This window comes from Streptomyces sp. SAS_272, from assembly GCF_052543235.1.
This window is the reverse complement of the sequence record NZ_JBMNDR010000032.1, coordinates 1-88,577: the sequence shown is the minus strand read 5'-3', so window position 1 is coordinate 88,577 and position 88,577 is coordinate 1. Positions and strand designations below refer to the sequence as shown.

Below are 88,577 nucleotides of genomic sequence, written 5' to 3'. Positions count from 1 at the left end.
GGCCCGGATCCCTCAGGGATCCGGGCCCCGCGGCGTACGGCCCTACGCCTTGCGCAGGCGGAACGTCAGCGTCAGCGCCTCGTCGGTGAACGGGGCGCCGTAGGTGTCGTCCGCCTCACCCCGGGCGAAGTCCGTGGCGAGGACCTCGTCGGCGATCAGGCCGGCGTGCCCGTCCAGGGCGTCGACGGCTCCCGGGTCGGTCGCCGTCCAGCGGAGCGCGATGCGGTCGGCGACGTCGAGGCCGCTGTTCTTGCGGGCCTCCTGGATCAGGCGGATGGCGTCCCGGGCCAGGCCCGCGCGGCGCAGCTCCTCGGTGATCTCCAGGTCGAGGGCGACGGTGGCGCCGGAGTCGGAGGCCACCGACCAGCCCTCGCGCGGGGTCTCCGTGATGATCACTTCGTCGGGGGCCAGAGTGATCGTCTCGCCGTCGATCTCGACCGATGCCGTGCCCTCGCGCAGGGCGAGGGACAGCGCGGCCGCGTCGGCGTTCGCGACGGCCTTGGCCACGTCCTGGACGCGCTTGCCGAACCGCTTGCCCAGGGCGCGGAAGTTCGCCTTGGCGGTGGTGTCCACCAGCGAGCCGCCGACCTCGGAGAGGGACGCCAGGGACTCGACGTTCAGCTCCTCGGTGATCTGCGCGTGCAGTGCCGGGGAGAGCGCGTCGAATCCCGTGGCCGCGATGAGCGCGCGGCGCAGCGGCTGGCGGGTCTTGACGCCGGACTCCGCGCGCGTGGCGCGGCCCAGCTCCACCAGGCGGCGGACCAGGACCATCTGCTTCGACAGCTCCGGGTCGATCGCCGAGAGGTCCGCCTCCGGCCAGTCCGACAGGTGCACGGACTCCGGGGCGCCCGGGGTGACGGGGGCGACCAGGTCCTGCCAGACCCGCTCGGTGATGAACGGGGTCAGCGGGGCCATCAGCTTGGTGACCGTCTCCACGACCTCGTGCAGGGTGCGCAGCGCCGCCTTGTCGCCCTGCCAGAAGCGTCGGCGGGAACGGCGGACGTACCAGTTGGACAGGTCGTCCACGAACGCCGAGAGCAGCTTGCCGGCGCGCTGGGTGTCGTACGCCTCCAGCGACTGCGTCACCTGGTCGGTGAGGGCGTGGAGTTCGGACAGCAGCCAGCGGTCCAGGACCGGGCGGTCGGCCGGGGCCGGATCGGCCTCGCCCGGCGCCCAGCCGGACGTCCGGGCGTACAGCGCCTGGAAGGCGACCGTGTTCCAGTACGTCAGGAGCGTCTTGCGGACGACCTCCTGGATGGTGCCGTGGCCCACCCGGCGGGCCGCCCAGGGCGAGCCGCCTGCCGCCATGAACCAGCGGACCGCGTCGGCGCCGTGCTGGTCCATCAGCGGGATCGGCTGCAGGATGTTGCCCAGGTGCTTGGACATCTTGCGGCCGTCCTCGGCGAGGATGTGCCCGAGGCAGACGACGTTCTCGTAGGACGACTTGTCGAAGACCAGGGTGCCGATGGCCATCAGCGTGTAGAACCAGCCCCGGGTCTGGTCGATGGCCTCGGAGATGAACTGCGCCGGGTAGCGCGCCTCGAACAGGTCCTTGTTCTTGTACGGGTATCCCCACTGCGCGAACGGCATGGAGCCCGAGTCGTACCAGGCGTCGATCACCTCGGGCACGCGCGTGGCCGTCTTCGCGCACTCGGGGCACGCGAAGGTGACGTCGTCGATGAACGGGCGGTGCGGGTCCAGCTCGGACTGGTCGGTGCCGGTCAGCTGGGTGAGCTCCGCGCGGGAGCCGACGACGGTGAGGTGGTCGTCCTCGCAGCGCCAGATCGGCAGCGGGGTGCCCCAGTAGCGGTTGCGGGACAGCGCCCAGTCGATGTTGTTGTTCAGCCAGTCCCCGTACCGGCCGTGCTTGACCGTGTCCGGGAACCAGTTGGTGTCCTCGTTCTCCTGGAGGAGGCGGTCCTTGACGGCGGTGGTGCGGATGTACCAGGACGGCTGCGCGTAGTACAGGAGCGCGGTGTGGCAGCGCCAGCAGTGCGGGTAGCTGTGCTCGTACGGGATGTGCCGGAAGAGGAGGCCGCGCTGCTGGAGGTCCTCGGTGAGCTTTTCGTCCGCCTTCTTGAAGAAGACGCCGCCGACCATCGGGACGGACTCCTCGAACGTGCCGTCCGGGCGGACGGGGTTCACCACGGGAAGGCCGTAGGCGCGGCAGACCTTGAGGTCGTCCTCACCGAAGGCGGGCGACTGGTGGACCAGACCCGTGCCGTCCTCGGTGGTGACGTACTCGGCGTTCACCACGTAGTGGGCGGGCTCCGGGAACTCCACCAGCTCGAACGGACGTTGATAGGTCCAGCGCTCCATTTCGGCGCCGGTGAAGGTCTGGCCGGTGGTCTCCCAGCCCTCGCCGAGCGCCTTGGCGACCAGCGGCTCGGCCACCACGAGCTTCTCCTGGCCGTCGGTCGCCACGACGTAGGCGACCTCGGGGTGCGCGGCCACGGCCGTGTTGGAGACCAGCGTCCAGGGGGTCGTCGTCCACACCAGGAGGGCGGCTTCGCCGGCGAGCGGACCGGAGGTGAGCGGGAAACGGACGTACACGGACGGGTCGACGACCGTCTCGTATCCCTGGGCCAGCTCGTGGTCGGAGAGGCCGGTGCCGCAGCGGGGGCACCAGGGGGCGACGCGGTGGTCCTGGACCAGCAGGCCCTTGTCGAAGATCTCCTTCAGCGACCACCAGACCGACTCGATGTACTCGGGGTCCATCGTGACGTAGGCGTCGTCGAGGTCGACCCAGTAGCCCATGCGGGTCGTCAGGTCGGAGAAGGCGTCGGTGTGGCGGAGCACGGACTCCCGGCATTTGGCGTTGAACTCGGCGATGCCGTACGCCTCGATGTCCTGCTTGCCGCTGAAGCCGAGCTCCTTCTCGACCGCGAGCTCGACCGGCAGGCCGTGGCAGTCCCAGCCGGCCTTGCGGGCCACGTGGTAGCCGCGCATGGTGCGGAAGCGGGGGAAGACGTCCTTGAAGACGCGCGCCTCGATGTGGTGGGCGCCCGGCATGCCGTTGGCGGTGGGCGGACCCTCGTAGAACACCCACTCGGGGCGTCCCTCGGACTGCTCCAGGCTCTTGGCAAAGATCTTCTGCTCGCGCCAGAACTCGAGCACCGCGTGCTCGAGGGCGGGCAGGTCGACCTGGGCGGGCACCTGACGGTACTGCGTCATCGATCTTCCTCCGGCGGACGTACTGCCTTCCGTCGGAGGGACGAGAGCCTTCTTGCCTGTGGACGCCGTGTGCGGCGCGCTCCCGCGGTACCACCCTCCTTGGCCCTCCGGTGCGCGCTGCGCGCCGGGGAGCCCCCTCATTGGGGTCGCGATGCCGGTTCTACCAGCCCCCTGGGGGCCTTCCTCCGGCGGCTCCGGGGTGATCTTCACGTCGCGCTCGCCCCCGGGCTCTCACCGTCCCCGGGTCGCTCTGGGCTGCGTACGCCGCTACTCGTCCCCATCCACGCTTTTCGCTCCGCCCAGTGTACGGCCCCCCGGCGACGGCGGCCGACCGCTTTTCGGGGGCCCCGAGCGCGGCCCGCGGCCTGGTCCCGGATGCCCCGAACGGCCGCCGGGCGCGATGCCGCGCGTGGCCGCGGGCCGGCGTGCCCGGTGCGGCGGATTACCCGGCGGGGAGCTGGGCACAACGGATGCAGGCCCCCCGCGTGGCGTGCGCGAGGAGGGCGAATCTGGCGGTGTGCCCCGTTGCCGCGGGCTCCAAGTCGATTTATCGTCCCAGCACGATTTGCGTGCAAGATCACAAAATGTGAAGGGGCCGCGGCCATGGTGGCGAAAAAGACCGCCGTACAGCAGCCGGCGTCCGGCACGACCACGGACGACCCCGGCGGCGCGGCCGAGGACGTGAAGGCCGTGACAGCGGTGAATTCCGGGCGGCCGTCGGCGGCCGCCGGGACGAAGAAGCCGGACACGAAGGCGGTCATGAAGCCGGTCACGAAGGCGGCGGCCGGGAAGGCGTCGGCGAAGTCTGGCGCCGCCCCGAAGGACGCCCCCGCCGGTGGGACCGCCGGGAAGCAGGTGGCCGTGGAGGAGACGGCCGGGAAGGCGGCCGCGAAACGGACGACCGCCCGGAAGACCGCCTCGAAGAGAGCCGCCGCGCCGAAGTCGGCGGCGGTGAAGGCCACCGCCAAGAAGGCGGCGGCCAGGAAGGCGGCCGGCGCGAAGAGCGTGGCCGCGACGAGCGCGGGCAGGAAGAACACGGCCAAGAAGGTGGGCGCGGCCTCGGCCGCGGAGCAGACGGGAGCCACGACTGTGGTTGCGAAGAAGACTCCGGGTACGGCCACGGCGGCGAAGACCGCCGTCCCCAAGGCACGCCTCGCCGCGGCGGAGCCGGGCGAACTGGCGGTACGCCCCGGCGAGGAGCCGTGGACGCCGGAGGAGGCCGAGGAGGCCCGCACGGAGCTCGACTCCGAGCAGGCGCGGCTGCGAGCGGAGCTGGCCGCGTCCGAGGCCGCCCTGACGGGGCTGATGCGGGACTCGGGGGACGGCGCGGGCGACGACCAGGCCGACACCGGCACCAAGAACATCACGCGCGAGCACGAACTGGCGCTGGCCGCCAACGCGCGCGAGATGCTGATCCAGACCGAACACGCCCTGGAACGGCTGGACGCCGGCACCTACGGGCTGTGCGAGAACTGCGGCAACGCCATCGGGAAGGCCCGGATGCAGGCCTTCCCGAGGGCCACGCTGTGCGTCGAGTGCAAGCAGAAGCAGGAGCGGCGGTACTGATCGCCTGGCAGGCGGGGGGTGTGCCGTACCCTCGTCCTCAGTCAGGTACCTAGGTTGAGGGACTCACGTGGCAGAGGCGGAGCGCGTCATCGGTACGCCGGACACCCCAGAGGCGGGGTCCGAGCCGGAGCAGTCGTCCGGCCCGGGCGAGCAGGAGAGCGCCGGGACGCGGCCCAGGGGCAAGCGCCGCATCGCCGTGCTCTTCGCCGTCGCCGCCTTCGCGTACGCACTCGACCTGGTCAGCAAGATGATCGTGGTCGCCAAGCTGGAGCACCACGCGCCGATCGACATCGTCGGGGACTGGCTGCGGTTCGAGGCCATCCGCAACGCAGGCGCGGCCTTCGGCTTCGGCGAGGCCTTCACGGTCATCTTCACGGTGATCGCCACAGCGGTGATCGTGGTGATCGCCCGGCTCGCGCGCAAGCTGTACAGCCTGCCCTGGGCGGTCGCGCTCGGTCTGCTGCTGGGCGGCGCGCTGGGCAACCTCACCGACCGGATCTTCCGGGCGCCCGGCGTCTTCGAGGGCGCGGTCGTGGACTTCATCGCGCCGAAGCACTTCGCGGTCTTCAACCTCGCCGACTCGGCGATCGTGTGCGGGGGCATCCTGATCGTCCTGCTCTCCTTCAAGGGACTCGACCCGGACGGGACCGTCCACAAGGACTGACCCGGGCCGGGCGGCCTCCGGTCGTCCACAGGCCCGTACGGCGGTGTCGCGGTCGTCCTGCATACTCGACGGGTGAGCACGATTCCCGAGATCCGTACCCTGCCCGTGCCGGACGGCCTGGAGGGCGAGCGCGTCGACGCCGCCATCTCCCGCATGTTCGGCTTCTCCCGTACGAAGGCCGCCGAGCTGGCCGCGGCGGGGAAGGTCACGGTCGACGGCTCGGTGGTCGGCAAGTCCGAGCGGGTCAGCGGCGGGGCCTGGCTGGAGGTCGAGATGCCGCAGGCCCCAGCGCCCGTGCAGATCGTCGCCGAGCCGGTCGAGGGCATGGAGATCGTGCACGACGACGACGACGTGGTCGTGATCGTCAAGCCCGTCGGCGTGGCCGCGCATCCTTCGCCCGGCTGGAGCGGCCCCACCGTCATCGGCGGGCTGGCCGCGGCCGGCTTCCGCATCTCCACCTCGGGCGCAGCCGAGCGCAAGGGCATCGTGCACCGGCTCGACGTCGGCACCTCCGGGCTGATGGTGGTCGCCAAGTCCGAGCGCGCCTACACCTCGCTCAAGCGCCAGTTCAAGGAGCGCACGGTCGACAAGCGCTACCACACGCTCGTCCAGGGCCACCCCGACCCCACCAGCGGCACGATCGACGCGCCCATCGGCCGTCATCCCCAGCACGACTACAAGTGGGCGGTCACCGCCGAGGGCAAGCCCTCCGTCACGCACTACGACCTGATCGAGGCCTTCCGCGCGGCCTCCCTGCTGGACGTGAAGCTGGAGACGGGCCGCACGCACCAGATCCGCGTGCACATGGCCGCCCACCGCCACCCCTGCGTGGGCGACCTGACGTACGGGGCGGACCCGACGCTCTCCAAGCGGCTGCACCTGACCCGGCAGTGGCTGCACGCCGTGCGGCTGGGCTTCGAGCATCCCGGCGACGGACAGTGGGCGGAGTTCGCCAGCGACTACCCCGAGGACCTGCAGAAGGCCCTGGACCAGGTCCGCGAGGAGACCTACGGATGACCGGCACGCCCGCCTGCACGGTGCGCGTCGCCGAGGACCTCGCCGACCGGGAGGCGTGCTTCGCGGTGCGCAAGGAGGTCTTCGTCGGCGAACAGGGCGTCCCCGAGGACCTGGAGTACGACGAGCACGACGCCGGCGCCGTGCACCTGCTCGCGGTCCGGGAGGACGGGGTAGCGCTCGGGACCGGCCGACTGCTGTACGGCGACGCGGCCTCGGCGAGGACCGGAGGCGACCCGTCGGTGGGTTCGCTCGGGCGGCTCGCCGTGACGCGCGAGGCGCGCGGGCTGGGCGTCGGGGTCGCGCTGGTGCGGGCCGTCGAGGAGGCGGCACGCGCGCGGGGGCTCTCGGCCGTGGACCTGCACGCACAGACTCGGGCGCTGGGTTTCTACGAGCGGTTGGGGTACACGCCCTACGGGCCCGAGGACCTGGAGGCGGGCATTCCGCATCGGTCCATGCGCCGTTCGCTGTAGCGGACGGCGGGCGTGCGACGCTGAAGGCCTGGATGCATTGATCGTCTAGACCCGGAGCGCTGACCGTGGACCAGTTGGCCCTGCTGTTCGTCCTGTTGCTCGGGGCCGTGGTGAGCGTCCCGGTCGGGGACCGGTTCGGACTGCCCGCTCCGGTGCTGATGACCCTGCTCGGGATAGTCCTCGCGGTGCTCGACTTCGTGCCCAACGTGGAGATCCCGCCGGATCTGATTCTGCCGCTCCTGCTGCCGCCGCTGCTGTACGCGGCGGTACGGCGGACCTCGTGGCGGCAGTTCGCGGCGAATGTGCGGCCCATCTTCCTGCTGGCCGTGGCGCTGGTGTTCGTCACCACGGTCTGCGTGGCCGCCGTGGCCCACTCGATCGTGCCGGGGCTGCCGGTGGCCGCCGCGGTGGCGCTCGGGGCGCTGGTCGCGCCGCCCGACCCGGTGGCGGCGACCGCGGTGGCCGGACAGCTCGGGCTGCCCCGTCGGCTGGTCTCCATCCTGGAGGGCGAGGGGCTGTTCAACGACGTGACGGCCATCGTGCTGTACCACGTCGCGATCGCCGCCGCCGTGAGCGGAACGTTCTCCCCGTGGCGGGCCGGACTCGACCTGGTGCTGTCCGCGGTGGTCGCGGTCGCGGTGGGCGTCGCGCTCGGCTGGGGCGCGAACCGACTGCTGGACGTCCTCGGGGACACGACGCTCCAGATCGGCCTGACGCTCCTGGTGCCGTACGCCTCCTACGTCCTGGCGGAGGAGTTCCACGGGTCCGGGGTGCTGGCGGTGCTGACCACCGCGCTGTTCCTCGCCGAGTACGCCACCGACCCCGACGACGTGCTGACCCGCCTGGCCGGCCACACCTTCTGGGACATCATCGACACGCTGGTCACGGGCGTCGCGTTCGGGCTGATCGGCCTGGAGCTGCACAACGCGATCCGCACGGCGTCCGGGCGGTGGGGGGAGATGCTCGGGTGGGCGGCGGTGATCGTGGCGGTCGTCGTCGTCGTACGCCTGCTGTGGCTGCTGCCGGCGACATGGCTGACGCAACGGCTGCACGCCAGGAAGGATCACCTGGAGGACATCCCGACCAACTGGCGGGAGACCCTCGTCATGTGGTGGTCGGGGATGCGGGGGGTGGCCTCGGTGGCGCTGGCGCTGGCCGTTCCGCTGAAGACCGACGACGGCGGCCCCTTTCCCGACCGGGACGAGATCGTCTTCATCGCGTTCGGCGTGATCATGGCGACGCTGGTCCTCCAGGGGCTGACCCTGCCCTGGCTGGTGAAGCGGCTCGACGTCCGGTCGGACACCGACCGGGAGAAGGAGTTCGAGAAGGAACTGGCGGTGCGCGCGGCCAAGGCGGCGAAGCAGCGGCTGCGGGAGATCGAGGCAGAGGAGGACCTGTCGGAGGAACTGTCCGAGCAGATGCTGCGCAGGGCCTTCGACATCGGACTGCGGATCAGCCCGGACGTGGGCGAGGACGAGCGGCGGGAGGGGCACGATCAGCGCGTGCGCCGGCTGAAGCGGGTGCGCCGCATCCAGGGGGAGATGCTGAGCGCGGCACGGCACGAGGTGGTCGCGGCGCGCAGCGAGCCGGGCGCCGACCCGGAGATCGTGGACCGCGTGCTGCGGCACCTGGACGTGCGCAGCCTCAGGTGAGCGAGCGGGCCCCGCCCGGCCTCGGACGGGAGGCGGGCGGGGCCGGTTTCTTCACGGTGAGGGAACGCGACAGCCGTGGGGCAGCGGTTCGTCAGCGAGGCTCGTGGACGCGGCGGGCCGCGCCGTCGGGCGAGGCGGACTGGCCCGGGAGCCGCCCCGGAGGCAGCGCCGCGTCAGCCGTGTTGACCCGGGGAAGCGCGTACGGGTGCTCCTTGGACAGCCAGCGGATCATCTGCTCGCGGACCGCGACGCGCACCGTCCAGATGTCGTCGGCGTCCTTGGCCGTGACCAGGGCCCTCACCTGCATGGTGTTGGGCGTGGTGTCGGTGACGTCGAGACCGCAGGCGCGGCCGTCCCAGGCCGGGCACTCGCGCAGGATGTCGCGCAGCTTCTCGCGCATCGCCTCCACGGGCGCCGCGTGGTCGACGTGCCAGTAGACGATGCCCGTCATCTGGGGGGTGCCGCGCGACCAGTTCTCGAAGGGCTTCGAGGTGAAGTACGACACGGGCATCGTGATCCGGCGCTCGTCCCAGGTCCGCACGGTCAGGAAGGTCAGGGTGATCTCCTCGACCGTGCCCCATTCGCCGTCCACCACGACCGTGTCGCCGATGCGGACCATGTCGCCGAAGGCGATCTGCAGGCCGGCGAACAAGTTGCTCAGCGTCGACTGGGCGGCCACACCGGCGACGATGCCGAGAATCCCGGCCGAGGCCAGCAGCGAGGCGCCCGCCGCGCGCATGGCGGGGAACGTCAGCAGCATCGAGGCCGCGGCGACCACGCCGACGACGGCCGAGACCACCCGCATGATCAGCGACACCTGGGTCCGCACCCGCCGGACCCGGGCCGCGTCGCGGTGCATGCGCGCGTAGCGCGAGTACGACGTCTCGACGACCGCCCCCGCGATGCGGATCACCAGCCAGGCCGCCGCGCCGATCAGCACCAGGGTGAGGGTGCGGCCGATGGCCACCTTGTGGTCGTCCAGCAGTTGCGCCTCGTCGTAGGACCCTCTGAGCATCGCCGCGCACAGCACCAGCTGGTACGGGATGCGGCCGCGGCGCAGCAGACCCCACAGCGGGGTCTCCGGGTGCCGTCGGTCGGCTTTGGACAGCAGGCGGTCGGTGGCCCAGCTGATGAGGACGGTCAGCACCACCGAGCCGCCCACCACGATCACGGGGCGGAGCAGGTTCTCCATGCCTTCGAACGTAACCGAGCCGGCGGGGTCCTGAACCTGTGACTTGTGTGAAGAGGCGCACGCCGGGGGCTGTCGGTGCGGGCTGGCACCATGGGCGCATGAACATCATGCTCTTTCACTCGACCTATGGTCCGCGGCCGGCGGTGCGCGCCGCGGCGGACCGGCTGCGTGCCGCCGGGCACGAGGTCCGGACGCCGGACCTCTTCGGGGGGCGCACGTTCGACACGGTCGAGGAGGGCATGGCGTACAACGAGGAGATCGGCAAGGACGAGCTGCTGAAGAGAGCCGTGCTGGCCGCCGCGCCCTACTCCGAGCGCGGGCTGGTGTACGCCGGGTTCTCGCTCGGCGCGTCGATCGCCCAGACCCTCGCCCTCGGCGACGACAAGGCGCGCGGCCTGCTCCTTCTGCACGGCACCTCGGACCTCGCGCCGAACGTCTCGGTGGACGACCTCCCGGTGCAGCTGCACGTCGCGGAGCCGGACCCGTTCGAGACCGACGACTGGCTGAGCGCCTGGTACCTCCAGATGGGCCGGGCCGGCGCCGACGTGGAGGTCTACCGGTACGCGGGCGCGGGGCACCTGTACACCGACCCCGGGCTGCCCGACTACGACGAGGAGGCGGCCGAGGCCACCTGGCGGGTGGCGCTCGGCTTCCTCGAGAGCCTGTAGCGGCTACGCGCCCTAGACGGGGTCGTACGTCCGTTCCACCTTCTGGGTACCGCTGCGGGTGCGGTAGGAGCGCTGCCAGGAGGAGGTCGCGGTGGCGCTGGTGCGGTCGGACAGCACGTAGTAGTCCATCTGCGCGCGGTCGGCGGTGATGTCCAGGACGCCGTAGCCGTGGCGGTCCGTGTCGACGAAGTGGACGTGCCGGTTCGCGGCCCGGATGACCGGCGAGGCGATCGCGGTGAGCGTGCCCTCGGGCACCTTCACGATGTCGTCGAGGTTGTCGGAGGTCACCGACGTGACCACGAACTCGGTGGCGGCCGAGGCCGACAGCGGGTACGTCCCGGCGTCCACCGGCACGTCGTTGGCCCACGCCATGTGGATGTCACCGGTGAGGAACACGGTGTTGCGGATGGCGTTCGCGCGCAGGTGGGCGAGGAGCTCGCGACGGTCGTCGGTGTAGCCGTCCCACTGGTCGGTGTTGAGGCCGAGGCCGTCCTGCGGCAGGCCGAGCAGCTTGGCGAGCGGCTTGAACAGGTCCGCGGAGAGCGAGCCGATGACGAACGGCGAGATCATCACCGAGTTGCCGACCAGCCGCCAGGTGGTGTCCGACGCCTTCAGCCCGGTCTTCAGCCAGTCCAGCTGGGCGCGCCCGGTGATCGTGCGGTCCGGGTCGTCGACCGTGCCGTTGCCGACCTTGACCTGCTGGGAGCGGAAGGAACGCAGATCCAGCAGGGAGAGATCGGCGAGCTTGCCGAAGCGCAGCCGGCGGTAGGTGGTGCCGGCGATCGCGGGCCGGACCGGCATCCATTCGAAGTAGGCCTGCTTCGCGGCCGCCTGACGGGCGGACCAGGCGCCCTCCGCGCCCTCGGTGTGGTTCTCGGCGCCGCCCGACCAGGTGTCGTTGGCGAACTCGTGGTCGTCCCATATCGCGATGACCGGGGCCTTCACGTGCAGGGCCTGTAGGTCGGGGTCCGTCTTGTACTTGCCGTGCCGGGTGCGGTAGTCGGCGAGCGTGAGGATCTCGTGGGTGGGCGAGGTCTGCCGTACGACGGCGCCGCGGGCTCCGTACTCGCCCGTGCCGTACTCGTAGATGTAGTCGCCGAGATGCAGCCAGGCGTCCAGGTCGCCGCGGGCCGCGAGGTGGCGGTACGAGGAGAAGTAGCCGGCCTCCCAGTTGGCGCAGGAGACCACGCCGAAGCGCAGACCCGTGACGGCGGCGTCCGCCGCCGGCGCGGTGCGGGTACGCGCCACCGGGGTCTGGGCGCCGCCCGCCGAGAAGCGGAAGTAGTAGTCGGTGGCCGGCTGGAGGCCGCGGATGTCGGCCTTGACGGTGTGGTCGGAGGCCGCGGTGGCGGTGGTCGAGCCCTTGTTGACGACGTTCGTCAGCGCCCTGTCCGTGGCGACGACCCAACTCACCTCGGTGTCCGGGCCGAGCCCGGAGCCCGGTGTCGCCTCGGCGGCGGGCGTCACCCGGGTCCACAGCAGGATGCCGTCGGGAAGCGGGTCGCCGGAGGCGAGGCCGTGCAGGAACGCCGGGGTCTCCGCGGCGGCGCGGGCCGGGAGCGCGGCGGCGAGCGGTCCGGCCAGGACGACGGTCGCCGCCGCGGCCTTGACGACCGTACGGCGGCGCGGGGAGAGGGAGTCGGGGCGCTCTGACGGAACGTCGGCGCTCGTGGAGGATCTGTATCGACTGGTCACGGGCAATCAGATTACTGACGAGTACGACCGAGAGCGGGCGAACCGGAAAGAAGTTCGCCCGCTCTTCGGCTGCCCGTCGGACACCGGTCCCCGAGTCCGGAGGGACGGACGTCGCGGCCGGCCTCCCGCCGCTGTGCCGGCGGCCGGCCCTTGCTGCCCCGCGGGTAGCCGCCGGCAGCCCCCTCCGGTCGCCTCTCGCACACCTCCCGGAAATGTTCCGGGCAAAACGAAACGGCCCGCCAAGGAACTGACGGGCCGTCACGAATATCGGGTTCAGCTGCAGATGTTTACCGACCCGGACGACAGGGACAGGTTCTCGGAGAAGATCCAGCCCTTGACCTGGCCGCTGCCCACCCGTCCGTACACCCAGAAGTTCCCGGACGTGTTGTAGACCCCGCACCAGGCGTGGAACGCCGTGCCGGGCACCACGGACTGGGTCTGCGTGCACGACGCGAACGGGCCGTTCCGTAAATGCCCCACAACGACTTTGAGTTCACCATTGGAATTGTTGTTTCCGGAGCTCCCGCATCCAAAGGTGGCCGCACTGGCGGAGGTCGCCCCGCCCACGGTGATGCCTCCCAGTGCCGCCGTAGTGGCCGCAACCGCGACGAGGGCTTTCTTGAATTTCATCTTTCCTCCACAACTCGTCTTTCCTCGGTGCGGCGTGAACGTTACCCGGATCGAGCACTGGATGTAAACGGCACGTTTCGGATTCGCATTTGGCTTGATCGTTGCGGCGGCCACGATGATTGTGGAGGCTTCCGCCCTATGCGGTGATGTGGTCCGTTTTCCGTTCTCCGTGGCGACATGCCCGCGCTGTTATTCGTTTCCGACTTTGTCGGCAGAATCCCGGTTGCTGTCGGGGCAAGCATTCCGGCCGACCCGTTCGAGGGGGACGGCGGGCCTGCTTCCGGGCCGGGAAAAGCGGAATGCCCCGGACCGTTTCCACGGTCCGGGGCATTCCGGTGCTCAGCCCTTGAGTGCCGCGCCGATCGCGGTCTCGTAGTCGGCGACCGTCATGGGGACGTTGTCGTTGGCGGCCTTGATGAGCTTGCCGTCCATCACGAGGGACGGGGTTCCCTGGATGTTGTACTTCTTGCTGTCCGAGTCGAACTTCGCGCTCATGACGAGCGCCCACTTGTCATAGGTGCCGTTCTTCACGGCGCTCTGGAACTTGGCGTTGTTCTTCAGAGCGGAGACCGTGTCCGCCACCTTGATCAGGTACGAGTCGTCCTTGAACTTGTCTTCGGTCTCCTCGGGGTGGTACTTCGTCGAGTACAGCGCGGTCTTGTACTCGAGGAAAGCCTCGGAGCTGACGTTCAGCGCCGCGCCGAGAGCGCTCAGCGCGTTCTTCGAGCCCTCGCCGGTCAGCTTGTCGTCGAGGAACGTGGCGCCCACGTACTGGATCTTGTACTTGCCGGCCTCGACGTCCTTGTCGACGGTCTGGCCGACGGTCTGCTCGAACTGGGCGCAGATAGGGCAGCGCGGGTCCTCGTACATCGCGAGGGTCTTCTTCGCGTCCGCCTTGCCGATGACGACGGTCGTGCCGTCCTCGCCGGTGGTGTTGGCGGGCTTGACGAGCTTCTGGCTCTTGACGTGGTCCCAGTACTCGGGCTTGTTGGCCTGGACGACGGCGTAGCCTATGCCGCCGGCGGCGGCCAGCACGCCGACGACCGAGAGGCCCACGATGATCTGACGCTTGGTCTTGGCGCGCTTGGCCTCGCGCTCGCGCTCGATGCGCAGCCGCTCCCGGGCCGCCGTCTTCGCCGCAGCGCTGTTCCGCTTGCTCATGGTGATCTCCAAAAGGGACGCGCACGCGTCGTACGCGGAAGTTCGTGTGGGGACTGAGGAACTGAGGTGGTGCCCGGAGTGCCCGGTCCGTGGGGACGTGTCCGTGGCGGAGGAGTCCGTGCAGACGAGTCCGTGCAGACGTGTCCGTGCAGACGTGTCCGTGGTGACGAGTCCGTGCGGACGCGTGGTCTGTTCAGACCGCGGCGGGCGAGCGCGGCGGTCCACGCCTTCCCAGGGAGTGCACGAGGAGCCGGTCACGGGCGGTGGCCGCGCGGCGAGCGGGCCGCGGCAGACGGCGGGTCGCCGGGGCGCGTCGTACGGTCACGGCGGCCACCGCGATCAGCAGGGGCCGGAAGGTGGTCGCCGTGGCCGCCCGCAGCAGCTGGACGAGCGCCCGCTCGCCCCGGCGCAGCCAGGCGGCGGCGATCAGGCCGACGCAGATGTGCGCGGCGAGCAGCAGCCAGGCGGCGGCCGGGTAGACGTGCGCGAGATGTCCGCCCAGCCCTGTGGGACCGGGGCCCCCGGCGACCTGCGCCAGTGGGGTGCCCACGCGGGTGCCGTCGCCGCACAGCACGTCCCAGCCGAACGAGGCCAGCGGGCCGGCGACCGGGCCGCCGGCCCTGCCGTAACAGACGTGCTGGCCGGTGGTGAAGACGGTGTCGGCCGCCAGTTCCAGCGGGATCAGCCAGGCGGCGATCCGCCCGAAGCCGCACTCGCGGCCGGCGAGGGCGTAAGCGAGGGCGAACACGGCGGCCGCGACGGCGGCCACCGTGTTGAGCGGCAGCGGGGCCCGCGACAGCAGCACGTGCGACGCGGTGCTGAGCGTCACGACGAAGGCCGTGAACAGCGCCGCGCGTACGGCTCTGAGGCGGGTCCCGGATATGTCCATAGCGGAGGAGAGTGTGTCACGTACCGCGGTAGGGGACCCCTAAAGAGTCCCTGTGAGAAGGCCTACTGTCACAGACCCGGAATCCGGCCGTTGCGGAACAGGTCGACGAAGATCTGGTGGTCGGCACGCGCGCGTGCGCCGTAGCCGTGAGCGAAGTCGACCAGGAGGGGTGCGAAGCCCTCCTCGTCGGCCGCGATCGCCGCGTCGATGGCCCGCTCGGTGGAGAAGGGGACCAGGGACTCGCCGGAGGTGTCGTCCGCCGCCGCGTGCATGGTGGCGGTGGCCCGGCCCAGGTCGGCGACGACGCCCGCGATCTCCTCCGGGTCGTCGATGTCACCCCAGTCCAGGTCGACCGCGTACGGCGAGACCTCGGCGACCAGCTGGCCGGCGCCGCCGAGCTCGGTCCAGCCCAGCCACGGGTCCGCGTGCTGCTGGAGGGCGCGCTGGGAGATCACCGTGCGGTGTCCCTCGTGCTGGAAGTAGCCGCGGATCGCCGGGTCGGTGATGTGCCGGGACACGGCCGGGGTCTGCGCCTGCTTGATGTAGATCACGACATCGTTCTCCAGGGCGTCGCTGTGGCCCTCGAGGAGGATGTTGTACGACGGCAGACCGGCCGAGCCGATGCCGATGCCGCGGCGGCCGACGACGTCCTTCACCCGGTAGGAGTCCGGGCGGGCCAGCGACGTCTCCGGCAGCGTCTCCAGGTAGCCGTCGAAGGCGGCGAGCACCTTGTAGCGGGTGGCGGCGTCCAGCTCGATGGAGCCGCCGCCGGGCGCGAAGCGACGCTCGAAGTCCCGGATCTCCGTCATCGAGTCCAGCAGCCCGAAGCGGGTCAGCGCACGGGCGTCGCGCAGCGCGTCCAGCAGGGGGCCCTGGGCGGTGTCCAGGGTGAAGGGCGGCACCTCGTCGCTCTTCGCGCCGGTGGCCAGCGCGTGGATGCGCTCGCGGTACGCGCCCGCGTAGACCTCCACCAGCTCCGTGATCTGGTCGTCGCCGAGCGCCTTCGCGTACCCGATGAGGGCGAGGGAGGCGGAGAGGCGCTTGAGGTCCCAGGTGAAGGGTCCCACGTAGGCCTCGTCGAAGTCGTTGACGTTGAAGATCAGCCGGCCGTTGGCGTCCATGTACGTGCCGAAGTTCTCCGCGTGCAGGTCGCCGTGGATCCACACGCGCGAGGTGCGCTCGTCCAGGAACGGGCCGCCCCGCTTCTCCGCGTCCAGGTCGTGGTAGAAGAGGCCGGCCGTGCCCCGGTAGAACGCGAACGCCGAGGCCGCCATCTTCCGGAACTTCACGCGGAACGCGGCCGGGTCGGCGGCCAGGAGCTCGCCGAACGCGGTGTCGAAGACGGCGAGGATCTGCTCGCCGCGGTGCTCGTCGTCGAGCTGCGGAACCGACATCGCTGGGTGCCTCCTGGTGCATGACGTGTACGACGGCGTCTGTGCCGTCTTCAACGGACGAAGGGACGCGGGAGTGCCCGTTTCCCTCCCGTGAAGGTACGCGGCGCAGCGGTCCGCGTGTCAGTGGTCAGGCATAGACTTCGACGCTGTCCCCCCGACCGCCCGCAACCGGTGGGGCGCCAGTCGACCCATGTTTCCCCTGGAGGCCGCAGCCGTGTCAAAGCCGCCGTTCACGCACCTGCACGTCCACACCCAGTACTCGCTGCTGGACGGTGCCGCGCGGCTGAAGGACATGTTCGACGCGTGCAACGAGATGGGCATGACGCACATCGCCATGTCCGACCACGGCAACCTCCACGGGGCCTACGACTTCTTCCACACGGCGAAGAAGGCCGGCGTGACCCCGATCATCGGGATCGAGGCGTACGTCGCCCCCGAGTCGCGGCGCAACAAGCGCAAGATCCAGTGGGGCCAGCCGCACCAGAAGCGCGACGACGTGTCCGGTTCCGGCGGCTACACCCACAAGACGATCTGGGCGGCGAACGCGACGGGCCTGCACAACCTCTTCCGGCTCTCCTCGGACGCCTACGCCGAGGGCTGGCTGCAGAAGTGGCCCCGGATGGACAAGGAGACCATCTCCCAGTGGTCCGAGGGGCTCATCGCCTCCACCGGCTGCCCCTCGGGCGAGCTCCAGACCCGGCTGCGGCTCGGCCAGAAGGAAGAGGCGCTGCAGGCGGCCGCCGACTACCAGGACATCTTCGGCAAGGACCGCTATTTCCTGGAGCTGATGGACCACGGCATCGAGATCGAGAGCCGGGTCCGTGACGGCCTGCTGGAGATCGGCAGGAAGCTGGGCATCCCGCCGCTGGTCACCAATGACTCGCACTACACGTACGCGCACGAGGCGACCGCGCACGACGCGCTGCTGTGCATCCAGACCGGCAAGAACCTCTCGGACCCGGACCGCTTCCGCTTCGACGGCACCGGCTACTACCTGAAGTCCACGGACGAGATGTACGCCATCGACTCCTCGGACGCCTGGCAGGAGGGCTGCGCCAACACCCTCCTGGTGGCCGAGCAGATCGACACCACCGGCATGTTCGAGGCGAAGAACCTCATGCCGAAGTTCGACATCCCCGACGGCTTCACCGAGGTCACCTGGTTCAAGGAGGAGGTCCGCCGGGGGATGGACCGCCGCTTCCCGGGCGGCGTCCCCGAGGACCGGCAGAAGCAGGTCGAGTACGAGATGGACGTCATCATCCAGATGGGGTTCCCGGGCTACTTCCTCGTCGTCGCCGACTTCATCATGTGGGCGAAGAACCAGGGCATCGCGGTCGGTCCGGGGCGTGGCTCCGCGGCCGGCTCGATCGTCGCCTACGCGATGGGCATCACCGACCTCGACCCGATCCCGCACGGCCTGATCTTCGAGCGGTTCCTCAACCCCGAGCGCGTCTCCATGCCCGACGTCGACATCGACTTCGACGAGCGCAGGCGCGTCGAGGTGATCCGGTACGTGACGGAGAAGTACGGCGCCGACAAGGTCGCCATGATCGGCACGTACGGCAAGATCAAGGCGAAGAACGCCATCAAGGACTCCGCGCGCGTGCTGGGCTACCCGTACGCGATGGGCGACCGTCTCACCAAGGCCATGCCCGCCGACGTCCTCGGCAAGGGCATCGACCTCAACGGCATCACCGACCCCTCGCACCCGCGCTACAGCGAGGCCGGCGAGATCCGCGCGATGTACGAGAACGAGCCGGACGTCAAGAAGGTCATCGACACCGCCAAGGGCGTCGAGGGCCTGGTCCGCCAGATGGGTGTGCACGCGGCCGGCGTGATCATGTCCAGCGAGCCCATCGTCGACCACGCCCCGATCTGGGTACGGCACACGGACGGCGTGACCATCACCCAGTGGGACTACCCGCAGTGCGAGTCGCTCGGCCTGCTGAAGATGGACTTCCTCGGCCTGCGCAACCTCACGATCATGGACGACGCCGTCAAGATGGTGAAGTCCAACAAGGGCGTCGACCTCGACCTGCTGGCCCTGCCGCTCGACGACCCGAAGACCTTCGAACTCCTCCAGCGCGGTGAGACCCTCGGCGTCTTCCAGTTCGACGGCGGCCCCATGCGCTCGCTGTTGCGTCTGATGAAGCCCGACAACTTCGAGGACATCTCCGCCGTCTCCGCGCTCTACCGTCCGGGCCCGATGGGCATGGACTCGCACACGAACTACGCGCTGCGCAAGAACAAGCTCCAGGAGATCACGCCGATCCACCCGGAGCTGGAGGAGCCTCTCGAAGAGGTCCTGGCCGTCACCTACGGTCTGATCGTCTACCAGGAGCAGGTGCAGAAGGCCGCCCAGATCATCGCCGGGTACTCGCTCGGCGAGGCCGACATCCTCCGCCGCGTGATGGGCAAGAAGAAGCCCGACGAGCTGGCGAAGAACTTCACCATCTTCCAGGCCGGCGCCAAGAAGAACGGCTACAGCGACGAGGCGATCAAGGCCCTGTGGGACGTGCTGGTCCCGTTCGCCGGCTACGCCTTCAACAAGGCGCACTCCGCCGCGTACGGCCTGGTCTCGTACTGGACCGCCTACCTGAAGGCGAACCACCCCGCCGAGTACATGGCCGGGCTGCTCACCTCGGTCAAGGACGACAAGGACAAGTCGGCCGTCTACCTCAACGAGTGCCGCCGCATGGGCATCAAGGTGCTCCCGCCGAACGTCAACGAGTCGGTGCACAACTTCGCCGCCCAGGGCGACGACGTGATCCTCTTCGGCCTCGAGGCCGTCCGCAACGTCGGCACCAACGTGGTGGAGTCGATCATCAGGAGCCGCAAGGCCAAGGGCAAGTACGCCTCCTTCCCCGACTACCTCGACAAGGTCGAGGCCGTCGCCTGCAACAAGCGCACCACGGAGTCGCTGATCAAGGCGGGCGCGTTCGACACCCTGGGGCACACCCGCAAGGGCCTCACCGCGCACTTCGAGCCGATGATCGACAACGTGGTCGCGGTCAAGCGCAAGGAGGCCGAGGGACAGTTCGACCTCTTCGGCGGCATGGGCGAGGAGGAGACCAGCGAACCGGGCTTCGGCCTGGACGTCGTCTTCACCGAGGACGAGTGGGACAAGACCTATCTGCTCGCCCAGGAGCGGGAGATGCTCGGTCTGTACGTCTCCGACCACCCGCTGTTCGGCCTGGAGCACGTCCTGTCCGACAAGGCGGACGCGGGGATCGCCCAGCTCACCGGGGGCGAGCACGCGGACGGCGCGGTGGTGACCATCGGCGGCATCATCTCCGGCCTGCAGCGCAAGATGACCAAGCAGGGCAACGCCTGGGCCATCGCCACCGTGGAGGACCTCGCGGGCTCCATCGAGTGCATGTTCTTCCCGGCGACCTACCAGCTCGTCTCCACTCAACTCGTCGAGGACGCCGTCGTCTTCGTCAAGGGCCGCCTCGACAAGCGCGAGGACGTGCCGCGGCTGGTCGCGATGGAGCTCCAGGTCCCGGACCTGTCGAACGCGGGCACCAACGCGCCCGTGGTCCTCACCATCCCGGCGACCCGGGTCACCCCGCCGATGATCAACCGCCTCGGCGAGATCCTCACCCACCACAAGGGCGACAGCGAGGTCCGGATCAGGCTCCAGGGCCCGACGAAGACGACCGTCCTGCGTCTGGACCGGCACCGGGTCAAGCCCGACCCCGCTCTCTTCGGCGATCTGAAGGTCCTGCTCGGCCCGTCCTGCCTCGCGGGCTGATGGCGCGCAGGACACGACGCGACGAGGGGCGCATCCGGCACCGGATGCGCCCCTCGTGCATGCCCGGGCCGCAACGGCCCGCTGTGCAGACGTCAGTTGTGGCCGAAGCGCTTCTGTCGGCCCTTGCGGGCGATGTCGGCAGGCGTCGCCTGGGCGATGCGCTGCTCGGTCTGCGACTCCATCGAGGACGGCTGTGCCGCCTGCGGACCACGCTCGGACTGCGGCTGCTTACGAACCTGCTTCTTGTTCTTGGCCATGGTGATCTGCCTCCTGTGGGTGATCTAGGGGCCAGGGCCGGGACCAGATTCACATAGGCTGACTTACAGCGCATTTCGGATAATTACCGTCTGTGACAGGGGTCGTCGGAGTGTGGCGCCTCCAAACGCCACGCCGAAGATCGAGTTCCGGCCGTTAACCTCCGCGCGGTCGGGCAGACTCGAAGGAAGCCCGAAGCAAACCTCCCGGAAAGAGGGTGAGTCGTGTGGACCGCTGCATCGTCCTGGTGGACGCCGGGTATCTGCTGGGGGCGGCCGCGAGTCTCCTCGCCGGAGAACCCTCGCGATCCCGTATCACCGTCGACCACTCCGCGCTCGTCCAGGGTCTTCGCGAACAGGCCGAGTCAGAGACCGAGCGCCCGCTGCTGCGCATCTACTGGTTCGACGGCGCCCCGGACCGCGTCCCCCAGCCGGAGCACCGCAGACTGCGCGTGATGCCCCGGGTCACGGTCCGGCTGGGCGCCCTGACCCGCAGCGACGGACGGTGGGCCCAGAAGGGCGTCGACGCCGCCATGCACGCCGAGCTGACCGAGCTGGCCCGCAACCGCGCCTGCTCCGACGTCGTCCTCGTCACCGGAGACGGGGACCTGCTGCCGGGGATGATGGCCGCCAAGGAGCACGGCGTCGCCGTCCACCTCTGGGCCGTCCAGGCCGCCGACGGCGACTACAACCAGTCCGAGGACCTCGTCGCCGAGGCCGACGAGCGGCGCGTCCTGGACCGCATCTGGATCACCAAGGCGGTCCGTGCGAAGGAGCTCGGCGGGGTCTGCGCGCCGCCCCCCGCGCCCCGCCCCGAGATCGCCGCGATCCTCTCCGCTCCGCTGCCCGACTCCGGGCTCGCCCCCACCGTCGAGCGGCCCCCCGAGGAGGCCGAGCACCCCTCGGTGACCGCCGGCTCCGACACCGGCGCACAGGACCGCGTCCCGGCCCCCAAGGGCGTCCCCACGCCCAAGGACCTAGCCGCGCTGCGGGCGCCCGGGGCGCCCGCCGTCCAGCATCCGGCCACCGCGACCCTGCGCTGGTCGTCCGACAAGGGCTGGGTCGACCGCCCCGGGGCCGCCCCCGAGCCCGCCGACGTCGCCGCCATGCCGACGCTCGCCCAGGTCACCACGGCGGAACAGCGCTGGGCCGACCGCGAGGAGGACATCACCACCGTCGGCGGCGACCCCTACGAGGTGGGACAGGTGTTCGCCCGCCGGTGGATGGCCCGCCTCGGCGACCAGAGCCATCTGCAGAAGCTGTCCGGCATGTACCCGCGCATCCCGCACCGCATCGACGGCGAGCTGCTGAGGTACGCGGCCCGCTTCGGACTGCTCGCCCACAAGGACGACCAGATCGACGAGCACGACCGGTACGCCATCCGGGCGGGTTTCTGGCGCGAGATCGACGTGCGGACGGCCGCCGGGCACGCTCCGGCGGCGGACTGAGCGGGCCGCCCGCGACGCCCCGACCGTGAGCTGCGGCCCGCGACCCCGTACTCTCGTCCCTTGTGAGTACGCGCGCGGCACCGCCCCTTCGGCACGGGAACGAGGTCGTGTGTGCCGTGCGCGGTCTGACCAAGACCTATCCGGCGGTCCGCGGCCGGCGCGGCACTCCCGCGACACCCGAGGTACGGGCCACCGACGACGTACGGCTGGACATCCGGCGCGGTGAGATCTTCGGACTGCTCGGCCCCAACGGCGCCGGCAAGACCACCCTCGTCCGGCAGATGACCGGGCTGATGCGTCCCGACGCGGGAAGCGTGGAGATCCTCGGCCACGACATCGTGCGTCACCCCGAGCGGGCCGCCCGTATCCTCGCCTACCTGGGCCAGGAGTCCACCGCCCTCGACGACCTCACCGTCTCGCTCGCCGCCGAGACCACCGCGCGGCTGCGCGGCCTCGACGTGCACACGGCACGCCGGGAGCGGGACGCCGTCCTCGACGAACTGGGCCTGACGCCGCTCGCCGGCCGCCCCCTGCGCAAGCTGTCCGGCGGTCAGCGCAGACTGGCCTGCTTCGCCGCCGTCCTGGTGGGGGAGCGGCCGCTGCTGGTGCTGGACGAGCCGACCACCGGCATGGACCCGGTGGCACGGCGGGCGGTGTGGGCCGCCGTGGACCGTCGGCGTGCCGAACGCGGCACGACCGTGCTGCTCGTCACCCACAACGTCATCGAGGCGGAGACCGTGCTCGACCGGGTGGCCGTCATCGACCAGGGCAGGGTCATCGCCTGCGACACCCCCGCCGGCCTCAAGGAACAGGTCGCCGACGAGGTGCGGGTCGAGCTGGTGTGGCGGGAGCGGGCGCCGCTGGACGTGCCCGAGGTCGCCGCGCTGCGCGAGCGGGCCCTGGAGTCGGGGCGCCGCTGGACGCTGCGGCTGGCCCCCGACGAGGCCCGCGCGGTCGTCGCCACGGTCACCGGCGGGGCCGCCTTCGCCGCACTGGACGACTTCACCCTTGCCACGCCGAGCCTGGAGGACGTCTACCTGGCGCTCGGCGGGGCGGCGCGGCAGGGACTGGTGCGGGCGTGAGCGCGGCGTGGACGGCGAGCGCCACGGGCGGCGGGCTGAGCGGACGAGCCGCCGGGCCCGTATGGGACGGTATGAGAGCCGTAGGGAAGAGGAGCAGCGCCACGTGAGTGTCGTACCCGCCGAGGTTCTGCCGGGCGGCGCCCGGGCCGTCGCCGAGACGCCCCGAGCCGCGGCCGCCGAACTCGCGCCGCGTGCCCGGCTGTGGCCGTCCCTCGTGGCCGTGTACCGGGCGCAGCTGTCCCGGGCGCGGGTGGCGCGCATCCCGCTGCTGTTCGTGGCGACCTTCCAGTCGGTCGGCATTCTGATCATGATGCGCGGCGTGGTGGACGGCGGGAACGAGGCGGAGGCCGTGGTGGCGGGCTCGGCGGTGCTCGTCGTGGCCTTCGTCGCGCTGAACCTGCTCGCGCAGTACTTCGGGCAGCTGCGGGCGAGCGGGGGGCTGGACCACTACGCGACCCTGCCCGTGCCGCCGGCCGCCGTCGTGCTGGGCGCGGCCGGGGCCTACGCCTCGTTCACCGTGCCGGGGACGCTGGTGACCGCGGTCTTCGGCTGCGTGCTGTTCGGGCTGCCGCTGACCCATCTGTGGGTGCTGGCGGCCGTCATCCCCCTGGCGGGCGCCGCGCTGTCCGGACTCGGCGCGGCCTTCGGGCTGCTCGCGCCACGGCCGGAGCTGGCCACCGTGCTGGGACAACTCGGCATGTCGGCCGCGCTGCTGCTGGGCGTCCTGCCGCCGGACCGGATGCCGGAGGCGGTGCGTTTCGCCCGGGACCTGCTCCCGTCCACCTACGGGGTCGAGGCCTTCGCGCGGACCTTCGGGCCGCACCCCGACTGGGCGTTCGTGCTCGGCGACCTCGCCGTGTGCGCGGGCGTGGGCGTCGTCTCGCTCGCCGTCGCGACCTGGGCGTACCGCCGGGCCGCCGTCCGGTGACGCGCCGCACGGGCACGCCTGGCACGATGTCAGTGTGACCGCACCGCTGACTCCGCCTCCGCCGCCGCACGAACCGTCTCCGCACGAGGCCTGGCCGCCGTCGTCCGGAGGGTACGCGGCCGCCGCGCCCCACGACGGCGCGCACGGACAGGACGGGCCCGGGATGAAGACCGAACTGCGGGAAGCCGCCGTGATCACGGTGGGGGTCGCCCTCGTCGGGGTGCTGCTGGGGCTGCTGTGGGTGTGGCTGGCGCCGCAGGTGCCGCTCGTCGGCGAGCTGTCGGACGGCAGCTGGGTCGTCTACTTCAAGGACACCGAGGGGGAGCAGGCGATCGGGGTGGACGGCACGTTCACCCTGCTGGCCCTGGCCTGCGGCGCCGTGAGTGCGGCGGCGGTCTTCGTGTGGCGGCGGCGCGGGGGAGTGCCCCTGGTGGCGGCCCTCGGCCTGGGCGGTCTTCTCGGCTCGCTGCTGGCCTGGCGGCTGGGGGTGTGGCTCGGGCCCGACTCCGATGTGATCGCGCACGCGCAGGCCGCCGGCAAGGGCGTCACGTTCTCGGCGCCGCTGAAGCTCGGGGCGAAGGGGGCGCTGCTGGCGTGGTCGCTGGCCGCGATGCTGGTGCATCTGGGGCTCACGGCGTTGTTCGGGCCCCGGGATCCCGAGCCGTTCCCGCCGTACGGGGCGCCTACGGCGTAGGGGCGGCGCCGCTGCGGGGGCGGTTTTCGCCCCCGCCGCCCCTTCCCGCCCCGTCCTCAGGGGTGCTGCCCCTGTGCTCGCCCCGCCGAGGGGCTCTGCCCCCTGGACCCCCGATCGGCCTGGACGGCCTCGTCCTCGAACGCCGGACGGGCTGGATGGCCGGCGGGGCACGAGGCGGGCGGGCTGGACGGGCCGGGGTGACCGGTCAGGGGCGGGCGATGGGGGCCAGCAGGGCGTCGGTCTGGATGGTCAGGTCCGCCGGGGAGAGTTCGACCTCCAGGCCTCTGCGGCCCGCCGAGACGCAGATGGTGGCGTGCGTGGTCGCCGAGTCGTCCAGGACCGTGCGGAGTCTCTTGCGCTGGCCGAGCGGGGAGATGCCGCCGCGGACGTAGCCCGTGGTGCGTTCGGCCAGCGCCGGGTCGGCCATCGCGGCCCGCTTGCCGCCGACCGCCGAGGCCAGGGCCTTCAGGTCGAGGGAGCCCGCGACGGGAACCACCGCCACGGTCAGGGCTCCGTCCACGTCCGCGACCAGGGTCTTGAAGACGCGGTCGGGGGAGACGCCCATCGCCTCGGCCGCCTCCTCGCCGTAGGACGGGTGGCCCGGGTCGTGGTCGTAGGCGTGGACCGTGTAGTGCACGCCCGCCGCCGTCAGGGCCACCGTCGCGGGCGTGCCGCCGGACTGCTGCTGCTTCTTCGGCTTCTTCGCCATGGGGCCTTCAGTTGAGACTGGTCGGGGCGCGGGTCAGGTCCGCCGCGGGCAGCGAGGGCAGGCTGCGGATGATCGCCGTCTCGGCGCGCAGCACGGTCAGCTCCTCCCGCAGCCGTGAGGCCGTGTCGGGGGCCTGCAGAAGACGCTGCTTGCTCGGGACGTCCAGCATCATCGCCGCCGCCACCAGGTACGACACCACCGAGGGGTCGTCCGGCAGGTCCGCGCCGGTGGCCAGCGAGCGCTCGCGGGCGCCCGCCAGCCGCTTCTGGTACTGGCGGAAGGCGCGCAGCACGCCCTCGGCGAGGGCGCCGGCCTCGTCGCCCGGTTCCTCCGGCAGCTCCTGCAGCTCCGCCGTGAGGAAGGGACCCGACGCGTCCACCGACAGCAGCTTGACGCGGGTCGTGCCCGTCGCCAGCACCTCGAAGGTGCCGTCGGCGCGCTCGCGGATCGTCGCCGCGTCGGCCACGCAGCCCACGCCGTGGAACGTCCGGGCGGGGTCGTCGCCGAAGCCGGCGGCCGGGCCGCGCTCGGTCGCCGCCGTGCGGTCGGGGAGCCCCCGGGCGCTGGGCGCCACCTCGTGGCCGTCACGGATGGCCACGACGGCGAACCGGCGCGATTCGTCCTCGGGGGTCTTCAGAAGGTCGCGCATCATGGCGCGATAGCGCTCCTCGAAGACGTTGAGCGGAAGCACGAGTCCCGGGAACAACACCGAGTTCAGCGGGAAGAGCGGCAGACGGACGGTGGTCACGACGCAGAAGCCTAATGGTCCAGTGGCCGGGCTCGTCCGCCGTGCCCGCCACCCGGCTGCCACGGGGGGCGGTCGGACGGCCCCGAGCGGACCTCGTCGCGCACGGCCAGGAAGTGGCCGAGGGGGTCGTCCGACAGCCGCCCCCAGGGGAAGGAGGTGGCATACGGGCCGATCAGCCGCAGCTGGGCGAGGGCGTCGTCGCGGCGGTCGAGGCGGACCAGGACGTAGGTCAGCACGTTGCGGATCTCGGCCGGCCACGGGTCGACGGACGGGAATCGGGCGGAGAGCGCGATGGCGCGGTCGGCCGCCGCGTCCAGTCGCTCGCGCGGCACCTCGGGTCCGCAGCCGTCGGTGAGATAGGCGAAGGCCGCCCGGGCCGGCAGTGCTTGGACGAGGGAGCCGGCCGGCGCGTCCTGCGCGGCCCGGTCGGCGAAGTCGAAGCACTCGCGGTGGGAGCCGTGCCAGGACTCGGCCAGATAGCGCTTGGCGGCGACATGGCAGCCGTAGTGGTGCGGGGCGCGGCGCACCGCGGCCGTCCACAGCTCGCCGAAGTACTTGTGCCCCGCCTGGGAGCCGCGGGCGTGGTCCAGGGCTATCCGCCACGGCACCGGGTCGCGGACGTCGCTCTGCGCGGCGGCGGTGATCAGCGGGCTCACCTCGCGCAGCAGCTCGGCCCGGGCGGGCGAGCCCCAGGCGCGCGCCACGGCGAGCTGGGCGGCCACGAGCAGGACGTCGGGGTCGCGCGGGGCGGCGGCGCGCCAGTCCTCGAACCACTCCGGGCGGGAGCGGGCGAAGGCGGCGAGCCGGGTCGCGTACCGGTCGCGGTACTCCCACTCGGCCCGTTCCCGGGTACGGGCCAGCAGCTCGGCGGCGGGCGCGTAGGCGCCGAGGGCGGCGGCGACCAGCGCGGGCCCGAGCCGGTCGTCGGGCACGTCGAGGAGCACCTCGTCGTCGGCGGGGAGCCCGGCGGCGCTGTGGGGGGCGGCGATCCGTGCCTGCCGGGAGCTCCGGGAGGCACGGATGAACGTGGGGAGCAGTGCCATGGTGCCGACCATTGAAAAGCCGCGGCTTCAGATTGCGCCAGAGGCTTCACGCAACCTGCGGAAAGTTGTACGCCCCGAGGTCAAGGGATGGTAAAGGTGAGCGTTCAACAACTTCTCCCGGCGCGCACCGCCGCAGAAGCGCTGCCCCTCAGCTCCGGCGCAGCAGTCTCGTCGCCCCCGCTGCCACGGCCGTCGCCAGGATCCAGCCGAGCAGGACCAGCACCGTCGACAGCCACTGCCAGCCGCCGCTCAGCTGCCACTGGCCGACCTGCCCGAGGTCGATGACCGGCAGCAGCAGGTCGAGGGCGAACAGGGCCGGATTCCAGGGCGGATGTCCCTGCCGGTCGACGGGCGGGTGCGCGGCGTGGGCGAAGGCCAGCGAGCTCGCCGCCCACAGCACCGCCATCCACACCGCCGCGCGGCCCGGCCGGTATCCGTAGGCGACCGTCCAGTCCTGCGCGTAGCCCCAGAGCTTCGCGGCCGGCGGCAGGGTCTCGCGACGACGGCGCTGCTTGGCCAGCAGCACCTCGCGCGCGTCCTCGTCCTCCCCGCCGGTCCGCAGCACGGCCGCCAGCCGCTCGTACGGCTCCGGCGCGTACTCGGCCGTCGCCGCCGCCACCCAGCGCAACCGCTCGGCCAGCGGGAAGGGCCCCTGCGGCACCAGGTTCTCGTAAGCGAAGCCGCCCATGTGCAGCGCGCCCGGGGCCGGCCAGGCGCCCGCCCGGTCCACCAGGTTGATCACCCGGGCGCCGGACAGGACCACCTTGCCGCGCAGCGGCTGCTCGCCCAGGAAGCGCAGCTCGGGCGTCTGCACCCGGCGCAGCGACAGCTCCTGCTCGTCCGTGAGGACGAACCGGGCCCGCTCCAGGTCCACCGCGTCCCCGAACCGGCCGTCGTCCAGGCGTATCCCGCCCCGGCACTCGAAACGCTGGATGCGCGTCCCGCGGGCCGGGGTGACACCGCTCAGCGCGTGGCCGCCGACGCCGGCCGGGGTGAGGTAGAGCGAACGCTCCACGGTCAGCTGGGGCGCGTTCAGCGCGAGCCGCGTGTACGGGTTGGCCAGCCGCGCCCCGCGCAGACTCAGCGACACTCCGATCTTGGCGCTGCGCAGGCTCAGCTCGCCGTGCGACTCGAGCAGTTCGGCCTGGAGGTCCTGGCCGACCGTCATGCCGTCCGCGGCGATCGAGCGGCCGGTGCGGTCCCGGTAGACGATCGCCTGGTTCAGCAGCAGGTCGGTGCCGATGTGCGCGTCGGTGAGCCGCACGCCGTTGTGGAAGCGGCAGCGCGGGAGGTGCAGATCGCCCTCGGTGTGCACCCGCGCCGCCTCCAGGCGCGGCACCGAGCAGTCCACCAGCCGCATGGTCGTGAACCGCGCCTCGGGCAGCAGCACGTCCCGCTCGAACCGGCAGCGCTTCATCTCCACGTACGGCACCACCGTGCCGCCCGCGAGATCCAGCGAGCCGCTGATCTGCACGCCGGCCAGCTTCATCGAGGCCACCCGGCCGGCCAGCGCCGGCGGCCCGTCCAGCAGCAGCCAGGCGACGATCCGGGCCCGCACCGTCCGCGCCACGCCCCACGGATGGCCGCCGTGCGGATCGTCGACGACCGTGTCCCCGCTGCTCAGGTCGTACACGCTGCCGTTGCGGAAGGCCTGCCACATGCCTGCCTCGGCCGCGGTCAGGTCGTCCGGCAGATCGCCTGCGCCGTCGGTCACCGCTGTCACCCGTCACCCCCTCCGTCACTCCTGGGTTTCGCACGGCTGTTCTGCCCGCTGAGTGACCCCCCGAACACCCAACGTGAAGGCGATCTTCCGAGTTCCGGCCACGGTCTGTATCAGCCATTGATACGCGCGGACGACGCCCGATCCCGGTCTGAGAGAATTGGCCACGTGATCTCCCGAATCGATCTGCGCGGCGACGCCCTTCCCGAGGGACCCGCCCTGCGCGACCTGCTTCCCCGAGCCGACTTCGACGTCTCGGCCGCCCTCGAGAAGGTGCGTCCGATCTGCGAGGCCGTGCATCATCGGGGCGACGCGGCGCTGATCGACTTCGCCGAGAGATTCGACGGGGTCCGGCTGGAATCCGTACGGGTCCCGGCCCGGGCGATCGCCGACGCGCTGGACGGCCTCGACCCGGCCGTGCGCGCGGCCCTGGAGGAGTCCATCCGCCGTGCCCGTCTCGTCCACCGCGAGCAGCGCCGTACGACCCACACGACCCAGGTCGTGCCCGGCGGCGCCGTGACCGAGAAGTGGGTGCCCGTCGACCGGGTCGGTCTGTACGCGCCCGGCGGCCGCTCGGTCTACCCGTCCTCCGTGGTGATGAACGTGGTGCCCGCCCAGGAGGCGGGCGTCGGGTCCATCGCCCTGGCCTCGCCCGCGCAGGCCGAGTTCGCAGGCCTGCCCCACCCGACGATCCTCGCCGCCTGCGCCCTGCTCGGCGTCGACGAGGTGTACGCGGCCGGTGGCGCGACCGCCGTCGCGATGTTCGCGTACGGCACCGAGTCCTGCGCGCCCGCGAACATGGTCACCGGCCCGGGCAACATCTGGGTCGCCGCCGCCAAACGCTACTTCGCCGGCAGGATCGGCATCGACGCCGAGGCGGGACCGACCGAGATCGCCGTCCTCGCCGACGCCACGGCCGACCCCGTGCACGTCGCCGCCGACCTGATCAGCCAGGCCGAACACGACCCGCTGGCCGCCGCCGTCCTGGTCACCGACTCCGTCGAGCTGGCGGACGCGGTCGCCAGGGAACTGGAGCCGCAGGTCGCGGCCACCAAGCACGTCGAGGACCGGATCGTCCCGGCGCTCGCCGGCCGGCAGTCGGCGATCGTGCTGGTCGACGGCGTCGAGGAGGGCCTGCGGGTGGTCGACGCCTACGGCGCGGAGCACCTGGAGATCCAGACGGCGGACGCCGCCGCCGTGGCCGACCGGGTGAGGAACGCGGGCGCGATCTTCGTCGGGCCCTGGGCGCCGGTCTCGCTCGGCGACTACGCGGCAGGCTCCAACCACGTGCTCCCGACGGGGGGCTGCGCCTGCCACTCCTCCGGGCTGTCCGTGCAGTCCTTCCTCCGCGGCATCCACATCGTCGACTACACGCGCGACGCGCTCGCCGAGGTCGCGCACCACGTGGTGACGCTGGCGGAGGCGGAGGACCTGCCCGCCCACGGGGCGGCGATCAAGGCGCGGTTCGCATGGAAGGTACCGACGAGCAAGTGAGCTTCGGAATCGACGATCTCCCCGTACGGGACGAGCTGCGCGGCAAGTCCCCCTACGGCGCGCCCCAGCTGGACGTCCCCGTACGGCTGAACACGAACGAGAACCCCTACCCGCTGCCCGAGCCGCTGGTCGAGCGGATCGCCGAGCGGGTGCGTGACGCGGCCCGCGAGCTCAACCGGTACCCGGACCGCGACGCCGTCGAACTGCGGACGCAGCTGGCGAAGTACCTCAGCGACACGACGGGGCACGAGGTCGCCCGCGCGAACGTGTGGGCCGCCAACGGCTCCAACGAGGTCCTCCAGCAGCTGCTGCAGACCTTCGGCGGACCCGGCCGCACGGCGATCGGCTTCGAGCCGTCGTACTCGATGCATGGGCTCATCGCCCGCGGCACCGGGACCGGGTGGGTCTCCGGGCCGCGCAACGCCGACTTCACCGTCGACCTCGCGGCCGCCGAGAAGGCCATCGCCGAGCACCGCCCCGACGTCGTCTTCGTCACCACCCCCAACAACCCCACCGGCACCGCGGTCCCGGCCGAGACGGTCCTCGCGCTGTACGAGGCCGCCCAGGCCGCGAAGCCGTCGATCGTCGTGGTCGACGAGGCGTACATCGAGTTCAGCCACGGCGGCTCGCTGCTGCCGCTGATCGAGGGCCGGCCGCACCTCGTCGTGTCACGCACAATGTCGAAGGCCTTCGGCGCGGCGGGCCTGCGCCTCGGGTACCTCGCCGCGCACCCCGCGGTGGTGGACGCCGTCCAGCTGGTCCGGCTGCCCTACCACCTGTCGGCCGTCACCCAGGCGACCGCGCTGGCCGCCCTGGAGCACACCGACATCCTGCTGAAGTACGTCGAGCAGCTGAAGTCGGAGCGGGACCGCCTGGTGGGCGAACTGCTCGCGGCCGGCTACGAGGTCACGCCGTCCGACGCCAACTTCGTGCAGTTCGGGCGGTTCGACGACGCCCACGCGGTGTGGCGGCAGATCCTCGACCGGGGCGTCCTGGTCCGGGACAACGGGGTGCCCGGCTGGCTGCGGGTCACCGCCGGAACCCCCGAAGAGAACGACGCGTTCCTCGACGCGGTCCGTGAACTGAAGAAGGAGACGAACGCATGACTCGCGAAGGCCGCGTCGGAAGAATCGAGCGGACCACGAAGGAGACCTCGGTCCTCGTCGAGATCGACCTCGACGGTTCCGGCAAGGTCGACGTGTCGACCGGCGTCGGCTTCTACGACCACATGCTCGACCAGCTCGGACGGCACGGCCTGTTCGACCTGACCGTGAAGACCGACGGCGACCTGCACATCGACTCGCACCACACCATCGAGGACACCGCCCTCGCGCTGGGCGCCGCCTTCAAGCAGGCCCTCGGCGACAAGGTGGGGATCTACCGCTTCGGCAACTGCACGGTCCCGCTGGACGAGTCCCTCGCTCAGGTCACCGTCGACCTCTCCGGCCGCCCCTACCTCGTGCACACCGAGCCCGAGAAGATGGCGCCGATGATCGGCGAGTACGACACGACGATGACCCGGCACATCCTGGAGTCCTTCGTCGCCCAGGCGCAGATCGCGCTGCACGTGCACGTGCCCTACGGGCGCAACGCGCACCACATCGTGGAGTGCCAGTTCAAGGCGCTGGCCCGGGCCCTGCGCTACGCGTCCGAGCGCGACCCGCGCGCGGTCGGCATCCTCCCCTCCACGAAGGGCGCGCTGTAAAGCCATGACCGGACTGTCGACCATCCTGATCGTCGTCGGCCTCTTCCTGGCCGGCGGCATCTACTCCTTCGTCAAGCAGCAGATGCCCCGGAGCCTGATCGTGCTGCTCTCGATAGGGGCCGCGATGTGCCTCGTCGCCGGTGTGATGCGGCTGGAGGTGTGGAATTGAGCAGCGCGAAGAAGGTCGTGGTCTTCGACTACGGCTTCGGCAACGTCCGCTCCGCCGAGCGCGCCCTCGCGCGCACCGGGGCGGACGTCGAGATCACCCGTGACTTCGACACGGCGATGAACGCCGACGGTCTGCTGGTGCCGGGCGTCGGCGCCTTCGCCGCCTGCATGCGCGGCCTGAAGGAGGCCCGCGGCGACTGGATCATCGGCCGCCGGCTGTCCGGCGGGCGGCCGGTCATGGGCATCTGCGTCGGCATGCAGATCCTGTTCGAGCGCGGCATCGAGCACGGCGTGGAGACCGAGGGCCTCGACGAGTGGCCCGGCGCGGTCGAGCCGCTGCAGGCGGACGTCGTGCCGCACATGGGCTGGAACACCGTGGACGCCCCGGCCGACTCCCAGCTGTTCGCCGGCCTCGACGCGGACGCCCGCTTCTACTTCGTGCACTCCTACGCCGTCCACGACTGGTCCCTGGAAGTGCTCAACCCGGCGATGCGCGCCCCCAGGGTGACCTGGGCGACGCACGGCGAGCGGTTCGTGGCCGCCGTGGAGAACGGCGCCCTGTGGGCCACGCAGTTCCACCCCGAGAAGTCCGGCGACGCCGGAGCCCAGCTCCTCACCAACTGGATCGGAACACTGTGAGCAAGCTCGAACTCCTCCCCGCCGTCGACGTCCGCGACGGCCAGGCCGTCCGTCTCGTGCACGGCGAGTCCGGGACCGAGACCTCCTACGGCTCCCCGCTCGAGGCGGCCCTCGCCTGGCAGCGGTCGGGTGCCGAGTGGCTGCACCTGGTCGACCTGGACGCCGCGTTCGGCACCGGCGACAACCGCGCGCTGATCGCCGAGGTCGCGAAGGCGATGGACATCAAGGTGGAGCTCTCCGGCGGCATCCGCGACGACGACACCCTCGCCGCCGCCCTCGCCACCGGCTGCACGCGCGTGAACCTGGGCACGGCCGCGCTGGAGACGCCCGAGTGGGTCGCCAAGGTCATCTCCGAGCACGGCGACAAGATCGCGGTCGGCCTGGACGTCCGCGGCACGACCCTGCGCGGGCGCGGCTGGACCCGCGACGGCGGCGACCTCTACGAGACGCTGGCCCGCCTCGACCAGGAGGGCTGCGCGCGGTACGTGGTCACCGACATCGCCAAGGACGGCACCCTGCAGGGCCCGAACCTCGAGCTGCTGAAGAACGTCTGCGCGGTCACCGACCGGCCCGTCGTCGCCTCCGGCGGCGTGTCGTCGCTGGACGACCTCCGGGCCATCGCCGAGCTGGTGCCGCTCGGCGTCGAGGGCTCCATCGTCGGCAAGGCGCTGTACGCGAAGGCGTTCACCCTGGAAGAGGCCCTGGAAGCGGTGGCCCGGTGAGCGAGGTGCGCCGGATCGGGTCCGGCGGCCCCTGGGAGGAGGCCTTCGGCTACTCCCGCGCGGTGCAGCTGCCGGGCGGGCTGGTGCTCGTCTCCGGCTGCACCTCCGTGGTGGACGGCGAGATCGCCGCCGGGGGGCCGTACGAGCAGACGGTCAACGCCTTCAACGTCGCCTTCGCCGCGCTGGAGAAGCTGGGGCTCGGCCGCGACGACGTCGTCCGCACGCGCATGTACCTCACCCACGCGCGGGACATCGACGACATCGGGCGCGCCCACAAGGAGCTGTTCGACGCCGTCCGGCCGGCAGCGTCCCTGGTCATCGTGTCCGGGTTCGTGGACCCGAGCCTGGTCGTCGAGGTCGAGGTCGAGGCGTTCCGCTCCGGCGTCGACGAGGAGGTGTCCGCGCCATGACGCTGGCCGTACGAGTCATCCCCTGCCTGGACGTGGACGCCGGCCGGGTGGTCAAGGGCGTCAACTTCCAGAACCTGCGCGACGCGGGCGACCCCGTCGAGATGGCCAAGGTGTACGACGCCGAGGGCGCCGACGAGCTGACGTTCCTGGACATCACCGCCTCCTCCGGCAACCGCGAGACGACGTACGACGTGGTGCGCCGCACCGCCGAGCAGGTGTTCATCCCGCTGACCGTGGGCGGCGGGGTCCGCACCCCGGAGGACGTCGACCAGCTGCTGCGGGCCGGCGCCGACAAGGTGGGCGTCAACACCGCCGCGATCGCCCGCCCGGAGCTCATCAGGGAGATCGCCGAACGGTTCGGACGGCAGGTGCTGGTGCTGTCGGTGGACGCCCGGCGCACGGAGTCGGGCTCCTTCGAGGTGACGACGCACGGCGGCCGCCGGGGCACCGGCATCGACGCCGTCGAGTGGGCGCACCGGGCGGCGGAGCTGGGCGCGGGCGAGATCCTGCTCAACTCGATGGACGCGGACGGCACCAAGGACGGCTACGACCTGGAGATGATCGCCGCGGTGCGCAAGCACGTGACGGTCCCGGTGATCGCCTCCGGCGGCGCCGGCCGGCTCACGGACTTCCCGCCGGCCGTGGAGGCGGGCGCGGACGCGGTGCTCGCGGCGTCGGTCTTCCACTTCGGCGACCTGCGGATCGGCGAGGTCAAGGAGACCCTGCGCGAAGCGGGACACCCGGTGCGGTGACGCCGGTGGACGCGCCGCGCGACGCGCGACGCCCCTGACACGCGGTAAGCCCCGGTCGCCTGGCGGCCGGGGCTTACTCGCGCCGAAACAGGAAAGAGAAGTTGCGCAAAAAATATTGCGCAACTATTCCTTCCTGTCTACGGTGAGAGCCATGACAGACAGGGAGCGCAATCGCCGGATCACGGACCTGGGCACGCTGAAGGCGCTCGCCCACCCTCTCCGGATGCAGCTGTACCGCGGGCTGACCGTCGCCCGCGTCGCCACCGCCTCCCACCTGGCCGACCAGGTCGGCGAGGCCGTCTCGCTCGTCAGCTACCACCTGCGCAAGCTCGCCGAGCACGGGCTCATCGAGGAGGCCGAGCCGCAGAGCGCGGACGGCCGCGAGCGCTGGTGGCGGCTCGCCTCCGACGGCGTGAGCATCCGCGACGAGGACTTCCGCGACGCTCCGGAGAAGGCGGCCGCGCACACCGCGGCCAGCCGGCTCTTCGCCGAGGACCGCATGGACATGTACCGCCGCTGGCTCGACGAGCGGACCCACTGGGGCCCCGAATGGAACCGCAGCGCCGAGTCCTCCGAGTCCATCCTGCGGCTCACCGCGGACGAACTGGCCGAGCTCAACGCCGAGATGCTCGCGCTCCTGCGCAGGTACGACGAACGGGGCAGGGCCGCCGAGGCCGCTCAGCCCGGCGAGGCGGCCGAGGGCCGGGAGAACGTCTCGGTGCACACGTACGCGTTCCCGTTCCGTGCCTGATCCGACGCCCGGCAGCGGCCCCGGCTCCGACGCCGCGTCGGGCGCCGCCTCCGTCTCTGCCTCCGCCTCCGTCTCTGCCTCCGCCTCCGTCTCTGCCTCCGCCTCCGTCTCTGCCTCCGCCTCCGTCTCTGCCTCCGCCTCCGCCTCAGCTTCCGCCTCCGCCTGCGCCTCCGAGGCCGAGGCCGATTCCGTGCTCCGTTCCGTGTCCGCACCCGTGGGAGAGAGGCTGCCGGTGACCACCGCCACGCACGAGACCGTCCAGCGCACAGCCCCCGAACGCCCCGTCCCCGAACCCCCTGCCCACCGCGACCCCAACGTGCTGCGGTGGCTCACCGCCTACGCCGCCTCCATGGTCGGCGACAGCGTCTACTACATCGCCCTGTCGTGGGCCGCCGTGCAGGCCGGCACCCCCGCGCAGGCCGGGCTGGTGATGACGGCGAGCGCCGTGCCGCGGGCCCTGCTGATGCTGGGCGGGGGAGTGATCGCCGACCGGCTGGGCCCGCGCCGGGTCGTGATCGGCAGTGACGCGGTGCGCTGCGCGGCCGTCCTGGCGGTGGCCGCGCTGCTGTACGCGACGACTCCCGGCCTGTGGCCGCTCGCCCTGCTCGCCCTGGTCTTCGGCGCCGTCGACGCCGTCTTCATGCCGGCCGTGGGCGCGCTCCCCGCGCGCGTGACGAGCCGCGGGCAGCTCGCGCGCGTCCAGGGCATGCGCGGCCTCGCCATCCGGTTCGCGAGCGTCGTCGGCGGGCCCCTCGGCGGTCTCGCGGTGGCGGTCGGCGGAGCGGCGGCCGCCTTCGCCCTGGCGGGGCTGCTGATAGCGGTCTCGGTGCCGCTGCTGTGCTCCGTGCGCGTCCGCGAGCTGCCCGCCGACGACAAGGCGGCCGCCGGCGGCACCGCCTGGAGCGACCTGCTCGCCGGCCTGCGGTACGTGCGCCGCCACCGCGTGCTCGCCCCGCTGCTGCTGGCCATAGCCCTCGGCGACCTGGGCTTCGTCGGGCCCCTCAACGTGGGCCTGACCCTGCTGGCCGACGAACGCGGCTGGGGCGCCGCCGGCATGGGCTGGGTGCTCTCCGGGTTCGGCGTCGGCGCGGGCGCCGCCTCGCTGCTGCTGACCCTGCGGGGACGGCTCCCGCGCGCCGGGAAACTGGCCGGCTCGTCGCTCCTGGCGGGCTCCGTGGCCATCGGCGGCCTCGCCTTCGCGCCCACCCTCGTCGCCGCCGTCGGCACGGCCCTGCTGATCGGGCTGCTCGCCGGGCTCAGCGGCGCCGTGTGCGGAGCCCTGCTGCAGACCCAGGCCGCCCCGGCCTACCTGGGCCGCGTCACCGCCGTCTCCGGCCTCGTCAGCGTCGGCCTCACCCCGCTCAGCATGCCGGTGTCGGCCGCGGCCGTCGGAGCCTGGGGCACCGGCCCCGTCTTCGTCGTCAGCGCCGCGGTCTGCGGGCTGGGCGGGGTCGCGGCCCTGAGCGTGCGCAGCCTGCGCCGCGCCGAACTGCCGCGCTGACCTCGCCTCTCGCGGCCGGGCCGCCGACGCCGGGTCGCCGGCCCGCGCGGGCCGGATGCCGAGCTGCCGGCGCGGGTCAGATGCCGAGCTGCTTGCCGCCGTGCAGCCGGTCGATCGCTTCCTTCTCGCCGTCCAGCTCCACCACGGCGGCGCTCTGCCGGCCGTACAGGAACAGCAGCAGCTCCGACGGCTCACCCGTCGCCGTCACGACCGGCGTGCCCCGGTTGGCGACCGCCGTACGGCCGTCCGGGCGGCGCAGGACCAGGCCCGTCGGGGTGCCTCGGCCCATCAGGCGCGCGGTGCGCTCCAGACGCGACCACAGAGCGTCCTGGAAGACCGGGTCGAGCTCACGCGAGGACCAGTCGGGCCTGGCCCGGCGGACGTCCTCCGTGTGCACGTAGAACTCGATGGTGTTGGACGCCTCGTCGAGCTGCTTGAGCTGGAACGGGGAGAAACGCGGCGGACCCGTGCGGATCAGCTGGATCAGCTCCTCGTACGGCTTCGCGGCGAACTCCTCCATCACCCGGTCCAGGCGCGACGCGAGCTGCTTGATCAGGATGCCCCCGGCGGCGTCCGGACGGCGTTCGCGCACCACCACGTGCGCGGCCAGGTCACGGGTCTGCCAGCCCTCGCAGAGCGTGGGCGCCTCAGGGCCCGCGGTCTCCAAGAGGTCGGCGAGCAGGAGCCGTTCACGCTTCGCGAAAGTGGACATGCGGCCAGCCTACGACCCCGCGCACGGTCCGCCCAGTGGACACCGCGCCGTCACCGTCAGTGGCGCGCGGCACAATGGCAGGCATGACCAGCACGCCCACGCCCAGCAGCCTGGACCCCGACATCGCCGCGCGTCTCAAGCGCAGCCCCGACGGGCTCGTCCCCGCCATCGCCCAGCAGTACGACACCGGTGAGGTGCTCATGCTCGGCTGGATGGACGACGAGGCGCTGCACCGCACGCTCACCACCGGCCGCTGCACCTACTGGTCGCGCAGCCGCCGCGAGTACTGGGTCAAGGGCGACACCTCCGGCCACGTCCAGCAGGTCAGGTCCGTAGCCCTCGACTGCGACGCCGACACCGTGCTCGTCCAGGTCGACCAGACCGGCGCCGCCTGCCACACCGGCGCGCGCACCTGCTTCGAGGCCGACGTGCTCCTGAAGGACGCAGCGGTCGCCGCGGACGCCGATTCCGGCGTGCCTGCCTCGGATCAGTAAGGTCAGCCGCCATGGACCTCGAGACGTTCCGCAAGCTGGCCACCGACCGGCGGGTCATCCCGGTCACCCGCAAGCTCCTCGCCGACGGCGACACCCCGGTCGCGCTCTACCGCAAGCTCGCCGCCGAGCGCCCCGGCACCTTCCTCCTGGAGTCCGCGGAGAACGGCCGCTCCTGGTCCCGGTACTCCTTCGTCGGAGTCCGCAGCTCCGCCACGCTCACCGCACGCGACGGCCAGGCCCACTGGCTCGGCGCCCCGCCCGTCGGCGTCCCCGCCGAGGGCGACCCGCTCGCCGCGCTGCGCGCCACCGTCGAGACCCTGCACACCCCCCACCAGGAGGGCCTGCCGCCCTTCACCGGCGGCATGGTCGGCTATCTCGGTTACGACATCGTGCGCCGCCTGGAGAAGATCGGCCCCGGCGAGCGCGACGACCTGAAGCTGCCCGAGCTGACGATGCTGCTCACCAGCGACCTCGCCGTCATGGACCACTGGGAGGGCTCCGTCCTGCTGATCGCCAACGCGGTCAACCACAACGACCTCGACACCGGCGTCGACGAGGCGCACGCCGACGCGGTCGCCCGGCTGGACGCCATGGAGGCCGACCTCTCCCGCGCCGTCGCCCAGCCGCCGGCCGTCCTGCCGCCCTCCGAACTGCCCGAGTACACCGCCCTGTGGGGCGGCCCCGACTTCCGCGAGGCCGTCGAGGACGTCAAGGAGCGCATCCGCGCGGGCGAGGCCTTCCAGGTCGTCCCCTCCCAGCGCTTCGAGACGGCGTGCACCGCGAGCGCGCTGGACGTCTACCGGGTCCTGCGGGCCACCAACCCCTCCCCGTACATGTACCTGTTCCGCTTCGACGGCTTCGACGTCGTGGGCTCCTCCCCGGAGGCCCTGGTCAAGGTCGAGGACGGACGGGCCATGGTCCACCCCATCGCCGGCACCCGGCACCGGGGCGCCACCCCGCAGGAGGACCAGGCGCTCGCAGACGAGCTGCTCGCCGACCCCAAGGAGCGCGCCGAGCACCTCATGCTCGTCGACCTGGGCCGCAACGACCTGGGGCGGGTCTGCGAGCCCGGCTCGGTCGAGGTCGTCGACTTCATGTCCGTCGAGCGGTACTCGCACGTGATGCACATCGTCTCTACCGTCACCGGCCAGGTCGCCGCCGGCCGCACCGCGTTCGACGTCCTCACCGCCTGCTTCCCCGCCGGCACCCTCTCCGGCGCCCCCAAGCCGCGCGCCATGCAGATCATCGACGAACTGGAGCCGTCCCGACGCGGCCTGTACGGCGGCTGTGTGGGCTATCTGGACTTCGCGGGGGACTCCGACACGGCCATCGCCATCCGCACGGCCCTGCTGCGCGACGGCACCGCCTACGTCCAGGCCGGCGCGGGCATCGTCGCCGACTCCGACCCGGTCGCCGAGGACCAGGAGTGCCGCAACAAGGCGGCGGCCGTGCTGCGCGCCGTCCACACCGCCAACCGCCTCGGCGACCGGAGCGCCTGAGCAGGCCTGCGGCCGGGGCGCCCGCCGCCCGATAGGACGCGTCTCACTGAACCCCGGGTGACGTATCGCCCGGGGTTCAGGCGATAGTGGAGTACGTGACTGCTGCTCCTGACCCCCGTTCCGAGACCGCATCCGCCCGGTCGGGCCGCCGGAGCCTCGCCCTCGCCCTGCTGTGCGGCGCGCTGGGCGCGGCCGTGGCCCTGCTGGCCACCCGACAGCGCTGGTCGGAGGGCACGGCCACGGTGGCCGGCGGCGCCTTCCCGCTGACCGCCAGGGGCAGCGACGTGACGGGCGTGCCCGCCGCCCTCGCCATAGTCGGCCTCGCCGCGCTCGTCGCCGTCTTCGCCGTCCGCCGCACCGGCCGCCTCGCCGTCTCCGCGCTGCTCGCGCTGTCCGGCGCCGGGATCATGGCCACCGCCCTGATCGGCGCACGCGACGGCTCCGCGCTCGACGAGCAGGCCGCCAAGGCCTCCGGTGACACCTCGGCCACCGTCGCCTCGTTCACCCACACCCTCTGGCCCTACGCGGCGGCGGCGGGCGGCGCCCTGATCCTCATCGCCGGGCTGCTCGCCCTGCGCTACGGACGCCGCTGGCCCGCCATGTCGGGCCGCTACGAACGCGACGGCACGCCCCGTCCCCGGCGCGCCGCAAGGCCCGCCGACCCCGACCGGCCCGAAGAGATGTGGAAGGCCCTGGACCGGGGCGAGGACCCGACGGGCGCCGGCCCCGCCTGACAGGCCCCTGACCAGGTCGCCGTCCCGAGCCGCCGATGTGGCGCATCAGACGCGACCGGATACCACCCCCGCGTCCGTCAGGCGTGCGCGTACGGGACAATGGACCACGAGCGTCCGCTCGGACGGACACAGAGACAGCAATGAGGAGCAAGTCATGGCGGGCAGCAGCCACGGACACACCCCGGCCGCCTGGACCGGTGTCACCATCGCCATCATCGGGTTCACCGTCGCGGGCGCGTTCATGGTGATGGCCGAGCCGCTCGGCTTCTGGGCCGGCATGGCGATCGTGGCGCTCTCCGGATTCGTCGGCCTCGCGATGCGGGCGGCGGGCCTGGGCCGGCCGAAGGCCGCGGCCCAGCCGGTGCACCAGGTCACGCCCACGGCCACCCGCGAGCCGGCGGGCGCCGAGGGCTGAGCGACCCGTACCTCCTGAGGGGCGGCCGGTGGGCAACCGGCCGCCCCTCAGACGTGCGCGGCCGTCTCTCACCCCTGCGCGGCCGCCCCCGCACGCGCGCGTGCGGCCCCGGCGGGGCACAATGCGAACCGTGAACGCCGACAGCCGCAGCGTGACGAGGACCGCCCCAGGACGCCTGGCCGTGCCCGCAGGAATCCTCGCGGCCGTCGCCGGGGCCTTCGCCTACGTCGGGGCCGTCGACCCCAACGAACCCGGCCACTACCCGGCCTGCCCCCTGCTGCGCTACACGGGCCTGTACTGCCCCGGCTGCGGAGGCCTGCGCAGCGCGCACGCCTTCGTGCACGGCGATCTGCAGACCGCCCTGCACGACAACGCGCCGGCCGTCGTCGCCTTCCTCGGCTTCGCCGTCGTGTGGACCGTCTGGGTGGTCCGTGCGGCGCGCGGCCGCCCCGTGCGCGTCGACCCCACCTCCGTGCAGCTGTGGACGCTCGGCGCGTTGCTGCTGGTCTTCACGGTTGTCCGGAACCTGCCGTTCGGCGGCTGGCTACACCCTTGATCGACAGGGCGATGTCCAGGTAGTGGGACCGCCGTCAACCGGATGCGAGGCCATCGCCCCGCTCCGGATACCATCGAGTGACCATCTGTTTCTCCCTCGGTCGCGAAAAGCGCCGACCGTCTCTCAGCCGGAAGGGGGCCGCTCGCGTGAGTGTGCTCGACGAGATCATCGACGGAGTCCGTGCCGACCTCGCGGAGCGGCAGGCGCGCGTCAGCCTCGACGAGCTCAAGGAGCTGGCGGCCAAGGCCCCCGCCGCCAAGGACGGTGTCGCGGCGCTGCGCGGCGACGGCGTCAAGGTCATCTGCGAGGTCAAGCGCTCCAGCCCCTCCAAGGGCGCGCTGGCCGCGATCGCAGACCCCGCCGGCCTCGCCGCCGACTACGAGGCGGGCGGCGCGGCGGTCATCTCCGTCCTCACCGAACAGCGCCGGTTCGGCGGCTCGCTCGCCGACCTCGAGGCGGTCCGCGCCCGGGTGGACATCCCCGTCCTGCGCAAGGACTTCATCGTCACCTCGTACCAGCTGTGGGAGGCCCGCGCGTACGGCGCCGACCTCGCGCTGCTCATCGTGGCCGCCCTGGAGCAGTCGGCCCTGGAGTCGCTGATCGAGCGCGCCGTCTCCATCGGCCTCACCCCGCTCGTCGAGGTCCACGACGAGGACGAGGTGGAGCGCGCCGTCGACGCAGGCGCCAAGGTGATCGGCGTCAACGCGCGCAACCTGAAGACCCTCGAGGTCGACCGGGGCACCTTCGAGCGGGTGGCACCCGAGATCCCGGCGAGCATCGTCAAGATCGCCGAGTCCGGGGTGCGAGGCCCGCACGACCTCATCGCGTACGCCAACGCGGGCGCCGACGCGGTCCTCGTCGGCGAGTCCCTGGTGACCGGCCGCGACCCCAAGACCGCGGTGGCCGACCTGGTGGCGGCGGGCGAGCACCCCGCACTGCGCCACGGCCGGGGCTGATCTCCCGCTAGGCTTGCCCCGATGACTCCGACGACCCCCGCGACCGCCACGGACCGGTACGCCCGCCTCGCGCGCGGCTGCCGCCCCCGTGGCTGCCGCGCGCCCGCCCGCCGGGTGCACGGCCGACGCGTGCGGTACGTCATCGGGGACGAACCCGGTCAGGTGAACGGCATGCGATGGCAGCGGCGCCCCCCAGGGGCGCGGGGAACTGCGCGACAAGCCACCGACGGCCGCTAGCCGTCCGACGACCCCGCCCCCACGGCGTTTCGTGTCTGCACACCAAAACCGTCTCACCGTGAGGTTTGCGCATGCCCAGCGAGTTCTTCATTCCCGACCCCGACGGTCAGGTCCCCACCGTCGAGGGCTACTTCGGCGCGTTCGGCGGCAAGTTCATCCCGGAGGCCCTCGTCGCCGCCGTGGACGAGGTGGCCGTCGAGTACGACAAGGCCAAGCACGACCCCGAGTTCGCCCGTGAGCTCGACGACCTGCTCGTGCACTACACCGGCCGCCCCAGCTCCCTCACCGAGGTGCCGAGGTTCGCCGAGCACGCCGGCGGCGCCCGGGTGTTCCTCAAGCGCGAGGACCTCAACCACACCGGCTCCCACAAGATCAACAACGTGCTCGGCCAGGCGCTGCTCACCCGGCGCATGGGCAAGACCCGTGTGATCGCCGAGACCGGCGCGGGCCAGCACGGCGTCGCCACGGCCACCGCCTGCGCCCTCTTCGGGCTCGAGTGCACCATCTACATGGGCGAGATCGACACCCAGCGCCAGGCCCTCAACGTGGCCCGGATGCGCATGCTGGGCGCCGAGGTCGTCGCCGTGAAGTCCGGCAGCCGCACCCTGAAGGACGCGATCAACGAGGCGTTCCGCGACTGGGTCGCCAACGTCGACCGCACCCACTACCTGTTCGGCACGGTCGCCGGACCGCACCCCTTCCCGGCGATGGTCCGCGACTTCCACCGGGTCATCGGCGTCGAGGCCCGCCGCCAGATCCTGGAGCGCGCCGGCCGCCTGCCCGACGCGGCCGTCGCCTGCGTCGGCGGCGGCTCCAACGCCATCGGCCTCTTCCACGCCTTCATCCCGGACGCCGGCGTGCGTCTGATCGGCTGCGAGCCGGCCGGGCACGGCATCGAGACGGGCGAGCACGCGGCGACCCTGACCGCGGGCGAGCCCGGCATCCTGCACGGGTCGCGCTCCTACGTCCTCCAGGACGACGAGGGCCAGATCACCGAGCCGTACTCCATCTCGGCGGGCCTGGACTACCCGGGCATCGGCCCCGAGCACTCCTACCTCAAGGACACCGGCCGCGGCGAGTACCGCGCGGTCACCGACGACGCGGCCATGCAGGCGCTGCGCCTGCTGTCGCGCACCGAGGGCATCATCCCGGCCATCGAGAGCGCCCACGCGCTGGCCGGCGCCCTGGAGGTCGGCAGGGAACTCGGCCCGGACGGGCTGATCGTCGTGAACCTGTCGGGTCGCGGCGACAAGGACATGGACACGGCCGCCCGCTACTTCGGGCTGTACGACACCGACGCCGAGGTCGCCGCCGACGCGGCCGACACCGCGGAGATCGAGGGGGACGCGAAGTGAGCGGGAACATCCAGCTGCTGTCGGACACCCTCGCCGCCGCGAAGGCCGAGGCCCGTGCCGCGCTCATCGCCTACCTCCCGGCCGGGTTCCCGACCGTGGACGGCGGCATCGCGGCGATCAAGGCCGTCCTGGACGGCGGCGCCGACGTGGTCGAGGTCGGACTGCCGCACAGCGACCCGGTCCTCGACGGCCCGGTCATCCAGACCGCCGACGACATCGCCCTGCGCGGCGGGGTGCGCATCGCGGACGTCATGCGCACGGTCCGCGAGGCGTTCGAGGCCACCGGCAAGCCGATCCTCGTCATGACGTACTGGAACCCCATCGACCGCTACGGCGTCGAGCGGTTCACCGCCGAACTGGCGGAGGCCGGCGGTGCGGGCTGCATCCTGCCCGACCTGCCGGTGCAGGAGTCGGCCCTGTGGAGGGAGCACGCCGAGAAGCACGGCCTCGCGACCGTCTTCGTCGTCGCGCCGAGCAGCCGGGCCGCCCGGCTCGCGCAGATCACCGAGGCGGGCAGCGGCTTCGTGTACGCCGCCTCGCTGATGGGTGTCACCGGCACCCGGGAGTCGGTCGGCGCACAGGCCCACGACCTGGTGGAACGGACCCGGGCCACCGGTTCGGGCCTGCCGGTCTGCGTCGGCCTCGGCGTCTCGGACGCCCGGCAGGCCGCCGAGGTGGCGGGCTTCGCCGACGGTGTGATCGTCGGTTCGGCCTTCGTCAAGCGGATGCTGGACGCGCCGGACGACGCGGCCGGCGTCGAGGCGGTCCGCGCCCTCGCGCGCGATCTGGCGAAGGGCGTGCGCCGCCAGGCGTGAGGCTCCCGGACGGGAACACCGGTCACCCGAACGGGTGGACTCGGGGTCGGGGAGGCGCATTGCGCCTCCCCGGTTCGTTCTGGGGGTGTGAGCGAGAAGAATCGTGACGGAAAGCGCACTGCCCGGGAGCGGCTGGCGGCGGAGCGCGAGAAGCAGAAGACGGCCGAGCGGCGGCGGCGCACACTGATCGTCGGCGCGAGCGTGGTGTGCGTGCTGGGGCTGGCCGCGGTGATCGGCGTCGTCGCCGCGAACTCCGGCAAGGACGACAGCAGCGACAAGGCGGGCCCGGTCGTGGCGCCCTCGGGGGCAAAGGGCGAGGACGCCCTCGCGATCCCCGTCGGCAAGGACGGCGCCAAGTCCACGCTCACGGTGTGGGAGGACTTCCGCTGCCCGGCCTGCAAGGCCTTCGAGACGGCGTACCGGCCCACGATCCACGGGCTGACGCAGGGCGGCAAGCTGAAGGTCGAGTACCACCTGGCCACCCTCATCGACGGCAACATGGGCGGCAGCGGGTCCCGCAGCGCGGCCAACGCGGCGGCCTGCGCCCAGGACGCCGGAAAGTTCCCGGCCTACCACGACGTGCTGTACGAGAACCAGCCGGAAGAGACGAAGGACGAGTACGCCGACGACAGCCGGCTGATCGAACTCGCCGGCAAGGTCGACGGGCTCGACACGCCCGCGTTCCGCACCTGCGTGGAGCAGGGCACCCACAACAGTTGGGTCGTCAAGTCCAACCAGGCCTTCCAGAACGGCCGCTTCGGCGGCACCCCCACCGTGCTGTTCAACGGCAAGAACATCTACCAGGACCGGTCGATGACGCCGGAGAAGCTGAAGAAGATGGTGGAGGAGGCCGACCAGGGGTGACACCGCGGGCCTGGCCCTTTCACACCAGCCCGTTATGGAGCCGTAGCCGGGCTGCCCATCGTCGGCCGTGCGTGGCAGGGTAGCGTCGACCCTGCCATGGAACTTGCCTACATTCCCAGCCCGTCGCACGGTGTGCTGTACCTCGGCCCCGTTCCGCTGCGCGGCTACGCGTTCTGCATCATCATCGGCGTCTTCGTCGCGGTCTGGCTCGGCAACAGGCGCTGGGTCGCCCGGGGCGGGCAGGCCGGCACGGTGGCCGACATCTCCGTCTGGGCGGTGCCCTTCGGGCTCGTCGGCGGCCGGCTCTACCACGTGATCACGGACTACGAGCTGTACTTCAGCGAGGGCCGGGACTGGGTGGACGCCTTCAAGGTCTGGGAGGGCGGCCTCGGCATCTGGGGCGCGATCGCGCTCGGCGCGGTGGGCGCGTGGATCGGCTGCCGCCGCCGGGGCATCCCGCTGCCGGCCTACGCCGACGCCATCGCCCCCGGCATCGCCCTCGCGCAGGCGATCGGCCGCTGGGGCAACTGGTTCAACCAGGAGCTGTACGGCAAGGAGACCGACCTTCCCTGGGCCCTGCACATCACGTCCTCGGCGGACGGGCGGGTGCCGGGCTACTACCACCCGACGTTCCTGTACGAGTCGCTGTGGTGCATCGGCGTCGCCCTCCTCGTCATCTGGGCCGACCGCCGCTTCAAGCTGGGCCACGGGCGGGCCTTCGCCCTGTACGTCGCCGCGTACTGCGTGGGCCGCGCCTGGATCGAGTACATGCGGGTCGACGACGCCCACCACATCCTGGGCCTGCGGCTGAACGACTGGACCGCGCTGGTCGTCTTCCTGCTCGCGGTGGTGTACATCGTCGTCTCGGCGAAGAAGCGGCCGGGCCGGGAAGCGGTCGTCGAGCCCGCCGCGCAGGCCTCTGGCGACACGGCCGGGGACGCCTCCGCCGACGGCGAGGAGAAGTCCGACGGCGAGGAGAAGGCCGGGGCCGAGCCGTCCTCGTCCGGGGCGGCTGCGGAGTCCGCGGAGACGAAGGCCGGCGGCGGATCCGGGACCGAGAAGGCCGAGGCCGCCTCCGACTCGGACGACGAGGCCGAGGACAGGACCGAGGCCGCGGCCGGCACGGACGGCAAGGCCGAGGACAGGACCGGGGCACAGGCCGACGTCAAGGACGAGGCGGAGTCGGCGGGCAAGAAGAGCTGACGGCCGTCGGCACGACGACGCGCACGACGACGAGGGCGCCCGGGTTCACCGGGCGCCCTCGTCGTGCGACCGCGGGTCGCGCCCTCGCCGGCCGGTCAGTCCCGTCCGGCCAGGGCCAGCGTGCGGTGCGCGGCCGCCACCACCGCGGCGTCGACGAACCGTCCGTCCGGGAGCGCCTGGGCGCCCCGTTCGGTGATGGCCGCCTTCACGATCGTCTCGGCGTCCTCCAGCTCCTGCTGGGTCGGCAGGTAGGCCTGTTCGATGATCGGGAGCTGCCGGGGGTGGATGGCGGCGCGTCCCAGGAAACCGAGGGTGCGGCCGTGGGCGCAGCTGGTGGCCAGGCCGTCCAGGTCGCGGATGTCGGGGTGGACCGACTGTGGCGGGGGCGCCAGCCCGGCGGCCCGGGCGGCGACGACGACCCGGGAGCGTGACCAGTCGAGGCCGGCGTCGTGGCGGACGCCAAGATCGGCTCGCAGGTCCGCCTCTCCGAGGGCGATGCCGCGCAGGGAGGGGTGGGCGCGGGCGATGGCGTAGGCGTGTTCGACGCCGAGCGCGGTCTCCAGCAGGGCGTGCAGGGGCGTGGCGCCGCGATCGCTCCTGGGCACGCTCTCGGCGACCCGGGTGATCTGGTGCGGGGCCGTCACCTTCGGCAGGCGCAGACCGCAGACGCCGGGGAGGGCGGCCACGGTGCGCAGGTCCGCCGCGGCGTAGGGGGTGTCCAGCGAGTTCACCCGGACGTGGACCGGTACCGGCTGGGGCTCCGAGAGGCGCTCGGCGGTGGCCGCGCGCGCATACTCCTTGCGGTCCGGGGCGACCGCGTCCTCCAGGTCGACGATGACGACGTCGGCGCCGCAGGCGAGGGCTTTGGTGACCGTCTGCGGGCGGTCACCGGGAACGTAGAGCCAGGTCAGTGGGGGTTTCTTCACAGGGCGCCCGCCTCGCGCAGGGTGCTCAGCTCGTCCGCGGTCAGGCCCAGTTCGGTCAGGACGGCGTCCGTGTCGGCGCCGTGCGGGCGGCCGGCCCAGCGGATCGCGCCGGGGGTCGCGGAGAGCCGGAAGAGGACGTTCTGCATCCGGATCCGGCCCAGCTCCGGGTCGTCCACCGCGGTGACGGTGTCCAGGGCCTGGTACTGGGGGTCCGACAGCACGTCCCGGACGTCCTGGACCGGGGCGATCGCCGCCTCTGCCTTCTCGAAGGCCGCGAGGACGTCGGTGCGGGTGTGCCGGGCGATCCAGGAGCCGACCGCTTCGTCGAGGACGTCGGTGTGGACGGCCCGCTCGGCGCCGGTGGCGAACCACGGCTCGTCGATCAGCTCCGGGCGGCCGACGAGCCGCATCACCCGTTCCGCGACCGACTGCGCCGACGTCGAGACGGCGACCCAGTCCCCGTCGGCCGTGCGGTAGGTGTTGCGCGGGGCGTTGTTGGCGGACCGGTTGCCGGTACGGGCCTGGACGTACCCCAACTGGTCGTACCAGAGCGGCTGGGGGCCGAGGACGGTGAGGATGGGCTCGATGATCGCCATGTCGACGACCTGGCCCTCGCCGGTGCGGTCGCGGGCGGTGAGGGCCGTCATGACGGCGTACGCGGTGGCCAGGCCGGCGATCGAGTCGGCCAGGCCGAAGGGCGGGAGAGTGGGCGGGGCGTCCGGTTCGCCGGTGATCGCCGCGAAGCCGCTCATCGCCTCCGCGAGGGTGCCGAAGCCGGGGCGGTGCGCGTAGGGGCCGAACTGGCCGAAGGCGGTGACCCGGGTGAGCACCAGACGCGGGTTCGCCGCCGACAGTTCCTCCCAGCCGAGGTCCCACTTCTCCAGGGTGCCGGGACGGAAGTTCTCGATGATCACGTCGGCCGTGGCGGCGAGCCGCAGCAGGGTGTCGCGGCCGCCGGGCGTGGACAGGTTCAGGGTGATCGTGCGCTTGTTGCGGCCGAGGAGCTTCCACCACAGGCCCACGCCGTCCTTGGACGGGCCGTGCCCGCGGGAGGGGTCGGGACGGTCGGGGTGTTCGACCTTGACGACGTCCGCGCCGAAGTCGCCGAGCAGGGTGGCGGCGAGAGGTCCCGCGAACAGGGTGGCCAGGTCGAGGACCCGGGCGCCGTGCAGGGGAGCGGCCGGAGCGGCGACGCGCGATGCGGTCGTGACGGGTGCGCTCACGGGGGGCGCGGTCGTGACGTGTTCGGTGGGGCGGGGTTCGGTCATGAGGCGTACTGCGTCTCGATCTCGGAGCGGTACGGCATCGACGCGGAGGCGCCGGGACGCTGGACCGACAGCGCGGCCGCGGCCGCCGCCCAGGCCAGGGCCTCCCGTACGGGCCGTTCCTCGCCCAGCGCCACCGCGAGGGCGCCGACGAACGTGTCGCCCGCGCCGGTTGAGTCCACGGCGGTGACGCGTGGGGCGGGCACGGTGAGGGGTTCGGCGTCGCGGGCCGCGTAGAGGCTGCCGGCCGCGCCGAGGGTGATGACGACCTCGGGGACGCTGTCCAGCAGGACGGCGGCCGCCTCGTGCGGGTCGGTGCGTCCGGTGAGCGCGCTCGCCTCGTGCTCGTTGGGCACCAACAGGTCGGTGGCGTCGAGGAGTTCCGGGGGCAGCGGCCGGGCGGGGGCGGGGGTGAGGATCGTGCGCACGCCGTGCCTGCGGGCCGCCCGCGCACCGGCGACGACCGCGGCCAGGGGCACTTCGAGTTGCAGCAGGAGGGCGTCCGCGGAGGCGATGAGACCTTCGTCGCCGGGGGCGAGATGGTCGACGGTGCCATTGGCGCCGGGCACCACGACGATCGCGTTGCCGCCGTCGTCGTCCACCACGATGTGCGCGGTGCCGGAGGGGGCCTCGACGGTGCGCAGGTGGTCGGTGTTGACGCCCGCGTGCTCGAGCGTGGAGCGCAGCCGGGCGCCGAAGGAGTCGTTGCCGACCGCCCCGATCATCGAGACGGCGCCGCCGGCGTGGGCGGCGGCGGTCGCCTGGTTGGCGCCCTTGCCGCCGGGGATCGTGCGGAACTCCCGTCCCGTCACGGTCTCCCCGCGCTGCGGGGGCTTTACTACGTAGGCGACGAGGTCCATGTTCGTGCTGCCGAGCACGACGATGTCGGTCATGGGCGGGATGCCTCCCGAGGGATGAGGGACCGGGTGAGGTGGGCGAGGGCGTCGAAGCCGGCGCCGTCGAAGTCGGCGACGGAGGTGGCCAGCCGGTTCTTGAGGGGGGCCGTCCAGCGGTCGGGGAGGGCGGCCGGGCCGCCGGTGAGCAGGGCGGCGACGCCGCCCGCGGTCGCGCCGTCGGAGTCGGTGTCCCAACCGCCCGACACGGCACGGCAGATGGACCCGGCGAAGTCGCCGTCCGCGTGGGTGAGGGCGGCGGCGATCAGGGCCGTGTTGGGGACGGCGTGCACCCAGTGGGCGCTCCGGTGGGCGATGTGGAGTTCGTCGACGACGGTGTCGAAGTCGGCGTGCTCCCCGGCGAGCCGGATCGCGTGGGTGACGGCGACGGCGAGCCGGGAGCGGGGCGGCACGACCGACAGGCCGGTGTGCAGACAGGTGTGCACGTCGAGGGCGCCGGTCGCGGCCGCGGCGACGACGGCCGCCGTGAACATCGCCGCGTAGACGCCGTTGCCGGTGTGGGTGAGGACGGCGTCGCGGTGCGCCTGCTCGGCCGCGGCGGCCGGGTCGCCGGGGTTGGTCCAGCCGTGCACGTCGGCGCGGATCAGGGCGCCGATCCACTCCCGGAAGGGGTTGCGGTGGCGGGCGGTGTGCGGGGGTTCGACGCCGCAGAGGAGGTTGCGGTAGGCGACGCGTTCGGCGGTGAAGGTGCGGCCCGCGGGGAGTTCGTCGAGCCAGAGCCGGGCCACGTCGGCGGTGGTGAAGCCCCTGCCGTGGCGCTGCAGCAGCAGGAGGTTGAGGAGGGGGTAGTTGAGGTCGTCGTCCTCGGGCATGCCGTCGATGTTCTCGGCGAGGGAGGTGGGCGCCGAGCGGCGGTTCCAGGGGTGCTCCTCGAGCAGGGGGCCGGGAACCCCCCGGGCGGTGAAGTAGCCGTTCAGGGGCCAGTTGCCGGCGGCCTTGGCGAGCCGGCGGACGGCGTCCAGGGGGAGCTTCTCCACCGGTTTGCCCAGGAGGCAGCCGGCGGCCCGTCCCAGCCAGGCCGCTTCCAGGCGGGCCTGCGACGGCGCCGGCGGCCTCGTGCCGCCCGGCCGGCCCGGCCATCGGGGGCAGAGCGTTCTGATTTTCTCCAGTTCGGTCGGCTCGTCCTCGGCCAGTCTGCTGGGCAGGTCCGCCAGTTCGTCGAGCAGGTCGTCGGCGAGGAGCCGGAGGTAGCCGGAGGCCCGTTGCCCGGACGCGCCGGCGCGGGGCGGCGCGTCGTGGCCGCCGGCCGCGCGCCAGCGGGCGGCGACCGCCCACGGCTCCCGGCCGTCCTCGGCCGCCTGGCGCAGTTCGTGGCCGAGCAGGTCCTCCGGCTGGACCCAGGTCAGTCGGAGCATCCGGAGCCTCCGAGGGCGCCTGCGAGGGCGCAGAACGCCCGCTCGTGGTCACGGCGGCGCTCGACGTCGCGGTGGAAGACCTCGCGGGCGACCTCGGTGAGCGTCGCCGCCGGCTGCCGCAGGTCGAGGCGGCTGGCCTCGGCGACCTGCTTCGACCAGTCCTCGGGGACGGGTGAGCCCAGGGCGCCGGCCACCGCGCCCGCCATCGTGGCGATCGAGTCGCAGTCGCGGCCGTAGTTCACGGAGCCGAGGACCGCCCGGCGGTAGTCGCCGCCCGCCGCCAGCACCATGCCCAGGGCGACCGGGAGTTCCTCGATCGCGTGCAGCCGGGAGGGGCGGCGCGCGCCGAGCGAGGGCCGCCGGTAGTCGGGTCCCACCGTGTCGTAGGGCGCCACCGCGTTCCTGAGCGGGACGAGCGCGGACTCGACGTCGCCGTGCCGGGCCGCCTCCTCGCAGACCTTCTCGATCGCCGTGCGCGTGCCGTCCTTCGCCAGCGCCAGACAGGCCGTCACGACCGACTCCGCGGTCGCGCCCGGCGTGCACGCGGCCGCCACCGCCGCGGCGAAGACGCCCGCCGCCTCCCGGCCGTAGGACGACTGGTGGGCGCCCGCGACGTCCAGCGCCTCGGCGTACGCTCCCGCCGGGTCGGCCGCGTTGACCAGACCCACCGGGGCCATGTACATCGCCGCGCCGCAGTTGACGATGTTGCCGACCCCGGCTTCCCGCGGGTCGACGTGGCCGTAGTGAAGCCGGGTGACCAGCCACTTCTCCGCCAGGAAGATCCGGTGCAGGGGGAGCGCCTCGGCCTCCAGTTCCGGGATCCAGCGGGGCGTCGTCATCAGGTCCGGGACGAGGTGGCTCGCGACCGCGTAGGCGTCCAGGTGGTCGCGGACCGTGGCGTACACCCTGATCAGCGCATGGGTCATCAGGGTGTCGTCGGTGACGTGGCCGTCGCCCTTGTGGTACGGGGCGATCGGGCGGGCGGTGCGCCAGTCGTCGCCGTGCCAGGGTCCGACGACGCCGTGCACGCGGCCGCCGTGGCGCTCGAGGATCTGTTCCGGGGTGTAGCCCTCGACGGGGCCGCCGAGGGCGTCGCCCACGGCCGCGCCGACCAGGGCGCCGGTGATGCGCTCCTCCAGGGTTGCCCCGTTGCTTTCTTCTGCTTTGGGCGTCATGCCCCGAATCATCCTCCTGGTGGGGCCGGTTGTGCGGTTTCCAGGAGTCCGGCGAGTTCCACCAGATCGGTGCCGGTGAGCCGGGGGAGTGCGCAGCCGGAGAGGACACGGCAGCTGTCGCGCCACGCCTCGGGGATCGCGGCGGCGCCGCCGAGCGCCCCGGTGAGCGCGCCCGCCAGGGCGGGGGCCGAGTCCGCGACCCGGGAGAGGCAGGCCGCGGCCGGCACCGCCTCGCCGATGCGGCCGCCGGACGCCGTCGCGAGCGCCAGCGCCACCGGCACGGTCTCCGCCGCGGCGATGCCGTAGCTGTAGACGTGGTCGACGATCTGGTGTTCCAGCAGCGGGATGAGCGCGAACGCGCTCGGTGCGCCGCGGGCCAGGTCCAGCGCGTGCCGGGCGTTGCGGCCGATCTCCGTGTGTGCGGGGAGTTCGCCGAGCGCCGCCGTCGCACAGGCCTCGACGTCCGCTCCGGCCAGGGCCAGCGCCAGCGCCGCGGCCATCGCCCGGGCGCCGTGCACGCCGTCGCCGTCCTGGGTGTAGCGGGCGTCGAACTCGGCGAGCCCGGCGGCGGCCCCGGGATCGCCGGCGTGCGCCACGGCGAGGACGCAGGCGCGTACGCAGGCCGCGTCGTCGAAGTAGTGCGGGTTGTCGTGGCCGGTGGCGGGGGGCCGCAGTCCGGCGACGAGATTGCCCAGTCCGGCGCGGACGGAGATGCGGGCGCGCAGGGGCAGGACGGCGGACTCGACCTCCGGCGCGCGGTCGGCCGCCGCCGCCACCTCACTGGCGATCGCGTTCCAGGCGAGATCGATGGCGGCGCGCATCCGGCGATCCCGGCCGAGGTCGCCGAGGACGGTGTCGTCGCCGGCCCGCAGCACCGCCTCGGCGGCGAACGCCGCCCACTCGGCGTCGTCGGAGGGACCGAGCCGGAGGGGTTCGGGGGGCTGGTTCAGGGCGATGGGGACGGGCAGGGTGGTCGTCGCGTTGTGTTCGGCGAAGGTGTCGAGCTCCCGGGTCAGACGGCGGGTCCAGTCCGGCATCCGGGCGGCGCGATGGCGGGCGGCGGGCCACCCGGCGGCGTCGCCCGCGGCCAGGCCCAGCAGCAGGCCCTCGATACGCCGCGCGTGCCGCGGGCGGGCGAGCCCCCCGGGTTCGGCGTCGCGCGCGGGCCTGTCGGTCCGGCCCGGCGATCCGGTGCGGTGACGTCCTGCCGCTCCGCTGCGGCTCTCGCGGGCGGGTGCGGACGGGCCCCGCGGGGGGTCCTCGGCCCGGCCGTCGGGGGCCGCGGGCGCGCCGGGCGCCGCCGTGACCGCCATGCCCGCCGCGGTCTCCGTGGCCGCTGCGGCCGTCATCGTCTCGTCGTCCCAGGGTGCGGGCGGTGTCATGGGCACGCCTCCGCGCCGTCGTTCGCCGTTGCCGTTGCCGTCGCCGTCGCCGTCGCCGCGGGCGCCGTGGTGGTCGCGGCTGTCAGGGCGAAGGCCGTCGGGTCGGGGTGGGAGAGCCGTCCCGGGCTCATCAGGATCGGCACGACGTCCGCCACGACCACGCCCTCGCCCCACTTGCCGCCCTCGCCCGGCACCAGCAGCTCGGCCACGTCCAGCACGTGATGGCCCGCCATCGAGGGCAGGCAGGTGCCCCGGGCCGGGCCGATGGCCGCCGCCCAGTCCGGCGGGATCGCCGAGATCCCCCGGGTGGCGCCGGCCAGGGCGCCCGCCACCGCCGCCGTGGTGTCCGCGTCGCGGCCCATGTTCACCGCCGTGAGGACCGCCTCGCGAAAGTCGCCGTCGGCTGCCGCGTAGGCGCCGAACGCGAGGGCGACGGCCTCCGGCGCCAGATCGGTCCACGGGTAGCCGCCGACGACGACGGCCGAGCGCACGGCCCGTTCGCCCCGGTGGGCCACCGCTGCCGCGCGGCGCAGGGAACGAGCCGTCCAGGAGTCCTCGGGGACCACCGCGAGAGCCGAGGCGACCACCGCGGTCGGCGGCGCCCCGGCCATCGCCGCGGCCACTCCCGCCGCGACCGCCTGCCCGCCGTAGATGCCCTCGCCGTCGTGGCTCACCGCGCCGTCGATCGCGACCAGCCGGGCGGCCTCCGCCGGGCGGCCCGCGGCGAAGACGCCGAAGGGGGCCGCGCGCATTGCCAGGCCGTCGCTCCAGGCGTGCCGGTGCTGCGCCGAGATGGGCGCCGCGAGACCGCGGCGGAGGTTCTCCAGGGTGCCGCGCTCACTGAATCCCGCGCCGCGGAAGGGGCCTTCGTCCCGGTCGGCGATCCACTGGTGCCAGGCCGACTCGACGTGGGCCGGGGTGAGCGCGGAGCCGTGCCGGGCGAGCAGCAGGCCGGAGAAGATCGCGTACTCGGTGTCGTCCGTGCCGGCCGGCCGGTCGGCGACGTAGCCGGTGATGCGGCCCCAGCGGGCGCGGATCTGCGAGGGCTTCATGTTCTCGGCGGGGGCGCCCAGGGCGTCTCCGACGGCGAGGCCGAGCAGGGCGCCTCGGGCTCTTTCACGGATCGTTGCCATAGGCGGCCTCTCCACCGTGGCTCCGCTCGGGCGCGGAACCGTCTGCGGATGTGTCCCACCATCGGCGGTTGACCCGAGCCTCGACGCCCTTCATGTCACCCGGTCGACATCTGTGCGCATAGCCGATCGAATGAGCGCTCGAAGGTAAAAGCGCAGGTTAGCCGAGCCTTTCCTTGCTGGCGGAGCGGAATGGAGAGGCGTATCTTCGCGTTGTAAGAACTTAGAATCAGTCTAAACTTAGCTTTGGCTCAGCTTACTGGGGGATCTCCGTGGCCATCATCGAGACCGAGGCGTCGCTGCACGAGGCGCACCGCGACAACCACACCCACCGAGACGTCACCGGCGGCTGGCTGCGCCCCGCCGTCTTCGGCGCGATGGACGGCCTGGTCTCCAACCTCGCCCTGATGACCGGCGTCGCCGGCGGATCCGTGGGACAGCAGACCCTCGTCGTCACCGGCCTCGCGGGGCTGGCCGCCGGCGCCTTCTCCATGGCCGCCGGCGAGTACACCTCCGTCGCCTCGCAGCGTGAACTCGTCGAGGCCGAACTGGCCGTCGAGCGGCGGGAGCTGCGCAAGCACCCCCAGGACGAGGAGGCCGAGCTCGCCGCGCTGTACGAGTCCCGGGGCGTCGAACCCGCGCTCGCCCGGCAGGTCGCCCAGCAGCTGTCGCGCGACCCCGAGCAGGCCCTGGAGATACACGCCCGCGAGGAGCTGGGCATCGACCCGTCCGATCTGCCCTCGCCGCTGGTCGCCGCGGTCTCCAGCTTCGCATCGTTCGCGCTGGGCGCGCTGCTGCCCGTCCTGCCGTACCTGCTCGGCGCCTCCTCGCTGTGGCCGGCCGTGCTGCTGGCCCTGCTCGGCCTGTTCGGCTGCGGCGCGGTGGTGGCCCGGGTGACGGCGCGGACCTGGTGGTTCAGCGGGCTGCGGCAGCTGGCCCTCGGCGGTGCGGCGGCCGGTGTGACGTACGCCCTGGGCAGCTTCTTCGGAACGGCCGTAGGATAGATCGGCTGCTACCTATGCGATGGGCCGCATAAGTAGCCGTTACCGACTGGTTTCGAGTGCTTAACCAGCGGGCATGAGCCGTAAGCGCTGTGGGCAATGACGCCTGCGGCGCACTCGCGGGGTGGGTGACGCCGCTCCCCCCGCCCTTCCGGTCCGCCGGGCAACGATCCGACCGATCTCGTCCCGTCCGGCCCCCATACCTTTCAGCCACGTGCGAGGAACCCCCGCCGCGCGTCCGTGGCGTCCGCATGCTGGAACGGAGTATCCGGTTCCCGAGAACCGCTCCATCATGTAACCTGCACGAAATTTTGCGTTCCGCAGAGGGCCAACGTCGTCCCTTCGCCAGCAGATATGCCACCTGAGACGACGACGGGAGAGCCGATGCGTACGCCGCGCCAGCCGTCCCAGCATTCCGCGAATGGCCAGAACTGGTCTTTCATGGATGCTCGCCCTGCTGCGCAGGGTATGTACGACCCCCGCAACGAGCACGACGCCTGTGGCGTCGGCTTCGTGGCCACCCTCACCGGCGAGGCGAGCCATGCGCTGGTCGAGCAGGCGCTGACCGTTCTGCGCAACCTCGAGCACCGCGGCGCCACCGGCTCCGAGCCGGACTCCGGCGACGGCGCGGGCATCCTGACCCAGGTCCCGGACGCCTTCCTCCGCGAGGTCGCCGGATTCGAGCTCCCCGAGGCCGGCCACTACGCCGTCGGCATCGCCTTCCTCCCCGAGGACGGCGCCGGGGCCGCCGTCTCACAGATCGAGACGATCGCCGCCGCGGAGGGCCTCACCGTCCTCGGCTGGCGCGAGGTCCCGGTCGCCCCCGAACTCCTCGGCGCGACCGCCCGCTCCACGATGCCGGCCTTCCACCAGGTCTTCGTGAGCGACGGCACGAGCCAGGGCATCGACCTCGACCGCAAGGCGTTCGTGCTGCGCAAGCGCGCCGAGCGCGAGGCCGGCGTGTACTTCCCGTCGCTCTCCGCGCGCACGATCGTCTACAAGGGCATGCTGACCACCGGCCAGCTCGAGCCCTTCTTCCCGGACCTGTCCGACCGCCGATTCGCCTCGGCCGTGTCGCTCGTCCACTCGCGTTTCTCCACGAACACCTTCCCGTCGTGGCCGCTCGCGCACCCCTACCGCTTCGTCGCGCACAACGGTGAGATCAACACCGTCAAGGGCAACCGCAACTGGATGCGCGCTCGCGAGTCGCAGCTCGTCTCCGACTTGTTCGGCTCTGCCGACCATGGGCACAGCGGATCCGACGAGAAGGCCATCGAGCGGATCTTCCCCGTGTGCACGCCGGACGCCTCCGACTCGGCGTCCTTCGACGAGGTGCTCGAACTGCTCCACCTCGGCGGCCGCTCGCTGCCGCACTCCGTGCTGATGATGATCCCGGAGGCGTGGGAGAACCACGACACCATGGATCCGGCCCGGCGCGCCTTCTACGAGTTCCACTCCACGATGATGGAGCCCTGGGACGGCCCGGCCTGCGTCACCTTCACCGACGGCACCCAGGTCGGCGCGGTCCTCGACCGCAACGGTCTGCGCCCCGGCCGCTACTGGGTCACCGACGACGGCCTCGTCGTCCTCGGCTCCGAGGTCGGCGTCCTCGACATCGACCCCGCCAAGGTCGTCCGCAAGGGCCGCCTGCAGCCCGGCCGGATGTTCCTCGTCGACACCGCCGAGCACCGCATCATCGAGGACGACGAGATCAAGGCGCAGCTCGCCGCCGAGAACCCGTACGCCGAGTGGCTCGAGGCCGGCGAGATCGAACTCGGCGACCTGCCCGAGCGTGAGCACATCGTGCACACGCACGCCTCGGTCACCCGCCGCCAGCAGACCTTCGGCTACACCGAGGAGGAGCTGCGCGTCATCCTCGCGCCGATGGCCAAGACCGGCGGCGAACCGCTCGGCTCCATGGGCACCGACTCGCCGATCGCCGCGCTCTCCGCCCGGCCGCGACTGCTCTTCGACTACTTCACCCAGCTGTTCGCGCAGGTCACCAACCCGCCGCTGGACGCCATCCGCGAGGAGCTCGTCACCTCGCTGCGCTCCTCCCTCGGCCCCCAGGGCAACCTGCTCGAGCCGAGCGCCGCGTCCTGTCGCACCGTCACCCTGCCGTTCCCCGTCATCGACAACGACGAGCTGGCCAAGCTCATCCACATCAACGCCGACGGCGACATGCCCGGCTTCAAGGCCGCGACCCTCTCCGGCCTGTACCGCGTGCACGGCGGCGGTGACGCGCTCGCCGCCCGCATCGACGAGATCTGCGCCGAGGCCGACGCCGCCATCGACAACGGCGCCCGGCTCATCGTCCTGTCGGACCGCCACTCCGACGCCGAGCACGCGCCGATCCCGTCGCTGCTGCTCACCGCGGCCGTCCACCACCACCTCATCCGCACCAAGCAGCGCACCCAGGTGGGCCTGCTGGTCGAGGCCGGAGACGTCCGCGAGGTCCACCACGTCGCCCTGCTGATCGGCTTCGGCGCCGCCGCCGTCAACCCGTACCTGGCGATGGAGTCCGTCGAGGACCTGCTGCGCGCGGGCACCTTCCTCGGCGGCATGGAGCCCGAGCAGGCGATCCGCAACCTGATCTACGCGCTCGGCAAGGGCGTCCTGAAGGTCATGTCCAAGATGGGCATCTCGACCGTCGCCTCCTACCGCGGCGCGCAGGTCTTCGAAGCGGTCGGCCTCGACGACGCGTTCGTCGAGAAGTACTTCAGCGGCACCGCCACCAAGATCGGCGGCATCGGCATCGACGTCGTCGCCAAGGAGGTCGCCGCCCGCCACGCCAAGGCCTACCCCGCCTCCGGCATCGCGCCCGCGCACCGCGCCCTGGAGATAGGCGGCGAGTACCAGTGGCGCCGCGAGGGCGAGCCGCACCTGTTCGACCCGGAGACGGTCTTCCGCCTCCAGCACTCCACGCGCACGGCCCGCTACGACATCTTCAAGCAGTACACGGGCCGGGTGAACGAGCAGTCCGAGCGGCTGATGACCCTGCGCGGGCTCTTCGGCCTCAAGTCGGACCGCCCCTCGATCTCCGTCGACGAGGTCGAGCCCGTCTCCGAGATCGTCAAGCGCTTCTCCACCGGCGCCATGTCGTACGGCTCCATCTCCCAGGAGGCGCACGAGACCCTCGCCATCGCCATGAACCAACTGGGCGGCAAGTCCAACACCGGTGAGGGCGGCGAGGACCCGGAGCGCCTGTACGACCCGGCGCGCCGCTCCAGCATCAAGCAGGTCGCCTCCGGCCGCTTCGGCGTCACCTCCGAGTACCTGGTCAACGCGGACGACATCCAGATCAAGATGGCCCAGGGCGCCAAGCCCGGCGAGGGCGGCCAGCTGCCCGGCCACAAGGTCTACCCGTGGGTCGCCAAGACCCGGCACTCCACCCCGGGCGTCGGCCTGATCTCTCCGCCCCCGCACCACGACATCTACTCCATCGAAGACCTGGCCCAGCTGATCCACGACCTGAAGAACGCGAACCCGCAGGCGCGGATCCACGTGAAGCTGGTCTCCGAGGTCGGCGTCGGCACGGTCGCGGCCGGTGTGTCCAAGGCGCACGCGGACGTCGTGCTCATCTCCGGCCACGACGGCGGCACCGGCGCCTCCCCGCTGACCTCGCTCAAGCACGCGGGCGGCCCCTGGGAGCTGGGTCTCGCCGAGACCCAGCAGACCCTGCTGCTCAACGGCCTGCGCGACCGGATCGTGGTCCAGACGGACGGCCAGCTCAAGACCGGCCGCGACGTGATCATCGCCGCGCTGCTCGGCGCCGAGGAGTTCGGTTTCGCGACCGCGCCGCTCGTCGTCTCCGGCTGCGTCATGATGCGCGTCTGCCACCTGGACACCTGCCCGGTCGGCATCGCCACCCAGAACCCGGTGCTGCGCGACCGCTTCGCCGGCCAGGCCGAGTACGTCGTGAACTTCTTCAAGTTCATCGCCGAAGAGGTCCGCGAACTGCTGGCCGAGCTGGGCTTCCGCTCGATCGAGGAGGCCGTCGGCCACGCCGAGGTCCTCGACGTCGAGCGCGCCGTCGACCACTGGAAGGCGCAGGGCCTCAACCTGGCCCCGCTCTTCCACGTGCCCGCCCTGCCCGAGGGCGCGGCCCTGCACCAGGTCATCTCGCAGGACCACGGCCTGGAGAAGGCGCTCGACAACGAGCTCATCAAGCTCGCCGCCGACGCCCTCGCCGCGGACTCCGCGACCGACGCCCAGCCGGTGCGCGCCCAGGTCTCCATCCGCAACATCAACCGCACGGTCGGCACCATGCTCGGCCACGAGGTGACGAAGAGGTTCGGCGGCGCGGGCCTGCCCGACGACACCGTCGACATCACCTTCACCGGCTCCGCGGGCCAGTCCTTCGGCGCCTTCCTCCCGCGCGGTGTCACGCTGCGCCTGGAGGGCGACGCCAACGACTATGTCGGCAAGGGCCTCTCCGGCGGCCGCGTCATCGTCCGCCCGGACCGGGGCGCCGACCACCTCGCCGAGTACTCGACCATCGCGGGCAACACCATCGCCTACGGCGCGACCGGCGGCGAGCTGTTCCTGCGCGGCCGCACCGGCGAGCGGTTCTGCGTCCGCAACTCCGGCGCGACGGTCGTCTCCGAGGGCGTGGGCGACCACGGCTGCGAGTACATGACCGGCGGTCACGCGGTGGTCCTCGGCGAGACGGGCCGCAACTTCGCGGCCGGCATGTCCGGCGGCATCGCCTATGTGATCGACCTGAACCGCGACCACGTCAACGCCGGCAACCTCGACGCCGTCGAGGCGCTCGACGACACCGACAAGCAGTGGCTGCACGACGTGGTGCGCCGCCACGCCGAGGAGACCGGCTCGACGGTCGCCGAGAGGCTGATCGCGGACTGGGACGCGGCCGTGGAGCGCTTCAGCAAGATCATCCCCAGCACGTACAAGGCAGTGCTCGCCGCCAAGGACGCCGCCGAGCGAGCGGGACTCTCCGAGTCCGAGATCACCGAGAAGATGATGGAGGCGGCGACCCATGGCTGACCCGAAGGGCTTCCTGAACCACGGCCGTGAGGTCGCCAAGTCCCGCCCTGTCGACGTGCGGCTGAAGGACTGGAACGAGGTCTACGTCCCCGGTTCGCTGCTGCCGATCATCGGCAAGCAGGCCAGCCGGTGCATGGACTGCGGCATCCCGTTCTGTCACAACGGCTGTCCGCTGGGGAACCTGATCCCCGAGTGGAACGACTTCGCCTACCGCGAGGACTGGTCGGCCGCGCAGGAGCGGCTGCACGCGACGAACAACTTCCCGGAGTTCACCGGGCGGCTGTGCCCGGCTCCCTGCGAGTCGGCGTGCGTGCTCGGCATCAACCAGCCGGCCGTGACCATCAAGAACGTCGAGGTCTCGATCATCGACAAGGCGTGGGAGACCGGTGACGTCGCCCCGCAGGCGCCCGAGCGCCTGTCCGGCAAGACGGTCGCGGTCATCGGTTCGGGCCCGGCGGGCCTGGCCGCCGCCCAGCAGCTCACCCGGGCCGGCCACACCGTCGCCGTCTACGAGCGCGCGGACCGCATCGGCGGCCTTCTCCGGTACGGCATCCCCGAGTTCAAGATGGAGAAGCGGCACATCAACCGCCGCATCGAGCAGATGCGCGCGGAGGGCACCCGCTTCCGCACCGGCATCGAGATCGGCCGCGACCTCAAGGCCACCGACCTGAAGAAGCGCTACGACGCCGTCGTGATCGCCGCCGGCGCCACGACCGCCCGTGACCTGCCGGTCCCCGGACGTGAGCTCAAGGGCGTCCACCAGGCGATGGAGTACCTGCCGCTGGCCAACAAGGTCCAGGAGGGCGACTTCGTGGCGCCCCCGATCACGGCCGAGGGCAAGCACGTCGTGGTCATCGGCGGCGGCGACACCGGCGCCGACTGCGTGGGCACCGCCCACCGCCAGGGCGCGGCCTCCGTCACCCAGCTGGAGATCATGCCCCGGCCGGGCGAGGAGCGGAACCCGGGCCAGCCGTGGCCGACGTTCCCGATGCTCTACAAGGTCACCTCCGCGCACGAGGAGGGCGGCGAGCGGGTCTACTCCGTCTCCACCACCCACTTCGAGGGCGACGAGGACGGCAACGTCCAGTGGCTGCACCTCACCGAGGTCGAGTTCGTCGAGGGCAGGCTGACGCCCAAGCCGGGCACGGAGCGCAAGATCCCCGCCCAGCTGGTCACCCTCGCCATGGGCTTCACCGGCACCGACCGGGAGAACGGCCTGGTGGAGCAGTTCGGCCTGGAGCTCGACGAGCGCGGCAACGTCGCGCGCGACGCCGACTTCGCGACCAACGTGCCCGGCGTGTACGTCGCCGGAGACGCCGGCCGCGGCCAGTCGCTCATCGTGTGGGCGATCGCGGAGGGCCGCTCGGCCGCCCGCGGCGTCGACCGGTTCCTGACCGGCGCGAGCGAGCTGCCCGCCCCGATCCGCCCGACGGACCGCTCGCTGATGGTCTGACGGCCCCGCCGAAAGGCACCCGGACGTCCCGCACAAAGGCGTGCGGAACATTGACGGCGCCTGCCCACAGTCCCCGACCGGACGACTGGGCAGGCGCCGTCGCCATTTCGTACACCTGTTCCCGAGGTGAGGGCGGTGGGTGTGGGAGGCTGTGCGCCATGGTCGCGATCAGTCTCACCAAGGTCCAGGAGACCGCACCCGCGCTGGTCAGCCTCTACAAGAGCGCCGGGGCGTCCCTCGCCAGGCACGGCCTTGACGGGCAGCGGGCCGCCGTCTACCTCGTCGTCGACTACTCGGGCTCGATGAAGCCGTACTACCAGGACGGCAGCGTGCAGGCGCTCGCCGACCGGGTGCTGGGACTCTCCGCCCATCTCGACGACGACGGCCGGGTGCCGGTCGTCTTCTTCTCCACCGACGTCGACGCCGTCACCGACATCGCCCTCGCCGACCACCGCGGACGGGTGGACCGCATCGTGGCCGGGCTCGGACACATGGGCAGGACCAGCTACCACCTCGCCATGGACGCCGTCATCGACCACTACCTCGAGGGCGGGGCGCGCGAACCCGCGCTCGTCGTCTTCCAGACCGACGGCGGCCCCATCAACAAGCTCGCCGCCGAGCGCTACCTGTGCAAGGCCTCCAAGCTGCCCCTGTTCTGGCAGTTCATCGGCTTCGGCGACCGCGGCAGCAGACAGTTCGACTTCCTGCGCAGGCTCGACGAACTGCCCGTCCCTTCGAAGCGGGCGGTCGACAACGCCGGCTTCTTCCATGCCGGTCCGGATCCCCGGAAGGTGTCGGACGCGGATCTCTACGACCGGCTCCTGAGCGAGTTCCCGCAGTGGCTGACGGCCGCCCGGGCGCACGGGATCGTCCGGCCGTAGCGGCGGGGGCGGCGGCCGTCCGCAACCGTCCGCACCGTTGGCTCAGCGGGTCGTCCGTGCCACCCTGAGAAAGATCCGACGGGGAGGCGGCGACGTATGGGCGAGTACGCGGGATCGGTGAACGGTGCGACGCAGGAAGGGAGTTCACGGCCGAGGGGCGAGCCGGGCAAGGGCGAGCGGGTCGCGGACTGGGCGGACGGACGGCTCGGGCTGTACACGCTGGCGAAGGCCAACCTGCGCAAGGTGTTCCCGGACCACTGGTCCTTCATGCTGGGCGAGATCTGCCTCTACAGCTTCCTGATCCTCATCCTCACCGGCGTCTATCTCACCCTGTTCTTCGAGCCGAGCAGCGCCGAGGTCGTCTACCACGGCTCCTACGCGCCCCTCAACGGCATCACGATGACCCGGGCGTACGAGTCGACGCTCGACATCAGCTTCGATGTGCGCGGCGGCCTGCTGATCCGGCAGATCCACCACTGGTCGGCGCTGGTCTTCGTCACGGGCATGCTCGTGCACATGATGCGGGTGTTCTTCACCGGCGCGTTCCGCAAGCCGCGCGAGGTCAACTGGGTGTTCGGCTGGCTGCTGCTGTTCCTCGGCATCCTCACCGGTCTGACCGGCTACTCGCTCCCCGACGACCTGCTCTCCGGCACCGGAGTGCGGTTCGCCGACGGCGCGATCCTGTCCGTCCCGATCGTCGGGACGTACCTGTCGTTCTTCCTCTTCGGGGGCGAGTTCCCGGGGCACGACATCATCTCCCGGTTCTACCCGATCCACGTCCTGCTGCTGCCCGGCATCATGCTGGGGCTGGTCGTCGCCCACCTCGTCCTGGTGTTCTTCCACAAGCACACGCAGTATCCGGGACCCGGGCGCGACGGGAAGAGCGTCGTCGGCATGCCGTTCATGCCGGTCTACATGGCGAAGGCCGGCGGGTTCTTCTTCCTGGTCTTCGGCGTGCTGGCGGTGATGGGCGGGATCGCGAGCGTCAACCCGGTGTGGGCGTTCGGACCGTACCGGCCGGACCTGGTGACGACGGGCGCCCAGCCGGACTGGTACCTCGGCTTCTCCGAGGGGCTGATCCGGGTGATGCCCGGATGGGAGATCAACGCCTGGGGCCACACCCTGGAACTGGGCGTCCTCATCCCGTTCTCGCTCTTCCCGCTGATCCTGCTCGCCCTCGGGGTCTACCCCTTCGTCGAGGCGTGGATCACCGGCGACACGCGCGAGCACCACATCCTCGACCGGCCGCGCAACGCCCCCGTGCGCACCGGCCTCGGCGTCGCCTGGCTGACCCTGTACGCGGTGCTGCTGCTCGGCGGCGGCAACGACATCGTCGCCACCCATCTGCATCTGTCCATCAACGCGATCACCTGGTTCGTGCGGATCTCCGTGTTCGTCGCCCCCGTCGTCGCCTTCACGGTCACCAAACGGATCTGTCTCGGACTGCAGCGCCGCGACCGCGACATGGTGCTGCACGGCCGGGAGACGGGCGCCATCAGACGGCTGCCGCACGGCGAGTACGTCGAGGTGCACGAACCCCTCGGCCGGGACCGGCTGTTCACCCTCACCCAGCACGAGCAGCACCCGCCGTACGAGATCGGGCCGCTCGTCGACCACAACGGGGTGCGGCGGCCGGTCACCGTCTCCCAGCGGGTGCGGGCGCGGCTGGCCCGGGCGATGTTCGGCGCGGACAGCCACATCCCCAAGCCGACGCCCGAGGAGTATCGCGAACTCACCGGGGGCCACGGGGGCCACGGGGGCCACGGGGGTCATGGGGGGCATGGGGGTCATGGGGGCCGTGGAGAGCACGCGGGACATGGGGGAGACGGGCGCTGAGAACCCGCGCGAAGCGTTCGCCGATCAGACGGTGACCGGCCGAGTCCGGGTGGAGGCCGTCGGGCAGCGGCGTCCCGACGGCGTCGGCCTCGCCGTAGAGGTCGAGGCCGTCGACGTGGTACAGGTGCGGGTCGTCGGCGGCGCGCTCGGCCACGGTCCGGGCCAGTTCGGCGCGGATCACCCGCAGGGTCAGCTTTCCGTACGCCACCTCGGCCGGATCGCCCATCGGCTGGAACAGCGCCCTGCCCGCGGCGGCAGAGGCGAAGTCGAGCGAGGTGGGGCCCGGCGTGTCCTCGTGCATCGGGCACAGGATCGGTGAGACGACCACCAGGGGCGTGTCCGGACGGCCCTCGCGGATCGTGTCGAGGAAGCCGTGCACGGCCGGGGTGAAGGCGCGCAGCCGCATCAGATCCAGGTTCACCACGTTGATGCCGATCTTGACGCTGATCAGGTCGGCCGGGGTGTCCCGCAGCGCGCGGGCGGTGAACGGGTCCAGCAGGGCGCTGCCGCCCAGGCCCAGGTTGATCAGCTCCACCCCGGCCAGCGAGGCGGCGAGGGCGGGCCAGATCGCGGTGGGGCGCACGGCGTCCGAGCCGTGGCTGATCGAACTGCCGTGGTGCAGCCAGACCGGACGGCCGTGCGCGGGGGCGGCGGTCAGCGGGGCGTCGGTGCGCAGGGCTACCAGTTCGGTGGTCTCGTTGGGCGGGAGCCAGATCTCCAGGTCCTTGACCCCGGCCGGCAGGTCCGTGAACCGCAGGGTGGCGACCGGGCCGCACCGTGTGTCACTGGTCTCCGCCGCCAGGTCGACGGTCAGGACGCGGCCGCCCTCCGTCGCGCTGGCGGCCCGTACCGGACGGCCGTCGACGAGCAGCTCGTACACGCCGTCCGGGAGGGGCGGGCCGCCGACGTAGACCCGCTTCGTGGGCAGGACGTCCAGCTCGACGGCGGTGGCCTCGCTGCGGAACGCGAGCCGCACACCCGACGGCTGGGACTCGGCCATGGCGAGCTGCGGGTCGGCGCACTGGGCACGCGCGCGTGCGGGCAGCCGGTGCGGCAGCACGCCGTGCTCGGTGCGCTCCAGGTCGAGGGCTCCGCGCAGCAGATCGGCCGTGACCGGCGTCGTGACCCACCCCGGGCCCGGCGCGCGGCTCATGCGGCGGGCCAGTTGCGCAGCAGGGCGTCGAGGGCGTCCAGGACGCGGACCCAGGTCTCGTCCGTGTCCGGCGCGCTGTGGCTGAAGCTCCCGCCCAGCTCGAGGGCGACATAACCGTGGAAGACGCTGCCGAGGAGCCGGACCGCGTGCGTACGGTCAGGCTCCGCGAGGTCGTAGCCGCGCAGCAGCGCCCGGGTCATCTGCGCGTGCCGGACGCCGGCGCTCGCGGCCGCCGTCTCGGGGTCGAGTCGCAGCTGGGCGGCGGCGTAGCGGCCGGGGTGCTCGTGCGCGTAGTCGCGGTAGACGTCGGCCAGCGCGGTCAGCGCGTCCTTGCCGGCCCGGCCCGCCAGCGCGTCGGCGGCCCGGTCGGCCAGCTCCTCGAGGGCGAGCAGCGCGATCCGGGTCCTGAGGTCCTGCGAGTTCTTCACGTGCGAGTACAGACTCGCGACCCTGACGTCGAACCGTCGGGCCAGCGCCGAGACGGTCACCTCCTCGAAACCGGCCTCGTCGGCCAGCTCCGCGCCCGCCCGCACCAGGCGTTCCGTGGTCAGTCCGACCCGCCCCATGTCCGTCCTTCCCGTCGCCCTGGCCTTCACCGCAGCCTTCACCCATTATGCGTTTGCCTAAAAGGTTTAGGCAATTTAGCCTCGCGTATATGAAGCCGCTGAGCGAACCAGAGATCCGCGCCGCGTTCGTGAACTGTTCCAAGGGCGAGGCCAAACGCCTGTCCGTGCCGCGTGACCTCGCCGACCGCCCCTGGGACGACCTGGACTATCTGGGCTGGCGCGACCCCCAGGCCCCCGACCGCGCCTACCTCGCCGTAGAACTCGACGGCAGGCTGAAGGCCCTCGCCCTGCGCACCTCCGCCGCCGGCCCCGGGCAGTCCCGGCGCAGCATGTGCAGGCTGTGTCTGACGACCCACTCCGGCGGCGTCTCGCTGATGGTCGCGCCGAAGGCGGGCCGGGCCGGCCAGCAGGGCAACTCGGTGGGCGCCTACATCTGCAGCGACCTCGCCTGCTCGCTGTACGTGCGGGGCAAGCGGGACGCCGGCATCGGGGCGCGACTGCACGAGACGATCACCCTGGAGGAGAGGATCGAGCGGACGGTCGCCCACCTCGCCGCCTTCGTCGCCACGGTGACGGGCTGACCCTCTGCCGTCTGCCGTCTGCCGTCTGCCCGCTGCCGTTCGTCTTCCGCGGTCCGCCGTCCGCCGTCCGCCGTCCGCCGTCCGCCGTCCGCCGTCCGCCGTCTCCGTTCTGCCGTCCGCCGTCTGTGTTCCGCCGTTCGCCGCTCGCGGTCCCTCGCCCGTGCGTCGCGGGCCGGACCGGGGCCCGCGCCACGCCTCGGCGGCCGCTCAGGCGCGGTCGCGCAGCACCTCCGCGCGGCAGGCGTCCGGATCGCCCCACGCCGTACGCAGCGCGCGGGCCTTGGTCAGCCACAGCGACAGGTCGTACTCCGCGGTGTAGCCGATCGCGCCGTGCAGCTGCAGCGCGGTGCGCGCGGTCGCGTACGCCGCCTCGCAGGCGCTCACCTTCGCCGCGGCCACGTCCGCCGGGGCCATCGTCACGGCGGCGCCCAGCACCAGGGGCCGGGCGAACTCCAGCGCGATCTTCGCGTCCGCCAGCCGGTGCTTGACCGCCTGGAACGACCCTATGGGCACGCCGAACTGGACGCGCTGCCTCACATACCCCACCGTCCGGTCCAGCAGGGCGAGACCCACGCCCAACGCCTGCGCGGCGGTGGCGAGACGGGCCCACAGCAGGGCTCGGTCCGCGGGCGGGTCCGGGTCGAGGAGTTCACCGCCCGGCAGCAGCCGGGTGAGCCGGCGGGCCGGGTCCAAAGACGCGCGGACCGGGCCGTGTCCCGGGGCGAGCCGCAGCCCGTCCGCGGCCAGGACGAGCCGTGCCGTCGCCGCGTCGCCGTCCAGGGCGTACCCGCCCTCCCGTGCCAGCGTCGTCATCGACTCGCCCGAGGCCAGACCCGGCAGGAACCGTCCGGCCGGGCCCGGCGCGCTGAGCGCCGCGGCCGCGGCCACCGTCTCCACCAGCGGCCCGGGCACCGCATGTCGCCCCAACTCCACGAAAGCGACGGCCAGTTCGACGGGCCGGGGCCCCAGTCCTTCGTACGCCTCGGGGACCGCCAGCGCGAAGACGCCGGCCGCGGCGACCCGCGACCACAGCGCCCGCCCGGCCGCCCGCTCGCCGCGGCTCCAGTCACGGATCACGGCCGGTGTGCCGGCCGCGGCCAGCATCGCGCCCAGCGACCCGGCGAAGGCCCGCTGCTCGGCGTCGAGGAGGAAGCGCGGCGCGGGCTCGGGCGCCGCCGGTGCGGGGGTGCGCGGCGAGACCGTCACCGGCGCCCCCTCGGCAGACCGAGCAGATGCTCGGCGATGATGTCGCGCTGGATCTCGTTCGTGCCCGCGTAGATCGGCCCGGCGAGCGCGAAGACATACCGCTGCGACCACTCCTCGTCGGCGAACTCGCCCTCCTCGCCGAGGAGGTCGAGCGCCGTCTCGTGCAGGGCGATGTCGTACTCGGACCAGAAGACCTTGTTCAGACTCGCCTCGGCGCCGACGCGCTCGCCGCCGAGGAACCGGGAGGCGGTCGCCAAGGTCGCCAACTGGTAGGCACGGGCGCCGATCAGTGCGTCGGCGACCTGTGCCCGCGTGCTCCGCGGACTGCCCTGGGCCCGCCAGAGCGCGTGCAGCCGCTCGGCCGCGGCGAGGAAGCGGCCGGGGGAGCGCAGCGTCAGCCCGCGTTCGTCGGCCGCCGTCGCCATCGCGATCCGCCAGCCCTGGCCGGGCTCGCCGATCACGTCCTCGTCCGCCACGAACACCTCGTCCAGGAACAGCTCGGCGAACGCCGGCTTCCCGTCGAGACGGCCGATCGGGCGGACGGTGACGCCCTTCGCCCGCAGGTCGAACATGACGTAGGTGAGGCCCTGATGGGGTTTCGGGGCTCCGGGGTCACTGCGGAACAGGCCGAAGGCGCGGTCGGCGAAGGCCGCGCGCGAGGACCAGGTCTTCTGGCCGCTGAGCCGCCAGCCGCCCGGGACCCGCACCGCCCGGGCGCGCAGCGAAGCCAGGTCCGAACCGGCCTCCGGCTCCGACCAGGCCTGCGCCCAGACGGTCTCGCCGCGCGCCATCGCGGGCAGCACCCGCGCGCGCTGTTCCTCGGTGCCGTGCTCGAACAGGGTCGGCGCGAGGAGGCTCACGCCGTTCTGGCCGACCCGGCCCGGGGCGCCCGCCGCGTAGTACTCCTCCTCGAAGAGCAGCCAGCGCACGAGGCCGCACTCCCGTCCGCCGTACCGGCGCGGCCAGTTCACCGTCGACCAGCCGCCCGAGGCCAGGCGGGCCTCCCACGCGCGGTGCGCGGCGAAGCCCTCTGCGGTCTCCAGCGAGGGCAGCGGCTCGGGCGGCACATGCGCGTGCAGCCATTCCCGGGCCTCGGCGCGGAACGCCTCGTCGGCGGGGGAGTGCGTGAGATCCACGGGCGCTCTCCTACGGGTGTTTTCGCGGGACCGTTCTTCCCTAACAAGTGTTTGGTAGGTTAGCGTGGCTCCATGACAGGCGTCGAGAGTCCGGCATACGTGCCCGGCCACGGGCTGCTCAGGGGGCGCACCGCCGTCGTCACGGCCGCAGCCGGGGCCGGCATCGGCGGAGCCGTCGCACGGCGCTTCCTGGAGGAAGGCGCGCGCGTGCTGATCAGCGACGCCCACACCCGGCGGCTCAAGGCCCACGAGAGCGCGCTTGCCGAGGAGTTCGGGCCGGCGTCGGTGGCGGCCCTGCCCTGCGACGTCACCGACGAGGAGCAGGTGCGGGCCCTGTTCGACGCGGCCGTCGCCGCCCACGGCAGGCTGGACGTCGTCGTCAACAACGCCGGTCTCGGCGGCACCGCGCACCTCGCGGACATGACGGACGAACAGTGGACACGCGTCCTCGACGTCACACTGAACGGCACCTTCCGCTGCACCCGGGCCGCCCTGCGGCGGATGCGCGACGCCGGCGGCGGCGTCATCGTCAACAACGCCTCCGTCGTCGGCTGGCGCGCCCAGGCCGGACAGGCGCACTACGCCGCCGCGAAAGCGGGCGTGATGGCGCTGACCCGCTGCGCGGCGATCGAGGCCGCCGCCTACGGCGTACGGGTCAACGCCGTCTCACCCAGCCTCGCCATGCACCCGCACCTGGTGAAGGTCACCTCCGCCGAACTGCTGGAGGAGCTCACCGGACGCGAGGCCTTCGGCCGGTACGCCGAGCCCTGGGAGGTCGCCAACGTGATCGTGTTCCTGGCGTCCGGCTACTCCTCGTACATGACCGGCGAAGTGGTCTCCGTCAGTGGCCAGCATCCCTAGGACGACAATGGACGCGTGCCTCCTACGAAGCCTCATACGCCCCCTGCGAAGAAGAAGCCCCAGGTGACCGCCGCGCCCGCCCGTCGCCGCGAACTCCTCGAGACCGCCGCCGAGGTCTTCGCCGAGCAGGGCTACAACGCCACCACCGTGCGCAAGATCGCGGACCACGCGGGCATGCTCGCGGGCAGCCTCTACTACCACTTCGACTCCAAGGAGTCGATGCTCGAGGAGATCCTGCGCAGCTTCCTCGACGAGCTGTGGGACGGCTACGACTCCGTCCTGGCCGCTCCGCTGGGCCCCCGCGAGACCCTCGAGGCGCTGGTCACCGAGTCGTTCCGGGAGATCGACCGGCATCGCGCCGCAGTCGCGATCTACCAGAAGGAGAGCAGGCAGCTCGTGGCGCAGGAACGGTTCGCGTTCCTCGCCGACTCGCAGCGCAGGTTCGAGACGGCGTGGCTCTCCACGCTGGAACGCGGAGTCGCGGCCCGGGTCTTCCGGGCCGATCTCGACGTCCGTCTCACCTACCGGTTCGTCCGCGACACGGTGTGGGTCGCCGCGTCCTGGTACCGGCCCGGCGGGCAGCACAGCCCGGAGGAGATCGCCCGCCAGTACCTGTCGATGGTGCTGGACGGCATCGCCGTCCGTGAATAGTCCACTGACGTGCCCCTTTGCATGAGGGAGTTGCCATGGCCGAGGCCTACATCGTCGAAGCGGTCCGTACGCCCGTCGGGCGGCGCAAGGGAGGTCTGTCCGGCGTGCACCCGGCGGATCTCGGCGCGCATGTCCTGAAGGAGCTCGTCGCCCGCTCGGGCGTGGACCCGGCGGCCGTCGAGGACGTCGTCTTCGGTTGTCTGGACACGGTCGGACCGCAGGCCGGGGACATCGCGCGGACCTGCTGGCTGGCCGCCGGGCTCCCCGAGGAGGTGCCGGGCGTGACCGTCGACCGGCAGTGCGGCTCCTCGCAGCAGGCCGTGCACTTCGCCGCCCAGGGAGTGCTGTCCGGCACCCAGGACCTGGTCGTCGCGGGCGGTGTGCAGAACATGTCGCAGATCCCGATCGCCTTCGCCACCCGGCAGGCCGCCGAACCGCTCGGCTTCACCCAGGGCCCGTTCGCCGGCAGCGAGGGCTGGCGGGCACGGTACGGCGACCGGCCCGTCAACCAGTTCGCCGGCGCTGAGATGATCGCCGCCAAGTGGGGCATCAGCCGGCAGGACCAGGAGGAGTTCGCCCTGCGTTCGCACCGCCGGGCGGTACGCGCGATCGACGAGGGCCGCTTCACGCGCGAGACCGTCGCCTACCGGGGCGTGACGACCGACGAGGGGCCGCGCCGGGACACCTCCCTGGAGAAGATGGCGGCGCTGAAGCCCGTCATCGACGGCGGCACCGTCACCGCCGCCTGCTCCTCGCAGGTCTCCGACGGCGCGGCCGCGCTGCTGCTGGCCTCCGAGGACGCCGTCCGCGAGCACGGGCTGCGGCCGCGGGCCCGCGTCCACCATCTCTCGGTGCGCGGCGAGGACCCCATCCGCATGCTGACGGCCCCGATCCCGGCCACCGCGCACGCCCTGAAGAAGACCGGCCTCACGATCGACGACCTCGACCTCGTCGAGATCAACGAGGCGTTCGCGCCCGTCGTCCTGGCCTGGCTGAAGGAGACCGGCGCGGACCCGGAGAAGGTCAACGTCAACGGCGGCGCGATCGCCCTCGGCCATCCGCTCGGCGCGACCGGCGCGAAGCTGATGACCACGCTGCTGCACGAACTGGAGCGCACCGGCGGCCGGTTCGGACTGCAGACGATGTGCGAAGGCGGTGGCCAGGCCAACGTGACGATCATCGAGCGGCTCTGACGGGGAACGCGGGTTCCCGGCGGCACGGACGACTTGAGCGCACGGACGACCTGAGCGACGGGGCTGTTCCGGGCGAACGACGAGGCTGTTCCGGGCGAGCGGCAGGGCGATCCGAGAGCGGTCTTGCTGTTTCCGGGCGGTGCAGGGGGCGGGGGACGGGCCGGGGCGCCGGTCCTCACGTCCTTCCGAGCCGGTCCAGGGCGGTCAGCGCGTCCTGCGCCTCCTTCATGATCCGTTCCACCAGTTCCGCGCACGACGGCAGGTCGTCGATCACCCCGGCGACCTGCCCGGCGGCCATCACACCCGCCTCGGGACGGCCCTCCACCATCGCGGACCTCAGCAGCATCGGCGTGTTCGCGGCCAGCAGCACCTGACTCCAGGCGAGGTCCTTGCCGTGCCGCATCGCCAGGCCGTCGCGGACCATCTGCCGCCAGGTGAGACCTGACAGCCTGCGGAAGCCGGCCGCGTGACGCGCCGCGCGCAGCAGCGCCCTGCCCCGGCCCGCGTCCTCCAGGCCGTCCACCAGCGGCGTGCGCAGCATGCGGTGCGGAAGGCCGTCCACCGCCCGGGTGACCGTGACGTCCCGTACCGTCGCCGCCAGATACCGCGCCTTCACCGCCTGCGGGACCGGCGAGTCCGACGTGAGCAGGAACCGCGTGCCCATCGCGACGCCGGCCGCCCCGTACGCCAGCGCGGCCGCCAGGCCCCGCCCGTCGAAGAAGCCGCCCGCCGCCACGACGGGGACGTCCACCGCGTCCACCACCTGCGGCAGCAGGACCGTCGTCGCCACCTCGCCGGTGTGGCCGCCGCCCTCACCGCCCTGCACGATCACCGCGTCCGCGCCCCACGCCGCCACCTTCTCGGCGTGCCGGCGGGCCCCTATGGACGGGATGACGACGACCCCCGCCTCCTTGAGCCCGGCGATCAGCTCGGCGGAGGGGGCGAGCGCGAACGACGCGACCCGCACCCCCTCGTCGACGATGATCCGGACCCGGTCGCCGGCGTCCGCCGCGTCGGCCCGCAGGTTGACCCCGAACGGTGCGTCCGTGCGCGACTTCACCTCCCGCACCGCCGACCGCAGCTGGTCGAGGGTCATCGTCGCCGAGGCCAGGACGCCGAGCGCCCCCGCCTCCGCCGTCGCCGACACCAGCCGAGGACCGGCCACCCATCCCATGCCGGTCTGCACGATCGGGTGACGGACCCCGACCAGCCGGGTGAACGCCGTCTCCATCAGGCCGGCACCTCCCGGGCGCGGGCGTCGCCCGGATCGATCACCTCACGGATCAGCCGCAGCTCCAGCGCGGTCGGCTCACGGGTGTACGGCACCTCGTCCGCGACTGCCAGATCAAATGCCGTCGCCTCCCGGACCTCCTCGACGCTCACCCCGGGGTGCAGCGAGGCCAGCCGCATCGACCGGTCGGGCGTCGCGAAGTCGAAGACGCCGAGGTCGGAGACGACCCGCGGGATGCGGTGGTACCGGGCGCCGGCCGCACGGTCGTACCCGACGCCGCACACCATGTCGACCTTCGCGACGAAGACCCGCCGGGAGTGCCTCGGGATCCAGTAACTCGTCGGATTGTTGAGGGTGTTGACCGGTGCGCCGCGCACCCCGAGGAGCTGCCGCACCGGCTTCGCCCAGTCGCCGACGCAGGAGATGTTCTGGTTGCCGAACCGGTCGATCTGGCTCGCGCCCATCATCACGTGCCGCCGGCCGCCGGTGACCAGCTCCAGATGCTGCCGGTAGGGCAGCCAGCCCTCCGTCGTCCCGTCCGGACGCACGATCAGCGCCTCGCCGTCGGTCAGCAGGAGATCGGGCGAGAAGGTGAGGCGGGCGAGCCGGGCGCCGGCCGAGGGGATCACGCCCATGGGGCTCGCCAGGATCTCGCCCGCGCCCCGCCAGGCCTCGGCGCAGGCGATCACGCAGTACTCGGCACGCGTGGTCCCGCTCACGAGTCCTCCCCTACCGCCGACCGGTACGCCTGTTCGTCCCCGGCGAGGTAGCGGGCGGCGAACTGCGCCCAGGGCGTCGTCGCGTACCGCTTCTGGAACGCCTCGTCCCGGCCGTAGTCGGGTGCGCAGGACGTGAAGTGGGCCCCGTTCGGAGCCTCCACCACCCCCGTCACCGTGTGCCGCTTGATCAGCAGCGACTGCGGCGGCGCCTCCTTCGTCAGCTCGGCCGTGTCGACGACGCGCTCGCAGCTGACGTACGCCGCGTCCGCCGCCTCGCAGAACAGGTCGTCGAAGTACGGGTCCGGCCCCAGGTACTGCCCGTTGCCCAGCCGGTCGGCCCGGTTGACGTGCACCAGCGCCGCGTCCAGCCGCAGGGCGGGCATGGCCACGAACGTCTCCCCGTCCTCGTACGGCGACGTCACCGTCCGCAGACCGGGGTTGACCCGCATCACGTCCGATCCGAGGCCCGCCCGCACGGGCAGGAACGGCAACCGGTGCGCCGCCGCGCGCAGCCCCCACAGGAACATCGCCTCGTCGACCTCGGTCAGCTCCAGCGCCCCGCGCTCGCGGGCCGCCCGGTAGTGCGGCTCCAGCGGGATCGAGTCCAGCGTGGCGAAGGCGGCGACCAGCCTGCGGATCCGCCCGGCCGCCGCGAGCATGCCGACGTCGGGGCCGCCGTACGAGACCACGGTGAGGTCGGTGACCTCCGACCGCAGCAGCGCCCGCACCAGCGCCATCGGCTTGCGGCGAGAGCCCCAGCCGCCGATGCCGAGCGTCATGCCGCTCTCCAGACGGGAGACGGCCTCCTCGGCGCTCATCGTCTTGTCACTCACCCGAGCTCTCCTCCCGTGCGGCCCTGCCGAAGGCGTCCCGGACCCGGTCCGCCACGCCGCCGACGCTCGCCTCGTACGTGAACCCCTGCTCGAAGCGGTAACTGCGGCGCACGTCGACCGGATCGATGCCGTTGATGGCGGCCTTGGCCAGACGCACCAGCTCGCCGTCCTTCGCGGCGATCTCACCGGCGAGCTCCAGCGCGGCCGCGCGCAGTTCCCCGGGGGCAGTCACCCGCCACACCGAGCCGTGCGCGTGCAGTTCGGCCGCCGTGACCGTGCGCGAGGTGTAGTAGAGGGCGCGCAGCAGGTGCTGGGGCACGAGCCGGGCCAGATGGGTGGCCGCGCCCAGCGCGCCCCGGTCCAGCTCGGGCAGCCCGAACACGGCGTCCTCGCTCGCCACGATCACGTCCGCGTTCCCCGCGAGGCCGACCCCGCCTCCCAGACAGAACCCCTGGACCGCCGCCACGACGGGGACCTCGCACTCGTACACCGCCGCGAACGCCTCGAAGCAGCCGCGGTTGGCGCCGATCAGCGCGCCCGGCCCCTGCGCCTGGATCTCCTTGATGTCGACGCCCGCGTTGAAGCCCCGCCCCTCGGCGGCCAGCACCACGCACCGCGTGCCCGGATCGCGGCCGGCCGCGCGCACGGCGTCGGCCAGGGCGAACCAGCCGTGCACCGGCAGGGCGTTCACCGGTGGGAAGTCGACCGTGACGAGCGCGATTCCCTTTTCCGCCCCCTTTTCCGGGGACGAGGTGGAGACACCCATGGAAGCATCAGCTACCTTTCCACCAAACGTTTGTTAGGTGGAAAGGTAGCAGCCGATGAAGCTGGACGGGAAGGTCGCCGTCGTCACCGGCGGCACCCGGGGAGTGGGCGCCGGGATCGCGCGCTCCCTCGCGCGCGCCGGCGCCGAGGTCGTCGTCTGCGCCCGACAGCCCCCCGACACCCCGGTCCAGGGAGCCCGGTTCGCGCCGCTCGACGTACGGGACGCCGACGCCGTACAGACCTTCTTCGCCGGGCTGCCGAGGCTCGACGTCCTCGTCAACAACGCTGGAGGCGCTCCCTACCGGCCGCTCGCCGCGGCAGACGCGCACCGCCACGCGCGCGTGATCGAGCTCAACCTCCTCGCCCCGCTCACGGTGTCCCTCGCCGCCCACGACCACCTCAGGCGCGCGCGGGGCTCCATCGTGATGATCGGCAGCGTCAGCGGCGGCCGCCCCTCACCCGGCACCGCCGCCTATGGTGCGGCCAAGGCCGGCCTGGAGAGCCTCGCACGGTCCATGGCCGTCGAATGGGCGCCGGAGATCCGCGTGAACACCCTGGTCGTCGGCATGGTCCACACCGAGCGCACCCACCTCCACTACGGCGACGACGACGGTGTCGCGGCCGTCGCCCGCACCGTCCCCCTGGGCCGCCTCGCCCTCCCCGACGACGTCGGCGACGCGGCCGTCTTCCTCGCCTCCGACGCGGCCGCCTACATCAGCGGAGCGAGCCTGCTCCTGCACGGCGGAGGCGAACGGCCCGCCTTCCTCGACGCCGCGACCGCCGACAAGACGACCTGAACGACCTGAGACGACCTGAACGACCTGAACGACCTGAGACGACCTGAGACGACCTGGCAGATACGAGAGGCGTGAGAGACGTGAGCGGAGACCTGCGATGAACGGAATCTGCGACGGACGGGTCGTCGTCGTCACCGGCGCCGGACGCGGCCTGGGGCGCGCCCACGCCCTCGCCTTCGCCGCCGAGGGCGCCCGGGTCGTCGTCAACGACCTCGGCGTCGGACTCGACGGCGCCCCCGGCCCCGACAGCCCCGCCCGGCAGGTCGCCGACGAGATCCGCGCGGCCGGCGGCACCGCACTCGCCCACGGCGGCGACATCGCCACACCCGAGGGCGCCGCGTCCCTCGTGACGACCGCCCTTCAGACGTACGGCCGGCTCGACACCCTCGTCAACAACGCCGGCTTCCTGCGCGACCGCATGCTCGTCAACCTCGACGAGGACGACTGGGACGCCGTCCTGCGCGTCCACCTCAAGGGCCACTTCCTCACCCTCAAGCACGCAGCCGCGCACTGGCGCGCCGAGGCCAAGGCGGGCCGCACACCCGCCGCCCGCATCGTCAACACCGCGAGCGGCGCGGGACTGCTCGGCTCGGTCGGACAGGGCAACTACAGCGCCGCGAAAGCCGGCATCGTCGGACTCACCCTCGTCGCGGCCGCCGAACTCGCCCGCTACGGCGTCCAGGTCAACGCGATCGCGCCCGCCGCCCGCACCCGCATGACGGAACACGCCTTCGCCGCCACCATGGCCGCCCCCGAGACCGGCTTCGACGCCATGGCCCCCGCCAACGTCTCCCCGCTGGTCGTCTGGCTCGGCTCCACCGCCAGCGAAGGCGTCACCGGACACGTCTTCGAGACGGAGGGCGGCCGGATCACCGTCATGGAGGGCTGGCGGCCCGGCCCGACAGCGGACGCCGCAAGACGTCGCAGCCCCGCCGAGGCGGGAGAGGCCGCCCGCAAGCTCCTGGCGGACGCGGAACCACCCGGACGCGTCTACGGCGCATGACACTCGCGCAGCGGCCCAGGCCCGCGCCGCTCCGCCGCCGCACCGCACCTCACGTGTCGCACTCCAGCACGGTCCTGCACAACCCGCAGCGGGCCCGGACCCGCCCCTGAACCGGAACCCGAATCCGCTGACGACAGGTAGGACAGGCGAACATCACCCGCAACGGCCCCTGCGGATCGTGCACGAACGCATACGGGGCGCCCGCATCCCCCGACCCCGCCCGAACGCCCTGCGCATGCCGGCGGTCACGGGCGTAACGCCGCCGGCCCGCCCAGCCCGCCGCCGTCAGCGGCGGCTGCCGCTCGTCGAACCGCGCCCGCTCCAGACCCCGCCCGTACGCCTCGTACGCCTGCGCGCTCGTGAACCACACCGACGGATCCTCACCGAACACCAGCGACCGCTTCGCCAGCACGTACCCGAACTCCTCCGGAGTCAGATACCCCAGCTTCTGCGACGACGCCCCGTCCACCCGATAGGCGTCCAGCAGCAGCCAGCCCGCCCCCAGATACGTCGTCGCCGTGTCCGTCAGAATCTCGTTGTCCCGCGTCCCCGCGAACGACAACCCCACCCGGTGCAGGTAGACGTGCATGATCTCGTGCGCCAGCGCCGCACCGATGTCCCGGCGATGCGTGCGGAAACGGTCGTTCAGCTCGACGAAGTACTCCGGCCCCGCCGCGAGCTCGATGTGCGCCGCATGCTCCATCTCCCGGAACGCCACGACCATCCGCGCGTCCGGCAACCGGTAGTGCCGCACCAGCTCCCGCGCCACCCGCTGCGCCCCCAGGTGGAGGTCGTCGGTGTCGCAGAACGCCACGTCGGCCGGCGCCACGCTCGTCGCGAACTGGTGGATCGTGTCGTACGACAACCGCCTGTACAACGCCGTCACCGCAGCCCGCACCGTCTCCATGTGCGGGTAACCGTGCTCGACCGGACCGCCGTTCGCCACGCCGCACCCCCAACACGCCGAGGACCCCATTCCACTGTACGGGCAGCCCGCAACGCCCGTCCGGACATGCCCTAGGGTGATCGCCCATGACCACCAGCAACACCCGCGCGCCCGGCGCCGGCGACGTCGACCCCGCCGTCCGCGAGGAGCTCGCCCGGCTGCGCGACAGCATCGACAACATCGACGCGGCCGTCGTGCACATGCTCGCCGAACGCTTCAAAGCCACCCAGCAGGTCGGCCACCTCAAAGCCCGCCACCAGCTCCCGCCCGCCGACCAGGCCCGCGAGGCCCGCCAGATCGCCCGGCTGCGCACCCTCGCGGAGAGCGCCAAGCTCGACCCCGCCTTCGCCGAGAAGTTCCTCAACTTCATCATCGCCGAGGTCATCCGCCACCACGAGCGCATCGCCGAGGACACCGTGGCGCCCCCGCACAGCTGATCCACACCGCCCCGCAGCGCGGAAGCCGGGGCCGCGGCCACCGCCACGTGACCGGCAGGCCACCGGCAGGCGACCGGCACATGCCCGCGCGGAATCGGCGCGGAATCGGCACAGGCCCGGCGCTCCGGCGCGAGAAGGGACATAGGGCGCGTACCGATCCGCCCCTGTGCCCGGCCAGCGGCATCAGGCAGCATGTCCTGCATGTCCGTACTGACGCGCGACGAAGCGCAGAACCGTGCCAAGCTCCTCGACGTCCTCCGCTACACCATCGAGCTCGACCTGACGACCGGCGACGAGACCTTCGAGTCCAGCACCGTCATCCGGTTCGCCGCGCGCACCCACGGGGACACCTTCGTCGAGATCAGGCCCGCCGCACTGCACTCCGTCACCCTCGACGGCGAGCCCGTCGACCCCGAGACGCTCGACGACAACCGGCTCCCCCTGACCGGCCTCACCGCCGGCGAGCACGAACTGCGCGTCCACGCGAGCATGCGCTACTCCCGCACCGGCGAAGGCATGCACCGCTTCACCGACCCCACCGACGGCGAGACCTACCTCTACACCCAGCTGTTCATGGAAGACGTCCAGCGCGTCTTCGCCGCCTTCGACCAGCCCGACCTCAAGTCGGTCTTCGAACTCACCGTCCAGGCCCCCGAAGGCTGGACCGTCCTCGCCAACGGCATCACCGAACACCTCGGCGACGGCCGCTGGCAGGCCGCACCCACCCCCCTGATCTCCACCTACCTCGTCGCCGTCGCCGCCGGCCCCTGGCACTCCGTGCGCACCGAACACCGCGGACTGCCCTTCGGCCTCCACTGCCGCCGCTCCCTCGCCCCCTACCTCGACGCCGACACCGACGAACTCCTCGACATCACACGCGCCTGCTACGACCGCTACCACGAGAAGTTCGAGGAGCCCTACCCCTTCGACTCCTACGACCAGGCGTTCGTCCCCGAGTTCAACGCCGGCGCCATGGAGAACCCCGGCCTCGTCACCTTCCGCGACGAGTTCGTCTACCGCTCCGCCGTCACCGACACCGAACGCCAGACCCGCGCCATGGTCATCGCCCACGAGATGGCCCACATGTGGTTCGGCGACCTCGTCACCCTCCAGTGGTGGGACGACATCTGGCTCAACGAGTCCTTCGCCGAGTACATGGGCTACCAGACCCTCACCGAAGCCACCCGCTTCCACGGCACCTGGACCGAGTTCGGCGTCGTCCGCAAACCCTGGGGCTACGACGCCGACCAGCGCCCCTCCACCCACCCCGTCGCCCCCGAGAACGTCGACGACACCGCCTCCGCACTCCTCAACTTCGACGGCATCTCCTACGCCAAGGGCGCCTCCGCACTGCGCCAGCTCGTCACCTGGCTCGGCGAGAAGAACTTCCTCGCCGGCATCAACACCCACTTCGCCCGACACCGCTTCGCCAACGCCACCCTCGCCGACTTCATCGACTCCCTCGCCGCCCACACCGACCGCGACGTCCACGCCTGGGCCGACGCCTGGCTCCGCACCACCGGCGTCGACACCCTCGTCCCCACCCTCAGCGGCTCCAACGGCGACCACACCCTCACCGTCGACCACCACGGCAGCCGCCCCCACCGCGTCGGCGTCGGCCTCTACGACCTCGACCTCGCCGACGAGAACCGCCACCTCACCCTGCGCCGACGCCTCGAGATCGACATCCCGCAGAGCACCCCCGAACCCCTCGGCAAGCGCCCCGCCCTGCTCCTCCTCAACGACGGCGACCTCACCTACGCCAAGGTCCGCTTCGACCCCGGATCCTTCGACACCGTCCGCGCCCGCCTCAGCGGCCTGCCCGACCCCCTCACCCGGGCCGTCGTCTGGAACGCCCTGCGCGACGCCGTCCGCGACGGTGAACTCGCTCCCGCCGCCTACCTCGAGACCGCCCGCGCCCACCTCCCGCACGAGACCGACCTCGCCCTCGTCCAAGGCGTCCTCACCTTCGCCTCCGGCCAGGCCGCCGACCGCTACGCCACCCCCGAACAGCGCCCCGCCGCCCTCGCCGCGCTCTCCGCGCTCTGCCGCGACCTCATCCGCCGCACCGAGGACGGCGACCACCCCAGCCTGCGCCTCATCGCCGTACGCCACTTCATCGCCGTCGCCGCCCACCCCGAGACCATCGCCGCCTGGCTCGCCGACGGCACCGTCCCCGGCGGCCCCGAACTCGACCCCGACCTGCGCTGGCGCGTCCTCGCCCGGCTCGCCGTCCTCGGCGCGGTCGACGACGCCGCCATCACCGCCGAACTCGACCGCGACCCCTCCGCCACGGGCCAGGAAGGCGCCGCCCGCTGCCGCGCCGCCCTCCCCGACGCCGAGGCCAAACGCACCGCCTGGGCCGCCATGTTCGAGGACGACGACCTCTCCAACTACCTCTTCACCGCCACCGCCCAGGGCTTCTGGCAGCCCGAACAGGCCGACCTCCTCGCCGACTACGTCCCACGCTTCTACCAGGACGCCGTCGCCGTCGCCGCCCGCCGAGGCCCCGCCATCGCGGACGCCGCCGGCCGCTGGGCCTTCCCCGGCCACGCCGTCGACCCCGACACCCTCCGCCTCGGCGAGCAGTGCCTGGCCGACGCCGACCCCATCCCCGCCCTGCGCCGCAAACTCGTCGACCAACTCGACGACCTGGCACGCGCGTTGCGAGTGAGGGGCGAGTAAACCCGGTGGCGCTCCCCCCTCGGCTCGGACGCGAGGGGGGCCACCGTGGCGCGCCTTGAAGAAGTTGACGGTGTGAAAGATGCGGGTCTAGCCTGAAAGGAGTACGAGCCCTTCATCGCTCCGCGACCAAGCAGACGGCACCAGGCCGGATGCCACTCGCACTCGAACTGGCGGACCCCGCAGATCACTTGCATCTGACTGGGCCACCGAGGGAGAGGACGAGGAGCGAAGCGATGGATGACGCAGCGCGTATCGCCCGAATCCGTTTGCCTGACCGGCCCGAAGGCCGGCTGGAGTGATCAGTTCGACGCGGTGCAGCCGCCTGTCGTTCTGGTGACCCTTCGGATTCGAGCGAAAGGCCAGGAACAGCCATCAGCGCATCTCAGCCGGTCGATCGTGTTTACTACATCGACGACTCCGGCATTCCCAGCACTGGCCTCGCGCTCTATACCGCCGTGGGCGTCCCGAAGGCTGAAGCCGTACGGGTCCTGCGTGCTTGGCAGGAACTGCGCGACCGTTGGTCCCGTGATCACGGAATCCCTCCCGAGTACGAGCTCCACGCGAACGGTTTCCTCGCCGGTCGCGGGCGCCCGGGTGGCCGCAATCCGCTCAAGATAGAGCGTTATCGCATGGCCCAGGAAGCCCTCGACGTGATCGCGGCGCAGCCCGGCCTCGACATCGTCACCGTCTACACACATGACGCCGACCACTGGGGGCGGGCCAAGCGGCGCGCCTACGACCGGCTTCTGCGTGTGCTCGACCGGCGGCTGGCCGAGGCGGGCGAGACCGCCGCATTGGTCGTCGATGGAGACGGCAGCGAGCACCTGTACGACGAGGTGCACCGCAACCTGCGCCCGAGCCGCATCCCGCTGGCGGCGGTGGCGGTCCCGGCCCATGCCTCGACGTGGCTGCAGATGGCTGACCTCGTCGCGTACTGCGGCTGCCAGGCGATCGCCCGCCAGGAGAACAAGCAGTTCATGTGGGGCTGGTATGGCCGGCACCTGCCCAAGGCGCTCGCACCCGAGCGGTGCTGACAGCCGCCTTTTACGTGACGAACCCCGGCCGATGGCCGGGGTTCGTGGAAGCAGACCTGGCGCGCGCTCTTGCGCGGCCCTGACTGCGCCTCCAAGTCTACCGGCCCGGATGGCCTCGGGCCAGTGAACAAGCGAGTGATTTGTGGGACCTCGGTAGCTTAATGGAAGGAAGAACGTGTTTGATTCCACCGAATCCCAGGTCGAGATCGGTTCTGGTCAGCGGATCGAAGCAGCCGAAGGTGGCCCCGAGACGATCTCGTTCACCTTTGAAGGCGAGGAATTCACCGTCTCGGGCTTCGAACGCGCCCTGCCCGATCCCTCTACCCCCGGCGACCGCGCCCAACTTGTCAAAGCAGGCCTGCAAGCCGACGGCGCCGCCCTCGACGAGGACGCCTGGCATGCCGTCGCCCGCGCCATCATCTCGCCCGAGGCTGCAGCCGCCCAGCTGCGTTCCGCCAAGGGGCAGGCTTCGGCCCTGATCGAAGAGCATGTCGAGGGCGCCACCCTCCGCTCACTGCATACCCGGGTCTGGCTGACCGAACTGTTCCCCGGACACCAGCCACGCACCAGCCAGGGGGCACTGCCCGTTGAGGACCCCGAGGTCCACGGCGACGTGGACGAGGAAGGGCGTCCCTACGCCCGGGTCGTCTACCGCTACCGCGACCGGAAGCATCTGCGCGACCACCTGGCCCAGACCATAGAACAGACCAGGCACGCCAACCCCAACCCCTACGACCGCTCGATCCTCGCCCGGCGGATCACCCGGGCCGTCATCGCCCATCCCTGCCGACTCGAATTCGCAGACGGCGACGAACACATGGACGTCCTCGCCGTACGCGACGGCATCACCCGTCTGACCAGCGCCTGGGCCCTGCTCACCGACGGTGCCTCGCCCTACGCCGACGAGATCGCAGCCACGGCGCTGCGCGTCCTGACCGCCGAGAAGACACAGCGACGGGGCGCCGCCGAGAGGTCCCTGAGCCAGCGCATGGCTCTGGGTCGACAGGAAGCGCTCAACGGGTTCCTGGCGGAATTCCAACGAGGTGTCAATCAGACGCAGCCCGCAGACCGTTCCGTACGGCTCGGCCAGACGCTCGTCGTGCCCGCCCAGGTCACGGTCGGGATCCACCGGCACGGCTCGGCAGGACTCTCCGCCGAGGAAGTCTTCGACGACGCCGTCCGCTCCATCCTCGCCTCGATCCACGTCGAATTCCGGCACTGGGAGGCAGCCGCACAGAACGTGGAGGTCGGAAGCCGGGCCATCAGCCGGGTACGGCTTCCCGGACTCCCGCAGAACAGCCTCCTCGACGGGATCATCGGCCTAGCCCTGGGGCGCCGCAAGCCCGAGGAACTGCCCGCCGTCTTCGGCAGGAACGACATCCCCGGCACGCCCCTCTGGCGTGCCGTCTACCTCACCCACTTCCTCACCCGGCCCGATGTCTTCGAGCAGGTGAAGAGGTTCGCCAAGGACATCAAGGGCACCAGCCGGATGAACACCGCGGGATACGCCGAACTCCTCGGTCCCGTCATCGACCTGCCCTGGCGCGGCTACAAGGCGGGCTCACTCCAGCAAGCCCGCAACGCATGGGCCAACGGCGGTGTACTCACCAAGGGGGTTCTGGGCGATTGGCAGCCTGCTCCCGGCACGGACTTCACCGATCTCGTCGAACCGGCGCTGAAGGGGAACAACGACGCCCGCCAGACCCTCGCGGTCGCGGGCGGTATCGCGCTCATCGCGGACAAACTCATCACCCGCAACGTCGGCTCCGCCGTGGGCAGAACCGTCCCGTTCCGCGCCAACACCGACCAGATCGTGGCCGGCCTCGCCGAATCGGAGAAGGGACTGTGGAGTCTGGCCCTCGCGGCCAACGCCTTCGAAGCCCGACGGGAATGCCTGAACTCCTTCACCGATGCTCAACTCCTGGCGCGCAACACTGCCGACATGTACACGATCCCGGCCGTCGACCTCGCCGCATCGGACAAGATGGCGCGGGACGCCGGCGGTCGAGCGGTCCAACCCCTCCACCAGTGGACTCTCGTTGCCCTCTCCGACCCCGGCAAGGCCCAGCAAGCCGAACAGGAGCGGCAGCAGCAGAGCCAGGAAGCCGACGGCTCCCAGCAGACCGTCGCCGACAAACTCGCCGTCGAACGACGTGTCCTGCGGCAGGCCGTGACCGAAGCCCGGTCCGCCGTTGAACGCCTGCTGAAAATCGCGGACAGCCCCGAAGCCAGGGCCACCACCGTGCATCCCTTCGGATCGCAGGAGGAACTGGACAGGATGATCGCCGAAGTGCATCAACTCGTCGGTCAGATCACCCTGCACACGCAGGCGGCCGAACAGGAGCCGGAGGACGACGAGGACGACGAGTTCATGGACTGACCCGCCCCCGCCTGACGGACAGCACCTCCGCGACGATCGGTATCCACTTTCGGGTACCGATCGTCGCTCTTTTCGGGCGTGTCTGCGCCTCGGCGTACAAGCTGGACCTCCCCGCTGCGGGCATCCGCCCCCGGCCCCGGAGGAACCCCCCGTGAGCATGCCGCCCCTCGCCTCAGGCCCCGAAGGCTCCGACGCCCTGCGCCCCCTGCTGGCGACCGTCCTCGACGCGCTCGACGCCGGCGCCCGCTCCCGCGGCGGGCCGCTGCCCGCAGGCGGACCGCGCACGGTGGCCGCACGCGTCCGCGAGGCCGTCGGCGACCCGCTGCCCGAACACGGCGACCCCGACGCCCTGCACACCCTCGTCCGCGCCCTCGCCGAAGGCGCCGCCGACCCCGCCCACCCCCTGTGCGCCGCCCACCTGCACTGCCCGCCCCTCGCCGTCGCCACCGCCGCCGACCTCGCCGCCTCCGCCCTCAACCCCTCCCTCGACTCCTGGGACCAGGCCCCCGCCGCCTCGGAACTGGAAACCCTGCTCACCCACGCCCTCGCCGCGGAGATCTACGGCCACACGAACCCGGCACCCCCGACGTTCCCCGCACCCGCGCCCGCAGGCCCCGCGTCCGCGTCCACCGATCCCGCGCCCGCGTCCCCACGCCCTGCGCGCACGATCACGGACCCCGCGTCACCGTCTTCAGACCCCGCACCCGCGCCCCCAGGCCCCGCGCGCACGATCACGGACCCCGCACCCGCGTCCCCAGGCCCCGCGCGCACGATCACGGACCCCGCGCCCGCGCCCCCAGGCCCCGCGCGCACGATCACGGATCCCGCGCCCGCGTCCCCAGGCCCCGCGCCCGCGCCACCGATCCCGCGTCACCGTTCTCAGATCCCGCGCTCGCGCCCCCAGGCCCCGCGTCCAGCGACCTCGCGGAGTCGGCTGCCCGCCCTCGGGCCGCCACCGCCCCCACGCTCCTCGCCGACGCACTCGTCACCACCGGCGGCACCGAAGCCAACCAACTCGCCCTGCTCCTTGCCCGGGAAGCACACGGACCCGCCCTCCGGCTCGTCTGCGGCGCCAACGCCCACCACTCCCTGCCCCGCGCCGCCTGGCTCCTCGGCCTCCCCGAACCCGTCATCCTCCCCACCCCCACCGGCGTCCTCGACCCCGCCGCCCTCCACCACACCCTCACCACCCGCCCCGGCCCCCTCATCGTCGCCGCCACCGCCGGCACCACCGACGCCGGACTCATCGACCCCCTGCCCGCCCTCGCCGCCCTCTGCCACACCCACGGCGCCCGCCTCCACATCGACGCCGCCTACGGAGGCGGCCTCCTCTTCAGCAACCGGCGCCGACCCCTCCTCACCGGCCTCGAAGCCGCCCACACCGTCACCCTCGACCTCCACAAACTCGGCTGGCAGCCCGTGGCCGCCGGACTCCTCGCCGTCCGCGACCCCCGCGACCTCACCGCCCTCCACCACCACGCCGACTACCTCAACGCCGACGACGACACCGAAGCCGGCCTCCCCGACCTCCTCGGCCGCTCCCTGCGCACCACCCGCCGGCCCGACGCCCTCAAGATCGCCGTCACCCTCAAAACCCTGGGCCGCAGCGGCCTCGGCGCCCTCGTCGACCAGGTCTGCGACCACGCCCGGCAACTCGCCGACCTCGTCACCGCCCACCCCGGCCTCGAACTCCACGCCCCACCCACCCTCAGCACCGTCCTCTTCCGGCCCGCACACGCCACCGACACCGCCGTCGCCGACATCCGCCGCCGCCTCCTCACCCACGGTCACGCCGTCCTCGGCCGGGCCCGCCTCGACGGCCGGCTCTGGCTCAAGACCACCCTCCTCAACCCCCACACCCGGCCCACCGACCTCACCGCCCTCCTGCGACTGGTGGAAGGAAACACCCCCGCATGAACACGCCCCCGCACCCCGACGCCGACACCCCCCGCGACCTCGTCGGCATCGGCGTCGGACCCAGCAACCTCGCCCTCGCCGCGCTCGCGCACCCCCTCGCCGAAATCGACGCCGTCTTCTACGAACAACGCCCCCGCTTCGACTGGCACCCCGGCCTCCTCATCGACGGCGCCCGCATCCAGGTCCCCTTCCTCGCCGACCTCGTCACCCTCGCCGACCCCACCAGCCCCTGGACCTTCCTCAACTACCTCAAAACCCACCACCGCCTCTACCCGTTCTACTTCGCCGAGCGCTTCCACATCCAGCGCGCCGAATACGACGCCTACTGCCGCTGGGTCGCCGACCAGCTCCCCGGACTCCGCTTCCGCCACCAGGTCGACTCCGTCCGCTGGAACCCCGAACGCGACGTCTTCGAAGTCGACTTCACCCAACTCGACGCAGCCGGCGAAGCCGAAGCCCTCGGCCGCACCCACACCCGCAACGTCGTCCTCGGCATCGGCACCGAACCCCACATCCCCGACCCCCTGCGCCCCCTCGTCGACGCACCCGGCGTCCCCGTCCTGCACGCCGACGACTACCTCGCCCACCGCGACACCCTCCTCACCGCCGGCCACGTCACCGTCGTCGGAACAGGACAGTCCGGCGCCGAAGTCTTCCTCGACCTCCTCCGCAACCGCCCCACCGGCCACGAACGACTCCACTGGATCGGCCGCACCGAAGCGTTCGCCCCCATGGAGTACTCCAAACTCGGCCTCGAACACTTCACCCCCGACTACACCGGCTACTTCCACGCCCTCCCCGAAAACGTCCGCGACCGCCTGCTCACCGGCCAATGGCAACTCCACAAAGGCATCGACGCAGACACCCTCGCCGCCGTCCACGACGAGCTCTACCGCCGCACCCTCCACGGCGGCTGGCCCGACGCCGTCCTCACCCCCGGCGTGACCGTCCGCACCGCCGGACGCATCTCCACGACCCGGATCGAACTCCACCTCGAGCACACCCAGCAGAACACCCGCAGCCGCCTCACCACCGACGCCGTCGTCCTCGCCACCGGCCACCGCGAACGCACCCCCGACCGCATCCTCGCCGGACTCGACCCCTACATCCGCCGCGACAACAGCGAACGCCCCCGCATCGACGCACACTTCCGCCTCGTCCTCGACCCCTCCATCACCGCCACCGGCTGCAACGTCCACGTCCAGAACGCCGAACGCCACACCCACGGCGTAGGGGCCCCCGACCTCGGCCTCGCCGCCTGGCGCAGCGCCACCATCCTCAACGCCCTCACCGGAAAGGAGACCTACCCCCTGCCCACCCGGACCGCCTTCACCACCTTCGGCCTCGAACAACCCCAGCCCCAGCCCCGCGTCCCCACAGCCCGCCGAGCACCCACCCTCACCCCCCTGGTCGACCGGCGCTAGACACCACGAGGACACGAAAAAGGGCGGTGCGCGCACGGTGCCCACCAGGGCACCGCACGACACACCGCCCCAGCGAACCAGGGAGCTCGAAAACCCCTAGGTCCTGTCTGGCGTTCGGATCACGAGTTCGGGAGATCGCCTGCGCGCCGAGGTCTGTTCTTGATAGGCCGTCAGTCATGGCGCGAGGCGATCTCACCGAC

At 72.2% G+C, this 88,577-nt stretch carries 76 protein-coding genes and 3 pseudogenes; 50 read left to right on the top strand and 29 right to left on the bottom strand.

Annotation, left to right across the window (positions count from 1 at the left end; translation table 11 throughout):
• Positions 1–42: 42 nt before the first annotated feature.
• Entirely contained in the window at positions 43–3,174 is a 3,132-nt protein-coding gene (gene ileS / locus ACN6LD_RS19740) for an isoleucine--tRNA ligase (protein ID WP_445043865.1), read from the bottom strand.
• A gap of 603 nt (positions 3,175–3,777) precedes the next feature.
• On the opposite strand from ileS, the gene ACN6LD_RS19735 reads away from it, so the two are divergent.
• From ACN6LD_RS19735 to ACN6LD_RS19715, 5 genes are all read left to right on the top strand, one after another.
• Positions 3,778–4,740: a TraR/DksA C4-type zinc finger protein gene (locus tag ACN6LD_RS19735; protein WP_319188982.1), complete on the top strand. Its 963-nt coding sequence runs from the start codon at positions 3,778–3,780 to the stop codon at positions 4,738–4,740.
• A gap of 67 nt (positions 4,741–4,807) precedes the next feature.
• Entirely contained in the window at positions 4,808–5,404 is a 597-nt protein-coding gene (lspA, locus tag ACN6LD_RS19730) for a signal peptidase II (protein WP_319188983.1), read from the top strand.
• A 72-nt stretch (positions 5,405–5,476) separates the two neighbouring features.
• Entirely contained in the window at positions 5,477–6,421 is a 945-nt protein-coding gene (locus ACN6LD_RS19725) for an RluA family pseudouridine synthase (protein ID WP_445043864.1), read from the top strand.
• Positions 6,418–6,891: a GNAT family N-acetyltransferase gene (locus tag ACN6LD_RS19720; RefSeq protein WP_319188987.1), complete on the top strand. Its 474-nt coding sequence runs from the start codon at positions 6,418–6,420 to the stop codon at positions 6,889–6,891. Before ACN6LD_RS19725 ends, ACN6LD_RS19720 begins: the two co-directional genes overlap by 4 nt.
• Positions 6,892–6,956: 65 nt before the next feature.
• Positions 6,957–8,543: a Na+/H+ antiporter gene (locus ACN6LD_RS19715; RefSeq protein ID WP_319188989.1), complete on the top strand. Its 1,587-nt coding sequence runs from the start codon at positions 6,957–6,959 to the stop codon at positions 8,541–8,543.
• A gap of 91 nt (positions 8,544–8,634) precedes the next feature.
• Here ACN6LD_RS19715 and ACN6LD_RS19710 read toward each other — a convergent pair whose 3' ends face one another.
• Positions 8,635–9,735, bottom strand: coding sequence for a mechanosensitive ion channel family protein (locus ACN6LD_RS19710; RefSeq protein WP_319188991.1), 1,101 nt, complete (start codon positions 9,733–9,735; stop codon positions 8,635–8,637).
• A gap of 98 nt (positions 9,736–9,833) precedes the next feature.
• Between ACN6LD_RS19710 and ACN6LD_RS19705 the strand changes: the two genes are divergently transcribed.
• Positions 9,834–10,403: a dienelactone hydrolase family protein gene (locus ACN6LD_RS19705; protein ID WP_445043863.1), complete on the top strand. Its 570-nt coding sequence runs from the start codon at positions 9,834–9,836 to the stop codon at positions 10,401–10,403.
• A 12-nt stretch (positions 10,404–10,415) separates the two neighbouring features.
• Here ACN6LD_RS19705 and ACN6LD_RS19700 read toward each other — a convergent pair whose 3' ends face one another.
• From ACN6LD_RS19700 to ACN6LD_RS19680, 5 genes are all read right to left on the bottom strand, one after another.
• The gene (locus tag ACN6LD_RS19700; protein ID WP_319188995.1) at positions 10,416–12,098 is read right to left on the bottom strand and encodes an alkaline phosphatase D family protein; all 1,683 of its coding nucleotides are present in this window, start codon (positions 12,096–12,098) and stop codon (positions 10,416–10,418) included.
• Between the two features lie 273 nt (positions 12,099–12,371).
• Positions 12,372–12,842, bottom strand: coding sequence for a hypothetical protein (locus ACN6LD_RS19695; RefSeq protein WP_319188997.1), 471 nt, complete (start codon positions 12,840–12,842; stop codon positions 12,372–12,374).
• A 225-nt stretch (positions 12,843–13,067) separates the two neighbouring features.
• Positions 13,068–13,889 carry a thioredoxin domain-containing protein gene (locus ACN6LD_RS19690; protein ID WP_319188999.1) on the bottom strand — a complete coding sequence of 274 codons (822 nt, stop codon included), beginning with the start codon at positions 13,887–13,889 and terminating at the stop codon, positions 13,068–13,070.
• A gap of 193 nt (positions 13,890–14,082) precedes the next feature.
• Positions 14,083–14,778 carry a hypothetical protein gene (locus tag ACN6LD_RS19685; RefSeq protein ID WP_445043862.1) on the bottom strand — a complete coding sequence of 232 codons (696 nt, stop codon included), beginning with the start codon at positions 14,776–14,778 and terminating at the stop codon, positions 14,083–14,085.
• Between the two features lie 68 nt (positions 14,779–14,846).
• Complete coding sequence (locus ACN6LD_RS19680; RefSeq protein ID WP_057580095.1) at positions 14,847–16,172, bottom strand: DUF2252 domain-containing protein; 1,326 nt, start codon at positions 16,170–16,172, stop codon at positions 14,847–14,849.
• Between the two features lie 214 nt (positions 16,173–16,386).
• Between ACN6LD_RS19680 and dnaE the strand changes: the two genes are divergently transcribed.
• On the top strand, positions 16,387–19,926 hold the full coding sequence (gene dnaE, locus ACN6LD_RS19675; protein WP_445043861.1) for a DNA polymerase III subunit alpha: 3,540 nt from the start codon (positions 16,387–16,389) through the stop codon (positions 19,924–19,926).
• 92 nt (positions 19,927–20,018) lie between these two features.
• Here dnaE and ACN6LD_RS19670 read toward each other — a convergent pair whose 3' ends face one another.
• Entirely contained in the window at positions 20,019–20,183 is a 165-nt protein-coding gene (locus ACN6LD_RS19670) for a hypothetical protein (protein WP_199863815.1), read from the bottom strand.
• 224 nt (positions 20,184–20,407) lie between these two features.
• On the opposite strand from ACN6LD_RS19670, the gene ACN6LD_RS19665 reads away from it, so the two are divergent.
• The 4 genes from ACN6LD_RS19665 (at position 20,408) to ACN6LD_RS19650 (ending at position 24,332) form a co-directional block, all read left to right on the top strand.
• Positions 20,408–21,628 carry an NYN domain-containing protein gene (locus ACN6LD_RS19665; RefSeq protein WP_445043860.1) on the top strand — a complete coding sequence of 407 codons (1,221 nt, stop codon included), beginning with the start codon at positions 20,408–20,410 and terminating at the stop codon, positions 21,626–21,628.
• Positions 21,629–21,735: 107 nt separating this feature from the next.
• Positions 21,736–22,710, top strand: coding sequence for an ABC transporter ATP-binding protein (locus ACN6LD_RS19660; RefSeq protein WP_319189006.1), 975 nt, complete (start codon positions 21,736–21,738; stop codon positions 22,708–22,710).
• A 103-nt stretch (positions 22,711–22,813) separates the two neighbouring features.
• Positions 22,814–23,638, top strand: a complete 825-nt coding sequence (locus ACN6LD_RS19655) for an ABC transporter permease (RefSeq protein ID WP_415924849.1) — start codon at positions 22,814–22,816, stop codon at positions 23,636–23,638.
• A 34-nt stretch (positions 23,639–23,672) separates the two neighbouring features.
• Positions 23,673–24,332, top strand: a complete 660-nt coding sequence (locus ACN6LD_RS19650; protein WP_319189009.1) for a DUF2567 domain-containing protein — start codon at positions 23,673–23,675, stop codon at positions 24,330–24,332.
• Positions 24,333–24,537: 205 nt separating this feature from the next.
• On the opposite strand, the gene ybaK is transcribed toward ACN6LD_RS19650, so the two are convergent.
• The 4 genes from ybaK to ACN6LD_RS19630 form a co-directional block, all read right to left on the bottom strand.
• On the bottom strand, positions 24,538–25,041 hold the full coding sequence (ybaK, locus tag ACN6LD_RS19645) for a Cys-tRNA(Pro) deacylase (RefSeq protein WP_445043859.1): 504 nt from the start codon (positions 25,039–25,041) through the stop codon (positions 24,538–24,540).
• A gap of 7 nt (positions 25,042–25,048) precedes the next feature.
• The gene (locus tag ACN6LD_RS19640) at positions 25,049–25,789 is read right to left on the bottom strand and encodes an LON peptidase substrate-binding domain-containing protein (RefSeq protein ID WP_319196294.1); all 741 of its coding nucleotides are present in this window, start codon (positions 25,787–25,789) and stop codon (positions 25,049–25,051) included.
• An 11-nt stretch (positions 25,790–25,800) separates the two neighbouring features.
• On the bottom strand, positions 25,801–26,844 hold the full coding sequence (locus ACN6LD_RS19635; RefSeq protein ID WP_319196292.1) for a hypothetical protein: 1,044 nt from the start codon (positions 26,842–26,844) through the stop codon (positions 25,801–25,803).
• A 136-nt stretch (positions 26,845–26,980) separates the two neighbouring features.
• Positions 26,981–28,555 (bottom strand): oxidoreductase, encoded by a 1,575-nt coding sequence (locus ACN6LD_RS19630; protein ID WP_415924992.1) that lies wholly within the window; start codon positions 28,553–28,555, stop codon positions 26,981–26,983.
• Positions 28,556–28,720: 165 nt separating this feature from the next.
• Between ACN6LD_RS19630 and hisD the strand changes: the two genes are divergently transcribed.
• The 10 genes from hisD to ACN6LD_RS19580 all read left to right on the top strand — a co-directional run bounded on the left by hisD (position 28,721) and on the right by ACN6LD_RS19580 (position 36,694).
• Positions 28,721–30,046, top strand: coding sequence for a histidinol dehydrogenase (gene hisD / locus ACN6LD_RS19625; RefSeq protein ID WP_319196291.1), 1,326 nt, complete (start codon positions 28,721–28,723; stop codon positions 30,044–30,046).
• A complete protein-coding gene (locus ACN6LD_RS19620) occupies positions 30,043–31,152 on the top strand; it encodes a histidinol-phosphate transaminase (RefSeq protein ID WP_319196289.1) in 1,110 nt (369 codons plus the stop codon). The genes hisD and ACN6LD_RS19620 overlap by 4 nt, the downstream gene beginning before the upstream one ends.
• Complete coding sequence (hisB, locus tag ACN6LD_RS19615) at positions 31,149–31,751, top strand: imidazoleglycerol-phosphate dehydratase HisB (protein WP_306953163.1); 603 nt, start codon at positions 31,149–31,151, stop codon at positions 31,749–31,751. Before ACN6LD_RS19620 ends, hisB begins: the two co-directional genes overlap by 4 nt.
• A gap of 4 nt (positions 31,752–31,755) precedes the next feature.
• The gene (locus ACN6LD_RS19610) at positions 31,756–31,920 is read left to right on the top strand and encodes a hypothetical protein (protein ID WP_057580120.1); all 165 of its coding nucleotides are present in this window, start codon (positions 31,756–31,758) and stop codon (positions 31,918–31,920) included.
• Positions 31,911–32,558, top strand: a complete 648-nt coding sequence (gene hisH, locus ACN6LD_RS19605) for an imidazole glycerol phosphate synthase subunit HisH (RefSeq protein WP_319196286.1) — start codon at positions 31,911–31,913, stop codon at positions 32,556–32,558. Before ACN6LD_RS19610 ends, hisH begins: the two co-directional genes overlap by 10 nt.
• Positions 32,555–33,280, top strand: coding sequence for a bifunctional 1-(5-phosphoribosyl)-5-((5-phosphoribosylamino)methylideneamino)imidazole-4-carboxamide isomerase/phosphoribosylanthranilate isomerase PriA (gene priA, locus ACN6LD_RS19600; protein WP_306953167.1), 726 nt, complete (start codon positions 32,555–32,557; stop codon positions 33,278–33,280). The genes hisH and priA overlap by 4 nt, the downstream gene beginning before the upstream one ends.
• A complete protein-coding gene (locus tag ACN6LD_RS19595; protein WP_319196283.1) occupies positions 33,277–33,690 on the top strand; it encodes a RidA family protein in 414 nt (137 codons plus the stop codon). The genes priA and ACN6LD_RS19595 overlap by 4 nt, the downstream gene beginning before the upstream one ends.
• Positions 33,687–34,442 (top strand): imidazole glycerol phosphate synthase subunit HisF, encoded by a 756-nt coding sequence (gene hisF / locus ACN6LD_RS19590; RefSeq protein ID WP_319196281.1) that lies wholly within the window; start codon positions 33,687–33,689, stop codon positions 34,440–34,442. The genes ACN6LD_RS19595 and hisF overlap by 4 nt, the downstream gene beginning before the upstream one ends.
• Before the next feature lie 151 nt (positions 34,443–34,593).
• A complete protein-coding gene (locus ACN6LD_RS19585) occupies positions 34,594–35,193 on the top strand; it encodes an ArsR/SmtB family transcription factor (protein ID WP_319196280.1) in 600 nt (199 codons plus the stop codon).
• Positions 35,194–35,509: 316 nt separating this feature from the next.
• Positions 35,510–36,694 carry an MFS transporter gene (locus tag ACN6LD_RS19580; RefSeq protein ID WP_445043868.1) on the top strand — a complete coding sequence of 395 codons (1,185 nt, stop codon included), beginning with the start codon at positions 35,510–35,512 and terminating at the stop codon, positions 36,692–36,694.
• Positions 36,695–36,770: 76 nt separating this feature from the next.
• Here ACN6LD_RS19580 and ACN6LD_RS19575 read toward each other — a convergent pair whose 3' ends face one another.
• On the bottom strand, positions 36,771–37,406 hold the full coding sequence (locus ACN6LD_RS19575; protein ID WP_319191625.1) for a TIGR03085 family metal-binding protein: 636 nt from the start codon (positions 37,404–37,406) through the stop codon (positions 36,771–36,773).
• A gap of 83 nt (positions 37,407–37,489) precedes the next feature.
• On the opposite strand from ACN6LD_RS19575, the gene hisI reads away from it, so the two are divergent.
• The 11 genes from hisI (at position 37,490) to lgt (ending at position 46,534) form a co-directional block, all read left to right on the top strand.
• Positions 37,490–37,900, top strand: a complete 411-nt coding sequence (gene hisI, locus ACN6LD_RS19570) for a phosphoribosyl-AMP cyclohydrolase (RefSeq protein ID WP_319191627.1) — start codon at positions 37,490–37,492, stop codon at positions 37,898–37,900.
• A gap of 11 nt (positions 37,901–37,911) precedes the next feature.
• Positions 37,912–39,399 (top strand): anthranilate synthase component I, encoded by a 1,488-nt coding sequence (locus tag ACN6LD_RS19565; protein ID WP_319191629.1) that lies wholly within the window; start codon positions 37,912–37,914, stop codon positions 39,397–39,399.
• Between the two features lie 86 nt (positions 39,400–39,485).
• Positions 39,486–40,133 carry a TIGR02234 family membrane protein gene (locus ACN6LD_RS19560; protein WP_319191630.1) on the top strand — a complete coding sequence of 216 codons (648 nt, stop codon included), beginning with the start codon at positions 39,486–39,488 and terminating at the stop codon, positions 40,131–40,133.
• A gap of 154 nt (positions 40,134–40,287) precedes the next feature.
• Positions 40,288–40,548, top strand: a complete 261-nt coding sequence (locus ACN6LD_RS19555; RefSeq protein WP_319191632.1) for an HGxxPAAW family protein — start codon at positions 40,288–40,290, stop codon at positions 40,546–40,548.
• A gap of 121 nt (positions 40,549–40,669) precedes the next feature.
• Positions 40,670–41,104, top strand: a complete 435-nt coding sequence (locus tag ACN6LD_RS19550; RefSeq protein ID WP_319191634.1) for a DUF2752 domain-containing protein — start codon at positions 40,670–40,672, stop codon at positions 41,102–41,104.
• Between the two features lie 146 nt (positions 41,105–41,250).
• Positions 41,251–42,060, top strand: coding sequence for an indole-3-glycerol phosphate synthase TrpC (trpC, locus tag ACN6LD_RS19545; protein ID WP_057580152.1), 810 nt, complete (start codon positions 41,251–41,253; stop codon positions 42,058–42,060).
• A gap of 21 nt (positions 42,061–42,081) precedes the next feature.
• On the top strand, positions 42,082–42,297 hold the full coding sequence (gene trpM / locus ACN6LD_RS19540; RefSeq protein ID WP_368082551.1) for a tryptophan biosynthesis modulator TrpM: 216 nt from the start codon (positions 42,082–42,084) through the stop codon (positions 42,295–42,297).
• 71 nt (positions 42,298–42,368) lie between these two features.
• Positions 42,369–43,652, top strand: a complete 1,284-nt coding sequence (gene trpB / locus ACN6LD_RS19535) for a tryptophan synthase subunit beta (RefSeq protein ID WP_319191636.1) — start codon at positions 42,369–42,371, stop codon at positions 43,650–43,652.
• Positions 43,649–44,467 (top strand): tryptophan synthase subunit alpha, encoded by an 819-nt coding sequence (gene trpA, locus ACN6LD_RS19530; RefSeq protein ID WP_445043858.1) that lies wholly within the window; start codon positions 43,649–43,651, stop codon positions 44,465–44,467. The genes trpB and trpA overlap by 4 nt, the downstream gene beginning before the upstream one ends.
• A gap of 87 nt (positions 44,468–44,554) precedes the next feature.
• Positions 44,555–45,331, top strand: a complete 777-nt coding sequence (locus ACN6LD_RS19525) for a thioredoxin domain-containing protein (protein ID WP_319191639.1) — start codon at positions 44,555–44,557, stop codon at positions 45,329–45,331.
• Positions 45,332–45,427: 96 nt separating this feature from the next.
• Positions 45,428–46,534 carry a prolipoprotein diacylglyceryl transferase gene (lgt, locus tag ACN6LD_RS19520; RefSeq protein ID WP_445043857.1) on the top strand — a complete coding sequence of 369 codons (1,107 nt, stop codon included), beginning with the start codon at positions 45,428–45,430 and terminating at the stop codon, positions 46,532–46,534.
• Positions 46,535–46,629: 95 nt separating this feature from the next.
• Here lgt and ACN6LD_RS19515 read toward each other — a convergent pair whose 3' ends face one another.
• From ACN6LD_RS19515 to ACN6LD_RS19485, 7 genes are read right to left on the bottom strand one after another with little or no spacing between them, the layout of a single operon-like run.
• Complete coding sequence (locus tag ACN6LD_RS19515) at positions 46,630–47,460, bottom strand: HpcH/HpaI aldolase/citrate lyase family protein (protein ID WP_057580162.1); 831 nt, start codon at positions 47,458–47,460, stop codon at positions 46,630–46,632.
• Positions 47,457–48,728, bottom strand: a complete 1,272-nt coding sequence (locus tag ACN6LD_RS19510; RefSeq protein WP_445043856.1) for a CaiB/BaiF CoA transferase family protein — start codon at positions 48,726–48,728, stop codon at positions 47,457–47,459. Before ACN6LD_RS19510 ends, ACN6LD_RS19515 begins: the two co-directional genes overlap by 4 nt.
• Positions 48,725–49,618, bottom strand: coding sequence for a ribokinase (gene rbsK / locus ACN6LD_RS19505; RefSeq protein WP_445043855.1), 894 nt, complete (start codon positions 49,616–49,618; stop codon positions 48,725–48,727). The genes ACN6LD_RS19510 and rbsK overlap by 4 nt, the downstream gene beginning before the upstream one ends.
• Positions 49,615–50,994 (bottom strand): ADP-ribosylglycohydrolase family protein, encoded by a 1,380-nt coding sequence (locus ACN6LD_RS19500; protein WP_319191645.1) that lies wholly within the window; start codon positions 50,992–50,994, stop codon positions 49,615–49,617. The genes rbsK and ACN6LD_RS19500 overlap by 4 nt, the downstream gene beginning before the upstream one ends.
• On the bottom strand, positions 50,982–52,169 hold the full coding sequence (locus ACN6LD_RS19495; protein WP_319191646.1) for an ADP-ribosylglycohydrolase family protein: 1,188 nt from the start codon (positions 52,167–52,169) through the stop codon (positions 50,982–50,984). Before ACN6LD_RS19495 ends, ACN6LD_RS19500 begins: the two co-directional genes overlap by 13 nt.
• An 8-nt stretch (positions 52,170–52,177) precedes the next feature.
• A complete protein-coding gene (locus ACN6LD_RS19490) occupies positions 52,178–53,551 on the bottom strand; it encodes an ADP-ribosylglycohydrolase family protein (RefSeq protein ID WP_445043854.1) in 1,374 nt (457 codons plus the stop codon).
• Positions 53,548–54,684 carry an ADP-ribosylglycohydrolase family protein gene (locus tag ACN6LD_RS19485; RefSeq protein ID WP_445043853.1) on the bottom strand — a complete coding sequence of 379 codons (1,137 nt, stop codon included), beginning with the start codon at positions 54,682–54,684 and terminating at the stop codon, positions 53,548–53,550. Before ACN6LD_RS19485 ends, ACN6LD_RS19490 begins: the two co-directional genes overlap by 4 nt.
• Positions 54,685–54,953: 269 nt before the next feature.
• On the opposite strand from ACN6LD_RS19485, the gene ACN6LD_RS19480 reads away from it, so the two are divergent.
• The 5 genes and pseudogenes from ACN6LD_RS19480 to qcrB all read left to right on the top strand — a co-directional run.
• On the top strand, positions 54,954–55,685 hold the full coding sequence (locus ACN6LD_RS19480) for a VIT1/CCC1 transporter family protein (protein WP_445043852.1): 732 nt from the start codon (positions 54,954–54,956) through the stop codon (positions 55,683–55,685).
• Positions 55,686–56,066: 381 nt separating this feature from the next.
• Positions 56,067–60,689 (top strand): glutamate synthase large subunit, encoded by a 4,623-nt coding sequence (gene gltB, locus ACN6LD_RS19475; protein ID WP_445043851.1) that lies wholly within the window; start codon positions 56,067–56,069, stop codon positions 60,687–60,689.
• Positions 60,682–62,142 carry a glutamate synthase subunit beta gene (locus ACN6LD_RS19470; RefSeq protein WP_319191655.1) on the top strand — a complete coding sequence of 487 codons (1,461 nt, stop codon included), beginning with the start codon at positions 60,682–60,684 and terminating at the stop codon, positions 62,140–62,142. The genes gltB and ACN6LD_RS19470 overlap by 8 nt, the downstream gene beginning before the upstream one ends.
• 158 nt (positions 62,143–62,300) lie before the next feature.
• A complete protein-coding gene (locus tag ACN6LD_RS19465; RefSeq protein ID WP_319191656.1) occupies positions 62,301–63,023 on the top strand; it encodes a vWA domain-containing protein in 723 nt (240 codons plus the stop codon).
• 96 nt (positions 63,024–63,119) lie between these two features.
• Positions 63,120–64,778: pseudogene (gene qcrB / locus ACN6LD_RS19460) on the top strand (cytochrome bc1 complex cytochrome b subunit); the annotation flags it as partial.
• Here the strand turns inward: qcrB and ACN6LD_RS19455 are convergent.
• Positions 64,756–66,012 (bottom strand): GDSL-type esterase/lipase family protein, encoded by a 1,257-nt coding sequence (locus ACN6LD_RS19455; RefSeq protein ID WP_445043850.1) that lies wholly within the window; start codon positions 66,010–66,012, stop codon positions 64,756–64,758. The pseudogene qcrB and the gene ACN6LD_RS19455 overlap by 23 nt on opposite strands.
• Positions 66,009–66,578 carry a TetR/AcrR family transcriptional regulator gene (locus ACN6LD_RS19450; RefSeq protein ID WP_319192974.1) on the bottom strand — a complete coding sequence of 190 codons (570 nt, stop codon included), beginning with the start codon at positions 66,576–66,578 and terminating at the stop codon, positions 66,009–66,011. Before ACN6LD_RS19450 ends, ACN6LD_RS19455 begins: the two co-directional genes overlap by 4 nt.
• Positions 66,579–66,667: 89 nt before the next feature.
• Between ACN6LD_RS19450 and ACN6LD_RS19445 the strand changes: the two genes are divergently transcribed.
• Entirely contained in the window at positions 66,668–67,159 is a 492-nt protein-coding gene (locus tag ACN6LD_RS19445) for an FBP domain-containing protein (RefSeq protein ID WP_445043849.1), read from the top strand.
• Positions 67,160–67,366: 207 nt separating this feature from the next.
• On the opposite strand, the gene ACN6LD_RS19440 is transcribed toward ACN6LD_RS19445, so the two are convergent.
• The gene (locus tag ACN6LD_RS19440; RefSeq protein ID WP_445043867.1) at positions 67,367–68,263 is read right to left on the bottom strand and encodes an acyl-CoA dehydrogenase family protein; all 897 of its coding nucleotides are present in this window, start codon (positions 68,261–68,263) and stop codon (positions 67,367–67,369) included.
• Between the two features lie 98 nt (positions 68,264–68,361).
• Positions 68,362–69,501 (bottom strand): acyl-CoA dehydrogenase family protein, encoded by a 1,140-nt coding sequence (locus tag ACN6LD_RS19435; protein WP_445043848.1) that lies wholly within the window; start codon positions 69,499–69,501, stop codon positions 68,362–68,364.
• 72 nt (positions 69,502–69,573) lie between these two features.
• Between ACN6LD_RS19435 and ACN6LD_RS19430 the strand changes: the two genes are divergently transcribed.
• From ACN6LD_RS19430 to ACN6LD_RS19420, 3 genes are all read left to right on the top strand, one after another.
• Positions 69,574–70,362, top strand: a complete 789-nt coding sequence (locus tag ACN6LD_RS19430; protein WP_445043847.1) for an SDR family oxidoreductase — start codon at positions 69,574–69,576, stop codon at positions 70,360–70,362.
• 63 nt (positions 70,363–70,425) lie between these two features.
• Positions 70,426–71,013, top strand: coding sequence for a TetR/AcrR family transcriptional regulator (locus tag ACN6LD_RS19425; protein ID WP_445043846.1), 588 nt, complete (start codon positions 70,426–70,428; stop codon positions 71,011–71,013).
• 35 nt (positions 71,014–71,048) lie between these two features.
• Entirely contained in the window at positions 71,049–72,206 is a 1,158-nt protein-coding gene (locus ACN6LD_RS19420) for an acetyl-CoA C-acetyltransferase (RefSeq protein ID WP_319192986.1), read from the top strand.
• Between the two features lie 175 nt (positions 72,207–72,381).
• Here ACN6LD_RS19420 and ACN6LD_RS19415 read toward each other — a convergent pair whose 3' ends face one another.
• The 4 genes from ACN6LD_RS19415 to ACN6LD_RS19400 are packed head-to-tail and all read right to left on the bottom strand — an operon-like array spanning position 72,382 to position 75,755.
• Positions 72,382–73,437 carry an NAD(P)H-dependent flavin oxidoreductase gene (locus tag ACN6LD_RS19415; RefSeq protein WP_319192987.1) on the bottom strand — a complete coding sequence of 352 codons (1,056 nt, stop codon included), beginning with the start codon at positions 73,435–73,437 and terminating at the stop codon, positions 72,382–72,384.
• Positions 73,437–74,156 carry a CoA-transferase subunit beta gene (locus tag ACN6LD_RS19410; protein ID WP_445043845.1) on the bottom strand — a complete coding sequence of 240 codons (720 nt, stop codon included), beginning with the start codon at positions 74,154–74,156 and terminating at the stop codon, positions 73,437–73,439. The genes ACN6LD_RS19415 and ACN6LD_RS19410 overlap by 1 nt, the downstream gene beginning before the upstream one ends.
• On the bottom strand, positions 74,153–74,989 hold the full coding sequence (locus ACN6LD_RS19405; RefSeq protein WP_319192991.1) for a CoA transferase subunit A: 837 nt from the start codon (positions 74,987–74,989) through the stop codon (positions 74,153–74,155). Before ACN6LD_RS19405 ends, ACN6LD_RS19410 begins: the two co-directional genes overlap by 4 nt.
• Positions 74,982–75,755, bottom strand: a complete 774-nt coding sequence (locus ACN6LD_RS19400; RefSeq protein WP_445043844.1) for an enoyl-CoA hydratase family protein — start codon at positions 75,753–75,755, stop codon at positions 74,982–74,984. Before ACN6LD_RS19400 ends, ACN6LD_RS19405 begins: the two co-directional genes overlap by 8 nt.
• A 55-nt stretch (positions 75,756–75,810) precedes the next feature.
• On the opposite strand from ACN6LD_RS19400, the gene ACN6LD_RS19395 reads away from it, so the two are divergent.
• Positions 75,811–76,551: an SDR family oxidoreductase gene (locus ACN6LD_RS19395; protein ID WP_445043843.1), complete on the top strand. Its 741-nt coding sequence runs from the start codon at positions 75,811–75,813 to the stop codon at positions 76,549–76,551.
• Between the two features lie 97 nt (positions 76,552–76,648).
• Positions 76,649–77,554, top strand: a complete 906-nt coding sequence (locus ACN6LD_RS19390; protein WP_319192996.1) for an SDR family oxidoreductase — start codon at positions 76,649–76,651, stop codon at positions 77,552–77,554.
• A 49-nt stretch (positions 77,555–77,603) separates the two neighbouring features.
• On the opposite strand, the gene ACN6LD_RS19385 is transcribed toward ACN6LD_RS19390, so the two are convergent.
• On the bottom strand, positions 77,604–78,500 hold the full coding sequence (locus ACN6LD_RS19385) for a hypothetical protein (RefSeq protein WP_445043842.1): 897 nt from the start codon (positions 78,498–78,500) through the stop codon (positions 77,604–77,606).
• 86 nt (positions 78,501–78,586) lie between these two features.
• Here ACN6LD_RS19385 and ACN6LD_RS19380 point away from each other — a divergent pair, with 86 nt between their 5' ends.
• The 7 genes and pseudogenes from ACN6LD_RS19380 (at position 78,587) to ACN6LD_RS19350 (ending at position 88,377) form a co-directional block, all read left to right on the top strand.
• Positions 78,587–78,937, top strand: coding sequence for a chorismate mutase (locus ACN6LD_RS19380; RefSeq protein WP_319192999.1), 351 nt, complete (start codon positions 78,587–78,589; stop codon positions 78,935–78,937).
• Positions 78,938–79,138: 201 nt separating this feature from the next.
• The gene (gene pepN, locus ACN6LD_RS19375; RefSeq protein WP_445043841.1) at positions 79,139–81,622 is read left to right on the top strand and encodes an aminopeptidase N; all 2,484 of its coding nucleotides are present in this window, start codon (positions 79,139–79,141) and stop codon (positions 81,620–81,622) included.
• Positions 81,623–81,993: 371 nt separating this feature from the next.
• Positions 81,994–82,656 carry a DUF3800 domain-containing protein gene (locus ACN6LD_RS19370; RefSeq protein ID WP_445043866.1) on the top strand — a complete coding sequence of 221 codons (663 nt, stop codon included), beginning with the start codon at positions 81,994–81,996 and terminating at the stop codon, positions 82,654–82,656.
• A 175-nt stretch (positions 82,657–82,831) separates the two neighbouring features.
• Complete coding sequence (locus ACN6LD_RS19365; protein WP_445043840.1) at positions 82,832–85,036, top strand: hypothetical protein; 2,205 nt, start codon at positions 82,832–82,834, stop codon at positions 85,034–85,036.
• A gap of 151 nt (positions 85,037–85,187) precedes the next feature.
• Positions 85,188–85,598, top strand: a pseudogene (locus tag ACN6LD_RS19360) (aspartate aminotransferase family protein); the annotation flags it as partial.
• Between the two features lie 407 nt (positions 85,599–86,005).
• A pseudogene (locus ACN6LD_RS19355) lies at positions 86,006–86,953 on the top strand (pyridoxal phosphate-dependent decarboxylase family protein); the annotation flags it as partial.
• Complete coding sequence (locus ACN6LD_RS19350; protein WP_445043839.1) at positions 86,950–88,377, top strand: lysine N(6)-hydroxylase/L-ornithine N(5)-oxygenase family protein; 1,428 nt, start codon at positions 86,950–86,952, stop codon at positions 88,375–88,377. The pseudogene ACN6LD_RS19355 and the gene ACN6LD_RS19350, both read left to right, overlap by 4 nt.
• Positions 88,378–88,577 lie beyond the last annotated feature (200 nt).

Excerpts from the sequence above, each read along its gene's own strand:
- ACN6LD_RS19440 (WP_445043867.1), bottom strand. The coding sequence starts at position 68,263 with ATGCTGGCCGCGGCCGGCACACCGGCCGTGATCCGTGACTGGAGCCGC.
- ACN6LD_RS19710 (WP_319188991.1), bottom strand. The coding sequence starts at position 9,735 with ATGGAGAACCTGCTCCGCCCCGTGATCGTGGTGGGCGGCTCGGTGGTG.
- ACN6LD_RS19705 (WP_445043863.1), top strand. The coding sequence starts at position 9,834 with ATGAACATCATGCTCTTTCACTCGACCTATGGTCCGCGGCCGGCGGTG.
- ACN6LD_RS19735 (WP_319188982.1), top strand. The coding sequence starts at position 3,778 with ATGGTGGCGAAAAAGACCGCCGTACAGCAGCCGGCGTCCGGCACGACC.
- ACN6LD_RS19415 (WP_319192987.1), bottom strand. The coding sequence starts at position 73,437 with ATGGAGACGGCGTTCACCCGGCTGGTCGGGGTCCGTCACCCGATCGTG.
- ileS (WP_445043865.1), bottom strand. The coding sequence starts at position 3,174 with ATGACGCAGTACCGTCAGGTGCCCGCCCAGGTCGACCTGCCCGCCCTC.
- ACN6LD_RS19490 (WP_445043854.1), bottom strand. The coding sequence starts at position 53,551 with ATGACACCGCCCGCACCCTGGGACGACGAGACGATGACGGCCGCAGCG.
- ACN6LD_RS19455 (WP_445043850.1), bottom strand. The coding sequence starts at position 66,012 with ATGAGCCGCGCGCCGGGCCCGGGGTGGGTCACGACGCCGGTCACGGCC.
- ACN6LD_RS19350 (WP_445043839.1), top strand. The coding sequence starts at position 86,950 with ATGAACACGCCCCCGCACCCCGACGCCGACACCCCCCGCGACCTCGTC.
- trpB (WP_319191636.1), top strand. The coding sequence starts at position 42,369 with ATGCCCAGCGAGTTCTTCATTCCCGACCCCGACGGTCAGGTCCCCACC.
- ACN6LD_RS19720 (WP_319188987.1), top strand. The coding sequence starts at position 6,418 with ATGACCGGCACGCCCGCCTGCACGGTGCGCGTCGCCGAGGACCTCGCC.
- ACN6LD_RS19450 (WP_319192974.1), bottom strand. The coding sequence starts at position 66,578 with ATGGGGCGGGTCGGACTGACCACGGAACGCCTGGTGCGGGCGGGCGCG.
- ACN6LD_RS19685 (WP_445043862.1), bottom strand. The coding sequence starts at position 14,778 with ATGGACATATCCGGGACCCGCCTCAGAGCCGTACGCGCGGCGCTGTTC.
- ACN6LD_RS19555 (WP_319191632.1), top strand. The coding sequence starts at position 40,288 with ATGGCGGGCAGCAGCCACGGACACACCCCGGCCGCCTGGACCGGTGTC.
- gltB (WP_445043851.1), top strand. The coding sequence starts at position 56,067 with ATGCGTACGCCGCGCCAGCCGTCCCAGCATTCCGCGAATGGCCAGAAC.
- ACN6LD_RS19585 (WP_319196280.1), top strand. The coding sequence starts at position 34,594 with ATGACAGACAGGGAGCGCAATCGCCGGATCACGGACCTGGGCACGCTG.
- ACN6LD_RS19420 (WP_319192986.1), top strand. The coding sequence starts at position 71,049 with ATGGCCGAGGCCTACATCGTCGAAGCGGTCCGTACGCCCGTCGGGCGG.
- ACN6LD_RS19390 (WP_319192996.1), top strand. The coding sequence starts at position 76,649 with ATGAACGGAATCTGCGACGGACGGGTCGTCGTCGTCACCGGCGCCGGA.
- hisI (WP_319191627.1), top strand. The coding sequence starts at position 37,490 with ATGACCAGCACGCCCACGCCCAGCAGCCTGGACCCCGACATCGCCGCG.
- ACN6LD_RS19680 (WP_057580095.1), bottom strand. The coding sequence starts at position 16,172 with ATGTCGGTTCCGCAGCTCGACGACGAGCACCGCGGCGAGCAGATCCTC.
- rbsK (WP_445043855.1), bottom strand. The coding sequence starts at position 49,618 with ATGACCGACATCGTCGTGCTCGGCAGCACGAACATGGACCTCGTCGCC.
- ACN6LD_RS19400 (WP_445043844.1), bottom strand. The coding sequence starts at position 75,755 with ATGGGTGTCTCCACCTCGTCCCCGGAAAAGGGGGCGGAAAAGGGAATC.
- ACN6LD_RS19610 (WP_057580120.1), top strand. The coding sequence starts at position 31,756 with ATGACCGGACTGTCGACCATCCTGATCGTCGTCGGCCTCTTCCTGGCC.
- ACN6LD_RS19500 (WP_319191645.1), bottom strand. The coding sequence starts at position 50,994 with ATGCTCCGACTGACCTGGGTCCAGCCGGAGGACCTGCTCGGCCACGAA.
- pepN (WP_445043841.1), top strand. The coding sequence starts at position 79,139 with ATGTCCGTACTGACGCGCGACGAAGCGCAGAACCGTGCCAAGCTCCTC.
- trpM (WP_368082551.1), top strand. The coding sequence starts at position 42,082 with ATGACTCCGACGACCCCCGCGACCGCCACGGACCGGTACGCCCGCCTC.
- ACN6LD_RS19465 (WP_319191656.1), top strand. The coding sequence starts at position 62,301 with ATGGTCGCGATCAGTCTCACCAAGGTCCAGGAGACCGCACCCGCGCTG.
- ACN6LD_RS19575 (WP_319191625.1), bottom strand. The coding sequence starts at position 37,406 with ATGTCCACTTTCGCGAAGCGTGAACGGCTCCTGCTCGCCGACCTCTTG.
- hisF (WP_319196281.1), top strand. The coding sequence starts at position 33,687 with ATGACGCTGGCCGTACGAGTCATCCCCTGCCTGGACGTGGACGCCGGC.
- hisB (WP_306953163.1), top strand. The coding sequence starts at position 31,149 with ATGACTCGCGAAGGCCGCGTCGGAAGAATCGAGCGGACCACGAAGGAG.
- ybaK (WP_445043859.1), bottom strand. The coding sequence starts at position 25,041 with ATGGCGAAGAAGCCGAAGAAGCAGCAGCAGTCCGGCGGCACGCCCGCG.
- ACN6LD_RS19445 (WP_445043849.1), top strand. The coding sequence starts at position 66,668 with ATGAAGCCGCTGAGCGAACCAGAGATCCGCGCCGCGTTCGTGAACTGT.
- ACN6LD_RS19670 (WP_199863815.1), bottom strand. The coding sequence starts at position 20,183 with ATGGCCAAGAACAAGAAGCAGGTTCGTAAGCAGCCGCAGTCCGAGCGT.
- ACN6LD_RS19395 (WP_445043843.1), top strand. The coding sequence starts at position 75,811 with ATGAAGCTGGACGGGAAGGTCGCCGTCGTCACCGGCGGCACCCGGGGA.
- ACN6LD_RS19495 (WP_319191646.1), bottom strand. The coding sequence starts at position 52,169 with ATGACGCCCAAAGCAGAAGAAAGCAACGGGGCAACCCTGGAGGAGCGC.
- lgt (WP_445043857.1), top strand. The coding sequence starts at position 45,428 with ATGGAACTTGCCTACATTCCCAGCCCGTCGCACGGTGTGCTGTACCTC.
- ACN6LD_RS19485 (WP_445043853.1), bottom strand. The coding sequence starts at position 54,684 with ATGGCAACGATCCGTGAAAGAGCCCGAGGCGCCCTGCTCGGCCTCGCC.
- ACN6LD_RS19470 (WP_319191655.1), top strand. The coding sequence starts at position 60,682 with ATGGCTGACCCGAAGGGCTTCCTGAACCACGGCCGTGAGGTCGCCAAG.
- ACN6LD_RS19635 (WP_319196292.1), bottom strand. The coding sequence starts at position 26,844 with ATGGTCGGCACCATGGCACTGCTCCCCACGTTCATCCGTGCCTCCCGG.
- ACN6LD_RS19565 (WP_319191629.1), top strand. The coding sequence starts at position 37,912 with ATGGACCTCGAGACGTTCCGCAAGCTGGCCACCGACCGGCGGGTCATC.
- ACN6LD_RS19690 (WP_319188999.1), bottom strand. The coding sequence starts at position 13,889 with ATGAGCAAGCGGAACAGCGCTGCGGCGAAGACGGCGGCCCGGGAGCGG.
- ACN6LD_RS19510 (WP_445043856.1), bottom strand. The coding sequence starts at position 48,728 with ATGACCGAACCCCGCCCCACCGAACACGTCACGACCGCGCCCCCCGTG.
- ACN6LD_RS19380 (WP_319192999.1), top strand. The coding sequence starts at position 78,587 with ATGACCACCAGCAACACCCGCGCGCCCGGCGCCGGCGACGTCGACCCC.
- ACN6LD_RS19430 (WP_445043847.1), top strand. The coding sequence starts at position 69,574 with ATGACAGGCGTCGAGAGTCCGGCATACGTGCCCGGCCACGGGCTGCTC.
- ACN6LD_RS19550 (WP_319191634.1), top strand. The coding sequence starts at position 40,670 with ATGCGAACCGTGAACGCCGACAGCCGCAGCGTGACGAGGACCGCCCCA.